We start from the raw sequence: 113759 nt of genomic DNA, 5'->3' as shown, positions 1-113759 counted from the left end.
CGCGCGGAAAAATCGAGCCTTCACGAACACCTCCTCAAAGTGGCATTGAAATCGAGAACCGTAATATAGCCGAATATATTGCGGTCCGAGTTCGATGCCCACGCGAAAAGGCATGTTTCGTCGATATGACGGCTATACGACGCCGTCTTTCTTAAGCCGCGCGATCCGTTCCTCCGACAAACCGAGCAGCGACTGCAAAACCTCCGTCGTGCCTTCGCCGAGCGTCGGCGGCGGGCGGCGCACCGGCAGGCGCGCGCCGTCGAACCGATAAGGCGGCGCGAGCACCGGCGTGCTGCCCGCTTCCGGATGCGGCTGGCGCGTGACCATACCGGCGTCGGCGGCGCGCTTCGAGGTGAGCGCCTCGTGCAGGCCGAGCACTTCGCCGCACGGAATGCCGGCTTTCGTCAGACGCGCGAGCAAAAGCGCGCGCTCGCGCCGCGCGATCTCGCGATCGATTTCCGGTGCGAGCACGTCCCGGTTCGCCGCGCGGCCGACGTTCGTGCGGAAACGCTCGTCGTCGGCGAGGTCGGGACGCTCGATCACGTCGCGGCAAAAGCGCGCGAACTGCGCGTTGTTGCCGACCGTGACGACGAGCGGACCGTCGGCGGCATCGAACACGCCGTAGGGGACGATCGACGGATGCGCGTTGCCGTAGCGCGGCGGGTCGCCGCCCAGGATCAGCGCTTCGAGTCCGTAGTACGCGGTGATCATCAGTCCGCAGTCGAAGAGCGCCATCTCGACGTGGCGTCCGCGCCCGGTCTTCTGCCGCTCGAAGAGCGCCGCCAGCACGGCCTGCGCGCAATACATGCCGGTGAAAAGATCGACGGCCGCGACGCCGAACTTGAGCGGCGGCTGGTGCGCTTCGCCGTTCATCGCCATCAAGCCGGCTTCGCCCTGCACGACGAGGTCGTAACCGGGACGCGCGGCTTCCGGCCCGCTGCGGTCATAGCCGGAAATCGAGCAGTAGATCAGGTCGTCGCGTTCCTGGCGCAGTTGTTCGTAACCGAGGCCGAGCTTCTCCGCGCCGCCGAACTTGAAATTCTGGATGACGACATCGCATTGCCGCGCAAGATCGCGCGCGATCTGCTGGCCCGCGGGCGTCTGCAAGTCGAGGCTCACCGACCGCTTGTTGCGGTTCACGCTGTTGAAATACGCGGTCTCGGTCGAGCCGACGCGCACGCCCCAGTCGCGCGTATCGTCGCCGCGCTCGGGGTGTTCGAGCTTGATCACTTCGGCGCCGAGGTCGCCGAGCACCATCCCGCACCACGGTCCCGCAAGCACGCGGGAAAGATCGAGCACGCGCACGCCCGCGAGCGGCAGCGAGGAATTCGGATTCGACATGGACAAATCCCGGTTGGCGTAGCGTCGCGTCACTCAGCTTTTGCCGAGCGCGATATAGCGTTCGAGATGATGATCTTCGTCGCCGAACTGGTGGTCGATCATCACGAGGCGCTTGGCGTAGTGCGCGAGCGGCAGTTCCCACGTCATGCCGATGCCGCCGTGCAACTGGATGCATTCCTCGGCGACGCGCGCGCCAATCCGCCCGACGCTGTATTTCGCCGCCGACAATGCCCGCTCGCGTGCGACGCGTTGCGCGCGGAGCGCGGCCGCCGCGTTGATGACGGCCGAGCGCGCCTGTTCGATTTCCAGCAGCAGATCGGCCATGCGATGCTGCAACGCCTGAAAGCTGCCGATCGCGACGCCGAACTGCTTGCGCGTGCGCAGGTAGTCGAGCGTGAAGTCCTTCGCGACGTCCATCGCGCCGAGCGCTTCGGCGGCGAGCGCGAGCACGCCGAAGCCGATGCCGCGTTCGAGCGTCGCGAAACCGGCGTCCGGCGCGCCGAGCAGCGCGTCGCCGGAGAGACGCACGTCGTTCAGCGAGACTTCGGCGGCGCGTCCGCCTTCGATCGTGGGATAACCGCGCACGCTCACGCCGGCCGCGTCGCGCGGGACGAGAAAGAGCGAGATGCCGTCTTCGGCGTCGTCCGGGCCGCGCGTGCGCGCCGAGACGAGGAACGCGTCCGCGGCTTCGCCTTGCTGCACGACGCCCTTCGCGCCGTTCAGCGTCCAGTGGCCGTCGGCGGCGCGGGTGGCGCGCGTCGAAACGCGGGCGAGTTCGTAGTGCGAGCCGGGTTCGTCGTGCGCGAGCGCCGCGACGGCGCTGCCCTCGATCAACCGCACGACGAGCGCTTTCTGCGCGTCGCTGCCGGTTTCCGTGACCATCCGCCCGACGACCAGCGCGCCGAGAAACGGCTCCACGACGAGCCCGCGCCCGAGGCTTTCGAACACGACGGCGATGTCGAAGCCCTCGCCGCCGAATCCGCCGTCGGCTTCGCCGAACAGCGCGCCGACGATCCCCAGTTGCGCGAAACGGTCCCACATCTCGCGGCTGAAGCCTTCGGCGGAGCGGGCGATGACGTCGCGCGTCTCGAACCCGTACTGCTCGGAGATGAAGCGATTCAGCGTGTCCGCCAGCATGCGGCGGTCTTCGGTATGTTGGAAGTCCATCGCGCGCGTCCTCTTACAGTCCCAGGATCATCTTGGAGATGATGTTTTTCTGGATTTCGTTCGAGCCGCCGAAAATCGACAGCTTGCGGTTGTTGAAATACATCGCGGCGGCGCTCGCGGCTTCTTCCGGACCGACCGGCGGCTCGTCGTATCCGTGGTCGAGCGCTTCGTCGATGAACGGGCGCGCGTAGGGTCCCATCGCGCGGCGCATCAGCGACGAAATCTCCTGGCGGATTTCGGTGCCGCGAATCTTGAGCATCGAGCTTTCGGCGCCCGGCACGCCGCCGCCCGCGACCGCCGCGATCACGCGCAGATTGGTCGTCTTCATGTTTTCCAGATCGATTTCGACGCGGGCCATGCGCGCGGCGAACGAAGGATCGTCGGCGAGCGGGCGGCCGTTGCGCGTGAGCTTTGCCGCGACCTTTCGCAGACGCTCCAGCGCCGCGACCGAAAAGCCGACGCCCGCGATATTCGTGCGCTCGTAGGTCAGCAGATATTTGGCGTAGGTCCAGCCCTTGTTCTCCTCGCCGACGAGGTTCGCAACCGGCACGCGCACGTCCGTGAAGAACACTTCGTTGATCTCGCGCTCGCCGTCGAGCGTGACGATCGGGCGCACTTCGACGCCCGGCGCGTTCATGTCGACGAGCAGGAAGCTGATGCCTTCCTGCTTCCTTACGTCGGTCGCCGTGCGCACGAGGCAGAAGATCATGTTCGCGTGCTGGCCGAGCGTCGTCCACGTCTTCTGGCCGTTGACGATGTAGTGCTCGCCGTTTTCGTCGATGCCGCGCACGGCGGTCGTGCGCACGGCGGCGAGGTCGGAGCCCGCGCCGGGTTCCGAATAGCCCTGGCACCACCAGTCGGAGCCGTCGAGGATGCGCGGCAGCCAGTGGCGCTTTTGCGCCTCGCTGCCATACTTGATGAGCACCGGCCCGAGCATGTTCACACCGAACGGCACGATGCGCGGCGCGCCGGCGAGCGCGCATTCGTTTTCGAAGATGAACTTCTGCACGGCGTTCCAGCCCGGGCCGCCGTATTCGTGCGGCCAGTGGTTTGCGAGCCAGCCTTGTTCGTTCAGGATCGCGTGCCATTCGGCCATGTCTGCACGCGTGAGGCGCCGGCCGTTGCGGACTTTGTCGGAGAGACGTGGCGGCAGCTTGTCTTGCAGGAAGCGCACGACCTGCTCGCGAAACGCTTCCTCTTCGGGGGTGAAGTTCAGGTCCATGATGGGCTTCTTTCGGTGAAAGGCGATGCGGTCCCGCGCGACGCATCATGCATCGCGCCGAAGTCAGGCTGTGCGCCCGGGTTAATCACGCAGCGTGATTGAGGCTCGCAAAATCGGCGCCACGCTCGACAAGATCGACGAGCAGCGGCGAAGGCTGCCAGAACAGCGGGTCTTCTTTCGCGAACTCGCGGATATCGGCGAGCACCTTCGGCAAGCCGACCGTATCGGCATATTTCATCGGGCCGCCGCGATGGCGCGGGAAGCCGTAGCCGTAGAGCAACGCGACGTCCACGTCGAGCGGACGCAGCGCGATGCCCTCGTGCACGACGTTCGCGCCCTCGTTGATCATCGCGGCCATGTAGCGGCGGATGATGTCGTCGTCGGTGAATTCACGCGGCGCGACGCCCGCGCGCTGGCGCTCCGCCTCGATGATCGCCTCGACTTCCGGGTCCGGCGTGCCGCTTCGCGCGCCGTCCGGATACAGATAGAAGCCGCGCCCCGTCTTTTGGCCGAACCAGCCGCGCTCGCAGAGCCGGTCGGCGATCTGCACGTAGCGCGCGGACGGATCGCGGGTGGCGGCGCGGCGCTTTCTCGCCGCCCAGCCGATGTCGCCGCCCGCCAGATCGATCACCTGGAACGGCCCCATCGGGAAGCCGAATTCACGCACCGCGCGATCGATCCGATACGGCGACGCGCCGTCTTCCATCATTTGATCGGCGGCCGTGCGGTACACCGCCAGCACGCGATTGCCGATGAATCCGTCGCACACGCCCGCGCGCACCGGCACCTTGCGCAGCTTCTTCGCGAAGTCGAACGCGGTCGCGACGACATCCGCGCCGACCTTCGCCGGCACGACCACTTCGAGCAGCTTCATCAGGTTCGCGGGCGAGAAGAAGTGCAGGCCGATCACGTCGGCGGGACGCGAGACGCTGGCGGCGATTGCGTCGATATCGAGATACGACGTGTTGGTCGCGAGCACCGCGCCCGGCTTGCAGACGCGATCAAGTTCCGCGAACACGGCTTTTTTCACGTCGAGGTCTTCGAAAACCGCTTCGATCGCGACATCGACGTGAGCGAGCGCGTCGTAGGACGTGCTGCCGGTCCATCGGTTCATCACGGCGGCTTTCGCTTCGGGCGTCATGCGGCCCTTCGCGATCTGTGCGTCGTAGACCTTTTCGACGTGTGCGCGGCCGCGCGCGAGCGAGGCGTCGTCGCGTTCGATCATCGTCACCGGCAGGCCCGCGTCGAGCGCGGCCACCGCGATGCCCGCGCCCATCGTGCCGCCGCCGATCACACCGACGCTCTCGATGGCGCGCGGCTTCGCCGTGCGCGTCTCCGGCGCCTTCAGCACTTCGCGCTCGGCGAAGAACGCGTGGATCAGGCCCGCGCGCTGCGGGCTGTCGATGCATTGGAGGAAAAGCTGGCGCTCGTGGCGCTGGCCGTCGTCGAAGGGAAGTTCGAGCGCGGCCTGCACCGCGTCGACGATCTTCAGCGGCGAGAACAGTCCGCGCGATTTCTTCGCGGTCTGCTCTCGCGCGATTTCGATCGCCGCGCGGCTCGCACGGCGGTCCGCGAGGCCGGCGGCGTCGCGCGTGCGGCGCACCGGCGCGCGCGCGGCGAGCAGTTCGTGCGCATAGGCGAGGCCGTCGGCGAGCGCGTCGCCCGATGCGCCGACGCGGTCCACGAGGCCGAGTTGCCGCGCTTCCTCAGCGCCGACATGGCGCCCGCTCAGGATCAGGTCGAGCGCGGCCGCGGCGCCGATCAGACGCGGCGCGCGCTGCGTGCCGCCCGCGCCCGGCAGCAGGCCGAGCGTCACTTCGGGCAGCCCGAGCTTCGCGCCCGCGACGGCCAGCCGGTAGTGCGCCGCGAGCGCGACTTCGAGGCCGCCGCCGAGCGCCGCGCCGTGGATCGCGGCGACGACCGGTTTCGCGCACGCTTCGATTTGGTTGCAGACGTCGGGCAGCGAGGGCGGCATCGGCAGCTTGCCGAATTCGCGGATGTCCGCGCCGCCGATGAAGTTGCGCCCCGCGCCGACGATCAGGATCGCCTGAACGCCGCTGTCTTCATCGGCTCGTTCGATGGCGGCAGAGAGTCCGCGCCGGACATCCACGCCGAGCGCGTTGACGGGCGGATTGTCGACCGTGACGACGAGCACACCGTCGCGTAATTCGGTTTTGACGGGAGCGTCGGCGGGTTGCGCGTTCATCGTGCTGTGTCTCCTGATTGTTTAAATGCATTGTGGGCTGCGCTGCCGCCATTGACAATTGCAATCGAGCTTGACGGACTGTTAATCAGAAATGGACAAAGCGCTCGGAGAATCATTCCCACGTTTTCGCAAGCGTCAGAATTTCGTCGCGCAGATAGTCGATCAACGCCTGCGTCGACGGCGACGGATACCGGTTCGGCAGCGTCACGATGTAGAGCGTGTTCTGCTGCCCGGCCACGCGGTATTCGGGCAGGATCTGTACGAGCCCGTGGTTTCCCGGCGCGTGCGGCACGTACTCCGGCAACATGCCGACGCCCATGCCCTGACACACGGCATCGGCGAGAAACGGAAAGTCCGGCGATTGCAGCGCGGGTTGCATCGGGATCGCGTGGACGTCGGCGTCGTTTTGCCGGTGGATCAGTTCGATCACCGCGCGCAGTCCCGGATACGGCGACGCGACGAGCGTCTGCCGCGCGAGATCGGCGGGACGCTCGATCGGCCCGTGCCGCGCCACGTAATCCGCCGACGCGTACAGGTTCCACTCGATCGGGCAAATGTTGCGCGCGACGTGATCGAGCGGCGGCGTCGAGGTGATGCGCACGGCGACGTCGATCTCGGCGGCGATCAGGTCCTCGATGCGGTTGTTGAACGACACGCTGAGCGTGATGCCCGGATGCGCGCGCGCGAATTCGAGCAGCTTCGCGCCGATGAACATGCGCCCGAAGCCCGTCGGAACGCTGATGCGCACGCGGCCGCGCAGCGTCTGGCCGAGGCTGTCGATCGACGCGCGCGCGGTGCTCAAATCCTCGCGCATGCGCTGGCCGCAGTCGTAGAGCGTGTGGCCGGCTTGCGTAAGTTCGAAACTGCGGGTCGAGCGGCGCAGCAGTTGCGCGCCGGTTTCGCGTTCGAGCAGCTTCAGCCGCTGGCTGATGTTCGAGCGCGTCATGCCGAGCTTGCGGGCGGCGGCGCTCATGCTGCGCGATTCGACGATCTCGACGAACAGCCCGATCAGGTTCAGGTCCATACGATTTGTCCATCCACACTCGACAGAATCGCCCATCTTAGGGTGATTGTCGCGTGGACGGTAGCGCCGCCGGCGTGCCTTCGAGCGGACTATCCCTGCTTCAGGTCCCTGCGTCAGTAGGGCTGTGGAATCGTCGGCGCGAAACTAACCTCACATTCAGACGCATCTGATTGCTGAATCGCGTTCCGGCAAACGTTTTTCGGGGTTCACCGTTCCGATTTGCGCTCTCGCCTGGACACATCATTCGTGAGGTTGCTCATCATGTACGTTTCTATCTGGTTGAGCGCGATTGCCGTTGCTCTCGTTGCCGCGTGGACCATCGCCTTCGCGCTGCCGATGTCCGCCGAGGAAGAACTGAATCGCGCGACGGTTTCCGAGGCGCTGCTCGACGTCGATCTTCCCGCGATGCCGAGCTGGCTGGCTTCGTCGACGAATGCGCTGGCGGCGTCGTTCTGCGGACAACAGCGCGCGCGTCACTGAAGACGGCGACCCGCTTGCATCTTCCGCGCCAATGTCTTTCGGATCAACGCGTTGGCGCGTTCATCGGTGTGATATCCACAGGGTTAGGCACAAAAACTGTGGATAATTTCGCGCCGCGTGACATCTCGATGCAAAGGTGCGCGCGACGCAGTGTTATAGGACGATTCTTATTTTCTATGTTTCGTTGTAAGACTCTCACGAACTTGACGAATGTCGACTTCGCGCGATTCGTCTGAGGATATTTTACCGTTTGTTACAAAAGTACGACGAACGGATTAGATGAATAAGAATAACTACCGGCTGGTCTTCAGCCGTCTGAGAAAGATGTTGGTCGCCGTCGACGAAAATGTCGCGGCTACGGGAAAGGAAGCCGGCCAGAGCACGCTGCGCACCGCAAAACTACCTCGCGTGACTTTTTCATTGCGGCAAATCGCGTTTGCCGCGCTTGCGTTACTCGGCGCGCTGCCGTCGTGGTCGGGCGCGCAGATCGTTGCCGGCGACGCGCACGCGCCATCGGTCATCCAGACGCAGAACGGTCGACCCCAGGTCAACATCAACCGCCCGTCCGGCGCGGGTGTGTCGATGAACACCTACGGCCAGTTCGACGTGCAGCAGAAAGGCGCGATCCTGAACAACTCGCCGACGATCATGCAGACGCAGCAGGCGGGCATGATCAACGGCAATCCAAATTTCGCGGCCGGTCAGTCGGCGCGCGTGATCGTCAATCAGGTCAACAGCGGCGCGGCGAGCCAGATCAACGGCCATCTGGAAGTCGCCGGCCAGCGCGCCGAAGTCGTGATCGCGAACGGCTCGGGCATCAGCGTAAATGGCGGCGGTTTCATCAACACGTCGCGCGCGATCCTGACCACCGGCACGCCGAACTTCGCGGCCGATGGATCGCTGGCAGGTTTCAACGTGACGGGCGGCAACATCACGGTTCAAGGCGCGGGGCTCGATGCGCGCGATACCGACCAGGTGGATCTGCCCTCGCGCGCCGTGCAGGCGAACGCGGCGATCTACGCGAAGAACCTGAACGTCGTGACCGGGGCGAACAGCGTTAATCACGACACGCTCGACGCGACGCCGATTTCAGGTGACGGTCCGGCGCACGGTGTCTCCATCGACGTGAGCCAGCTCGGCGGCATGTACGCGAACCGAATCGTGCTGGTCGGCACGGAGCAGGGCGTCGGTGTGTCGACTAAAGGCGTGCTCGCCGCGCAGTCAGGCGACCTGACGCTGACCACGCAGGGCAAGCTGGTGCTCGCCGGACAGACCAATGCGAGCGGCAATATCAACGTGTCGGCGCGTGATGGGATCGACAACAGCGGCACCACCTACGCACAGCAAAACGTCACCGCCAACACGTCCGGCGCGCTGACGAACAGCGGCGTGCTGAGCGCGCAGAAGAACGCGACGGTCAAGGCGGGCAACGTCGCCTCGACCGGCACGCTCGGCGCGGGGGTGAACGGTGACGGCAGCCTGGCATCGTCCGGCGATTTGTCGGTGACGGCGGGCGACACACTGAGCGCAACCGGGCGCAACGCGGCGGGCGGCAATGCGGCGATGCAAGGTGCATCGCTCAATCTGGCGGGCGGCCAGACGTCGGCGAATGGCAATCACGCGGGCAATATAACGGCGGGCGGCAGCTTGAACCTCAGCGCCGATCAAGCGCTGAACAATCAGAACGGCACGCTTTCAGGCGCATCGGCGACCGTCGCAGCGGCATCGATTGATAACAGTTCCGGCGACATCGAAGGCGATGCCCTCAGCATCAGTACGCCCGGCGACCTCGTGAACCGGGGCGGCACGCTCACGCAGTACGCTCAGGCGAATCAAAGCGTGTCGGTCGGTGGCACGTTCGATAACGCCAAGGGGACGCTGGCCTCGAACGCCACGAATCTGAATCTGAAAGCACAAAGGATCACTAACGATATCGGCACGATCCAGCATGCAGGAAGGGGTGCGCTGACGCTGAAAACCACGGGCGCAGTATCGAATGCGTCCGGCCAGATGACGACCAATGGCGCGTTGGCGCTGCAAGCGGGCGGCGCAATCGATAACCGTCACGGCGTGATGCGGTCGGCTGGCGGTGTCAGCCTGAACGCGGCGTCGCTTGACAATACCGCAGGGCGCATCGTCTCGCTGAATGGCGATGGTCTGACGCTGACGACCAGCGGCGCGCTGGTCAATGCCCCAGGCGCGAGTGTGAGCGGCGACCCCGGCGGCGTGATCGGCGCGAACGGCAATCTGGCGGTCAACGCCGGGACGCTCTCGAATCAGGCGCAATTCAACGCAGCGGGTAACGCCACGGTTCTCGTCGGGGTAGTGACGAACTGTTGAGCCACGACTCGCAGAATCACAGATCAAATCAACGAACCAGGCGCCAGCATTCACATCAACCGTAAAGACGGTAACTAGAAATGGTATCCACACTGGCTGACAATCCCTCACGCCCTGCGTGTCAGATAGATCAGCCAGCATTGTTTTGCGCCATAAACATCGGCGTGTCGCGAAATGAATATTGAATGCCGACGTAACCGGAAAAGAAATGAATCAGAGTTTCAGAAACACTGCTATTGCCGCTGCTCTCGCGGTCTCGATGTTGGCGGGCTGCGCAAGCCAAGGTGTCCAGCAATTGAAGGAAGAAACTGCGGTCTCCGTCGGTAGCAAGATCACGAAGGGAAAGAGCTCGCGGGACGATGTGCGCGCGACATTTGGCGACCCGACCGAAACGTCGTTTACGGATAGTGGCAACGAACTATGGCGCTACAAGTATTCGCACGCAACGGCGAAGGCGATCAACTTCGTTCCGGTCGCGAACCTGTTCACGTCCGGCGCGAACGTCGACAAGAAGGAACTGGTGGTCTTCTTTGACGACAAGGGCATCGTGAAAAACTACTCGATGCAATCCAGCAAGGAAGAGATGAGAAACGGAATTCTTCCGCAGTAACGCGTGCATCTGGACGGTACTTCGTGCGCAGCCGATGGTGCCGTCCGCAAGCACACTTGAAGCGTTGTTATCACGATCGCAGATTGACCCTGCCGGGTCATGCAGGCTGAGAACAGAATCGGGAATTGGAACAGTAATGAAGGACAAAAAGAGGCTATGCCTTCTTTCGCTCATAGCCTCTGCCTCATTGGTAGGGCAGCCTGTCGAGGCGCAGTATGCGCCTACGACAGCCGATCAAGCCGCTGCCGCCCGTGCCAACGCCGAGCAGAACCAGCAACTCCAGCAGCAACGCGACGCACAGCAGCGCGAAGCCGCCGTGCAGGCACCAGCGGTGCGCTCAACCGTGCCGACCGTCAAAGGCTATCCCGAGCTTCCGCAAGAATCACCGTGCTTCCGTATCGACACGTTCACGCTCGAAGTCCCCGCGACACTGCCCGATGCCGTGCGCGCCAAAGGAGCGTCGGCCCTACCACTGGACCCGTTCGCCTTTGCGCGTGAATGGCTCGACCACTACAAGGGCTAGTGCGTCGGCAAGTCCGGTATCGACATACTCACCAAAGCGCTGCAGCAGACGATCCTGAGCCGTGGCTACGTGACGACGCGCGTGCTGCTGCCCGAACAGGGCTTGTCGAAAGGCACGTTCACGTTCGCCTTGGTTCCCGGCGTCGTGCGTCAGCTCCGCTTTGCCGATCCCGACACACGCGGCACGTTGATGTCCGCGTTTCCGGCTAGCGCCGGCGATCTGCTCGACCTGTGTGACCTCGAACAGGGGCTGGAGCAGATGAAGCGCGTCGCGTCGCAGGAAGTGGACATGAGGATCGAGCCGACCGACAGGCCCGGCGAAAGCGATGTCGTGGTGACGGTGAAGCGTGCGAAGCCGTGGAGTTTCGTCGCTTCAGTCGATAACTCGGGATCGGATGCGACCGGCAAGTGGCAGGGCAACGTGAGCTTGGGCATCGACAATCCGCTCGGCCTGAATGACGTGCTCGCGCTCGGCGCGAACCAGGACCTGTCGTTTGGCAACAAGTCGCTCGGCTCGCACGGCTTCAACGGCTCGTACTCCGTACCGTGGGGCTACTGGACCGCGACGCTCTCGGGTAACACCAACACCTACTACCAACCGATCGCGGGCGCAAACCAGACGTTCGTGTCGAGCGGCAACTCGCAGACCGCAGCACTCAGGCTCGCGCGCGTGCTGAGTCGCAGCCAGAGCGATGTATTCGGCGTCGAGTTCCAGCTTTCGAAGCGCTTCGGCGAGAGCTTCATTGACGACACCGACATCCCGCAACAGCGGCGCAACAACACGTTCATCGAAGCGGGATTGACCGACCGGCATTACTTCGGCGCGTCTCAGTTCGACGGCACGCTCGCGTATCGGCAGGGTATCGGCGGCCTGGGTGCGACGCCTGATCCGACGCCTAATGGACCCACGTACCGGTTTCACATGGCTGTGCTCGACGCGAACCTGTCGGTGCCGTTTGCCATCGCCAGCCAGAACTTCCGTTATGTGACGGCAGTTCACGGCCAGTTCACCAACGACACGCTGGTCTATCTCGACGACCTGTCCATCGGCAGTCGTTACACGGTGCGAGGCTTCGATGGCGAAACGATGCTCGCGGCGGAAAAGGGTTTCTACTGGCGCAACGAGCTGCAATGGCTCGTCGGACAGACAGCACAGTCGCTGTATGCCGGAATCGACTACGGTCGCGTGTTCGAACCGAACACGGCGTTCCTGGCGGAAACGCAACTGGCTGGTGCGGTGATCGGCATCCGGGGCGGACTGCCCGCGCGCGTCGTGGGACTTTCGTATGACCTGTTCATCGGCACGCCGATCTACAAACCGAGCGGGTTCCCGACAGCGCGCGTGACGGTCGGCGTACAGGGCACCACGCAGTTCTGAGCGTGAGTTTAATCAATCGATTGTCCGGCGCCTATCTGCGCTGACGCACTCCATAACAGGGGGCTCGACACGCGGCAACCGACTTACCGGATCGCTATGCGTTCCGGTAAGCAAAACCGTGGATAAAAGCGGCACTGCACCGATACCCACAGCGTCAAGGCTCATGCCTCCTTGCGGTGCGCTTCGCTTTGTTTGGGATCGTCGGCGACCGAGGGGAAAAACGCGTTCCACACGGCGCGCACGCCTTCGGCCGCCGTCGCTTCGGCGTCGATGTTTTCGGTTTCCCCGGACAACGTCGGGTCCGCCGCCAGCCCGCGCCAATGCGTAAAGGTGAGCGCGGGTGTCTCGGTCCACTGGCCGTCGATAAACTTCGAGAACGCCGTCGCGCCGCTCGTCAACTGCACTTCGTACCAGCCGTCCCGAACGGGCGTGTACTGGTCGAGCGGGAACCAATCCGTCGATTCGATTTGCATCGTCTCCTCCGTTGTAGTGACAGAGATAAATAGCACGATTCGTTCCTTTTTTGTCTAACCCCGTCGCGCGGCGGGCGTCGCGAGACGGGCGAATCCGCTAACATCGGTCGCGACGATACGAACCCACACGAACCAGCACGAGGCCCCCGCCGCATGACGAAGCGAGCACTGTCCACCCATGACTACGACGGCATCCGCTCGGGCATCGTCGAGGTGCTGGAAAGCGCGCGCCGGGCGGCGGCGCGCAGCGTCAACGCGGTCATGACGGCTTCGTACTGGGAGATCGGGCGGCGGATCGTCGAGTTCGAACAGGGCGGCGCGGACCGCGCGGCCTACGGCGAAGCGCTCCTGGCCCGGCTCGCCGACGACCTGACGCAGCGCTTCGGCCGGGGCTTCGGCCGCGCGAATCTCGCGAATATGCGCGCGTTTTATCTGCAGTGGCCGCCCGGGCAGATTCTCCAGACACCGTCTGGACGATTGCCGCAGGACCCGAATGTCCAGACGGCGTCTGGAGAATCCGCAGCCACGGACGCCGCCGCGACACCGCCCGCGCTCGCGACACTCGCCGCGCGTTTTCCGCTGCCTTGGTCGGCCTACGTGCGGTTGCTTTCGGTGAAAAGCGACGCGGCGCGCACCTTCTACGCGAGCGAGGCGTTGCGCGAGGGCTGGTCGGTGCGCCAGCTCGACCGGCAGGTAAACAGCCAGCTCTACGAGCGGCTCGCGCTGTCGCGCAACAAGGCGGCGCTGGTCGAAAAAGCCGGCGAACCGGCGCCCGACGATGCGATGACGCCCGAAGAAGCGATTCGCGACCCGTTCGTGCTCGAATTTCTGGATATCAAGGACGAATACTCGGAATCCGATCTCGAAGACGCGCTGATCCACCGTCTCGCGGATTTCCTGCTCGAACTCGGCGACGATTTCGCGTTCATCGGACGCCAGCGCCGCCTGCGCATCGACGATACGTGGTTTCGCGTCGATCTCGTCTTTTTCCACCGGCGGCTGAAATGTCTGGTCGTGATCGACCTGAAGGTCGGCCGGTTCAGCTACGCCGACGCGGGCCAGATGCACCTCTACCTGAACTACGCGCGCGAGCACTGGATGAAGCCCGGCGAAAATCCGCCGGTCGGACTCATTCTCTGCGCGGGAAAAGGCAGCGCGGAAGCGCGCTACGCGCTCGACAACCTGCCCAACAAGATCCTCGCCGCCGAATATCAGACGGTTTTGCCGGACGAACAACTGATCGCGGAAGAGCTCGAACGCTCGCGACGCCAGCTCGAAGCGCGACGCGGCGGGTCGAAGGAAACGTAGCGGCGCGGCGTTCACCAAAAAACGAAAGCCCGCGCTTGGCGGGCTTTCATATGAGGGCGGGGCCAAAAACAGGCGGCGTACCTTCCGGCCAGCCCCGCTTTTCGCCCCGTTTTGCAGTCGCGTGCTCGACACGGACTACGATTTCAGCATAGGCGATTCATCGCGGAGGGCCAAGTTTTTTTCGAGATGGCCGCGCGGGTCGATTCGACCGTCGTTCAGAAAACGCAGGGCAAAAAAAAGCCCGCTCTCGTTGAGCGGGCTGAATCCATATCGGTTGAGACATGGAGGAGACAGGAGTAAGTATAAACCCTTAAATTCTCCTGTCAACACTTTTGATCACGCGCCGCCGCTACGGCTTGCCCAGACTGTGATAGTAGGCGGCGAGATTGGCGATATCCGCGTCGGTCAGCGGTTTCGCCATCAACGTCATCATGTCGTTCTGACGCGCGCCGGATTTGAAGTCGTTCAGCGCCTTCACCAGATACTCTTCGGTCTGACCAGCGAGATTGGGCGCTTCCGGAATCTTCGCGAGTCCGTCGATGCCGTGGCAGGCCTGGCACTGCACCGCCTTCGCCCGCCCCGCCTTGACGTCGGCGGCGAACGCGACGCCCGCCGTACTCACCGCGCACGCGGCGATTACGGCAGCCGATATCATCCTCGTCGTCGCGTTGGTCATTTGCCGCTTGCGTAGGAAATGCGATAGATCGCGCCGGCGTAGTCGTCGGAGACGAGCAGCGAGCCGTCCTGCAATTGCTGCACGTCCACCGGGCGGCCCATGTATTCGCCCGTCGACGTGAGCCAGCCTTCCGCGAATACTTCGGTCGGGCCGGCGGTGCCGTCGTCCTTGACCGGCGTGTACATGATGCGCGCGCCGACCGCCTTGGTCCGGTTCCACGAGCCGTGCTCGGCGTCAAAGATCCCGCCCTGATATTTCTCGGGGAACATCTTGCCCGTGTAGAACGACATGCCGAGGTCGGCCGCGTGCGCCGCCATTTCGACCTGCGGGAACACGACGCCCGCCGGCGGCGTGGCGTCCTTGTAATCGGCCGTGCGCACCTTGCCGCCGCCGTACCACGGAAAGCCGAAGTTCTCGCCGGCCTTGGTGGCGCGGTTGAGTTCTCCGGGCGGCGTGTCGTCGCCCATGCCGTCGACCTGGTTGTCGGTGAACCAGAGGGTCTTGTCCTTCGGATTGAAGTCGAGTCCGACCGAATTGCGCACGCCGTGCGCGTAGACCTCGCGGTTCTTGCCGTCCTGATCCAGCCGGATGATTCCCGCGAGGCCGTTCTTGTCGAGGTCGGCGAGCTTGTCCTTCGACGGCACGTTCCACGGCTGGCCGAGCGCGATGTAGAGCTTTTTGTCCGGTCCGATGCGGCACGCGCGCGCGCCGTGGTTGAAGCTTTCGAACTGCGTCGGGATCAGCTTGCCCTGCGGCACGACGACCGCTGCAGCGACGTCCGGGCCGCCTTCGCCGAAGAATTGCGCGGCGGGAAAACCGAGCACGCGGTTCTGCTCGACCACGTACAGCACGCCGTCGGGGGAGAAGCACACGCCATTGGGCACCTTGAACGTCACCGACGACGCGAACTGCACGACATCGCTCGCCACCCGCTGATGCGTGCGATCGGTCACCTGCCACACGCGGTTCTTGCGCGTGCCGACGAACACGACGCCCGTCGACGGTTCGATCGCCATATGACGCGCCTCCGGCACCACGGCATACAGTTCGATCTTGAAGCCCGGCGGCAGCTTGATCTGCTTGAGGTTGTTGCGCAGAGCGTCGGCGGTCTGGCCGGCTTGCGGGATGGTTTCGGCGGGCACGGTGTTGCCCGTCTGCTTGAAGTTGGACAGCGTGCCCACGTTGTCCTGCGCCGCGTAGGCGCAGGAGAGCGCGGCGAGCATGACGCTCCCTGCGGCGAGCGGCACGGCCCTGAGCGCTGCATTCATCTTCGATTTCATCTGTTCGTCTCCTTGGATGCGTCGTTTTTGAAGACTGCCACTGCGGATAAAGCCGGAAATGCGACGGCCATCGACCGCGGCCACTGACTGCGGTCACTTGCTGCCGTCGAATACGAACGCGTCCGTGCGGTCGGCGCTCGGCAGCACGGCCAACAGGCGCGCGCCGTCGAGGACCGCGTTGCCGGGCACCGTCGTGCCTGCCTGCGGACACGGCGCGGGTCCGAACGTGATCGAAACGTCGTAGGCGTTCACGCCGGTATGCGGCGCGACCGTGCCTCTGAACACGCAGCCGATGCCCGTGGTGCCGGCGAGAAAGCCGTCGTCGGTGATGGTGAGCCTGGCGGACGTGCTGCCGCGCATCGAGCCGCCCCGGCCGCTGTAGAGCCCCGCGACGATCGCGCGCGCCGGTGCCGCGTCGAGCATCGGGGCGGACGCGCCGGAGAAGGTGAGGCTTGCCGCGCCATAGCCTTTGTCGGCGACGCTGCCCGTGACGGCCGGCGCACGCGCGAAGTCGGCATCGAACGTGACGGGCGATGTCGTGCGCGTGCGCAGGCTGTAGTTTTGGGCGTTGAGGCTCGTGAACTGTCCGCTTGCGGACTGCGTGCCGTTGTTCGCGACGACCACGCCGCCCAGGCCGCCTTTACCTTTACCCGCCGACCCAGGCGCGTCGCCGTAGAACAGATACGCGGTGCCGTCGAAGAGCATCAGGAGGATGGCGTCGCCGTAGGCGGCCACGCTGCCCTTGTAGACGCCGCCGGAGGGCAGTGTCGTGGTGCCTGCGGCGGTGGCGGGCTGGAGCGGATGGCTGGCGGAGCAGGAGGCGAGAAGGAGACAGCATACGAACGAAGCGAGTAGCGCGCTGCACGACGTAGCGGTCTTTTTCATGGCGGCCTCGGTGCGTTCGATTCGTGTGGCTTGGCAGTCCGGATCTCTTTCAAACGCCGACCGTTGCGCGAGGTTTCGGCAAGCTACGCCGCACGCCCTGGCCGCGTGCGGTCCCGAAGGATTCGCACGAGTGTCTTGTATAGACCGTCGCGCGGGGCAGGTCAAGGGTACGCTTAACTAACTGCCGCGCGCGGGGCACTCGGCGAGGCGGCTCGTGAAGGGCCGCGCGCCTAACTGATCCAGACCGTATTGGTCCCGAGCTGCTGCGCGAGGGCCGTCGGCAGATACTTCAGCGACACCGCGACGGGCTGTCCGCTGACGGGATCGATGCCCATGCGGTGCGCGATCGAAATGTGCGCGCCAACGTCCTGCGGAAACGGAATCGGCGTGCGCGGCCCCTTCGGCAGCAGGGAAAACGGCGGATTCGTCCACGGTTCGTGCGACGCGCCGAAGAAGTCGGGCTTGAACGGCCACGGCTCCGGTTTCAGACGCAGTCCGACGGCGGGATCGGCGAGCCGCCGGAGCATCCAGTCGCAGGCGATGTCCGAGAGCCCCGATTCCGCGATCGGATAGCCGCCGCCGACATCCGAATGCGCGCCGACGAAAAGCGCCTGCGTGATGCCGTCGCGCTTGTCCCAGAAGGTCGGCGTGAAGTCGGCGCGCTGCTCGTCGAGGCTGATCGCGTGGATGCCGAACTGCACCTTGTCGTTGAGCGCGGTATCGGCGAAACGGAACACGTCGATGTCCGAACCGTTCGCGCCGAGATAGATCGGGATGCCGAGCGAACCGACCGTGTCCCACACGCCGATGGCGCGGATTGTGTCGACGGGAAGCGTCTCGCCCGGCTGCGGCGGATCGGACGCGAAAAGCGGCAGGCGTCTTACGAGACCGCTGAAGAGACCCGCGAGACCGCCGGCGTTCTGACGCGCCGCGAGGCGCGCTTCGCGATGCCTGCGCCACTGTTTGATGCCGAGTTCGTAGGCTTGCTCCTTGTCGTCGGGATCGTAGTTCGCGGGGTTGAGCACGCCGACGTCCGCAATCATGCCGCCGAGCGCGCGTGCGGTATACGCGCCGCGCGAAAAGCCGATCAGGAAGATCGCGTCGTCCGGCTTGTAGTTGCGCGAGATGTACGTGTAGCCGCGGACGATGCGCGCGATCAGCCCGTCGCCGAAAACGCCGCCGAGCAGCCTGATCGCGATGTTGCGCGAATCGCCGACGCCATGCAGGTACTTCGCCACCTGTCCGTCCGGACCGGGCTCCTCGATTTCCTGCTCCGACGCGAGCAGCACGGAATCCTGCTTCGGATGGCCGGCGAGGGTGTTGAAGAGCTTCCAGACGTTGGTCGTGTCGGGAATGCCGTCGTTGTCGTCGTCCTTGGAATTCGGGCCGTTCCAGGTGCCGTCCGCACAGAAAACGATGTTCTTTGCCATCTCGTCGCCCACCATTGCGATAGGGTTTCGCCGCGACGCCGCGCAACCTGCGTACCGATTCCGCGACAGCGTGCCGGCGCCAAATGTCTTATCTATCGTAGACGTTGCCGGCGCGCTGGCTAGCGCAATGCGTGCGCTCGCGTACACATGACGGGTTTTCGATCCGGGACGGCTCGCTCAGTCGGCGAGACGCTTGTCGGCCAGCGCGCGCTGGCAGTCGTCGAACACGCGCACGACGAGCGCCGATTCGTAGTTGAGGTCGTCGCTTTCGAGAATTTCTTCGACGGCGTCGAGCGCCCAGTCGGCGTTCACGTATCCGACGTTCTCCATCGCGAGGTGCTGGGCGATGGCGGTGAGCCGGGCAACGGCGAGCCAGTCGGCCTGACGCTTGTGACGGTCGAGCCACTTGCGCGACGCCTGCACGAAGAATACCGGTGCGGGCCACGACTCGTTCAGGTAGTAATTGCCGAGGCTGCCGCATGTGAGCCAGCAGAGCAATTCGACGCGGTCGCGCGGGCTGAGTTGGTGACGCACATCATTCATGGCGGCGCTCACGAAGACGATTGACGTTGCCGATAAAACATCGTTTCCCTCGGGAAAACAATATCAGATCATTTTGCATCGCGGTATACAAATGCGTCAATGCGAGCGGGCGCGCGCGGTGCCGCCTGTGGGCCAGCGCGGAACTACGCCGCTGCTTCGTCGCACCATTCGATCGCCCACGCGCGCGCGCAATGAAGCGCGTCGGATTCGTTGGCGAAGGCGTCGAGTTCGCCCGAGTGGTGCGTCTCGCCGTGTGCGCCGCGCTCGTCGTGCCCCCGCGTGATCGTGACGTGCGGGTAGAACTGGCCGTCTTCGTCGTGCCGCGCGCGGCAGTGGATGTGATAGGCCTTGTAGTCGAATCGCATGTTTGCTGTCTCCGTGGATCAGCAAAAATCCTAGCACGCGATCGCGCATGCCGACGCAGCCCGAACCCGCTACGCTTCGATAAGCACCCGCCATCCCCGGACGCCCCCAGTGACCGACGAACCGACCACGATCATCTTCGGCGCCTTCGACCGCCATAACTTCGGCGATCTTTTGTTCGCGCACATCGTCGCGCGGATGTCGGGCTGTGAGGACGCGGTGTTCGCGGGCGTCGCCGGGCGTGACCTGACGCGGTATGGCGGACACCGGGTGCGGGCGCTGACGGATCTCGCGCAGAACCTGGGCGGGCGCGCGGTGAATCTGATTCACGCGGGTGGCGAGATTCTGACGTGCGGCGCGTGGGAAGCCGCGGCCATGACGCTCGCCGGCGACGCATGGCGCCGTACCGTCGCGCACCTCGACAAAAGGCCGATGGAACGTACCGCATGGACGCAGTCCGTGCTGCACACGCGCGCGCTCGCGCCCTACGTGGCTTCGCGCGAGCTGTTTCCGCAAGCGGCCTGGGTGTCGTTCAACGCGGCCGGAGGCGTCGAACTCGATACGGTCGATGCAGCTTTGCGCGCCGAAGTCCTGCTGAAACTCGCCGCCGCCGACGACGTCAGCGTGCGCGACGCGCACACGCAAACGCTGCTCGCCGCAGCCGGCGTGAACGCGCGGCTGATCCCCGATCCGGCCGTGATGGTGGCGCAACTTGAAGGCGCGCGCATCGACGAACGCGCGCAACGGGGCGAACTCGCTCGCACGCTGGATGCGTTTCCGAACGGCTATATCGCGGTGCAGTTCAGCGCCGATTTCGGCGACGACGCCACGCTCGCGCGCATCGCCGCGCAACTGGAGCGCGTCGCGCAGGCGAGCGGACACGGCATCGTGTTCTTTCGTGCCGGCGCGGCGCCGTGGCACGACGACGCGGCATGCTACGAACGCACGGCGGCGCGCATGCGGATGAAGGCGGCGGCGATCTTCGGCTCGCTCGACGTCTGGGATATCTGCGCGCTGATCGCCCGTAGCCGCGGCTTTGTCGGCAGCAGCCTGCATGGGCGGATCGTCGCGACGGCGTTCGCTTTGCCGCGCGTCAGCGTGCGCCATCCGTCGTCCGGAGCGCACGTCACGAAGCAAGCCGCGTTCGCCTCGACCTGGGACGACGCGGACACCACGGCGTCAGTCGAAATCGACGACATCGCGTGCGCCACGATCGACGCGCTCGCGACCGACCCCGCGCGGCGCGCACGCAAGGCGCGCGAACTCGAAGCGGCGTATCGCGAAGGATTCGAGCCGGTCGCGCGTCGCTTGAGCCGCGGTGCTCCCGCGCCGCTCATTCGCCGATGACCCAGCGGCAATACGGATCGCACGGATCCGCATGCCTGACGCGCCTGAGATCCGCCGCCCACGCATCGCGATCGCCCCGACAGGCGTCGAGCCCCGCGCGTAGAACGCATGCCGCGGGATGTTGGGCTTCGCCCCCGACTGCTCGTCGAGGAACTGGTCCCATCGTTCGCTCCGTGGCGTTGAATGCGTGCGCCCGATGCGCCTCGCGGGCACGACAGGTTCCTTCGGACGGACGCGCCTGGCGCGGCTCGCCTTGGCTTCCTGACCGCCGTTGCGGCTCGCTACCCCTAGCGCGCCGGACCCGGAAAGATCGTGTTCCAGTCGTTTTTCATGCTGACGACGACCCAGCCGTCGGTCGCGGCCTCGTCCCATGCCTTGTCGAGCCGGCCGATCTTCGACTGCCGGTCGTAGGCGAACTCGCGCTCGGCGTCGTCGTGATGGACGAGGAGCGCGAGGTGCGGGTCGGTGTTCGCCGCGGTGTACTGGAGCATCTGCTGGTCGCCGTCGGAATTGCCGAACGCAAGGATCGGACGCCGCCCGATGTAGCGATAGATGCCGACAGGCTTGCCCGGACCGTCGTCGACGAAATCGAGCTTGGGCTGGCGCGTGAGCGTGGGCTTGCCGTCGCGCAGTTCGTACTTGACGAGCTGGCTGGAGCCGATCACCTGCTCCGGCGGCACGCCATAGGCCTTCTCGGCCCACGGCCGCATGAATTCGATCGTCCCGCCCGACACGATATAGGTCTTGAAGCCGTTCGCGCGCAGATACGCGAGCAGTTCGATCTGCGGCTGATAGACGAGCTCCGTGTAAGGCCGGTTGAACTTCGGATGGCGGGCCTTCGCGAGCCACGCGCGGATCGTCTGGTCGTAGGTTTCGACGCTCATGCCGCTGTTCGCGACGGCGACGAGCTGCATCAGCTGTTTCTGCTGCGCGGCGAGCGCCGCCTGGTCGCGGGCCATGAGCGCCTTGAACGCGGGATTGTTCTTCCACTCGGGATGCGCGGGCGCGGCGGCCTTCACCTGATCGAGCAGGAACGCGAACTGGACGTAGATCGGCTGCTCGGTCCAGAGCGTGCCGTCGTTGTCGAACACGGCGATGCGCTGCGCTGGTTCGACGTAGGTCATCGTGCCTTCGCGCGTCACATCGCCGACGAATTTCACGATCGCGCGTTTCGCGGGGCCGTCGCGCCACGAGGGCAGCGCGGTTTCCGCGCTGCGGGCGCTGTCGGGCGAGACATCCGGCGACGCCGCGTTGCGGTTCTGCCCGGCGCATCCTGCAAGCGTCAGCGCGAACAGCGCCGCGACGATGATCGCGGCGGCCCGGCGCGCGGCGTCGCCGAGCGCTTTCGCGGACAGGTGTTCAGGCTTGGTGCGGCGGCTCCAACTCTGCATCCGACTCTCCTTGTCGTCGAAGTTCGATGCCCGGCAGCGCAAGAAGCTAGTGAGCCGGCACGTCCGTGTCGGCGCGGGCAAGCTGCGAGCGGCCATGCGACTTGTCCCAGCTGTCCTTGTCCATCACGAGCCGAAAGCCGAGATGCGACATGCTGTTGTACGGGTCAGTGCCGCGCCGCGCGCTCGGGCGGTAGCTGAGGCAATAGTCTTCGTTGCAGAGAAACGAGCCGCCGCGCGTCACGCGCTTGGGCGCCGCGACCGGGACGCCCGGATCGGCCGGATCCCACGCGTCGCTTGGGCCCGCCGGGTTGTCGACCACGCTCGCCGTCGTCGATGCCTCGCGGCGGAACTGGTCCGCGCGATACCAGTCGGCGACCCACTGCCACGCGTTGCCCGTCATGTCGGAGAGACCGTAGGCGTTGGCGGGAAAGCTGCCGACGCGGCTCGTGCCCGCCGCGCCGCCCGCCTTCGCGCTCATCACCGGGAACGGCCGCGCTTGCTGGCCTTGCCAGACATTCGCCATCTGCTTGCCGTCGGGCGTGAACGTGTCGCCCCACGCGTAGGTGGCCTGCGTGAGCCCGCCGCGCGCGGCGAACTCCCACTCGGCCTCGGTCGGAAGACGCTTGCCGGCCCATTTCGCATACGCTTCGGCGTCCTCGTAGGACACCTGCACGACCGGATGATCGTCCTTGCCGGCGATCGTGCTCTCTGGCCCTGTCGGATGCCGCCAGTCCGCGCCCGGCACGTAGCGCCACCAGCGCGAGTAGTCTTCGAGCGACACTGGCTGGTCCGTGCCGACGAACACCATCGCGCCCGCGACGAGCGCGCTGTCCGGCGGACGCGGCGTGCCCGGCGGCAATTGCACCTCGAGCGTGTCCCAGTCGGGCTTTTTCTCGGCCGTCGTGACGTAGCCGGTGGCTTCGACGAACTGGCGGAACTCGGCGTTCGTCACGTGATGCTCGTCCATCCAGAAGCCGTGCACGCGCACCTTGTGCGCGGGACGCTCGTTGGCCTGCGCCATCTTCGCGTCGCTGCCCATCAGGAATTCGCCGCCGGGCACCCAGGCCATGCCTTGCGGACCACGCACGCCGTCGCCGAGAACGGCCTGCACCGCGGGTTTCGCGCGCGCGTTCATCGCGCCGCTCACCGCGAAGCCGATCAGCGCCGGACACGCGAACAGCAGCATCGCCCAGAGCAGCAGCTTGCGCGAGCGGCCCGCATGGCCCGCATGGCCCGAATGGCCCGAGTGGCCGACAGGGCTGCTCGCCGCGCTCTTTGCAGCAGGCGCGGCGGTCGTCGCGGGCTTGCGTTTCGCCATGCTCGTTCTCCGTCTGCGTCGACGTGCCTATCGCGCGCCGGCGTCGAAAATGCCGTCTATTTCAGCAGCGTCGATCAATCGCTTGTGGCTACCAATATCTGAAGCGCTCGATGAATTCAATCTCTTTCGTGCAGGCGGCGGGCAACAAACCGACGAATTGGCGACGATCGGGCGCGAACGAACGTGCAATCCGCATTGCTGAATGCGATGAAAGAGCGGCGCATATCGGTGGCCGGAGAAACGCGCGCGATGCCCGATTTTTTCCTGGTGTTGAAGCAGGCCGTGAAGCGCCGCTCAACCAGCGCTGAACGCGTCTAGCGCAATTCGAGCCACATCGGCTGATGATCGGATGAGCGGCTCGCCTGATCGACCTCGCAAGCCGCGACACGCGCGCCCAGATCCTCCGTCACGAGCACGAAATCGCACGCGAACGGTCCGTCGGGCCATTGCTCGCGGTCGTACAGGCCGACCGTCGCGGCGCGCGGCGTGTCCGGATGCGCGACGCTCCACGCATCGACGAACGCGGGCGCGTCGCCGAACGGCTCGATCATCCGCCGATACGCCGACGACTCGAACGCGCTGTTGAAGTCGCCGCACAGGATCGCGCTCATCGGCCGGCCAGTGTCGGCGAACGGGCTGTTCAGGTTTTCGGATTTCGCCGGGCGGCGCGCGTGATCGCAGGCTTCGACGTGCAGGCCGCGCAAACGCTCGACCTGCGCACGCCGCTGCGTCTCCGAGTAGAACTCCAGATGCGTGCTGATGACGCGCAGCGGCCCGACATCCGTTTCGACGACCGCCTCCAGCGCGACACGCAACATCGACGGCTTCGCGGGATCGGCGGGCCACGGCAGCGAGTGGCGCAGCACCTGCCGCACGGGCAGGCGGCTCACGATCGCGTTGCCGAACTGCCGCCGCCCGAGCCCGGCGCCGGTCGGCGGCAGGTCCGAGCCGATCGCATCGAGCACGACTGCGCCCGGCAGGAGGTCGGCCAGTTCGGCGAACTGATCGGCGCCGGGGCCGCCCGCCAGGCCGCCCGCCTTCTCGCCCTGATCGAAACCGCGCGTGACTTCCTGCAGGCACAGGACATCGAAATCGCACAGGGCTTTCGCCTCGCTGACGATGCGCGCGAGGTCGACGCGGCCATCCACGCCGCGTCCCCACTGAATGTTCCAGTTGACAAGTCGCATGACGTTCTCCTCCGGCCCATGCATGCGACGAGTCTACCGCCGCCGCCGAAGACGCGCCGACGGTCGCGCCAAATCGCGCAGCGCCAGAAGCAAAGCTGAAAAACTTGGTTCGTGAAGCGGGCGTCGCGTTCATAGAATCTGGCGTCTTTGCACCGCAACGTCATTGGGAACGCTCATGCCTCAGCAGAATTCGAAAAACGACCGACACGACACCGCGAACACACAGCGCCGCTCGCTCCTGAAAAGCGCCGCGACGGCGGCCGCGCTGCTCGCCGTGCGACCGGCATTCGCCGCGAGCGATGCGAAATCCTTGCGGATCGGCTATCAGAAGTACGGCAACTTCGTCGTGCTCAAGGCGCGCGGCACGCTCGAAAAGCGCCTCGCTTCGCAGGGCGTGAGCGTTCAGTGGCTCGAATTTCCGGCCGGCCCGCAGTTGCTCGAAGGCCTCAACGCCGGCGCCGTCGATGTCGGCACGGTCGGCGAAACGCCGCCGATCTTCGCGCAGGCCGCAGGCGTCGATTTCGTCTACATCGCGAACGAGCCGCCCGCGCCGCGCGGCGAAGCGATCGTCGTGCCGGCCGCCTCGTCGATCAGGACCGTCGCCGACTTGCGCGGCAAGAAGGTCGCGCTGAACAAGGGATCGAACGTGCACTTCCTGCTCGTGAAGGCGCTGCAGAACGCGAAGCTCGCCTACAGCGACATTCAGCCGGTCTACCTCGCGCCCGCCGACGCGCGCGCGGCGTTCGTGCAGGGCAGCGTCGATGCCTGGGTGATCTGGGACCCGTATCTCGCCGCGATCGAAAAGCAGACGAATGCGCGCGTCGTCGCGAACGGCGAAGGTCTCGTGCACAACACGCAGTACTACCTCGCGACGCGCAAGTTCGCGAGCGCGGCGCCGCAACTGCTGCATGCGCTGCTCGCCGAACTCGACGCCGTCGACAAGTACGGACGCGACAACGTCCCGGAGGTCGCGCGCCTGCTTTCGCCGCTCGTCGGCCTCGATGCGGCGACGCTCCAGGTCGCGCTCGAACGCACTGCCTACGGCGTGCAGCCGGTGACCGCCGAGACGCTCGCCTACCAGCAGCAGATCGCCGATACGTTCAACGACCTGCGGCTGATTCCGAAGAAGCTCGTCGTCAGCGATGCGCGGTGGAACACCGCCTGACGGAGCATCGCCTGACGAGTGTCGCCGAATCCGGTACTGTGCTTGCTCAGTACCGTGACCCACACGACACTCGACGCCATGCTCAAGATCGCCACGTTCAATATCAACGGCGTCCGTTCGCGCCTGCCCGCGCTGCTCGAATGGCTCGCCCGGGAAGCGCCGGACATCGCCTGCCTGCAGGAGCTGAAGGCGCCTGACGCGGCATTTCCCATCGACGAAATCCGCGCAGCCGGGTATGGCGCGATCTGGCACGGACAGGCGTCGTGGAACGGCGTCGCGATCCTCGCTCGCGGGATGGAGCCGATCGAAAGCCGGCGCGGCCTGCCGGGCGATCCCGACGACACCCACAGCCGCTATATCGAGGCGGCGGCGCATGGCGTGCTGGTCGGCTGCCTCTACTTGCCGAACGGCAATCCGCAGCCCGGTCCCAAGTTCGACTACAAGCTCGCGTGGTTCGAACGGCTGATCGGCTACGCGGCGCGTCTTCATGACAGCGGGCATCCGGTGGTGCTCGCGGGCGATTTCAACGTCGTGCCCACCGACGAGGACATCTACAACCCGAAGTCTTGGCTCAGGGACGCCCTGCTGCAACCCGAAAGCCGCGAATGCTACCGCCGCCTGCTCGATCAGGGATGGCTCGATTCCCTGCGCGCGCGGCATCCCGACGAGCGCATCTACACGTTCTGGGATTACTTTCGGCAGCACTGGCAAAAGAACTCGGGACTGCGCATCGACCATCTGCTGCTCAATCCGCAGATGGCGCCGCATCTGAAGGATGCAGGCGTCGATCGCTGGGTGCGCGACCTGCCTCACGCAAGCGATCACGCGCCGACGTGGATCACGGTCGACTTGAAAGTGCAGAAGCCGTCGGCGGCGAAAAAGGCCGCAGCCGGCAAGCCAGCAGCGAAAAAAACCGCCGCTAAAACGCCCGCGCCGCGCGCCCGGCGCGCGAAAGCCGCCGGCTGAAACCGCTCACATGTTGGTGTACGAGCTGCACCAGCCGCGCGCGGCGACCTCTTTGTCGCCGAAGAGCGTGCAGCCGCCCCACGCGTCCGTCGACTTGCCCTGGAACAGCGAGCAATTGCTGCAATCCTGGCCGGCGGCGTAGGTCGGGAATCTGGCCTTGTCGACCTTCGCGACGTCTTCCCGGTAACCGACCGCGACCGCGGCCGGGTCCGCTTCGCTCAGTTTCGGGCCGGCGGCGAGCGCCGCGCGCGCGAGCAGTAGCGACGAGCCTGCGCCGATGCTGACAATCATGAAATTGCGACGGGATGGGTTCATGGAATGGAGATCGTCTTGTCGTGAGGACCGGCGGGCGGCGAAAACCGTAGCGAGCGCCGCCGTTTATCCGAAAGATACGCCACCCACGCACTGGCACGATCGTTCGCTTTTCTGTGACGCCTGCGCCCCGTCTGTTCGAGAGCGCACGGTCTCAAGCTTTTTTTACCGGTGCCGTAAATGAGGTCAGTAACCGACGACACATCCGCGCATCGACACCGGCGCTTTTTTCACCAGGGAGAACAAACGTGGCAGAAATGGATTGGCTGATGGCAGGAATGGATCTGTTTGCACTCGTCGGCGCGACGCTTTTCATGAGCGTTCTGTCGCGGCGGAGTCTGGCAGCGTCGGCAGTGGACGGCCGCTGAAACAATCCGTTGTAGCAGCACACCGGCGAGAGACGGCGCGAACGAACCGCCACCCGCCGTGAAAGCGAAGTTCAGTGGAACAGCTTCATCGCCTGCGTGAGCGTGTTCGTGATGCCCCACGCGAGCGGAACGAGCACATAGATCCAGAAGACCGCGAGCAGCGCCTTGTTGGTCGGATGGGCATGGAGATCGTGGCTGGTGTTCATTTGACGTGTCCTGTTCAGTTGATCGCCGGTGCGCCCGCGGTCATGTGATGTTTTTCGTGCACACGCGTGACGAGCAGGTTGCACAGGAATCCCACGACGAGCAGCGCCGCCATGATGTGCAGCGTCGTCGTGTAGGCTTCGGCCTTCGCCACGCCGTGCGCGACTTCATACGCGCGGATGTAGTTCACGAGCACCGGTCCCGCGACGCCCGCCGCAGCCCACGCGGTCAAAAGCCGGCCGTGGATGCCGCCGACGAACGCCGTGCCGAACATGTCGGCGAGATAGGCCGGGACCGTCGCGAAGCCGCCGCCGTACATCGACAGGATGACGCCGTAGGCGAGCACGAAGAGCGCGATATTGCCCGACGCCGCGAACTGCGGCACCAGAAAATACAACACGGCGCCGAGCGCGAAAAACACGAAGTAAGTGTTCTTGCGGCCGATCCAGTCCGAGGTCGACGCCCACGCGAAGCGCCCGCCCATGTTGAAGAGCGACAACAGGCCGACGAATCCCGCGGCCGCGCCCGCCGTGATCGACGCCTTGAAGCTTTCCTGGATCATCAGCGACGCCTGCCCGAGCACGCCGATGCCCGCCGTCACGTTCAGGAACAGCACGAGCCACAGCAGATAGAACTGCGGCGTCTTCAACGCCTGATCGATGTGCACGTGGTTGCGCGTGATGAGCTTGTTCGCCTTGACGGGCGGCGTCCAGCCGGCCGGCGCCCAGTTGGCGGGCGGAATGCGGATCGCGAGCGCGCCGATCGTCATCGAGATGAAGTAGACGACGCCGAGCACCACGAAGGTCTCGGCCACGCCGATGCTCGTCGCGCTCTTGAAGTGATTCATCAGCGAGACCGAGGCGGGCGCCGCGATCATCGCGCCGCCGCCGAAGCCCATGATCGCCATGCCGGTCGCCATGCCGCGGCGGTCGGGGAACCAGCGGATGAGCGTCGACACCGGCGACACATAGCCGAGCCCGAGCCCGATCCCGCCGATCACCCCGTAGCCGAGATACAGCAGCCAGATCTGATGCAGCTGCACGCCGAGCGCGGAGACGAGAAAGCCGCCGCCGAAGCAGCAGGCCGCGGTGAACATCGTGCGGCGCGGGCCGACCTTTTCGAGCCACTTGCCGGCGAACGCCGCGGACAGCCCGAGAAACACGATCGCGAGCGAGAAGATCCAGCCGAGCGTCGTGATCGACCAGTCGTCCGGCGCGGACTGCGTGATGCCGATCACCTTCGTGAGCGGCGCGTTGAAGACGGAAAACGCGTAGGCCTGCCCGATGCACAGGTGCACGGCGAGCGCGGCGGGCGGGACCATCCAGCGCGAGAAGCCGGGCTGGGCGACGGTCGCCGATTTAGAGAAAAAGCCGCGCGAAGCGGCGCCGGGACGATCGTCGATCGTGCTGTTCATTGTCGGTCTCCGGGAACGCATCGTCATGAAGTGCGTTCGCATATAGTTTTATGTCGGGCGAGTCGTGCCGCGTCCGATACTGCGCGCCATGCCGGACGGAACGACCCTGCCATTGCCCTTCACATCCGCTCGATTCGCTTCGATTCATGATTTGCGGATGTGAATGCGGTCGAACATAGACAACTGCCGCGCGCTTGGCAATATGAACGGTCGTGCCATAAGTGTTTGCCCGAAGTTGACGGTCAGCTTGCGGGCGGTGGCGCGGAACGTGCTGCCGGGCGCCCATGCAGCCGTTTTTACAGCGTTTCTTACAGCATCACCCTCGAACATTCATAAGACTGGGTAAAGCATGCTGACTACCATCCTCGTTACCGCCGCCGTCGTCGCGGTCGCGACGCTCGTCATGGTGCTGGTCGTCGCGAACCTGACGAGCGGCGAGAAGAAGATCGAACACAAGATCGAGCGCCGTTACGCCAGCGACGACCCGCAGTTCCCGCGTTCGATGAGCCTGCTGCTCGGGCCGCCCGTCGAAGCCGGCAACCGCTTCGAGGTGCTCGTCAACGGCGACGAGATTTTCCCTTCGATGCTCGCCGGCATCCGCTCGGCGCAGAAGACCATCACGTTCGAAACGTTCATCTACTGGTCGGGCGAGATCGGCGAGGAGTTCGCCCAGGCGCTCTCCGACAAGGCGCGCGCGGGCGTCGCGGTGCATGTGCTGCTCGACTGGGTCGGGTCGTCGAAGATGGACAAGCGCTATCTGCGCATGCTGCGCGACGCGGGCGCCGAAGTGATCCAGTATCACAAGCCGCACTGGACGGGCCTCGGCCGCATGAACGACCGCACGCACCGCAAGCTGCTCGTGATCGACGGGCAGGTCGGCTTCACGGGCGGTGTCGGCATCGCGGAGGAATGGACGGGCCGCGCACAGGACGAAAAGCACTGGCGCGATACGCATTTTCGCGTCGAAGGGCCGGTGGCGGGTCACATGCAGGCCGTCTTCATGGACAATTGGATCAAGGCGACCGGCAACGTCCTGCATGGTCCCGAGTACTTCCCGGAGATCGCGCCGGCGGGCGAGGGCGTCGCGCACATGTTCAGCAGCTCGCCCTCGGGCGGCAGCGACGACATGCAGCTCATGTACCTGATGGCGATCACCGCCGCGACGCACACGATCCATCTCGCGAGCGCGTACTTCGTGCCCGACAAGCTGACGATCAACGCCATCGTCGAGGCGGCGCGGCGCGGCGTGAAGGTGCAGATCGTGACGCCCGGCAAGCACATCGACACCCACACGGTCCGCGAGGCGTCGCGCGCGGGCTGGGGCGACTTGCTGAAGGCGGGCGTCGAGATCCACGAATACCAGCCGACGATGTTTCACTGCAAGCTTCTGATCGTCGACGAATATCTGGTGTCGGTGGGCTCGACCAATTTCGACAGTCGCTCGTTCAAGCTCAACGACGAGGCGAATCTCAACATCTACGACCGCGACTTCGCGCAACGGCAGACGTCGATTCTCGCCGACGACATCGCGAAGTCGCGGCGCGTCACGCTCGACGACTGGAACCGGCGGCCGCTCGTGGAGAAGATCATCGAGCGCGCGGTGGCGCTGCTCGACCCGCAGCTTTGACGCACGCGCTTTGGGTACGACGAATCCCGCTTGAATCTTCGGCACGCCCGGCGCATATTGCGGGGCAGACCCGCCGACAGCGCTGGAGCGCGCATTGATGCCCGACGTCCGAGACTCTGCCGTACCGCCTTCCGAGCCGCCCGCGTGGAAACACGCGCGGCCCGAGGAAGCCTTCCGGCACAGCCTGCCGGAGGTGTATTCGTCGATCGCGGTGCCGACGGGCGGCTTGTGGTTGCGGCGCTTCCTCGCGTTCGCCGGGCCCGGCTACATGATTTCCGTCGGCTACATGGACCCGGGCAACTGGGCCACCGACCTCGCTGGCGGCTCGCGCTTCGGCTATACGCTGCTCGCCGTCATCCTGCTCTCGAACCTGATGGCGATCCTGTTGCAGGCGCTCGCGGTGCGCCTCGGCATCGCGACGGGCCGCGACCTCGCGCAGGCCTGCCGCGACCATTATTCGAAGCCGGTGAACTTCGCGCTGTGGCTCGCGTGCGAGGCGGCGATCATCGCGTGCGACCTCGCCGAAGTGATCGGCACGGCGATCGCGTTGCAACTGCTGTTCGGCATTCCGCTGATCGCGGGCGCGTTGATTACCGCGCTCGACGCCTTCCTGCTGCTGCTCCTGATGAACCGCGGCTTTCGCTTCCTCGAAGCGTTCGTGATCGCGCTGCTCGTCGTGATCGCGGTGTGCTTTGCGGTGCAGATCGTCGCGGCCGCGCCGCCCGTCGCCGCTGTGCTGCGCGGCTTCGTGCCGTCGCTGTCGATCGTGACGAATCCGGAGATGCTCTACGTGGCGATCGGCATCATCGGGGCGACCGTGATGCCGCACAACCTGTATCTGCATTCGTCGGTCGTGCAGACGCGCGCCTATGAACCGAGCGACGCCGGCCGCCGCGATGCGATCCGCTGGGCCACCGCCGACAGCACCATCGCGCTGATGCTCGCGCTCTTCATCAACGCGGCGATCCTGATCGTCGCGGCGACCGTGTTTCACGCGACCGGACACACCGACGTGGCCGAAATCGGCGACGCCTTCCGGCTGCTGTCGCCGCTTCTGGGACTTTCCATCGCATCGACGCTCTTCGCGCTCGCGCTGCTCGCTTCCGGCCTGAATTCGACCGTCACCGCGACGCTCGCCGGGCAGATCGTGATGGAAGGATTTCTCCGCTTGCGCATTCCGAACTGGGCGCGGCGGCTGATTACGCGCGGCATCGCGATCGTGCCGGTCATCGTGGTCACGGCGCTCTACGGCGAGAAGGGCACGGCGCAACTGCTCGTGCTGAGCCAGGTGATTCTCTCGATGCAGCTTCCGTTCGCCATCGTCCCGCTCGTGCGTTTCGTCTCCGACAAGCGGAAGATGGGCGCGTTCGTCGTGCCGGGCTGGGTCGCGTGGCTGGCGTGGCTCGTGGCGGGCGTCGTCGTGGTGCTGAACGTCAAACTGCTCGTCGATACGCTGATCGGCTGAGGCCGCCGCGCATCATTCCGCCCCGGCTTCCGACGCCGTTGCTGGCTTGCCGGGCGCGGCCTGCCGACCCGGGCCGCGTGTGCGCGAAATCGCTACCTGCTCCCGGCAGTTCGTGTCGCCGAGACCGTAGGCGCACTTCTCCTGCGCGCTCAGTTCGCGCTTGGTCAACGAGCGCGCGAAGCGCTCCATCATGGCGCGATCGAGCGGGACCAGCATGGTTCCCGTTTCGAGCCTGATCGCCAGAATGCTATTGCGGAAGTTGAAGTCGACGCCGCCGACAATCGCGAAGTCGAGGCTGAAGGCCGTGTCGCCCGATGCCAGATCGAGCACGCTGACGCCCTTGGCGTTCCAGTAGGCGAGCCACCGGTCGTCGGAACTGAACTTCCAGGCCGAGTCGCCGAGGCGCTTGATTAGCGCGCCGCCCGGACGCCGCACGACCTCGAAGCCGCGAACCCGGTTTCGCCCTTCGTCAGGAGAGTTCTGGATCTCGAATCGTCCGAGCGGGCTGACGCGCATGCTGGCGGCTTCCCTGGCCGCCGGATGCGACTTCGCCAGATCCTTCACGCTCGTCGGTGCCGAGGCGGACAGCGGCCAGACGCGGGCTGCATCGCCGGTCACGTGCGTCGTCACGATCACCGACTGGCCGTCGTCGTCGATTTTCGCGGTGGCGCGTGCAGGCAGGTCGACGATTTGCCCCGTCGGTACGAGTTGCTCGTCGCGGACTGCATAGACTGCGAGTTCCGCATGCGCGAGATCGGCCGCCGACCTGCGAAAAACGCCCAGCGCCGTGCCCGAGGGCGATGCAATAAACGACGTCCGAACGCTTCCGGGCTGCGGCTTCCAGTGCGTGACGACCGCGCCGTCGCGGGTGCGGATCACGTCGGCCTGCCCGGAGTCCTGGTCTGCGATCAGCAGCAATTCGCCGTCCCGGCCGAGGACACTCGCGCGGCCCGCCACCGGCGCAAACCGGTTTGCGCCGGTGGCGGGATCGAGCACGTAGGTCGTGGCGCGCTGCTCCTTGCTGACGACGGCGACGATGCCGTCGCGCGCAATGCGCAACTTCGTGGGCTCGCCGGGTAGCGGTATTCGCGTTTGCCGGACCTGCTTGCCGCCAGTGGCCGGCACCTCGATCACATCGATCCACGCTTTGTCCCGACGCGAGAGGACGACCCACCGGCCATCGGGCGAAGCGTCGAAGTCTCGTGGGTCGCCGAGTATCGAGAGCAGCAGCTTGCTCGTCGAATAGATATGGACGACGCCGTCGTGAGCGACGATCGCGACGCGCGCCGTATCGTCCGTGACCGAGAAGAGTCCGGCGTTGTTACCGGCAAGCCGGGGCTCCGCGCCCTTGATGCGGATCTCTCCGTGCACCGCGCTCGGCCTTCCCTCCGCGACGACGATGTCGCCCGAATCGAGGTACTCGACGAATGCGCCGCCACCCGGACTCCACACCACGTCGTAGATCTGGCGGTTGTCGCTCGTGCCTGCACCGAGAGGCTCGTTTCCTTGCGCCACGGTGTACTCGCAAGTGGTCGCCCTGAAGTTGGCGGAAGAGGTCTTCGCGCCCGGCGATACGGATTTCGGCGCCAGACAGCGGGTGAAGTCGATCGGCGTGGAGACCCAGTTGCCGTTCGGCTGCCGTTCGATGCGCTTCGCGAACAAGCGCTCCTTCAAGCCCGCGCCGACGATGACCTTGCCGTCCTGAGAAAGACCGATCACGAGCAATCCCTCGGCCGCGACTTTCATGACGTCCGCGGCGGGATCGCGGTAGTCCCATATCCAGATGTGATCGTCCTGCTGGATCGACGCGAGCCACCGGCCGTCCGGGCTGAAGACGAGGAGCGCGCGATCGGCACTCGCGGTCTGCGGCAGCGAACGCGCGAGCGTCCCGCTGCGCGAGTCGAAGAGATCGACCGAACCGGCGCGCGCGACCGCCAGCCTGGTCTGATCCGGACTGAACGCGATGAACATGGCGTCGTCGAGATCGGGTCTGGACGACCAGAGCTTGCGCGGCACCGGTTCGCTCAGGTCCCACACGGACACGCTGGACGTTCCCGCGAGGACGGCCAGCAGATCGCCATCCGGGTTGAGCGCAACGACTCTTGCCTCGCCGCCGAGCTGTTGCGGACTCAGCGTCTCCGAGGGCCACAGATATTGCCCGGAAGCCAGTAGCGCCGAGCGCGCCTCGCTCGTGTCGGCGCGCTTCAGTCCCTCCAGCGAGAGCAGGACGCCGACTTCCGGGTCCTGAGCGGTGCCGGCGAGCGCCGCCAGTTCCCTCGACTGCGCGCGACTGCGCTCGGCCTGCGCGTCTCTTTTCGCAAAATACGCGGAGAGCGCGAGGCCGAAAAACACCGCGATCATCACGCCGCTGACCGCGATCACGCGCCGCAGCTTGCTCCTTTGACGCCGCTCGGCGAACACGCGTTCATCCGCGCGGCGTCGGTCGCGTTCTTCCAGCGCGGCCTTGGTGAGAATGTCATGCGTGAGTTCGACGCGGTCCGTTCCGTGTTGCTGCTCCTGACGAAGCAGCCGCCCGTCCACCAGCGCGGCGATCTCCTCGGCAGTGACGAAGCCATTGACGATCGCGTCGTCCACCGAGTAGCTGTTCCGGTAGCCGTGTTCCGTGATGAGCTTCTCTTCGACGAAGTGGCGGACCCGGTCGGGATAGACCTGCAGGCTTCGGCGATAGAACCCGGTAACGATGGTGTCCTTTTCGCCCTCGAACATCGCTTCGGTGATGCGCGCCGCGCCCGCCAGCTTGCGATGCTCGTTGACACCGCGGCAAAAGAGACTGAGCAGCGCGGGCTCGACCGTGCGCGGGGCGCCCGCTTCTGCCGTGGCGTCGGTCTCGTCGGCCGCGCCGCGCGACAGGAAGGCGACGATTCGGTGCGCAAGCAGTTCGTCGACGAGAGGGTCCGTGTGTTCGTTGCAGACCGCCTGCAACGCCTGCTCGGTGCCCATCGGCAAGAGGCGCATACGGTTGCGGCGCAGCGAGGGCATGATCGGGCGCCAACCTTCGAGATCGGCGAGAAAGTCTTCGCGCAGCGACAGCACGATCTTGTACGGCATTGCCTCCATGTCGATGTCTTCATCGCTGCCGGCACGCTCTTTCAGACGTTGCGCGAGCGCGGCCGGGATGCGGTTCTCGGCGAGGTCCGCCAGTGCCTCGCGAAACGTCGCGACCTCTGCCGGCATGGAGCGCCCGAGCGTGAAAAGCTCCTCGAACTGGTCGAGCACGAACACCGGCCGCGCCATCCGGTTGAGTCTCGTCCAGAATTCGAGCCCCGGCGTGTGCAGGTACGCCCACAGCGACTGTCCGGCTGCCAGCGGCTCATGCGCCACGTCCTGCGTTCGCAACGCTTCGAAGAACGCGAGACACAGTTGCTCGACGAGCGGTGCGGCGCCCGCGTGGATCCGCAGCCGGACGAACACCGGCAGATAACCCTTGTCGCGCAGTCGCGGAAAGACGCCGGCCTTGAGCAGCGACGACTTGCCGAGCCCCGACTTGCCGAACAGCACGGTGACCGACTCGTCGACGATGCGTCTCAGAAGCTCGTCCGATTCCGCCTTGCGGCCGCTGAAGAACGCCTGCGAGGACTCGTCGTAGGACGCGAGACCCGGCCACGGATTCTGCGGGTCGAGTTGCGGCGAAGACGAGCCGCCCGGCGTGCTCATCTCGCGTCCTCGCGTCGCATGGCGCGAATCTCTTCGATCAACGATGTCTCCAGCGCCGCGTCTGGCTTGCCGCCGGGTGCGTGGCCCGGCTGCACCTCCTGCAGGTCGGGGAAGACATCGTAGAGGGCCTGATAGCGCTTCAGGTCGCCGGTGTAATCGGCGTCGATCACGACCGGCATGATGAACTTGCGTCCCGGCATCCGGCGCTTGCGCTTGAACGCCTCGCTCCACTCCTGGAAGACATAGCCCTCTGAAGTGCGAAGGCGCTGCGCGGTGCGCTCGGAAATAACCGGCACGAAAAGCCGCACGTCGCGCTGGATCTGCGGAAGGATCTTTCGCTCCCAATAGTCGCCCGGCTCCAGTTCGACCTTGTCGAACCACACGTCGCCGCCGAGCGCCGAGATGCACGCATGCAGCCGTTCCACCTCGTTCAGATTCTCCCGCCCGTAGCTGATGAAGATGCTCGCGCCACGCGAATCCGCATCGGCTCGGCTCGCCTCGACGCGAGACGTTTCCGGATTGCGCTCCAGCCAGCGTTCGTGCAGTTCGGCGACGAATGCCGCGGCGGTCCCCGCGTAAAGATTGATCTCGGTTTCGCGTCCGAAGCGCCGCAGGAACTCGGGCAGCGTGGATTCCGAGGGAGTGGCTTCGCCCGCGCTGAAATAGGCGCGCTGGGCGACGCGCAGGCGATCGCGCGTCGCCGCGCGCAGGATGAAGCGTCCGAGCCAGTCGGGGAAGTGCGCGCCGAGCAGCAACAGGTGGCTGTTACGCAGCTCCGACAGCAGCCAGTCGGGCGGAGGCACGTCACCGCTCACGAACCGGTGGATGAACTCGAGCTGGTCCTCGTCGTGGATGGCGAAATCGGATTTGCCGCCCGCGCGGCCGAACAGGCTGAAGACGACCGGCGCCGCGCTCGATCGCGGCAGCAAGGCTTCAGTCTGTGCCGCAGTCGACTGGTTCAGCGAGAACTCGATCTCGCGCGTGACGGGCTGGCCGCCGTAGCGGACCTGATCGAGTGCGCGCGCCATCAGCGAATCGAAGGTGAGGCTGACGAACAGTTCCAGCCGCCGGATTTGCGCGAGCTGTTTCAACGCGGGCGGGACGGGAAACGGCGGCGACAGGCCTTTCAACAGGCTTCCCACGCGATCGTAGAGTCCCGCGAGCCTCGTCTGTGGCTTCTCGAGATAAGCGCCGACTGCGTCGTTGAGCTCGAACCAGGGCGTCCAGTTGACCGAAAGCTTTTCGCGCTCCGCCAGGCGCTCGGCGATCAGCCGCTGCAGCGAAACATGACGCCCCTGATAGTCCGTTTGCACGAGTTCCTGGCCGAGGATCGGCACGACCTTGCCGTCCTCGATGTACTCGAGCAGATAGTCCCACGGGAAGTCTTCGTTCACCGCTCGCTCCCTTTCGCGTCAAGGATGAGTTCAACACATCGGTAGTTTCCCTGATCGAGAATGAACTAAGTTTAGGTTTCCCGAAGCGATTTGTTAGCTCCGCATGTCATGAGAATCCGCCATGCATGAGTCGTATGCCGCCTGCGCCAGCGTTCGCGCCGACGTCCGCTGCCACGATCGACGCTAAAAAAGGCATCTGCGACGTCGCTCGCAGACTCGTGTAGCGTTGCATAACGTTAGGCCAACGGAAGAGAAAATCACGATGAACGAGCGGTTCGGGCGCTGACGGTTCTTTCCACTTTCAAGCGGAGAACGAGGATGCATGACCTGATTAAGGCTACGCTGAAGGACATCTTGCCTCCGGTGCTCGTGCGACTCCTGAAGCCGCGAAGCGAGCCAGTCGATGCATGGGGAACCGTCAAATACGGCGTGTCCGGATTGCGGCTTCCTGAAGGGAAGCGCTTTGCTTACCGGCCGGTGGTGGCAGATCGTGAGGTCTGCATGCAGATTTTCTTTCGACGCGATTACGCCACGGATAATCTTCGCCGGTCGAACGAGATTCTCGGTTTTTACGGTGCTTGCCCGGACCCGATCATCGTCGATGCCGGCGCCAATATCGGCGCCGCCGCGGTCTGGTTCTCGCTCACTTATCCCAAGGCCACGATTCTCGCCATCGAACCGGACTCATCGAACTTCGAACTGCTCGAACGTAACGCGAAGCCGTTCCCAGCGATCGTGCCGGTGAACGCCGCGATCGCGGCGACACGCGGTACGCTTTATCTGGATGATCCGGGCGTGGGGGCATGGGGATACCGCACGCGCGAGGACCCCACCGAGCGGTCCTACGCCGTCGACGCGCTGACGCTGGAAGACGTGATGGCGAAATCGAGCGGAACGCCATTCATTCTAAAAATAGACATCGAAGGCGCCGAGTCGGATCTGTTTTCGCGGCACTCCGAACTGTTGAACAAGTTTCCGTTGGTGATCATCGAACTGCACGACTGGATGCTTCCGCGTGAATCAAACAGCCGCAACTTCCTGAAGTGGCAGGTTGAAATGGAGCGGGATTTCGTCCATTTCGGTGAGAACATTTTCTCGATCTCCAATACGATCCGGGCGGCGTGAACCGTCGCACCGGCTTGCCGCGCGGACTTTCTGCCGCACCATGCCCGAACGAGCGCCGATGCACTGATTTGTCATCGCGAACGTGGTAGGTTCCTCACCTCAACTTAACGTGAAGAGGAACTCGTGGATCTCGTGTTACTAACCAAAGCCGCCATCATGGGCATCGTGGAAGGGCTGACCGAATTTCTGCCCATTTCATCGACAGGTCACCTGATTCTGGCTGGCTCGCTCCTCGGCTTCACGAGCGAGAAAGCCAAAGTATTCGACATCGCGATCCAGACGGGCGCCATTTTCGCCATCATCCTGTTCTACTGGCGCCGTCTCGTGGATACCGCCGCCGGCCTCGCGGGCGACGGACAGTCCCGGCGCTTCGTCGCGAACGTGCTGATTGCGTTCATTCCCGCCGTGATCCTCGGGCTGCTGTTCGGCAAGGCGGTCAAGGAGCATCTCTTTACGCCGACCGTCGTGGCGACTTCGTTCATCCTGGGCGCGTTCGTCATTCTCTGGGCCGAGCGCCGGCCGGCGAGCACGGCGCGCATTCATTCCGTCGACGACATGTCGCCGGTCGATGCCTTCAAGGTCGGCTTGATCCAGTGTCTGGCGCTGATACCGGGCGTGAGCCGCTCCGGGTCGACCATCATCGGCGGGATGCTGATCGGCCTCTCGCGCAGCACGGCGACCGAGTTCAGCTTCTTTCTTGCGATCCCCACGCTGATCGGCGCGGGCGCGTATAGCCTTTACAAGGAACGCGCGTTGCTGTCCGTCTCGGATGCGCCGCTCTTCGCCGTCGGGCTGATCTTCTCGTTCATCTTCGCGTGGCTGTGCGTTCGCTGGCTCCTGCGCTATGTCGCGACGCATAATTTCGTGCCGTTCGCGTGGTATCGCATTGCGTTCGGTATCGCGGTTTTGATCACCGCGCATCTGGGCCTCGTCAACTGGGCGGATTGAATCGGACGGGCGGGCTTCGTCGACGTTCCCTCTCAGTTGCCGCGATTTCCGATGCGCGGAACCCGGTGAAAATTTCGATCGAAGTAGACCAGACTGTCGCCGTCCGTCCGTACCCTGATCTCGGTCGTTTCGACGAACATCACCGCGTGCGAACCGACCTCCTTCGCTTCGACGATCGTGCCTTGCAGACTCGCCAGCGCGCCGCGCAGAACCGGGACGCCGTTTTCGCCGTCGTCCCATACGGGCAACTGGAAGCGCTCGTCCATGGAAAGCGCGGTCAGTCCCGCGAAGTGCCGGGCGATGCCTTCCAGGCTGGCGGGCAACACGTTGATGCAGACCTTGCGATTGCCGTCGAACACGGCATGCATCGCGCTCGACCGGTTCAGGCAGACGAGGAGCGTAGGCGGCGAATCCGTCACCGAGCAGACCGCGCTCGCCGTGATGCCGCATCGGCCATGCGGACCCGCCGTGGTGATGACGTTGACCGCGGCGCCGAGATGGGCCATCGCCTGGCGAAACTGCTGACGGGCATGATCGAGTTCGACGGGAGCGTGCGCGGGATTGGCGGACATGAATGAGTCTCCTGTTTGGTGTTCAATCGAATGGAATGCGCGGGTGCATGGTTGCGCGTCAGCGCATGAACAGGCCGCCGTTGACATCCCAGCACGCGCCATTGGCGAAATAGGCGTCGGCGGAAGCGAGCAGCACGGCGACGTCCGCGATATACGTTGCGGAGCCCAGCCTTCCCACGGGAATGCCCGCGATCACCTTCTGCAACTTGTCCGCAGGGACGCTCTCGTGAACGATGGGCAGATCGAGCGGTCCCGGCGATATGGCGTTGACCGTGACGCCATAGGGCGCGAGATCGCGCGCAAAGACCTTGGTCAGCGTGATGGCGCCCCCTTTCGCCGCGGCATAGTGAGCGCCCGTGGCCGAGCCGCCGTTCTGTCCCGCGAGCGACGCGATATTGACGATGCGCCCCGCGCCACGATCGGCGAAATACTGGCCGAAGACCTGACAGCCGAACAGGACGCTGCGCAGATTCACGTCGATGACCTGATCGAACTGCTCGCCCGTGATCTCCATCACCGGGATGACCTTCGAGGCGCCGGCGTTGTTGACGAGCACATCGATCGAGCCCCAGCGTTCGACCAGCGCATCGCGCGCGGCTTCGAAGTCCGCCTTGGACGTCACATCGATTCGGATCGCGCACGTGCTCGATCCGTCATGGCTCAGTTCGCGCGCAAGGGCCTGCGCCGGTTCAACCGCGATATCGGCGAGCGCGACCTTGTAGCCCGCGTCATGAAAGCGACGGGCGACGACCGCGCCCAAGCCGCGCGCGGCGCCCGTGATGAGGACTGTTCGGTTCGACATGGTGCTGATTCCTCGTTTAGTTTGACGAACGGCCTGCGAGCGCTGCCTCGATGTGTGCGGCAACGGCACATACTGTTTCGTCCTCGCCCTTGCGTCCGACGATCTGAAGACCCGCTTTGAGCGTCGAGTGTTCGATCGGAACGGGAAGGGTGAGCGCGGGATGTCCGCTGAGATTGAACGGCCGGATGAGCGACGACATGCCGATCACCGACGTCCCCGCGCGCGCGGAGTCGATCGTGATAGGCAGCGCGGGCATCGTCGGGAGCACGAGTACGTCGCACGCGTCGAGGGCGCGGTCCACTTCGTTCGTGAACGCGCGTCTGACTTGTTCGGCGGCGCTCAGGTCGTCGGCGGTCGTATTCGCGGCGGCGCGCAAGCGCGACGCGATATCCGTTCCGAGCTTGCCGCTCTCGGCGAGATGACCGAACGCACGCCACGTCTCCGCATTGATGACCGCGAGGCCCGCGGAGAACGCGTCGGTCATGAAGTCGAGCTTCACGCGGCGGCTGTCGAAGCCAGCGCGCCGGATCGCTTCGGTGATTGCGCGTGCGATGTCCTCGTCCGCTTCCACGCCGAGCATGCCGACGCGCGTCTTCGATGCATCGCGACGCGCCTTGCCTGCCTGAAACGAGGGATCGATGGCGAGCATCACGTCGATAATCGTGTTCACGTCGCGTGCGAACGGCCCGACGCAATCGAGCGTCGAGACGTTCGGCGCGACGCCCTGGCGCGACACGCGTCCGAACGTCGGCTTCAATCCGATGACGCCGCAACATGCGGCCGGTCCGCGAATCGAGCCGCCCGTATCGGTGCCGAGCGCGGCGTCGACAAGCCTCAGTCCGACGGCCGAAGCCGAGCCGCTCGACGAGCCGCCGGGAATGCGCGAGGCGTCTTGCGGGTTGAGCGGCGTGCCGCTGAAGTCGTTGATGCCTGTCATGCCGAACGCGAGCTCGTGCATGTTGGTCTTGCCGGTGATTCGCCAGCCCGCGTCGAGCAGACGTTGCACGGCCTCTGCATGATGCGGCGCGGGCGGCGCGTCGGCGAGCGCGCGGCTTGCCGCGGTCGTCGGATAGCCGGCGATATCGATGCTGTCCTTGATGGCGATCGTCGGCGCATCTGCGCGGTCGACTGCGCCGAGATCGAATTGCTGCAGAAACGCGCTCATGCCGGAGCTCCTTTAGCCGGATTGACTTGCCACGGTGCATCGAAAAGTCGCTCCGTGCGGAAATGTCGAATCAACCATGCGCCGCCGCGATCGCCGGGCGCAGGCGCGAAGTCGATTTCGAGTCGTGCGGCGATCAACTCCGCTTTGCCATCGACATAACCGGATGCCTGCAACATGATCCAGCGACCCTTCGCCATGTCCCCGTCGATGTCGATGTGCTCTGACGTTAGGAAGTGCACATTGGTGGCGAAATGGGGCGAGGGCGGCAGATAGCGTTTGAGCATGGCGACGATCTGCTCTCGGCCCAGCAGGCGCCCGAACTTGTCCGCGTACTGCGGACCGATGCCTTCCCACACGGCGTCCTCGCTGAACAGCCCGGCAAGCGATTCGCCTTCGAGTACCAACGCGGGCACGTCGCACAGCGCCATGTATCGCGAGATGGTCCGACGCACAGCGTTGTGTGCTTCCAGTGCGTTGACGCGCGCCTGCAGCGCTTCGACGGTCGATTGATTCATGACGTCACGCGTTGTTCGCGACAGCGGGAGGCACGGTCAGCGCGCGACCGACGCGCGCTTCGATCTTGCCGTAACGCCACAGGTTGTACTCGCCCACCGGTGTCGTGCGATACAGATTGCACACGGCGACGGCGGTATCGAAGTCGGCGACATCGGCCATGATGTAGAAGGTCCACGGCGCACCATCGGCGTTCCCGACGACGAGCCGGTCATCGTCCATCACGCCGAGCACGCGCACGTTCTCCATCGCTTCCACGGCACTGAGCATCTTGCCGTACGCTTGCCAGACTTCGCCGATCTGCTCGCGCGGCAAGTCGAAGAAATTCTGCGAGACGCCGCAGCAGAACAGCACGCGAAGAGGCAGGTGTCGGGTATCGGTCATGAGTGGTTCGTTCCTTGGTTCGATGAATGGGAGGGGCTCACAGATAGCCCGGGATCGGCTGAACGCCGACAAACACGGCGCCCGCTCCGTCATAGTTGCCTTCGCCGAGGAAGGCGTGCTGCGTGACGACCATCGCGTCGCGCACGAGGCGCTGCAGCGGATGGTTTCGATAGATCGCCATCGTTCCGCCCAGGCGATACGCGCGGCTCACCACGTCCGCGCCTTCGCGTGCGATCTGCGTGGCCGAAAGGCGCAGCAGGCTGACCTGGTCGGGCGTGACGTCGTTGCCCGCGAGAATCGACTGCCAGACTTCGTCGGTCGATTCGTAGAAGAATGCGCGCGCGGAACGCAGTTGCGCTTCGGCCTTCGCCAGTTCGATGCGGTAATACGCGCGGTCGGCGAGTTGCGGTGCGCCGGTGGTCGTCTTGCGGCCGCCAGCCATTGTGTTGGCGACGTCGAGTGCCGCGCGCGCGAGGCCGAGATTGACTACCGCGAGCACTTGCGCGGCATACGCGATGGTCGGATAGCGATAGAGCGGTTCATCGACCGTTGGTGTTCCGCCGCGCACGAAGGTCCAGTCTTCCGCGACGAACTGGTTCGTCACGCGCAGATCGTGGCTGCCCGTGCCTTGCATGCCGACCACGTTCCAGTTCTCGACGATCTCCACTTGCTCGGGTCTGAAGACGGCCGTGCGCGGCTTGCCTGGCGCTTCGCCGGGCTTGCCCGTACCGATGCCGACGCCGAGCCAGTCCGCGCCCTTGCAACCGCTCGCGAACTTCCACGTTCCGTTGACGCGGTAGCCGCTCGACTCGGGCGTCGCGTTCTGCACGGGAAAGAGGCCGCCCGCGAACACCTGATCAGGACCGTTTGCGTAGATCGCGGCTTGGGTCGCGAGCGGCAACGCGGCGAGATAAAGGTTCGCGGAGCCGAAGCTCGCGACCCACGCGGCGGAGCCATCGGCCGTCGCGATGCGCTCGATCAGCTTGAGGAATTCGCCGGGCGCGCGCGCGTCGCCGCCGAAGCACTTCGGCGTGGCCGCGCGATAGATGCCCACGCGCTTGAGTTTCTCGATGACATCGCGCGGCACATGCGACAGCCGTTCGAACTCTTCGCGTCTCTGCGCGATCTCAGCGATCACTTCATCGAGAGTCAATGCTTCGGTTTGAACGGGGTAGTCTTGCTTGGTGACGGCAGCGGCGAGCGACATGGGCGTCTCCGTATCTTTGATGTGAGTGAGTCAGTGGGGAAGGTGTGCGAAGCTCAACACGTCCAACCCAGTTTAGAAACGCAAAATTGCCCAGACAATTGGGAAGAGGCCACGACGCACAAGGCAATTCCTGAGCCGGGTAAAGAAACCTTTAGCGATGCCCGCGAGAAGCCGATGGTATGGTTCAACCTGGATCGCAAGGCTCGCTCTCGAAACACGCGTAATGGATTGCTCTTCATGACCTATCCCTCCGAAACGGACTTCCGCGTCCTGCTCGATGCGCTCACGCAATGTGTGTTGTTGCACGACGCCGAAACGAAAGCCATCGTCTGGGCGAATCGTGCCGCATGCGTGGCGCTCGGGTTTTCGCTCGAGGACTTGCTGCCGCTCAAGGCCCACGACATGACGCGCGACGACGCCCGATACCGGCGCGAAGTCGCGGTGAGCGCGATGGACCGGTCGGCCGAACATGGCCCTCAAGCATACGAATGGTGCTATCGCTCGCGCACGGGCACGGACATGCTCTCCGAGGCGATCGCGACCTACGTGCCGTTGAGCGAGCGGGCGGTCGTCATGGTGCAGTTTCGCGACATCAGCGAAGAAGAGGCGATGCGTCAGAAACTGCGCAGCTATGAGACGCGCTTGCGCGAATATATGCAGGATCTCGGAGAGGGCGTGGCAGTGATCACGACGCGCGGCAAGGTCGCCTATCTCAGCGAGTCCGGTCGACGCGTGCTCGGGGTTGCGCCCGACGCGCCGCTCGGTGCCGCGCTCGATTACTGCACGCGCGAGGATCGCGACCGTCTGGTGGCGCAAGTGCGCAACGCGACGCGCAACCGTTCGACGCCCGCGCAACGCTATCGCATCGCACGGCGCGACGGACCTGGACGCTGGCTGCGCATCACGTGCAGGCGCGTCGAGATCGACGATGCGCTCAACGGCGTGCTCGTACATTTCCGCGATATCAGCGAAGAGGTCGAGATGGAGGACGCGCGTCGAACGGAGGCGCGAATGCTCGAATACGCGGGGCGCTACAACGCGATGGGCGAAATGGCGACGGCGATCGCTCACGAACTGAGTCAGCCGCTCGCGGCGGTACGCAATTTCATCGAGGGCGCGATTCAGCGCCTGAGCCAGCCGGATGCAATCGAAAGCGCGATTTGGGGTTTGCGCGCTGCCGACCGGCAGGCGGAACACGCGGCGCACATCATCAGGAGCGTGCGTGAATTCGTCGGCAAACGCGAACCGGTGGAGACGCAAGCCGATTTGCGCGACGTGCTCGCGGACGTCGCGTACTTCATTCAACTGCGCGCGCGCGACGAAGGCGTGAGCGTGAACATCGAACAATGGCCCGCGCCTTTGCCGGTTCGTTGCGAACGTGTGCTGATCGGGCAGGTGATACTCAATCTGGCCTTCAATGCCGTCGACGCGCTGACCGAAGCGAAGCAGGCCGGACGTAGCGTCACGCTTGCCACCTCGCAACGCGATGATGCCGCCGAGCTTCACGTGATCGACAACGGACCGGGCGTGCCGGACGACGTGCTCGACCGTCTGTTCGACGGCTTTTCTTCGTCGAAGGCAGGCGGCAACGGGATTGGCTTGTCCTTGTGCAAGAACATCGTCGCGCGACACGACGGACGCATCTGGGCGCAGCGCGCGACAAACGGCGGCCTCGATTGCCGATTCGCGCTGCCGCTTTCGATGCATCCGTAAGCGCGTCATGGCGCTAGCGGCCGAGCGCGCGAGCCGTCTGGCCGCCAAGTCCGAAGTCCGTATTCGGAATGTCCTTGATGATGACGCGCGTGGATTGCAATGGCACGTCGAGGATCGCGGCGCTCGTTTCGGACAGATGTGCGATCAGCGCTTGCTTTTGTGCCTCCGTGCGTCCTGCGATCAGGATCGCGACGATCACCGGCAACGCCGATGGCGTGAGCTTGCCGCCAAGGCCGATGTTCGCGGCGGGCAGTTCGGAAAGCAGGATGCGCACGGCCTGCGCAGGCGCGCCGATCGCATCGACGGTCGCTTGCGTCAGGCCCTGAATGAGCGACGCCTTGCGTTCGTCCGCGTGGCCTTGCGGCAGATAGACTTCGAGTGTCGGCATGATGGTGTTTCGGATGATTGAGCGCGCATCGGCGAAAAGCGAGCGCCGATGCGCGCGTCTGCATCAAAGCAGGAAGCCGATGGCACTGAGCGCTTCGGTGGAATCGATCAGGCGGACGACCTTTTCGACGAGACGCGGCTCGCCGCTTGCCATGCTGATCTTGTGCGTGAGATCGGCGGCGAAGATCGTCGATACACCGCGCTTGTACGCCACGATGACCTGTGCCGACTTCACTTCGACGACGTCCGCGCTATCGCTCGACAGCGTGAAGCGCGACACGGTGCGCACGGTTCGCGCCGCATCGGACGCGGAAGCCGAATAACCGGACGTCATGCGTTGCACGCGTTTTTCGCGCATGTCGTGATCGTCGTAGGCGTAGTTCAGCGTCGAGGCGTAGTCGGTCGTATCGGGATCGATCGGCACCACGTAGAAGCCCTTGGGGTCCCACAATTCGAGCCACGCGCGATAGTCGCGACGATCGAGCAATTCGGCTTCGCGCCAGATGAACTCGATGGCGCGCGCGAAGGTCTGGTGAGAGAAGAGTGCGTTGCGGTCGTCCATCATGCCTGCTCCATCATTGCGCGCCATTGCTTGTAGGCTTCGCGCATACCCGTCTCATCCGTGGCGTGCGCGGTCTTTTCGCCGTTCGGTGCGGTCGTCTCGCGATTGAGTCCGCGATTCACGAGGATCGGTACGTCGGGGCCCGCGTGCGAGCCGCGCTGAACGCGTTCCCATGCTTCCGCGTCGTCGGGACTGCCGAAACCGAACGGACCCTGGAAATGCTCGTGAATGCGCAAGCGCACGCGATTGGCTTCCTCCGGGCCGCCGTCCATCGCGAGCGCGACGTGACGGATTTCCGTCTCTTCAGCCGAGATCGGCCGCAACACGCGAAAGAAAGCCATCGACAGCGCGAGGTTCGGGAAAAGATTCAAGTTGAAGCCGACACCCATCAATGAGCGCACGATGCGGCGCACTTCTTCCGGCGTGTGCTTATCAGCGAGTTGCGCAGCGAGTTCGTTGAAGCGCTCCGGCAACGGCGCGCCATCGTCCTGGTCCAGATCGACGATCTCCGGAACCAGCACCGCAAGACTATGGCCGTTGCCGAGCGAGCGGCAAAACGCCTGATCGCTCGTCATGAAGCTCGTGATCGCGGCGGCGGTTTCGTCGTCGATGGACTTCATCCACGACTTGTGAACGACGGGGAAGTGATAGAGGTCCGTCGTGTTTTCGAGCTGAATCTTCCAGTTGCCCTTGAACTTGAACTTGTGCTCGCCGTTGGCCTTGATCGGATAGCCCGCGCCTTGCTTCATGAACAGATCGATCCAGGGCTTCGCGCCGCCGAGAAAGTCTTCGAGCGGTTCGATCGCTTCGTTGAAGCTAGCAAAGATGAGTCCCTGATAGATCCCGACGCGCAGCTTCTTTAGCGGCAGATCGCCTTTCTCGCAGACGCCTTCATAGCCATCGCCGTAGGGCAGGGCGCGCAGCGCGCCGTCGAGCGCATAGGACCAACTGTGATACGGACACGTGAAGCCCTTTGCGTTGCCCTTGTGCTCCTCGCACACCGTCGCGCCGCGGTGGCGGCAGCGGTTTTGCAGCACGTGCACCGTGCCCGTCTTGTCGCGCACGACGATCACCGGCTGGCGACCGATCGTCGTCGTGACGAAGTCGCCCGGTTTCGGCAGCTCGCTTTCATGTGCTACCCAGATCCACGTCTTGTAGAAGATGCGCTCGAGTTCGGCTTCGAACAGATCGGGATCGTAGTAGAGAGAAGGCGCAATGCGATCGGACTCTGCGCGCTTTGCAAGCGCGCTCGTGTCGATGGTTTGGTAGGTTGGCGTACTCATCGTGGTCGTGGGGAGAAGTTGAGTGGCTAACACGAGGATGTCAGCGAAACGTCGGCGCATCCCCTCGTTGACATCAGTCTCGCTTTCCGAAGATCATGCGTCAAATCGATTAAAAACAGGTCGCCGAATAAGTGCGGCCGATATCTCGGAGTTCCCACAATGACTTCCATCGACCACGTCGATCTCAATCTCTTGCGCGTCTTTCAGGCCATCGTGGAAGAACGCAGTCTGACGAAGGCGGGGGAGCGGCTAGCGTTGTCGCAGCCTGCAGTGAGCTACTCGCTGGGGCGCCTGCGTACCCTGTTCGACGACACGCTCTTTATTCGCACGCGCGCGGGCATGCAGCCGACGCCCGTCGCGCTCGAACTCGCGGAGATCGTGGGACGCGCGCTCGATACCGTGCGCCAGGCGCTGCGCTATGCCGAACGCTTCGATCCCGCAACGAGCACGCGGACCTTCCGCCTTTCCCTCTCCGATGCGGGCGAGATGGCGTATCTGCCCGCCATCTGCGCAGCGATGCAGGACGCCGCGCCACGCGCGAAGCTGTTGGTCGAGCCCTTGCCGGTGGAAGACATCGAAGAAGCGTTGCGCTCCAGCCGGCTCGACTTCGCCATCGGCAACTTGCCATCGCTCTTGCCGCGCACGCGCCATAGCCTGCTATTCGAAGAATCTTATGTATGCATGACGCGCAAGCGCCGCGATTTGCCGGCTGGGAACACGCTGAAGCTCGACCAGTTTCTAGCCGCGTCGCACGTGCAGGTGCGCTCGCTGGAACACAGTCACCACGCGCTCGACGACGCGCTGCGAGCGCAAGGCGTCGGGCGCAATATCGCGCTGGCGTTGCCGCACTTCGTCGCCGTGCCGGGCGTGCTCGCTGCAACGGATCTGCTTGCCACGCTGCCCGAGCGGCTCGCGCATATCCTCAATCGAGGCAATGCGTTTCGCATCTACGCGCTGCCCGTGCCATTGCCGAAGGCCGCCGTGACGATGCACTGGCACGAGCACTTTCACGAAGACGAAGGCATCGCCTGGATGCGCGACCTCATCGCCGACCTTCTGGCGAGCTTCGAGAAGATGTGATCAGAGGTCGAGGACCAGCACGGGCGAGCGCGAGCGCGAGACGCAGCAACAGATCACGCTGTTGCTCGCGCGCTCGGCCTGGCTCAAACAGTGATCGCGATGCACCGGCTCGCCGCTCACGACATCGACCATGCAGGTGCCGCACACGCCTTCGCCGCACGAGGTGTCCACTTCGATGCCGATGGACGCGAGCGCATCCACGATCGAGGTCTTCGCATCCACGCGCACGGTCTGGCCCGTGCTGGCGAGTTGTACGTCGAAGCTGTCGAGTTGGTTGTCGGTTGCGGGCGCCGGTTCGGCCTTGAAGCGTTCGAGATGGATGGCATCGGCCGGCAGGCGCGTCTGCGCGCGTTCGACGACCGTGTCCATGAAAGGCGCGGGACCGCATGTGTACACGTGCGCGCCGAGACCCGCATCGCGAAGGCATGCGTCGAGTTCTTTCGCAAGGTCTTCGCGCTGCACGCCGAAATGCAGCTTGACGTGCTGGTCGAACGGCGCGCGCGCGAGGAGTGTCATGAACGCGGCGTGCGTCTCGCTGCGTGCGAAGTAGTGCAGCGTGAAGCGCGCCTGACGGGCAGCGAGCCGATAAGCCATCGAGAGCAGTGGCGTGATGCCGATGCCCGCGCCGATCAGAATGTGCTCGCTCGCACTTTCCTCCAGCCGGAAGAGATTGCGCGGTGCGCCGATGGACAACTCGGTGCCGACGTCCACTTCCTCATGCAGCGAGCGTGAGCCGCCGCGCGATTCATCCTCTTTCTTAACGGCGAAGACGTGCGATTCGAGACGTTCCGGATCGCCGCACAGCGAGTATTGACGCGTAATGCCCGAGGGACTCGTGACGTCGATATGCGCGCCCGGCTCATAGCGATCGAACGGCTGCCCGTCGAGGCGCGAGATGCTGAATGACCGGACGCCGTGCGCTTCCTCGCGCAGCGCGTCCACCCGAACTTTCAGGGTCTGAGCTTGCATGATCGATTGCCTTCCGTGTGTCTTTGGGGACGATGCGTCGAGGTTAGCGCCGCCAGGCGAATAAGTGAAATAGGCTAAAAAGCTTTGGTTGCATCAGCCGGATTGATTTCCAGGCCGTCCGTCCTTGCGATATCCGATGCTTCTGCGGTCACGCGCGTCTGAAGCGCCTCGCGTTCGAGACTCGCACGATAGTGCCGACATCCACGGAAGAGCAGCGCTACCGCGAGCGCGGTCGCGATGGCGTTGATGATCGTCATCGACTGCCCGACCGCGAGCGGCGAGCCGAACACTTTGTCGGTGATGAGCGCGACGGCCGTCGTTCCGAGTCCCAGCCCGATGAGGTTCGATACGAGCAGGAACATCGCGGAAATTTGGGCGCGCATCTGATTGGGCGCAAGCGATTGCATCGCGGCCGCCGAGGTCGCGAGCGGGAACGATGCGAAGAACATCGCCACGACGAGCCAGGCAAGCGATGCGTCGAGGCTTGCGGTCTGCGCGAACGCAATGGCTGGCACGAACATGCACGCGGCGCCGATGAACGCGGCTCGCATGGGTGCATCCGCGTGTCCGCGACGCAGCAGGCGATCGCTCAACCAGCCGCCGCAAAACACGCCTGCCGTGTTGGCGACCAGCATCACCGTGCCGAGCGTATAGCCTGCTTCCACCGGCGTAAGTCCGAAGCGGCGCATGTAGAACGCGGGACTCCAGCTCATCAGGCAATACAGCGTCATCGCATAGAACGAGAAGCCGAGGTAATGGCAGAAGAACGTCTTGCGATGCGATGCAATGAAGCGCAAGGAATCGCCCATCGACACGCGCCTGACACGGCCCGCGCCGTCCTGTGCGAGACCTTTGCGCGCGGGGTCGTGCACCGTCAGCTTGAAGAGCAGCGCGATCAAGAGGCCCGGCAGTCCGACGATGAAGAACGTGATCTGCCATGCACGAACCTCGCCGAGAATCGGCAGCGTGAACACGCTCGCATGCTTGAGCAGCGCAATCACATAGCCGCCGACGAGAAACGCGATGCCGCCTCCGATGAACGAGCCGAGCGAATACACGCCTACCGCACGCCCGAGTTTCGACTTCGGGAAGAGGTCGGCGAGCATCGAATAGGCGCCGGGCGACAGAGCAGCTTCGCCGACACCCACGCTCATGCGCGAGACGAACATGTGCGCGAAGTTCTGGCTCAAGCCGCAGGCCGCGGTCGCCACGCTCCACAGCGCAATGCCGCTCGCGATGATGCGCGGACGCGCGAAGCGGTCGGCCAGATACGCGATCGGCATGCCCATCACCGCGTAGAACAGAGAGAAAGCGAAGCCGTGAAGCAGGCTGAATTGCGTATCGGTGAGGTGCAGGTCTCGCTTGATCGGTTCGATCATCAACGCGAGCACTTGCCGGTCGATGAAGGAAAAGATGTACGCCAGCATGCAGATGACGACGACATACCATTCATAGGTATAGCGCTTGCCCGCGGGCTTCGTCTGGGGCGACGGGTTCATGCGGTATCTCCGGTAGGGATGTGCGCGAGCATTCGCGCGGCGTGCGCCGCGCGAATGCAGATCGATGCGTGTTGTAGGGAACGGAAGCGGCGTTACTGCGGATGCGTCTCGCGCGTGAACATCAACGTCACGACGGTGACGAGGCTGAGCGCGATCAGAAAGAGAGAGACAGGCCAGTAGGCGTGGTAATGCGAGAGCAGCGCGATGGCGATCAGAGGCGACAAGCCGCCCGCGAAGATCGACGCCACCTCGTGACCCAGCGCGACGCCGGAATAGCGCACCTCAGTGTCGAAGAGTTCGCCGACGAGGGCGGGCAGCGTGCCGATCATCGCGCCGTGACAGACGGCCGTGCCGAGCACGAGCGCGAGCCAGACGAGCGGCGTCGAATGCGTGTTGAGCAGCCAGAAGAACGGAAACGCCATCAGTGCGAGCGAGATCGCGCCGATCATATAGACGGGCTTGCGTCCGATGCGGTCCGACAGTTTGCCCCACGCGAGCATCGCGCCCATTTCGACGACCATCGCAAGCATGACGCCGGTGAGCATCGTCGAGTTGGGGATGCCGGCGAACCTGCCGTAGACAAGCGAGAACGCGAGGAAAATATAGGCGCCGCCGTTTTCCGCGACACGCAAGCCCATCGCCATCAGGATCTCTTTGGGATGCCGGCGGATCGCTTCGAGCACTGGCATGTGCGACGTGGCTCCCGCTTTCTCCGCGTTCGCGAAGTCGCGGCTTTCGGGAAGGCTGCGGCGGATGTAGACGCCGATCACGAAGATCACGATGCTCGCAAGAAACGGCAGACGCCATCCCCACGAAACGAACTGATCGTGCGGAAGTGCCTGCACGGCCAGAAACGCGGCCGACGACAGCACGAAGCCGCCGCCCACGCCCAGTTGACTCCACGCCGCGTAATAGCCGCGCTTTTCGGGCGGTGCGCTCTCGCTGATCATCAGGACGCCGCCGCCCCATTCGCCGCCGGACGCGATGCCTTGCAGCAAACGCAATGCAACCAGCGCGGCGGGCGCCCACAGACCGACGTGGTCGTAGGTCGGCAAAAGGCCGATGCCGAACGTCGCGAAGCCCATGATGAGCAGCGTCCACACGAGCGAGGCGCGGCGTCCGTAGCGGTCGCCAATGTGCCCGAACACGACGCCGCCGAGCGGCCGCGCGATGAAGCCCATCGCGAACGCGGCGAACGCGCCCAGCGTGCCGATCAACGGGTCGGCGTTGGCGGGGAAAAACAATTGTCCGAACACGAGCGCGGCGGCCGTGCCGTACACGAAGAAGTCGTACCACTCCATCGCATTGCCCGCGACAGACGCCACGACGATACGTTTGAGCGCGCGATCCGGCGTCGCGGCGGCGCACTCGGCGCGGGCGGTGGATTGAACCGTGGACATGTCTGCTCGCATTGGAAGAAGTGTCACGCAGTGTCGAGTCGACAGATATCGGCGTCAAATTGGCCGAAAAGCCCTGCGGGTATCAGTGCGGCAAATGTGCGCTAGGCAGGCTGATCGAACATCGCGTGAATGGTTTCGCGCAGCCAGGCGATGCCGGCGTCCGCTGCGAATTGCGTATGCGAGTGCACTTGGATTTCGATCGGCGGCAGCGCGAACGGCAGCGGCAGAATGCGAAACGCCTTGCCGCGATTGAAGCGCCGCGCAATGCTTTTAGGGAAGATCACGGCGAGATCCGTGTTCATCACGATTTCCGGCGCAACCACGAAATGCGGCAGACGCAGCACCACATCGCGCTTGAGATTCAGCTCGTCGAGCCATTGTTCGACCATGCGATGACCGGTTGCATTGGTGCTCGCATAGACGTAGCGCAGCGCGGAAAGGTCTTCGCGGCTCGGCTTTGTCTTGCGCAACGGATGACCCGCGCGCACCACGCACACGTGTTCGTCGACGAAGAGCGTCTGGCTCACGCAGCCCGCATCGAGACCGGGAACGTAGCCGAGCGCGAGGTCGACTTCGCCGGCGCGCATGGCCGCGCTCACCGACTCGACGGGAATATTGACCACGTCGATGCGAATGCCGCGCGCTTCGCGATCGAGCAGCGCGATGAGCGGCGGGAGGAAGTAGAACTCCGACATGTCGGACATCGACACGCGGAACACGCGCTGCGCGGTCTTGGGATCGAACTTTGCGAGTTGCTGCATCGCTTCGTTGATCATCGCGATGGCTTGCGCGAGCGGCGGATAGAGGCGAAACGCGGCGTCGCTCGGCACCATGCCGTTGGGCGTGCGCACGAAGAGCGGGTCGTCGAAGAGCGTGCGCAGGCGACGAAGCGCGTGGCTCACGGCGGGCTGAGTGAGACCCAGTCGGTCTCCGGCGGCGGTGAGGCTGCGCAAGTCCCAGATGGCGAGGAACACGCGCAGCAGGTTCAGATCGGCGATGCCGGGATTCGACTTGTTCATGCGCTTCTCTCGCGAACGTGGGCATGTCGCCTGATGCGCGACGGCCGGTCAGTGTGTCGCGAGATTAACGTATGTGCTGTGCATTGCAAAATGCGGAGTCGCGCCGCTATAGCGCGGGAGCGCTTCGAAGTCGCGTCGCATCGCGTCCCGCACGGGCGAGGCGAGTGCGGCGGCGAGCGCGCTGGCGTCGTCGAAAACGACCTTGTTGCGTTGCATGGCGCGTATTCGCTCGAACGGCAAGCCGCTCGCGCAGTCGATGTGCGTGTAGATCTCCAGTTCTCGCAACGCGGGCAATTGCAGCATGAGCGGCGGATGGTGCCGCAGATAATGCGCGAGCCACGCATCGAAGTCGTCGGCGGGGCCTTCATAGGCGACGAGATAGGTGCACCGTGTCGAGCGATCGCGCATTGGAGCGGCGCGCGGCGGCGCGAGCGTGCGCACGGCCATGATCTGTTGCGTGAAGGATGAGGCGCTCAGTGTCGTGCGTGCCGCCGCATGCAACGCGCGATGAATCGCGCCGTCGGCGTCGAGTGCAGCTTCGAGCGGCGCGAGTTCATCGAAGTACCATTGCAGCACGCACGACGGCGCATCCCGTTGCTGCGCAATGCGCGGATCGACCTCGCCCGCGACCGGTTCATGCACGACGAGCCGACTCAAGCCGTCGATTCCGGCCGCATGCGCCTCCAATGCGAAAGTGTCGGGCAAGGGCGCAGCATGGCGCTCGCCGAAAAGAAAGAGACACGCTTGCATGATCAGGCGGCCTCGCGTGCGATCTGGCGGGAATGATGGATGCGTACAGGCATGGTCGGCGGCTCAGGGATAGGGCGTCACCGGCGCCACGCCGACGAAGAGCGCGCCCGAAGCGTCATAGGTGCCTTCGCCGAGAAACGCATGCTGCGTAACGACGATCGAATCGCGCACGAGCCGTTGCATGCGGCCCTCGCGATAGATGGCGCCGATGCCCGCCATCTTGTACGCCTGCATGACGACCTCGGCGCAAGTGTGCGCGGCATGCGTGGCGGAAAGACGAAGCAGATTGGCTGCGTCGGGCGTGACGGGATCGCCGTTCAACACCGTGCGCCACGACGTTTCCGCGCAGTCGAAGAAGAATGCGCGCGCACTGCGCAGGTTCGCTTCGGCTTGTGCAAGGCCGCTGCGATAGTAGGCACGGTCGGCGAGACGCGGCGCGCCCGTCGTCGTCTTGGTCACGCCGGACATGCCGGCCAGCAGGTCGAGCGCCGCGCGCGCGAGGCCGATGTTCACCGCTGCATGCACCTGCGCCTGATAGGCGACGGCGGGATAGCGATAAAGCGGCTCGTCGATCAATGGCGCACCGCCACGGACAAACGTCCATTGTTCGTCGACGAACTTGTTCGCGAGACGCAGATCGTGGCTGCCCGTGCCCTGCATACCGACCACGTTCCAGTTGTCGACGATCTCCACTTCGCTCGCGGGAAAAACAGCGGTGAACGGCTTGCCCGCATTGGCATCTCCCGCGTTGCCGGGTGCGCCGCCAATGCCCACGCCGATCCAGTCCGCGCCCTTGCAGCCGCTCGCAAAACGCCATTGTCCGGAGACGAGGAATCCGCCCGCTGCGCGCTCGGCCTTTTGCAGCGGATACAGGCCGCCCGAGAAGACCTGATCCGGACCGGACGCGTAGATGCGCGCCTGTGTTTCGATCGGCAGCGAGGCGAGATACGTGTTCGCGGAGCCGAAAGCGGCGACCCAGGCGGCCGAGCCATCGGCAATCGCGATACGTTCGAGCATCTCCAGGAATCGCGGCGGCGGCAGTGCGTCGCCACCGAAGCGCTTCGGCGTGCTCGCGCGGAAGATTCCCGCTCGCTTCATCTTGGCGACCATGTCACGCGGGACGTGCGAGAGTCGATCGAATTCGTCGCGGCGACGCTCGACTTCGACGACGAGTTCGTCGAGCGAGAGTGGGCCCGCGTACTCGGGATAATCGTTCTGCGTGTCGATGATTCGTGCGTTGGCGGCGCAAGCGCCGGCGTTTGCGGATTGAACGGCGTGCATGCGCGTTACCTCTTGATCATGAATGGGAGTGAGCGATGTCATTGGGAAGCCTGCTGGTCTTCGATTCGCATCGACTTCGGATACGTCTCGCGAGCGAGCAACGTGGCGGCGACGGTGATGAGGCCAAGCGCGCCCAGATACAGCGCAACGGGCACGGCGCTGCGATAGTGCGCGAGTAGCGCGGTGGCGATCATCGGCGAGAGGCCGCCGCCGAGCACCGATGAAATCTCCCGCCCGACGCCGAGTCCCGAGAAGCGCAGATGCACCGGCAGCATCTCGCTGATGAAGGCAGGCTGTGCGCCTTCGAGCATGCCGAGCGTGATGCTGTTGGCGAGCACGAGCGCGGCGATGATCTTCCAGTATTCGCCGGAGCCGATCAGCACGAAATACGGCCACGCGACGAGCATCATCGCGATCGCGCCGGCCAGGTAGACGGGCTTGCGTCCCACCTTGTCCGTCAGGTAGCCGAAGAACAGCGAGGACGGGATCATCAGCAGCATCGAAAGCGTGAGACCGCTGAGGATCCAGCTCGACTTGATGCCGAGAAACTGGCCGTATGCGATCGAGAACGCGAAGAACAGGTACGACGCGCCGCCTTCGCCAAAACGCAGGCCGAAGATGGTCGCTACTTCGCGGGGGCATTGCCGCAATACCTGGATGACCGGCATGCGGCTCTCATGGCGCGTCGCCTTCACTTCAGCGAATGCGGTGCTTTCGCCCACCGAACGGCGCATCCACACTCCGAGCGCGACCAGTGCGATGCTGCAGAGAAACGGAACGCGCCAGCCCCAGCTCAGGAAGTCGGTGGACGAAAGATTCTGAACCAGCAGAAACGCGCCTGTCGACAGCACGAAGCCGAACGCCGCGCCGCACGGGCTCCACGCGGCTAACGCGCCGCGTCTGGAGCGGGGCGCGTTTTCATGAATGAGCAGGATGCTGCCACTCCATTCGCCGCCCGCGGCAAGCCCTTGAAGGATGCGCAGCAGCACCAGCAGGACGGGCGCCGCAATGCCAATCTGCTGATACGTGGGCAGCATGCCCATGAGCGCGGTGGCCGTGCCCATCGTGAGCAGCGTGAGCATCATCACGACCTTGCGGCCGTAACGGTCGCCGATATGCCCGCACAGAACACCGCCGATCGGCCGGGCGATGAACCCTACGGTGAACCCGCCGAATGCGGCGATGGTCCCGGTCAGCGGATCGCTGCCGACAGGAAAGAACAGCTTGCCGAATACGAGCGCAGCGGCGGTGCCGTAGAGAAAGAAGTCGTACCACTCGAGTACTTGTCCGAGCACGGCGGTGGTGACCGCGCGACGCACGTTGCTCGCGGGACGAACGGATCGTTGTGATGCGAGCGGCACGCTTAGATCGGAATTCACGGCGTCAGGATTCATGGAAGTGGGAAGCTCGAAGGTTGGGTTCCCGCTTCGCAATGAGCCAGAGAGAGCGGGGCGAATCACATCGACACGACATGGGCCGAACGATATGAGTCATGTTGATCCCGGTCAAATTCGAGCCAAAAATGTTTGACATGAATGCGATGCATGGGCCGTGCGTGCTATTCCCGGATGAAAGCGTGAACGAAACGTCGCATCAGTGGCGTTTATCGACGCACACGCTTTTGGCTGATTTGCCCCGTGGAGTCAGCGATCGCAGACTTCGCTGCAAACAGATTCCCTCCCCGCAATGGCCTTTCATTGCGTCAATTCATCGAACGACTCGTAGAAGGAAATCGCACGTATGAGACTCACCTTGAGCGCATCGCTCGCGCTGTTGGCGGTGGCAGGCACGGCCCACGCACAGAGCGCGGTGACGATGTATGGCATCGTCGACGACGGCTTCAACTGGACTTCCAATGCCGGCGGCCACAATCTCTACAACATGTCGAGTGGTGTCCTGCAGGCGAGCCGCTGGGGCCTGCGCGGCAACGAAGATCTCGGCGGCGGACTCGCGGCGGTCTTCGTGCTGGAGAACGGCTTCGACCTCAACAACGGCTCGCTTGCGCAGAAGAATCGCGGGAGCACGCAAGGTCTGATGTTCGGACGACAGGCCTACGTGGGCCTCGCGAACTCATACGGTTCGGTGCTGCTCGGGCGGCAATACGATTCGGTGGTCGACTACGTCGGTCCGTTCGAATCGGGCACGCAGTGGGCCGGCTATATCGGCGCGCATCCGGGGGACCTCGACAACATCAACAACGCCTATCGCGTGAATAACGCCATCAAGTTCGCGAGCAAGCCCTATAACGGCTTCAAGTTCGGTGGCGTGTACAGTCTCGGCGGCGCGGCAGGCGATGTCACGCGCAATCAGGTGTGGTCGCTGGGCGCGGCTTACGCGAACGGTCCGCTCACACTCGGCGTCGGCTATTTGAACGCGCGCAATCCGAACGTCGGATTCTTTGGCGACAACGGCGCGAGCACCGCGCCCACGGCGAGCGCCAACTTCATTTCGACGCCGGTGTATAGCGGCTATGCGTCGGCGCACACTTATCAAGTGATCGCGGCGGGTGCGGCGTATGTCTTCGGCGCTGCGACGGTCGGCGCGACGTATTCGAACGTGCAGTTCAAGAACCTCGGCGACACGGCTGCTTCCGGTCCGAATCCGCGTGGCTATAGCGGCAACGCGAATTTCAACAACGCGGAAATCAACTTCAAGTATCAACTCACGCCAGCGTTGTTACTCGGTGCGGCGTTTGACTACACGAAGGGCGGCGACGTCGATTCGTCCACTGGCGTCAACCCGGGCGCGAAGTATTACCAGGGCGCGCTCGGTGCGGATTACTACCTGTCCAAGCGCACGGACGTCTACCTGATCGGTGTCTATCAGAAGGCATCGGGAACGGATTCGACCGGCGCAACCGCGGTGGCGGCCATCAACAACCTCACGCCTTCGACGAGCGATCGTCAGAGCACGGTGCGCGTCGGCATCCGGCACAAGTTCTGAAGCGTCGCGCAGGCACCGATCAACTTGATGGATGAAGTCGGCCATATATGATTGATTTGACCGATAAGACGGCGTCCATTAATTTTGTCGAAACGCAGGGACGCACGGTGTAGCAAGCGCTTGAGCGTCCCGCATCAACGAACCTGGAGACGCATCTCGTGCATGCCTCACACGTCTCGATCGAAGCGATCGAAACCATTCTCGTCGACGTTCCGACCATTCGCCCCCATCGCCTGTCCGTAGCCACGATGCACTGCCAGACGCTCGTACTCGTGCGCGTGCGTTGCGCGGATGGCATCGTGGGCGTCGGCGAAGGCACGACCATCGGCGGGCTTGCTTATGGCGAGGAAAGTCCGGAGAGCATCAAGGTCAACATCGACACGTACTTCGCGCCCTTGCTCAAGGGCATGGACGCGACGCGTCCCGGCGCGGCCGTGTCGAAGCTGCGCGCTCTCTTTCAGGGCAACCGCTTCGCCAAATGCGCGGTGGAGACTGCGCTTTTCGACGCGCAGGCGCAACGCATGAACGTGCCGCTTTCGGAGTTGTTCGGCGGTCGCGTGCGCGAATCGGTCGATGTCGCGTGGACGCTCGCAAGCGGCGACACGAAGCGCGATATCGACGAAGCCGAACAGATGCTGGAGACAAAGCGTCATCGCGTGTTCAAGCTGAAGATCGGCTCGCGTGCGCTGGCGGCGGACGTGGCGCATGTCGTCGCCATCAAGCACGCGCTCGGCGATCGCGGCGAAGTGCGCGTCGATGTGAATCAGGCGTGGAGCGAATGCGACACCGTATGGGCCGCGAAGCGCTTCGCCGATGCAGGCGTCGGTCTGATCGAACAGCCGATCGACGCGACGAATCACGCGGGCCTGAAGCGCCTCACGGAACTGGCGCTCGTGCCGATCATGGCCGATGAAGCGCTGCACGGTCCCGCCGATGCCTTCGCGCTGGCGAGCGCCCGCGCCGCGAACGTGTTCGCCGTGAAGATCGCGCAGTCCGGCGGCCTGGCGGGCGCGGCGAGCGTCGCGGCCATCGCGCGGGCGGCGAGTGTCGATCTCTATGGCGGCACGATGCTCGAAGGCGCGATCGGCACCATCGCCTCGGCGCAACTGTTCAGCACCTTCGATGAGCTCAAGTGGGGAACCGAACTGTTCGGGCCGCTGCTGCTGACCGAAGAGATCCTGGCCGAACCGCTGCGCTATGAAAACTTTGCATTGCAACTGCCGCAAGGCCCGGGTCTGGCCGTCACGCTCGACTGGGAACGCATCGGACGCTTGCGGCGCGATACGAAGCGCGGCGCGACCGTCGCAATGAATTGAGTCGTCTTACCCCCACACACAGATTCAAGGAGACACGAAAATGAACACGGCAACCATCGACGCGCTGCTGCAAAAGATCAATGACAGCGCGACGAGCGAAGGCAACGCCCGCACGAAGATCATCGTCAATCGCATCGTGCGCGATCTGTTTCATACGATCGAAGATCTCGACGTCACGCCGAGCGAGTTCTGGACCGCGCTGAATTATCTCGGCGAAACGGGGCAGAGCGGCGAGTTCGGTCTGCTCGCGGCGGGCTTGGGCTTCGAGCATTTTCTCGATGCGCGTCTCGACGAGAAGGAAGCGAAGGCCGGACTGGAAGGCGGCACGCCTCGCACGATCGAAGGGCCGCTCTACGTGGCGGGCGCGCCCGAATCGGTGGGCCACGCGCGTCTCGACGATGGCACCGCTCCGGGCGAAACGCTCGTGATGCGCGGTCGCGTGTTGAGCGACGACGGCAAGCCGCTCGCCAATGCGCTGGTCGAGGTGTGGCACGCCAACCATCTCGGCAATTACTCGCACTTCGACACGTCGCAGGCCGCGTTCAATCTGCGTCGCTCGATCCGCACCGACGCCGACGGCAAATACGCGTTCACAAGCGTGGTGCCGGTCGGATACAGCGTGCCGCCGGGCGGCAAGACGCAACAACTGCTGGATCAACTGGGGCGTCACGGTCATCGGCCGGCGCATATCCACTTCTTCGTATCGGCGCCGGGTTATCGCAAGCTGACGACTCAGATCAACATCGACGGCGATCCGTATCTGTGGGACGACTTCGCATTCGCGACGCGTGACGGGCTGGTGCCCGAAGTGAAGAAGGCGGAAGGTATGGAGGGCAAGCCCTACGGCGTAGAAGGCAACTTTGCGCTGATCGACTTCGACTTCACACTCGTCGGCGAGCGCAGCGACGTGCCGACGACCGAAGTGGAGCGTGCGCGCGCCGCGGCCTGACCAACACCGACGATTCTGCCTCCGCTTTGAGAGCGGAGGCTTTCACTTTCGAGGAGTAACGATGCTGTTTCATGTCGAGATGACGGTCAATCTGCCGCCGGAGATGGACGCGGCGCGCGCGGCGGCGCTGAAGGAAGAGGAGAAGGCCATGTCGCAGCAGTTGCAGCGCGAGGGCGTCTGGCGGCATTTGTGGCGCATCGCGGGGCGCTATGCGAACGTCAGCGTTTTCGATGTCGAAAGCCCGGCGCATCTGCACGATGTATTGAGCCGTTTGCCGCTTTTTCCGTACATGACGATGGACGTCACGGCCCTTTGCCGTCACGGCTCCTCGATTCGGGAGAGTGACGGGTAACGATCGCGGCAACGGCCTAATTTTTCCTAGGGGAAAACCCTTAGCTCTGTTACAATTGCGGCGGAAAATCTGGAAAACCGCCATGCCACACCGCTATTTCATCCTCGAACGACTCGCTTTCGTCCTGTTCACGTTGTCCGCAATCGTCGACGCCACCTACATCAGCTACGAGAAAAGTCCCAATTTTCGGGACAACCTTCAGGAAATCGTCCGCATTAGCAAGGACGTTTCCCGCCTGTATCCGGCGGCCGGCGTCGATCCGTGGATGCCGCTCGCGGTCAACTGAACCGGAACGCGGCCGCATTACCGCGCTGCCCTGCATCTTTCTACCGGGGTCCGCCCGCCCATCCGTCTGATAGCCGGTATTCACGTCGCCGTCGCCTGACGGATGCGCGCTGGCTTATCCTTGCGGCTCGACTTCAGCGTCCTCACCGGGTGACCACGCGTCGACGTTCGATCGTCGACGCGTAGTGCCCTCGCGAGTGACGCGCTCCGCTCGGGTGCGCATCGCATGTCCACAATTCTTCTTGCCGGATCCGCCACCAGCGAATCGCTGCGCGGCTTCGCGCGCAGCATCGGCCAAATCCTCCTGCAACGCCATGCCGCTACGGGTGCCCTGATCGTCGCGGCCGTCTGTTCGTTCAGTCCCCGTCTCGCCTGCGCGCTTCTGATCGGCGCGCTGACGGGCAACGTGATCGCCTGCATCGTCGAAGACGCCAGTTCGCCCGTGATGCGCGAGGACCTCTACGGCTTCAACGGCGCGCTCGCGGCGCTCGCGGCCTTCGCGTTCATCCGCGACGATTCGCAGGCGGGCGCCGTCGCGATCGTCTCGGCGATGCTCGCCACCGAACTCTCTTTCCGGCTCGGCCGCGCGTTGCAGCGCTGGCGCCTGCCCGCGTATTCCAGTCCCGCTGTGCTCGCGACATGGTGCTGGCTGCCCCTTTTCGCCGATCCGCCATCGAACGCGACGGCTGCGCTCGCAATCGACACGCCGGCCGCCTGGGCCTCCGCCGTCGTGGCGGGCTTCGCTCCGATCGTCTTTGCGACGGGTTTCGTCGCGGGCTTGCTGATTCTCGCCGGACTGGTCGCGGCGCAACCGGCGCGGCCGGTCGGCGCGGCGTGGGCGCTCGCGGGCAGCACGCTCGGCATCGCGCTCCACGCGCTCGCCGGAACGCCCGCCGCCGTCGCGTTGAGCGGCGCCTGCGGTTTCAATGCGACACTCACGGCGCTCGCCACGTCAAAATACGGCGTGAAGGGCGTGCTCGGCGGTGTGGTCGTGTGCGTGCTCGTCGAGCGCGCGGCTGCGTCGCTCGGCATTCTCGCGCTGACCGCGCCTTTCGTCCTTGCATCGTGGGCCGTGCAGGCGTTCGTCCAGCGCCGGGCGCAGCCCGCCAACCACGGAGATTCGCATGTCGTTCACCCACCAGCCTGAGCGCCGCATCGCGGCCACGGGCGCCATGTCCGACGACGAACGCGCGGTCCGCATCGACCTCGCCGCCGCCTATCGCCTCGTCGCGTTGAACGGCTGGGACGATGTCGTCTACACGCACATTTCCGCGAGCGTCCCCGGCGAGCCGGGCCGCTTCCTGATCAACCCGTTCGGGCTCGCGTTCGACGAAGTGTGCGCATCGAACCTCGTGAAGATCGACATCGACGGCACCGTGATCGGCGAGAGCGAGCATCCCGTCAACGCGACCGGCTTCGCGCTGCACGGCGCGGTGCATCGCGCGCGCCAAGATGCGATGTGCGTGATGCATCTGCACGTCGCGCAGGCGATCGCGGTCTCGGCGCAACCGGCGGGCCTCTTGCCCGCTTCGCAACACGCGATGCGCTTTCACGGCCATCTCGCGTATCACGATTACGAAGGCCTGGCGTTCACGCCGGACGAAGGCGGGCGGCTCGTCGCGAGTCTCGCCGACAAGCGCGCGATGCTCCTGCGCAATCACGGGCCGCTCACGCTCGGCCGGACGATCGCCGAGGCCTATGTGCTGATGGACACGCTCATCAAGGCATGCGACATTCAATTGCGCGCGCTCGCGGGCCAGACGCGGCTGGAAGTGCCCGCGGACGCGGTCGTCGAGCGCACGGCGCGCCAGCTTCACGACAACGACGCCGTCGAAGGCGGCCTCGAATGGCCGGCGCTCAGGCGCAAGCTCGACCGCATCGATCCTTCGTATCGCGACTGATTTTCAACCCGGAACAACACACATCATGCCGACTTTCAACATCCAGCTTTTCGAAGGCAGAACGCTCGAAGAAAAACGCAAGTTCGTCGAAGCGATCACGCGCACGACCTGCGAAACGCTCGGCTGTTCGCCGGGTTCCGTCGACATCATCCTGACCGACGTGAAACGCGAGAACTGGGCGACGGCGGGCAAGCTCTGGTCGGACGAGTAAGCGCGGCAAGCCGCTTCATTCGTCGCGCGGCCCGGTTCGCAGACTCATCGGCAACTCTTCGGCGAGTTGCCGCTCGACGTCCTCGGCCGTCTCGCCGCGATTGAAGAACGCGTTCAGGCCGATTGAAAAGATCGCCGCGAGCGTGATGCCGCTGTGCGTGAGCGGTCCGGCCCACGTCGGCATCTGGTGGAAGAAGGTCGGCGCGACGAGCGGTATCGTGCCGACGCCCAGACTGATCGCCACGATCAGCAGATTGTTCTTGTTCTCGTAGTTCACCTTGCTGAGAATCTTCACGCCCGTCGCGGCGACCATGCCGAACATCGCGATTCCCGCGCCGCCGAGCACCACGACGGGAATCGACGCGATGAAGTTCGACAGCTTCGGCAAGAGGCCGAGCAGCATCAGCAAGACGCCCGACACGACCACGACCCAGCGGCTGCGCACGCCCGTGATGCCGACGAGCCCGATGTTCTGCGAAAACGACGAGTGCGGAAACGTGTTGAAAATGCCGCCGAGCAGCGTGCCGAGGCCGTCGGTGCGCAGCCCTCGCGAGGCGTCGTCGCGCGTGACCGGACGGCGCGCCAGATCGCCGAGCGCGAGGAACATGCCGAGCGATTCGACCATGATGACGACCATCACGAGGCACAGCGAGGCGATCGCGGCGAGGTCGAAGGTCGGCATGCCGAACGCGAACGGGCGCACCGGCGCAAACCACGCGGCGCGCCCGATGCCGGAGAAATCGACGAGTCCGAGCGGCAGCGCGATCAGAAAGCCGATCACCATGCCGAGCAGCACGGAGATGTTCGCGAGAAAGCCCTTCAGGTACTTGTTGACGAGAAGGATGGCGAGCAGCACGACGGCGGCGATCATCAGATTGTGCAGATCGCCGAAAGTGGGCGAGCCGCGCCCGCCGCCGGCCCAGTTGATCGCGACCGGAAACAGCGTCACGCCGATCGTCAGGATGATGGTGCCGGTGACGATCGGCGGAAAAAAGCGCATCAGCCGTCCGAAGAACGGCGCGATCAGAATTGCGAAGACGCCTGCGGCCATCGTCGCGCCGAAGATGCCGGTGAGCCCCGCGCCGGAGTTTGCCATCGCCACCATCGGTCCGACGGGCGCGAAGCTCACGCCCATGATGACCGGCAGCCGGATGCCGAACTTCCAGATTCCAATGCACTGGATCAGCGTGACGAGCCCGCACGCGAACAAATCTGAGCTGATGAGAAACGCGATCTGATCCTTCGGCAGCTTGAGCGCCGCGCCGATGATGAGCGGCATGGCAATCGCGCCCGCGTACATGACGAGCACGTGCTGGATGCCGACCGCGAGCATTTGTCCGAAAGGCAGGACTTCGTCAACGGGATGCGTCGATGCAACCATGTTCCACTCCGTGCGTTGTGCCGTCAGGGTGGAGCGAGTATTACATCGTTGCGCGCTGGAAAAATATTGAGCGGCTAATGCGCGGGATCAGACTTGCGGCATCAGCCGGCGAGTTCGTAGAGCGAGGCAAGCCTATTCGCCGCATTTCATGCGGCAAATAGGCCGTTCAAACTCCGCAGTTGCGGATCAGACCTTCTTCGCCATCAGCCGGAACTTGTGCAGCAACGGCTCCGTGTAACCGCTCGGCTGCGTGCGTCCCTCGAACACGAGCGCGCACGCCGCCATGAACGCGAGCGACGAATCGAACGCGGGCGCCATCGGCTTGTAGTACGGATCGGCGGCGTTCTGCTCGTCGACGATGACGGCCATGCGTTCGAGCGTCTTCCTCACCATCGCCTCGTCGACGACTCCGTGACGCAGCCAGTTCGCGATGTGCTGGCTGGAGATGCGCAGCGTCGCGCGGTCTTCCATCAGGCCGACGTCGTGAATGTCCGGCACCTTCGAGCAGCCGACGCCCTGATCGACCCAGCGCACCACGTAGCCGAGAATGCCCTGCGCGTTGTTCTCGACTTCGCTCGTGCGCTCCTCGTCGCTCCACTCGGCACTCGCGACGACCGGAATCGTGAGCAGCTTGTCGAGCAGTTCGTCGCGCACGGCGTTGTAGTCGATGCTCTCCATGTCCTGCTGGACCGACTGCACGTCGACCTGGTGATAGTGCAGCGCGTGCAGCGTCGCCGCCGTGGGCGAGGGCACCCACGCGGTGTTCGCGCCGGCCTTCGGATGCGCGATCTTCTGTTCGAGCATCGCGTGCATCAGGTCGGGCATCGCCCACATGCCCTTGCCGATCTGCGCGCGGCCGCGTAGCGACGTGTCCAGCCCGACGAGCACATTGTTGCGCTCATAAGCCGCGATCCACGCCGAGGACTTCATGTCGCCCTTTCGCATCATCGGACCAGCTTCCATCGACGAATGCATTTCGTCGCCGGTGCGGTCGAGGAAGCCGGTGTTGATGAACGCCACCCGCGCCGATGCCGCCGCGATACACGCCTTGAGGTTCACGCTGGTACGGCGCTCCTCGTCCATGATGCCCATCTTGAGCGTATGGCGCGGCAGTTTCAGCAGGTCTTCGACGCGCGTGAACAGTTCGTCCGAGAACGCCGCTTCGGCGGGACCGTGCATCTTCGGCTTCACGATGTAGATCGAGCCGGTGCGCGAGTTGAGCTTGCGCTGCAGGTCGTGCAGGGCGCCGAGCGTGGTCATCACCGCGTCGAGGATGCCTTCCGGAATCTCGTTGCCGTCGCGATCGCGCACGGCGGGATTCGTCATCAGATGCCCGACGTTGCGGATGAAGAGCAGCGAGCGTCCGTGCAGCTTCAGCGTGCCGCCATCGGCTGTCGTGTATTCGCGGTCCGCGTTAAGCTTGCGCGTGAACGTCTTGCCGCCCTTCGACACCTCTTCCGCGAGATCGCCCTTCATCAGGCCGAGCCAGTTGCGGTAGAGCTGGACCTTGTCGTTCGCATCGACGGCGGCGACCGAGTCCTCGCAGTCGATGATCGTGCTCACCGCCGCTTCCATCAGGATGTCCTTCACGTGCGCCGCATCGGTCTTGCCGATGGAGCCGTTCGCGTCGATCTGGATCTCGAAGTGCAGGTCGTTGTGCTTGAGCAGCACCGCCGACGGCGCGCTCGCGTCGCCCTGGAAGCCCGCGAACTGCTCGGGGTTCGAAAGGCCCGTGCGGCCGTCCTTCAGCGTGACCACCAGCTGGCCGTGCTCGACGCTATAGCGCGTCGCATCGGCATGCGAACCGTCCGCGAGCGGCGCCGAGTCGTCGAGGAAGGCGCGCGCGTAGGCGATCACTTTCGCGCCGCGCTTCGGATTGAACTGCGCGGTCTTTTCGGCGCCGTCGGTGTCGGGGATCGCGTCGGTGCCGTAGAGCGCGTCGTACAGGCTGCCCCAGCGCGCATTCGCCGCGTTGAGCGCGTAGCGCAGATTCGAGAGCGGCACGACGAGCTGCGGGCCCGCCTGCTCGGCGATTTCGCGATCGACATTCGACGTGGTCGCGACCACGCTCGCCGGCGCGGGCACGATATAGCCGATGCTTTCCAGAAACTTGCGATAGGCGCGAACGTCCTTGACCGGGCCGGGATTCGCGCGATGCCAGTTGTCGAGTTCGGTCTGAAGACGGTCGCGCTCGGCGAGCAGCGCGCGGTTCTTCGGCGCGAGATCGTGCACGAGCGCGTCGAATCCTTTCCAGAACGCGGCGCTGTCGATGCCGGTGCCGGGCAACGCTTCATCCTCGACGAATTGCTTCAGGTTTGCTGCAACTTGCAGTCCTTCCTGCTTGATGACTTCACTCATGGGGGCTCCCTGGGGCTTGGCTGATGGCATGTCTGTTCTTTTTGCGTCTGGGTACGGCGGGCTGGACGCGTGACCTTATGTTATCGCTTCTTCGCTGAATTCGATCCCGGGCGTGGCCGGGCGTGGCGCATCGCGGTGCACCGCGCGTGGTGAGCGCGCCGCGTCAGCCTTCGATCGACTCCACGAACAGCCGCGCGAGCGCTTCGAGTCCCTGGCGGTCGTCGTCGTCGAAACGGGCGAGCTGCGGACTGTCGATGTCGAGCACGCCGATCAGTTCGCCCGCGCTCGTCTGCAACGGGACGACGATTTCGGATCGTGAGGCGGCATCGCACGCGATGTGATCCGGGAACGCGTGGACATCGGGGACGAGTTGCGTTTCGCGCGTTTGCGCCGCGCGCCCGCACACGCCGCGCCCGAGCGCGATGCGCACGCAGGCGGGCTTGCCCTGGAACGGACCGACGACGAGTTCGCCGTCGGTCATGAAATAGAAACCGGCCCAGTTGAGGTCCGGCAGCGAGTGATAGAGCAGCGCGGAGAAATTCGCGGCGTTGGCGATGCGATTCGATTCGCCCGCGAAGAGCGCGCGCGCCTGCATCGCGAGTTCGTCATAGAACGCGGGCTTCGGCAGCGTGGCCGAAAGGGTGGCTTCGAACATGAATGGGGTCCGTCGCTGGTCGCTTGGTCGATTGAGTGCGTTGCGTCGAATCGCGGTTCGGTCGCAATGCGCGGGAACCGGACATGATACGTCGATGGCACCGTCGTTGCACGCGAACGGCCACGCTCGACGCCACAGGCGCAAAAAAGGCGGGCCGCAGAGGCCCGCCCTCGCACGAAGCCGTGCGTTCAAACCGCGCCGAGCAGATCCTCGATCATCACCGGCAGCTTGCGCACGCGCACGCCGGTTGCATGATGCACCGCGCCCGTGATCGCCGACGCAATGCCCGCAAGCCCGATCTCCGCAATACCGCGCGCCCCGAGTTCGTTGAACACCGGATCGGGGTAATCGAGAAAGGTGACATCGAGCGCCGGTGTGTCCGCGTTGGACGCGATGATGTAATCCGCGAGATTGTTGTTGACCGGCGCGCCGTTGCGCGGGTCGTAGCTCGTGTGCTCGAAGAGCGCCATGCCGACGCCCATCACCACCGCGCCTTCGATCTGGTTGCGCCCGGCATGCGGATTCAGGATGCGCCCCGCATCGATGACGGTCACGACGCGGCTCACGCGCAACTGCGCGATCTCCGGCTGCCACGTCACTTCCGCGAAGTGCGCGCCGTAGGAATAGATCGAATACTCCTTCTTGAGCGGATCGTCGAACCCGCCTTTCGCGCTGCCGGTTCCCGACGCCGCGTGCATCTGCGCGGCGCGCAGGATTTCGTCGAAGGGCACGCCGTTCGACGCCGCATCGCCCTTGCGGTGCACGCGGCCCTCGCTGAACGCGAGCTCTTCCGGCTTTGCGCCGGCAAAGGGCGAGCCTTCGAGCGATGCCGCGCGCGCGAGCACCGCCTTGGCCGCCGCGCGCGCCGCATCCGACACGGCCGGAATGACCGACGCGGTCGCCGCCGAGCCACCCGAAATCGGGCCGAGCGGCAGCGCCGTGTCGCCGAGGCCGACCTCGATCTTGTCGAGCGCGATGCCGGTCTGCGCCGCGACGAGCTGCGCGAGGATCGTGTACGTGCCGGTGCCGATGTCCTGCGTGCCGCAGACGACGCGCGCCGTGCCGTCCGCTCTCAGGTCGACGGTGGCGTCGGCGGAAAAGCGGATGCCCGGCCAGCTGCACGCGCCGACGCCCCAGCCGAGCGTGAGCCCGTCGCGTTGCATCGAACCGATGCCGGGCGTGCGTTTCGCCCAGCCGAACTTGTCGGCGCCGGTGCGCAGGCACTCGACCAGATGACGCGACGAGAACGGCAGGCCGGTGCTTTCGTCGACCTTCGGTTCGTTCATGATGCGGAACTCGACCGGGTCCATATCGAGCTTGAACGCGAGTTCGTCGATCGCCGATTCGAGCGCGAAGAGGCCCGGCACGGCGCCCGGTCCGCGCATCGCGGTAGGCGAGCCGACGTTGCGTTTCACCGTGCCCGACGTCACGCGCAGGTTCGGCGTGCTGTAGAGCACCGGCGTGGCTTCGCCGCAGCTTTCCGCGTATTCGTCGAGCAGCGCGCGGTGGTTGAGATAGTCGTGCCGCAACGACGTGAGCTTGCCGTTCGCATCGGCGGAAAGGCGCATGCGCTGCTGCGTGACCGGCCGATGCCCGACGTTCTGGAACATCATCTTGCGGTTCAGCACGAGCTTGACGGGCTGGTTCGTGTGGCGAGCGGCGGCCGCCGCGAGCAGCGAATGCGGCCACATCCACAGCTTGCCGCCGAAACCCGAGCCGAGATAGCGCGAGATCACGCGCACCTTTTCCTTCGGCAGGCCGAGCATCTGCATCAGCGTGCCCTGGTGGTTCGAGATGGCCTGCGTGGTTTCGTAGAACGTGTAGCCCTCGCCGTCCCACTGCGCGACGGTCGCGTGCAGTTCGATCGGATTATGCGTTTCGACCGGCGTCACGTAGGTTTCGTCGACGGTGACGGACGCGCTGTCGAACGCCTTCGCGGCGTCGCCGCGCTCGCTTTCGGTTTTCGGCTCGCCCTCCGGTTCGAGGTGATCGCTCACGTCGTGCTGCGTGACGTCATAGCCGACTTTCACGGCAGCGGCCGCCGCGCTCGCCGCCTCGAACGTCTCGGCGACCACGAGCGCCACATACTGGCCGTAATAGCGGATCACGTCGTCGTCGAAGGGCGGGCGGGCTTCGTCGACGTAGCCGGTGTCCATCGAGTTGCCCGAGATGCGAAAGAACTTGCCGATGTTGCCGCGATGCAGGATCGCGCGCACGCCCGGCATGCGTTCGGCGGCGGCGAATTCGAGCGACGTGATGCGCCCGCTCGCGATGGTGCTGCATACCGGCACGGCGTGCAGCAAGCCGGGAAACGCGACGTCCGACGTATAGGTGGCGCGGCCGCTCACCTTCAGCGGGCCGTCGATGCGTCGTTGCGGCTGTCCGATGACGGACGGCTTGGATTCGATCGTAGTGGACATGTGAAGGGTTCCTCAGGCGGGCGCGGTGGCGAGCTTCAGCGCGTGCACGAGGCAGCGCTTCGCGAGTTCGACCTTGAAGCCGTTCTGGCTCTGCGGCTTCGCGCCGGCGAGCGCGTCGGCGGCGGCGCGGGCGAACGCGTCGGCGTCGGGCGCGATGGAGGCGAGCGCGGCTTCCGCTTCGCGCGAACGCCACGGCTTCGTGCCGACGCCGCCGAGCGCGACGCGCACATGATCCAGCTTGCCGTCGACGACATTCACCACCACGGCCGCCGATGCCAGCGCGAACTCATACGACGCGCGGTCGCGCAGCTTCAGATACACCGACCGGCTGCCCGCGACGGGCGGCGGCAGCGTCACGTGCGTGATCAGATCGCCGGGTTCGAGCACGGTTTCGCGCTCGGGCGTGTCGCCGGGCAGCAGAAAGAAGTCGTCGATGGCGACGGCGCGTTCGCCTCGCGTGCCCTGGATGTGAACGGTCGCGTCGAGCGCCATCAGCGCGACGTTCATGTCCGACGGATTGCTCGCGATGCACTCGTCGCTCACGCCGAGGATCGCCTGCGTGCGGTTGAAGCCGCCGATCGCCGAGCAGCCCGAACCGTGATCGCGCTTGTTGCAGGGCATCGCGGTATCGCGGAAATAGACGCAGCGCGTGCGTTGCAGCAGATTGCCGCCGGTGGTCGCCATGTTGCGCAGTTGCGCCGACGCGCCCGCGAGCAGCGCCTGCGAGAGCACCGCGTAACGCTCGCGGATCAGCGGATGCTGCGCGAGGTCCGCGTTGCGCACCGTCGCGCCGATCTTCACGCCGCCATCAGCGGTCGCTTCGATCTTGTCGAGCGGCAGGCGCGAGATGTCGATCACGCGCCCTGGACGTTCGACGTTGAGCTTCATCAGGTCGAGCAGCGTCGTGCCGCCCGCGAGGAAACGCACGTCGGCGCCTTGCTGCGCGGTGCGCGAAGACGCGCCCGCGGTGATCGCGTCGCGCACGTCGCTTGCGCGCGAAAGCTGGAATAGTTCCATGTCGGCGCTCCTCAGGCTTTGCCGCGCACGGCCTGAATCGCCATGACGATGTTCTGGTACGCGCCGCAGCGGCACAGGTTGCCGCTCATCGCTTCGCGCACGTCGGCGTCGGCCGGGCCGACCGGTTCGTCGAGCAGCGCGACCGCCGACATCAGTTGCCCCGACGTACAGTAGCCGCACTGATAGCCGTCGCATTCGACGAACGACGCCTGCATCGGATGCAGGTTGTCCGGGCTGCCGATGCCTTCGATCGTCGTGATCGTGTCGCCTTCGTGGTTGGCTGCGAGGCACAGGCACGAATTGACGCGGCGGCCATTCACGTGCACGGTGCACGCGCCGCACTGGCCGTGGTCGCAGCCCTTTTTCGTGCCGGTCAGATGCAGATGGTCGCGCAGCGCGTCGAGGAGCGTCGTGCGCGGATCGAGCGACATCGAATAGTTCTTGCCGTTGACTGTCAGTTCGACGGGCGTCGTCGGTGCCGAGGCCGGCGCGACCGGCGGCGCGAGCACTTCGGCGGCGTGGCTGCCGTTGATCTCGCTGTGCGCTTCGGATGTTTGGTGCGCCTTCACGTCGGGGACGGGCGGCGTGCGGGAGGTGCTGGTGCTGCTGGTTTGGGGGACGTGCTGTTGCATTGTGCGATTCTCCTGGCAGGACGAGGCTTGGAGAGACAGGCAGCCGCTTTGCAGCGGTTGCAGCGCGCGAGGGCGCCGAAAACAGGCCGGCAGACCGGCTCCGGGTGCGCGAGCCGTGGGCGATTCGGGGACGCCGGCATCGAATTACTCAGCCAGTATAGGCACTCCCCGAGACGTTCGCAGAACCGGCCGGCCGCACTCGCGCGAGCGCCGGGCGCGCACGTTCCATGCCCGGACGGCGCGATTAGCGGCCGCGCACGAACGCGACGATTTCGTCGTTCACGCGCTCCGGCATCTGCCGATGCGGAGAATGACCGCAGGCTGGCAGTTTCGCCAGTCTGGCCTGCGCGACGCGCTGCGCAATCATGTCGATCTGCGCCATCGACGCGTATTCGTCCTCGTCGCCCTGAATCGCGAGCAGCGGACACGCGATGGACGACAGTTCGCCCGTGATGTCCCACGCGCGAAACGCCGGGTCGAGCCAGATGTCGTTCCAGCCGAAGAACGCCGAATCGACGTCCTCGTGATAGCGCGCGAGTTTCTCGCGCAGACCCGACGCCCGATACGCCTCGCGCGCCGCGCCGATCGCTTCGACCGACATCGGTTCCACCATCACGTGCGGCGCGAGCACGACGGCGCCCGCGAGCGCGTCCGGAAACGCCGCCGCGTACAGGAGCGAGATCGATCCGCCGTCGCTGTGCCCGATCAGCCACATGCGGCGGCGCGCGGCCGTATCGACGCCGAGCGTGTCGAGCAGCGCGGGCAGCACGTCGTCGGCCTGGCGGTGCATGAAATCGACCGACCACTTCACGTCGGCCGCGCGCGGCGTCGAGCGTCCGTAGCCGGGGCGCGAGTAGACGATGCCGCGAAATCCGAGCGCATCGCAGAGCGACTGCGGCCAGTCGCGCCACATCGCGATCGAGCCGAGTCCTTCGTGCAGGAACACGGCGATGGGCGCGTCGGCGAGCGCGGCATTGAGCCAGCGATATTCGACACGCAAGGCGTCGCGCGTCGCGGTAGCGGACAAGTCGGCGAAGTCGGCGGGACCATTCATGGACGATGACGTTTCGTGAGATCGGGTGTCGATGATAGCGCGCGACTGCCGCGTCGCGAGGCGATTCGACTGGCGCCGAGCGCGACGACTACGCGTGCACAAACACCTTGGCGACGATCGAAAGCGCCGCCGCGCCGAGCGTGACGAACACGACGAGCACGATAAGCGCGACGCAGAGCCGCAAGAGTGTCTTCACGGGGATCGGCCAAAAAAGATGGCCGCCGAGGCGGCCGGAAGGAGGGGATTCGCGGGGTGATTCGAAACCAACGTTAGGCGGCTTTCCTTAACCGGGGCTTAAGACGGCGTGGCCGATTGCGCTACAGCGAAGCCTGCGCCGATTCCACCGTCACTTCGTCCCTGAGCGTGAAGTCCGTAAGCGCGGGCGCATCGCGCGGCGCATCGGTGACGAGCGTCCAGTCGCGTTCGAGCGGCGTCCAGTGCTGCTGGCTCGCGCGCCCAAGCTTGTTCGACGTCACCAGCACGAACACGCTCGCCGCCTGCCGGATGATGCATTCCTTCAGATACGCTTGCTCCGCCGTGGCCTCGCACAATCCACGGCCCGCGACGACGCCGTCCGCACCGAGAAACGCCTTGTCGACGGTGAGGCGCGACAGCGCGATCTGCGCGAGCGGTCCGAGTGTGCTCATGCTCGACGGACGCACGTCGCCGCCGATCAGCGTCACCGGCACGTCGGCGGGGGCGAGCAGGCTCACCGCGAGCAGGTTGTTGGTGATCACGTGGATGCCGTCGCGGCCCGTGAGACAGCGCGCGAGCGCGGCGGTGGTCGTGCCGCCGTCGAGGAAGATCGTGTCGCCGTCCTGCACGTGCGCCACCGCCGCGCGGGCGATCGCTTCCTTCTGCTCGCGAAAGCTTTCGCTGCGCGTATCGAGCGATTCCTCCGGCTCGTGCATGCCGACCGACGCCGCCGACGCCGCGCCGCCATACGTGCGCACGATGCGCCGTTCGTCGGCGAGGGCGCGCAGATCGCGCCGCACGGTCGCCTCCGACATGCCGAAATGCTCGCACAGCGCGCTCACGTCGTTCATGCCCGACAGCACGGCTCGCAGCATCGCCTCGCGGCGTTTCGCAACTTTCATGGAGTCCCTGTGAATGTGGTTGTGATCCGGGCGGCGCACAGTTTAGCGAATCGCCGCTTGCGCACGACAATGCGGGCGCGCCGAATGCTCGATCCACCACGACGACGCACTCGGCTACAAAAAATGACCGATCCGATCATTTAATGCGAAAATGACTGACCCATGATCGGTGAAAACCCCGGTGCCGATCAATTTGCGCGAATCGCGCAGAACGCCTACACTCCCGTTTGATTGATTCAATCACAAAATGATCGGTTCACGCACGCAACTCAAGTGGGAGACATGAATGGCCCAGGTTTACATCAAGCGCGCAGTGGAGCGCGTGCCCGGCGGCATGATGATCGTGCCGCTTCTGATCGGTTCGCTGGTCGCGACTTTTCTGCCCGGCATGCCGAAGTTCTTCGGCTCGTTCACGAACGCGCTCTTCACCGGCGCGCTGCCGATTCTCGCCGTGTTCTACGTCTGCATGGGCGCGAGCATCAACGTCAAGGCGACGCCTTATCTGCTGAAAAAAGGCGGCGCGCTCTTCGCCGCGAAAGTCGGCACGGCGATCGTCGTCGGTGTGGTGCTCGGGCATTTTCTCGGCGAGCAGCCGGTGTCGTCGGGATTGTTCGCGGGCATTTCGACGCTCGCCGTCGTCGCCGCGATGAACGATACCAACGGCGGCCTCTACATGGCGTTGATGGGCCAGTACGGCAAGTCGGAAGACGTCGGCGCGTACACGATCATGTCGCTCGAATCCGGCCCGTTCCTCACGATGGTGACGCTCGGCGTGGCGGGCTTGTCGGCGTTTCCGTGGCCGACGCGCCTCCGCAGCATCCTGCCGCTCGCGCTCGGTATGCTGCTCGGCAACCTCGACCGCGAAATGCGCGATTTCCTCGCCAAAGCGGTGCCCGTGATGATCCCGTTCTTCGCGCTGGCGCTCGGCGCGAGCCTCGATCTGCACAAGGTCTGGCAAGCCGGGCTGCTCGGCATCGGGCTGGGACTCGCGGTGGTCGTCGTGACCGGCATTCCTCTCTATTTGACCGATCGCCTGACGGGCGGCACGGGCGTCGCGGGCACGGCGGCGGCGAACACGGCGGGCAACGCGGCGGCCGTGCCGGCGCTGATCGCGGCCGCCAATCCCGTCTACGCCGAAGCCGCGAAGAGCGCGACGCTGCTGGTGGCCGCGTGCGTCGTCGTCACGGCGATCGTCTCGCCTATCCTGACGGCGGCGGTGGCGAAGCGCGTGAGCGAACGGCGGATCACGCGCGAGGCGACGCAATGACGACGGGCTTGCTCATCATCGCCGACGATCTCTCCGGCGCAGCCGACTGCGCGATCGGCTTCGCGGGCGCGGGACGGCGCACGGTCGTGACGCTGGACGCGACGTCCGCCGGGACGAGCATCGACACGACCGCGACCGTCATCGCCGCCGATACCGACACGCGTCGCCTCACGCCGGCCGAAGCGGGAGCGCGCACGGCGGCTGCGTGGCGCGCGTTGCAGTCGCCGGGACGCCGGCTGTACAAAAAGATCGACTCGACCTTGCGCGGCAACTGGACCGCCGAAGTCGCGGCGCTGCAACCGCTCGCGGGTCTCGCGATCGTCGCGCCCGCGTTTCCGGCGACCGGCCGCACGGTGCGCGAGGGCCGCGTGCTCGTGCACGGCGCGCCGCTGGAATCGACCGAAACGTGGCAGCTGGAGAACGCAGGCCGCGACGCGGGTCTCGCCGCGCTGCTGCAAGCCGAAAACCTGCGCACCGAGGTGCTGTCCGCCGACGCCCTGCGCGGCGCGCCCGACGCACTGCGCGAAAAGATCGCGGCGTCGGCATCGAACGGCATCCAGGCACTGATCGTCGATGCCGAAACCAGCGACGACCTGAGCGCGCTCGCACGCGTCACCGCAGCAATGAGCGAGCCGCTCTTCTGGGTCGGCTCGGGCGGCCTCTCGCGCGAACTGGCCGCGCTGCCGGATCTGTTCGACAGCGAAACGCTCTCCGTGAGGCACGTCGCGAAGTCGGCGGGCGCGATCCTGATTCTCGTCGGCAGTCTGTCCGCCGTTTCCGAGCGCCAGTGCGCGATGCTGCGCGAGCGCGCCGGCGTGACCGAACTGATCGTGCCGCCCGCGGTGCTGCGCGAAGGCGCGGATCATCCGGCGTGGGGCGAGTGGCTCGGCCGCATCGGCGCGCGGCTGCAAGCGGGCGCGGACCTGATCGTGCGCATCGGCCGCGACGAAGCCTTCGATCCCGCCGAGGGCGCCCATCTTTCGACGACGCTCGCCGCGCTCGTCGCGCCGCATTTCGCGCATCTCGACGGCCTGATCGCGACGGGCGGCGAGACCGCGCGCGCGATGCTCGCGGCCGTGAACATCGGCAGTCTGGAATTGCTGGCGGAAGTCGAGGCGGGCGTCGCCGTCGCGCGGCCGGGCACGGCGCTCCTGCCGGCGATCGTCACGAAAGCGGGCGCCTTCGGCAGCGAACACGCGCTCTACGGCGCCTATCTGCACCTGCGCGGCGCCGCGGCACCCGAACGAAGCGCAGCGGCCTCCGTCGCCGCGCGCTGAAAAACCCAACCGAATCGAAACGACATCATGAGCAACTATCTTCCCGTAATCGGCATCACGATGGGCGACGCCACCGGCGTCGGTCCGGAAATCATCGTTAAAAGCCTGACGCACGACGCCGTCTACGCGCAATGCCGCCCGCTCGTGATCGGCGACGCGCGCCGGCTCGAACGTGCGAACGAGATCGTGGGCGGCACGGCGAAGGTACGTCGCATCGAAGCGGCGTCGCAGGCGCAATACGAGCCGGGCACGATCGACTGCATCGACCTGAACCTGATTCCCCACGACCTGCCGTTCGGCGCGTTGTCGGCGGTGGCCGGCGACGCCGCGTACCAGTACATCGCGCGCGCCGTGAAGCTGGCGCAGGCGAACGACATCGACGCGATCTGCACCGCGCCGCTCAACAAGGAAGCGCTGCACGCGGGCGGCCACAAGTTTCCCGGCCACACGGAGATGCTCGCGCAACTGACGGGCATCGACGAAGTGTCGATGATGCTCGTCGCGCCGCAACTGCGCGTGATTCATGTGACGACGCACATCGGCATCATCGACGCGATCCGCAAGATCGAGCCGGGCCTCGTGCAACGCACGATCGAGCGCGGCAACGCGACGCTCGTGAAGGCGGGCATCGCGAAGCCGCGCATCGGCGTGTGCGGGATCAATCCGCACGCGGGCGAGAACGGCCTTTTCGGCTATGGCGAGGAAGAGGAAAAGATCATTCCGGCGGTGAAGGTGCTGCAGGAACGCGGGCTCGACGTGACCGGGCCGCTTCCCGCCGACACGCTGTTCTATCGCGCGGGACGCGGCGACTTCGATCTGGTCGTCGCGATGTATCACGATCAGGGACACGGCCCGGTGAAGGTGCTCGGGCTCGAAGCGGGCGTGAACGTGACGGTCGGGCTGGATGTGATCCGCACGTCGGTCGATCACGGCACCGCGTTCGACATCGCGGGCAAAGGCATCGCCGATGAAGGCAGCCTGCTCGAAGCGTTGCGGCAAGGCGCGGAACTGGCAACTCGGCGCGCCTGAACGCGACGCCTACCGCAGCGCTTCGCTGTACCGATCGCGCAACGGCAGCAGCGTGAACAAGGCCACCGCGCTGCCGAAGATCACGTAATAGCAGATCGAAAGCGCGTCGCCGGTGGTCATCGTGAGCCACTGGACGATGGCGGGCGCGAAGCCGCCGAAGATCATCACGGCGACGTTGTAGCTCACCGAAATGCCCGTCGAGCGCACGCTCGACGGCAGCAGTTCCGCGATGAACGCCGGATAGCAGCCCTGGAAAATGCCGAGGTAGAGCATCAGCAGCGCCTGGCACGCGATCAGCATCGGCAGGCTCGGATGCGCGGTCAGCACCGCGAAGATCGGGTACGCGGTGATGATCGACAAGATGAGCGCCGTCAGCATCAGCTTCTTGCGCCCGATGCGATCCGACAGCGTGCCGAACACCGGACAGCACACCAGATACACGAGCGCACCGACCGTCGAGCTGACGAGGCCGTCGGTGAGCGGCATGTGCAGCACGCGCGTCGCGTGGGTCGGCAGATAGAGCAGGAAGATGTACGTGCCGATCGTGCCGAACACCGTCAGGCCGAAGCCCGCCGCGACCTGCATCCAGTGCTTGGTCGCGGTATCGCGGATCGGCGTCGAAGTCAGTTCGTTCTTCTCGCTTTTCTCGACGAACACCGGCGATTCGTCGAGCTTCGAGCGCAGATAAAGTCCGACCGGCACGATCATCAGTCCGATTACGAACGGAATGCGCCAGCCCCAGCTGCTCAGATGCTCGGGGCTGAGCGAGCGCGTCAGCACGGCGCCGAAAAGCGAACCGCAAAGACTCGCCACCGCCTGCGCGACCATCTGGTAGCTGCCGAAATAACCGCGCCGGTTGGCGGGCGCGTATTCGACGAGAAACGCCGTGGCGCAGCCCACTTCGCCGCCCGCCGAGAAGCCCTGGATCAGCCGGCCGATCAGCATGAGGATCGGCGCGGCGATGCCGATCGACGCATAGGTCGGCGCGAAGGCGATGAACGCGAGGCCGACTGCCATCAGCGAAATGGTGAGCGTGAGCGCCGACTTGCGGCCGACGCGATCCGCGACCGCACCGAGCACGATGCCGCCGAGCGGCCGCGTCATGAAGCCGACGCCGAAGGTCGCCCAGGTGGCGAGCAGCGAGATGGTCGGGCTGGTGGCGGGGAAATACAGCTTGGAGATGATGACGGCGAAGAAGCCGTAGACCATGAAGTCGAACCATTCGAGCGCGTTGCCGATCGTGGAGACCACGATCGCGCGTCGGCCGGAGAGGGTCTTGAGAAGCTCGTGCTCGCGATCGGCGGCGGTGCCTGCTGCGGGTAGAACGGTGCTCATCGGAATCACTCCCTTTGCGCGGGTTGGCGGAAAATAAGCATGCTGCTTGTAAGCACGTCGTATGGATTTCTTCCACTCGGCGCCGCCGGCTCGTGACACGCGGCGCCGCTGCAACCTCGAAACGCTACACCTGCTTAGAACAGAAAAAAATAGAATTTCGGACAATCGGATGGTGAGCCGCTTTCCTCGGACGGCTTCGAGCGGTATCCGCGTTGAGACTAAACTACGTGCATCTCGCCCGCGTCTTCGGAACTCATGGCCTCTCGCGAACGCCGTAGCGCCCAGCCATTGCAGGACCCGGCCCTGCTGCGTCGTCTATTGCGCGCCAAGGACCGCATGGATGCCGCCTCGCACGAAGCCTGGCCCGTCGAGCGCCTCGCCGCGGTCAGCGGTGTCTCAGAGGCGCACTTTGCACGCTCGTTCAAACGGGCCTTCGGTATTCCGCCGCATCGCTACCTGCTGACGCGGCGCATCGAGCAGGCCATAGCCCTATTGCGCGACACCGGACTCAGCATCACCGACATCGCGTTCGCCACCGGCTGGGAGAGTCTCGGCACGTTTGGCCGCATCTTCCGCGACGTCACTGGCCGCAGCCCCGGCGCCATGCGCCGGGAGGCGCAGGCGAGCATGCCTCGGCTGGACTGCGTGCCTGCCTGCGTCCTGAAGGCCGCGCAGCGTCCGGATCTCAACATCGCAGTTTTGGAGAAGCGCCGCCGCCTGGCCGACGATACAGTCAGTCCATCAACCAAGGAGGTGTCATGAACGAGGGAATCAGTGTGGTGGGCTTGTACGTCGACGACCAGGACGAAGCGCTCACCTTTTACGTCGACAAACTCGGATTTCGCGTCCATACGGACGTGCGCAACGGTTCTTACCGATGGCTCACGGTCCAGCATCCGGACCAGCCTTCGTTCCAGCTCGGCCTGTTCACGCCCGGCCCGCCCGTTCACGATGACGCCACCGCGCAAACGCTGCGCGCGATGGTCGCCAAGGGCGCCATGCCGCCGCTCGTCTTCTCGGTATCCGACTGCCGCGCCAGCTACGCCCGGTTCAAGGCGAGCGGCGTCGAATTCACACAGGAGCCGGTCGAGCGCTACGGCAGCGTCGACGCCGGTTTCCGCGATCCTGCCGGCAACGGCTGGAAAATGATCCAGGCGGCGCAAAGCTGACGCGCTGCTTTCCGCCACCGCCGCAAGATGGGCTGGCGAGCGGTCGCCTGGACTAGCCACTTCACGACCGAAGCGCTTCGAATACCCCACATGGGCCGCGACGTCGTACACGCGCGCGCCCGTCTTCTCGCCGCCTGTTCGCGACGGCGGCCGACCCCTTTTCCAATCCAAAGCCGCGTCTGCACTGGCGGGCGTTGGTCACCTCGTCGCGATGCTGTACGCCATTCGACGATCTGCCGTAAGCTGTCGGGAAATGGTTCGCGCTTCCGCGGCCCGTAGCCTGTAGCCTCGCGTGCAACGCCTGTCGCATCCTGTTTCGACCTTGCCATCCGCCCATACACTGCAGTGAATGGAGGCTTCGAGATGAACAGAAAGAACGCCGCGGCCATCTGGATTCTGATTGCGATGCTGGTCGGCATCGGGATCGGCTACATGATCTACTCGAGTTTCCCCGACAAAAAAACGGCCACCGAGATCGCGGGCTATATCTCGCTGGTGTCGGACGTGTTCCTGCGACTCATCAAGATGGTGATCGGCCCGCTCGTGTTCTCGACGCTCGTCGTCGGCATCGCGCACATGGGCGACGCGGCCTCGGTCGGGCGCGTCTTCGCGAAGGCGCTCGGCTGGTTCGTCACCGCTTCGCTGATCTCGCTGCTCCTCGGCCTTTTGATGTCCAACCTCCTCAAGCCCGGCGAGAATCTCGGACTGCCGCTGCCGGACATCGGCGCATCGGCGAATCTGGCGACATCCAAGTTCACGCTCAAGGATTTCGTCGGGCACATGATCCCGAGGTCCTTCGCCGAGGCGATGGCGAACAACGAGATCCTGCAGATCGTCGTGTTCTCGATGTTTTTCGGCATCGCGCTTGCCGCGCTCGGTGAGAAGGGCAAGATTCTCGTGGCGGCCATCGACCAGCTTTCGCACGTCATGCTGAAGATCACCGGCTACGTGATGAAGCTCGCCCCGCTCGCGGTGATGGCCGCGATGGCCGCGACCGTGGCCGTCAACGGACTGACGATCCTGCTGAAGTTCGCGGTCTTCATGGGCGATTTCTACCTTAGCCTCTTCATCTTGTGGGCGTTGCTCGCGGCGGCCGGTTTCCTGTTCCTCGGGCCGCGCGTGTTCAGGCTGCTGACGCTCATCAAGGAGGCGTTCATGCTGTCGTTCGCGACCGCGAGTTCCGAGGCCGCGTATCCGAAAATCCTCGACGCGCTCGACCGTTTCGGCGTGAAGCGCAAGATCTCCAGCTTCGTGATGCCGATGGGGTATTCGTTCAACCTCGACGGCTCGATGATGTATTGCACCTTCGCGACACTGTTCATCGCGCAGGCGTACAACATCCACCTCGCGCTGGGCACGCAACTGACGATGCTGCTGATCCTGATGCTGACGTCGAAAGGGATGGCAGGCGTGCCGCGGGCGTCGCTGGTGGTGATCGCCGCCACGCTCAACCAGTTCGGCATCCCGGAGGCTGGGTTGCTGTTGATCCTCGGCGTGGATACCTTCCTCGACATGGGCCGTTCCGCCACGAATGCAGTGGGCAACTCGATCGCGAGCGCGGTGGTCGCGAAGTGGGAAGGCGAACTCTTGTCGGAGGCCGATGCCGAGGCCAACGCGGCGCGCATCGAAGCCGAACTGGAGTCGACGATCGCGCATCCGGCAGAGACCTGACGGGGAGCGAGCCATGAAGACGCCGCGATTGTGGTCGATGCTCGCCATCGCAGGCTTGCTGATCGCCTGCTCGGCCGCGAGAGCGGACGACGCGCCGCCGTCCGCTCCGGTTCCCGACAACCTGGCGCCGGCCGCACTGACCGGCACGCTCGCCAAGGTGCGGGCGGCGGGCACGATCGCGCTGGGCTATCGCGACGCCTCGGTGCCGTTCTCCTACCTGAACGCGCGCAACGTGCCGATCGGCTATTCGATCGAACTGTGCAAGTCACTGGTATCGGCGATCGAGGATGCGGTCAACCGGACCTTGACCATCCAGTGGGTGCCGGTCACGTCCGACAATCGCATCGACGCCGTGGCGGGCGGCCGGGTCGACCTCGAATGCGGCTCGACGACCAGCAATCTGGAGCGCCAGAAACGCGTGGCGTTCTCGCCGATCTTCTTCGTGGCCGGCACCAAGGTGATGGTGAAGAAAGGCTCGCCGATCGCCTCGTTTCGCGACCTCGCGGGCAAGAAGGTGGCGGTGACGGCCGGCACCACCAACGAGAAGACGCTGCGCGATCTGGACCGGAAGTTCCGGCTCGGCATCCGCTTGCAAGTCGTGCCCGACCACGCGCAGGGCTTCGCGCAGGTGACCCACGGTCAGGCCGACGCGTTCGCCACCGACGACGTGCTGCTCTACGGCCTGATCGCGGAACATGCCGGCTCGGGCGGCGAGTATCGCGTCGTCGGCGACTATCTCTCTTACGATCCCTACGGCATCATGTTCCGCAAGGACGACCCGCAACTCGCGCAGGTCGTGAAGGATGCCTTCCAGGAACTCGCGGCGGACGGAGAAATCGATCGTCAGTACAAGCGCTGGTTCCTGCGCCGCCTGCCTTCGGGCACGAGCCTCAACCTGCCGATGAGCGCGCAGCTTGAGACCATCATTCAGACGATCGCCGGCGGCGAAGCGCAGTGAACGTGCGTCACGCGGTCATTTGCCGCCGCCGTTCGGCAGCCGGCCAGCGGGCGCCGGATCCAGCGTGGCTTCGGCGCGCTCGTGCAACCGGAAATACGTGCCCCACTCGTAATCGACACTGTCCGGCCGAAGCTGAAGCACACCCGCGCCAGGCGTGAAAGTGAGTTCGCCAAAATAGACGCGGCCTCGCGGCGCATAAAGGTCGACCCGCACGTATTCGAAGTCTTCCGCCAGCCGTTGTCCGATATCGAGCAGCATCGACAGGTTTTCCGGGCGCGGATCAGGCGACTTGCTGCGCTCGAAATGGCCGATGCCGATGTCGAGCAGATTCCATTGGGCGTCGTAGAAATCGCCGCGCGGATGTTCGTTGAAACGGTCTGAAATCACGCAGATGAAAACGGTCCTGCGTCCGCCGGCGCCCGCGAAAACATGCAGCTTGTAGTCGGCGGGAACGTCGTCGCGTTCGTCGAGCAACAGCGTTTCGAAGTAGATCCGATGCTTGATCGTTTGGTAATGCCGCTCGCGTGCCACGCGATAGAAGTCCTTCGACAACCATTGATCGGCAAGCGCCGCCAGTTCTTCGAAGCTGGTCTGCGACTTGTCCTTGACCACCTTGACGAAACTGCTTCCGTGATTCGCCTTCATGACGAAAGCGGATGGAAGCGCGTCGAATACGGCTTTGTCGAACGAGTCGGGCTCGGCGATCAGCGGGATCAGATACTCCTCGCCTATCTTCGACTTCACGTAGTCGCGGACGGTGAGCTTGTCGGTGAGATCCGCATACCGGGGATCAGGATGCAGGCAACGATAAAGGATCTTCTCGTTGAATGTGGTCGGCTTGATCAGGTTCGGAAAGCGTCCGATCTTCTGCCGATGAGACATGCTCAAAAATACATAATCAGGCAACAGATCCTTGGCACCGCCGAAAAGCGTTTTTGGCAACTGCATGTTTGAGACTCCGCTATGCGCCCGTCGGGAAGGGAAGCGGCGTGCTGGTCGAACGCGTGCACGCTGCGAAACCCGCTCCGACTATGCGGCGCGATGTCGCTTCAAACAGGCCTCCCGGGTCAATTCACCAGAAAAGGGCAGCGAGTGGGCCGGGACAAGGATAGCGGTCTTATTTGTATTGCGTATGAGGGTTTCCACTTAACGTACCGGACTTTCGACACTGCATCGCAGCAAACACGACGGCATGTGGGCGCATGGATGAAAGCCCACGGTGGTTCCCGAACACGCGATATGCACGCCTTCGCTAGAATGGTTTTTCCTATCCGGCCAAGGTGGACCATGCTCGAATTCAACCTGCATGCGAAGACATCGAAGCTCGACATCGTTTATGCCGAGGCGGGTCCGCCCGACGGGCCGCCTGTGCTTCTGCTGCACGGTTGGCCCGACGCGGCGCGCGCCTGGGAACCGGTCGCGCGCCGGCTGAACGATGCGGGACTGCGCACGATCGTCCCTGAACTGCGCGGCTTCGGCGCCACGCGCTTCCTGCATGACGACACCGTGCGCGATGGTTCGGCCGTCGCGCTCGCGCAGGACGCCGTCGATCTCGCCGATGCGCTTGGCATTCGCACGTTCGATGTCGTCGGTCATGACTGGGGCGCCCGGGCGGCCTACACGCTGGCGGCGCTCTTTCCGGCGCGCGTGCGGCGCATCGCGGCGCTCGCGCTCGCTTTCCAGCCGCGTGGCGCATTCGAGCTGCCGGGCTTCTCGCAGGCGCGCAAGTTCTGGTATCAGTGGTTCATGACGCTCGACGACGCACCCGCGCTCATCCGCGCCGATCCGAAAGGCTTCGCGCGTATTCAGTGGGACACGTGGTCGCCGCCCGGCTGGTTCGATGACGCCGAATTCAACGTCACGGCGCGCGCCTTCGAGAATCCCGACTGGGTGCCGATCACGCTGAACGGCTACCGGCGCCGCTGGCGCCAGGACGAGCCGAGCGACCCCGACTACGACGCGCTCTACGCGCGGCTGTGCGGTATCGAGCGCCTCGACACGCCGACGCTGATGCTGCAAGGCGCCGTCGATCTATGCGACGAGCCGGAGTCGTCGGCGGGACAGGACGCCTGTTTCACCGCAGGATACGCGCGCGTGCTGCTGGACGGCGCCGGTCATTTTCCGCCGAGAGAAACACCCGACGCGGTAGCGGACGCGTTGATCGCGCACTTGCGATAGACGCGCGCGGGTCGCTTCACGCGCCTCACGCGATGCGGGCACGCCGCAGCCGACTGACCACCTCGCTTCCGAACTTTTCCGCGAGCGTCGCGTAGCCGTCGCTGGTGGGATGGATTTCGTTTTCCCACGACGCGTCTTCGCCATTTGTTCTGGCCGCCGCAGGTGTCAGCGCGCCGTGAAAATCGACGGCGAGGATGTTCGGATACTCGACCGCGTTGCCTCTTGCAACGAGCGCGTCGTTCAGTTGCGACTGGAAGTCGTGCATCGCGTCGAGGAAAAAGTGGACAAGTTCGATGTGATCTTCCGGCGGAATCTGATGCCGGTTGAACGGCTCCCAAAGCCAGGTCCCGAACTTCTTCGGACCGACGAACACGGGCGCATCGCGCGGGGTGGCGTAGTCGTAGGAGTGGGTGAAGATCGGGATGCCGCGATTGGGCGTCTTGCCGTCGCCGTCGCCGCGGTCGCGCCATTCGAGCAGCGTGTCGTAGTAGCCGGTCAGACGCTCGGTGAAGCGCTTCCAGCCGTCCGCATCCACGTAGCGCGCCGGGCCTTGCCCGGACCATTCCGCCTCGGCCTTCAAGAGGCGTCGCGGCTTCAGGTTTTCATCGGTGGTCGCGGGGTCGATGCTGATCGCATTGATGAAGTCGTTGCCGCCCGCGGACAGGAAAATCGCATCGAATTCGTGGGCGAAGGGGCCGCTCAGGAGCCGTTTGAAATGGACCTCCCAACTCGGATCGACCATTTTTTCCAGCGTCTTTCCCGGATAGGCCGAGTTCACGATGATGGACGAGTCCGGAAGCCTGAACCAGAACAGCACGCTGCCGTTCGGCGGCAGCACGTCGGGCGGCACCGCCAGCGACGCTCCCAGCGAAAACCATGAGTCGCCCTGTGCAAGAAAGCGCCACGTGTAGTCGTTGATCGACTTCTCGTGATTGCCGCCGATCTCCCGGCTGCCGACGATCACCGCTTTTTGCATCTCGCTCATGACGCGCTCCTTCGTTCGGAATGGGCGACTGCAAATCACTGTAGTACCCGCGCACGTCGCTTCCCATTCCGGGCCCTGTTTTATGTGCGCTAGCGCGCGTTGCCTGGCGGCTTGGCGGGAACGAGCGTTCATGAGCGTCGTCCTTGTAGACCGCGCAAAACAAACCATAATGAAGAGCCCGCTTGTTCTCCCTATGGATAGATGTGCGGGCGCAACGGAGCGGCCGAACCGACCGATGGGCGATCATCAGGAGACCGGAAGTGGATACGACCGCCGGACTGGAATCCGAAACCGAGCCGCAGCCTTCGACGCAAAGTGCTTCCGACGGGCGTCCGCTGGAACAGATCGTCGTCGCGATTCACGGCGTGGGCAATCAGCGGCGCTTCGATACGATTCGCACCGTCGCTCACCGGCTCGGCAAGCTCAACGATCCGCCGCTTCCCGTCATGCCGCTCGGGTTTTTCAGCGTCGGCAGCAGCGGTCAGGTGTACGTGAGCCAGCTCGACGTCGACGAGACGCACCCGCTCTGGAAAGTCGGCTTCGCGGAAGTCTACTGGGCGGACGTGCCGCGCGGCGTCGTGACGATGGGCGATACGCTCGAGGAGAGCAAGGCCTGGGGCCGCACGATCGTCGGCCGCGCGCAGGCGCTCTACCGCGGAAAGGTCGAACAGGCCGCGTGCCAGGTGTCGGGCGCCGATTTCGACATGGTGGCGGGCGTCACCGAGGAAATCGTCGAGGCTGTCGACGTGATGGAGAACCTGCTCTGGGTCGCGGGCAAAGCGGGCATCTTCAAGTTCGACCTCGCGCCGCTTTTGACCGATTACATCGGCGATGTCCAGCTCGTCGCCGAGTTCCAGTCGTACCGGAAGGAGATCGTGGACCGCTTTCACGACGCGCTCACCACGATCGTCGGGCATTTCCGCGACCGCTATCCGGGCAGCCCCGAGATTCACGTCATCGCGCACAGCGAAGGCACGGTGATCAGCTTCCTCGCGATGCTCGACGCGCTTTCCTCCGCGCCGGGACAAGGCCGCGAGCGGTATGGCTGGATCGAATACGTGCGCGGCTTCATGACGATCGGTTCGCCGATCGACAAGCACATCATCCTGTGGCCGCGCCTGTGGCCGAACCCGGTTCCCGGCGGCGCGCTGCAAACCGATGCCTTCGAGAACTGGAGCGCCGACCAGCCGGTGCTGCTCAAGGCGAAAGACGGCAGCACGCGCGTGCGGTTGCCGCAGCCGATCAAGTGGCGCAACTATTACGACTTCGGCGACCCGATCGGCTTTCAGCTCGACACGGCGCGACGCTTCCTGCGCGAAGCGCGCTGCGGCGCGTTCCAGTTCGGTTTCGACGACGACTACGGATTCAGCCGCTATCCGCTACCCGGCAAGGCGCACACCGATTACTGGTCGGACACGGACCTGTTCCGCCATTTCGTAGACGATGTCGTGTTGCCGAATGTATCGCTGGCGGCGGCGGGCGGGCCGCCCACGAAGCCGCCGGGCAATAAACCGCTCATGAGCGTGGTCAGCCTCTCGATTCCGTATCTGCTTGCGCTCGCGCTGCACGTCGCCGCGGTGTACGTGATGTTCAAGGGAACCACGCAGTTCCTGTCGCAGGACGGCTGGAGCATGACCGATGTCGTCCATACGGTGATCGCGCTCGCCGCGTTGCTGACGGGCGCGACCGTGGCGAGCCGGTTGCCGCGTCTCGTGCAGCAGTCGCGCGGGCGCTGGCTCGTGCTGTCGGCCGGCATCTTCGCGCTGGGCGCCGCGTTCTGCCTGTGGATGGTGCCGCCGCAAGTCAGCGCGTTCCTCGCGGCGCCGTTCCTCGAACGCGGCACGCCGACACCGCTCTTCGGTATCGCGCCGGGCGGCGCCTTTCTCGTGACGGTCGCGCTTCTTCCGGCGTTCGTCTGCTGGCTGCTGCCGCGCTGGCCGCGTCTTGGCCGGCGCGTCATGATCGGCATCGGTGCCGCGATTACCGCGCTGGCGGTCCTCCATGCCTATCCCGGCTCGTCCACCGTCGAACCGTCGCCGCCGCTCTGGCCGTTCGTGCTGGCCTCGCTGCTGTTTCTCTATCTGTGGTGGCTCGCGATTTTGACCTTCGATCTCAGCTTCATCTGGCATCGGTACATTCGCAACTCAGTGGCGCTCGATACGCTGCGCGACTGGCGCGAAAAGAAGGACACGAAACCGCGGACGTTGCGCGCCCGCAAGCCGAAGGACTATTGAACCGCTTGAGACCCTGGTTCACACGCGCGCTTTTCCGACGGCGCACGTGCTTTTCCGCCGTGGAGGAATCGTCTTGCCGGCACAGGCGTTGCAACGCACAACGGCGCGCGTGCGGTGCCTTTCGTCTCCGTCATCGGGTTTTGCCTCATCGTAAGGCGGGGAAGCAAGCGAGATCATCGGAAGGCAGTTCTTTTCAATGTTTCCCCGCTCCGTCGATGGCGGAGCTCACGCAAGAATGAACGGAAGGCAAGCAAAGGCGGATTGCCCGTGGTAAAAATCTGCCGCAGTCAGGTTGAAGCGTCGGCCTCAGAAGCCGGTCCACCGATTCTCAAAGCAACTAACTTGCAAAAGACCAGAGTGAGACGCACGGGACGGGTAAGCGCCAACGCGCTGACTCTGATCGACAGCGCCCGCATCTGGTCGACACGGAGACAACATGGAAACAAAAACGCTGTCGGCCGGCGGGCCCGATGCCCCCGACGACCATCATCGCAAGCAGACCAGGAAGGCGACCGCGAGCGGCTGGATCGGCTCGGCGCTCGAATACTACGACTTCTTCATCTATGCGCAGGCTGCCGCGCTGATCTTCCCGCAACTGTTCTTTCCGTCGGGCAATCCGAAGATCGCGATCGTCGCGTCGCTGGCGACGTATGGCGTCGGCTATGTCGCGCGGCCGATCGGCGCGTTCGTGCTCGGTCACTGGGGCGACACGCACGGCCGTAAAACCGTGCTCCTGATCTGCATGTTCCTGATGGGCGCATCGACGATGGCGGTCGGCCTCCTGCCGACGTATCACCAGATCGGCATGGCGGCGCCAGCGTTGCTCGTGGTGCTGCGCCTGATCCAGGGTTTCGCCGTCGCGGGTGAAATCTCCGGCGCCAGTTCGATGATTCTCGAACACGCGCCGTTCGGCCGTCGCGGTTACTACGCGAGCTTCACGCTGCAAGGCGTGCAGGCCGGGCAGATCATGGCCGCCGCGGTCTTCCTGCCGCTTGCTTACTTCATGCCGGAAGACGCGTTCAATTCGTGGGGCTGGCGCATCCCGTTCCTGATGTCCGCCGGCGTGCTGTTCGCGGGTTACATCATCCGCCGCGAAGTCGAAGAAACGCCGGCCTTCGCCAAGGAAGCGGACGCGTCCGCCGTGCCGAAGTCACCGATCAAGGAAGCGTTCAAATACAGCTGGAAGGACATGCTGCGCGTCGTGTGCATGGCGCTGATGAACGTGATCCCGGTCGTCGCGACGATCTTCGGCGCGGCCTACGCGGTTCAGCCGTCCTACGGCATCGGTTTCAGCAAGAGCGTGTATCTGTGGATTCCGGTGGTCGGGAATATCGTCGCGGTGCTGGTGATTCCCTACGTCGGCGACCTGTCGGACCGGATCGGCCGAAAAATTCCGGTGGCCGTCGGCGCGATCGGTTCGGGGCTGCTCTCGTTCGGCTACCTGTGGGCGATCAGCATCCACAGCGTGCCGATCGCGTTCGTGATGTCGCTTCTGATGTGGGGCGTGGTGTACCAGGGCTACAACGCAATCTTCCCGAGCTTCTACCCGGAACTGTTCCCGACCCGCTCGCGCGTCTCGGCGATGGCGATCGCGCAGAACGTCGGGACGCTCATCACGGCGCTGTTGCCTGCGCTCTTCGCCACGGTCGCGCCGCCGGGATCGAACAACATCCCGATGACGGTCGGCTCGATTGCGCTGGCGGTGACGGTCATCGCGGCGCTGGCAGCGTGGAGCGCCCGCGAGACGTACCGCATTCCGATGAGCCAGCTCGGCGAACCCGACGCCGTGCCGATCGAGAAATCCGAGTACGACCGGCTGCGCGCGCAAACCGTCGCCGACGAGAAACTGGCGAAAGTCTCCGCGTGACCTGCCGGCCGCGTCGTGCCGCTGTGCGGCGCGACGCGGCCGGTCGCCTTCGGAGCGGCGACGGGCGTCGCACGCTGTTCGACCGACACTCCGCCAGCGAATTAAAATGCGCCAGTCGCGGCGCGCCGCTCGCGCCCGGGCCGTCCACCCGATTCCAGACCGTTCAACCGAAGGAAATCCCATGAAAAAGATCGTGATGCTGCACGGCATCAACCACAACATGTTCGGCAAGCGCGATCCGGCGCAGTACGGCACCGTCACGCTCGCCGAAATCGACGCGAAGCTGCAGGCGCTCGGCAAGGAACTCGGCGTGGAAGTGGAGAGCTATCAGACGAACAGCGAAGGCGACATGTGCGATCGCATCCACCAGGCGTATTCCGAGAACGCCGCCGCCGTGCTGATCAACGCCGGCGCGTGGACGCACTACAGCTACGGCATCCGCGACGCGCTCGCGATCCTGACCGTGCCCGTCGTCGAGATTCACATGTCGAACATCCACGCGCGCGAGGAGTTCCGCCACAAGTCGGTGTTCGCGGAGATCGTGAAAGGGCAGATTTGCGGATTCGGCGTGGAGAGCTACCTGCTCGGCCTGCGGGCCGCGCTCTCGGCGATGTGAGAAAAAACGTGAAAGCCGCGTCGCCCGACGCGGCTCATGAAGCGATGTGAACCAAAGCGCCGGCGCTCGCCGGCTGTGCGCTCAGTCCGCCTGGTACGAGCGGGCGCGGCCGAGCGCGAAGGCGTCGGCGCCGTCGCTGTCCGCTGGCGTTTCCGCCTTGCGGCCGATCACCGGATCGCGCACCTGCGCGCCGCGGATGAACAAAACGACGCAAAACGCGAACATCATCCAGATTCCGACGACGATCATCCAGTAGTTCATGTGCTTTCCCCGAAGCGTGGCTAAAGCGCGGTGAGCGCCCGGTATCTGTGGTCAGTGATGGACAGGCGCGGCCGGCAAGGCCAGCAGACGGTCGATGATCGTGTGCGCCAGCGCGCGCTCGCGGGCCATCGCGAGTTCGTCTGCGCGCGCTTCGACAGCGTCGGGCGCGCTCGCGCGAACCTGACCGGCGAGCCGCATGATGTTGTCCGATGCGTTTTGCAGCGCGTGCAGAAGCTCGGCGTGCGTCATCGGCAGTTCGGGGAAGGACGCCGTCGATGCGACGATCGACGCGTGGTGGCTGGCGGCTGCACTGCGCGGCGCCGTATCGGTTGCGACTGCGAGACTGGCGGTTGCGGCGATTCCATCAATGATCTGCGACATGTCGGCGTCCTCGTGAGTGGATGAGACTCAGTGTGAGGGCGCGACCGGGATTTCAATCGTCCGAACAAGGGCGGTTTTCCCGCCTAATTCACCGCTATTCGTCCTACAGGAAAAACTGACCGCGAGCGGTTCAGGCGTCGAGCGGCATCGCGCTCGTGCCCTTGATTTCGTCCAGACAGACGATCGACTGCACGCGGCTCACGCCGGGAATGCGCATCAGCGTGTCGAGCAGGAATTCCGACAGCGCCTTCAAATCACGCGCGACCACTTTCAGCACGTAGTCGATGTCGCCCGTCACGGAGAAGCATTCCTGGATCTGCGCGAGCTTTTCGACGAATTCCTTGAACTTGAGCAAATCGCGGATATGCCCGCGCTCCATCGTCACCTGAATGAACGCGACGACGCCGAAGCCGAGGCTTTCGGCGTCGAGCCGCGTTTCGTAGCGGCGGATCACGCCCATTTCTTCGAGCCGACGGTGACGGCGCAGCGTCTGGGCGGGCGAGAGTTTGATCGTCTGCGCGAGTTCGAGGTTGGACATCCTCCCATGCTCCTGCAGAACGGCGAGCAGCCGAAGGTCGATGCGGTCGAGAGCGAGTTTCTGCACTTTTGTTTCCTTGAATGGCGCTTAGGAGAAATCTTGGTGCATGAGCTAGGGTTTGCCACTGCGTCTTATGAAATCCTATTTTGCCATCGCGAATATACACTGGGAGCCGCTTAGGAAAGGGGCGTCGGCTAGAATTGGGCCCTTCGGGCGGCGATGCAGCACGATGGTGCGGAAATTTAATTTCGCGCGGACGTTTAACAGCACGCGACTGAACACCCGGCATCCCCCGACACGACCGCCCGCGCCACGAACGCGGACGGCTCGCAGCGCGCCGCTGGCGTCCAGACAGGGACCGCAAGCGCGCCCGATTCAACGAGAACTACGGAGACAGGCACTGATGGTTTCAGGCAACCAGGTCAAAGAGGGCAGTGACGTCGCACAAGGCGAGGAGCTCAAGCGCGGGCTCAAGAATCGCCATATCCAGCTGATCGCGCTGGGCGGCGCGATCGGGACCGGGCTTTTCCTCGGCATCGCGCAAACGATCAAGATGGCGGGCCCGTCCGTGCTGCTCGGCTACGCGATCGCCGGCGCGATTGCGTTCCTGATCATGCGGCAACTGGGCGAGATGGTCGTCGACGAACCGGTGGCGGGCTCGTTCAGCTATTTCGCCGACAAATACTGCGGCCACTTTTCGGGCTTCATGTCGGGCTGGAACTACTGGGTGCTGTACGTGCTCGTGAGCATGGCGGAGCTGTCGGCGGTCGGCATCTACGTCCAGTACTGGTGGCCGGGCATTCCGACCTGGGTCTCGGCGCTCGTGTTCTTCGGCGTCATCAACGCGATCAACCTGACGAGCGTCAAGTCCTACGGCGAGATGGAATTCTGGTTCGCGATCGTGAAAGTGCTCGCGATCGTCGGCATGATCGCATTCGGCGGTTATCTGCTCGCGTCCGGGCACGCCGGGCCGGAGGCCAGCATCGCGAATCTGTGGCAGCGCGGCGGCTTCTTCCCGAACGGCGTTTCCGGCCTTGTCATGGCGATGGCGGTCATCATGTTCTCGTTCGGCGGGCTGGAACTCGTCGGCATCACGGCGGCGGAAGCGGACGATCCGTCCCGAAGCATCCCGCGCGCGACCAACCAGGTGATCTACCGGATCCTGATTTTCTACGTGGGCGCGCTCGGCGTGCTGCTCTCGCTTTATCCGTGGGAGAAGGTCGTGACCGGCGGCAGCCCGTTCGTGCTGATCTTCCAGGCGATGAACAGCAATATCGTCGCGCATGTGCTCAACATCGTCGTGCTGACGGCGGCGCTCTCCGTGTACAACAGCGGTGTCTATTGCAACAGCCGCATGCTGTACGGCCTTGCGAAGCAAGGCAACGCGCCGCGCGCGCTCCTGAAGGTGAACCGGCGCGGCATTCCGCTCGCCGCGCTCGGCGTCTCGGCGCTCGCGACCTTCGTCTGCGTGCTCGTCAACTATTTCATGCCCGGACGCGCGTTCGAGCTGCTGATGGGTCTCGTGGTGTCGGCGCTGATCATCAACTGGGCGATGATCAGCATCATTCACCTCAAGTTCCGCAGCGAAAAGCGCAAGGCGGGCCAGCCGACATCGTTTCGCAGCCTCGGCTATCCGTTCACCAACTATCTGTGTCTTGCGTTCCTCGCGGGCGTGCTCGCCGTCATGTACATGACGCCCGGACTGCGGCTCTCCGTGTATTTGATCCCGGTCTGGCTCGCGGTGCTCGGCGTGAGCTACCGGTTCCGTCCGCACGCGGCGGGGACGGCCCGCGACGCCGTTACGGCGCCGAACGCCGTCGTGGCCGATAATCGCTGATCGACACACCGGCGCCGCGTGTCGTTCGCGCGGCGCTTTTTTCGTCGGCGGCCGCCGGCCGGCCGCCGTCCCGCTCACCCGCTCCGGTTGCTCAACATCATGTTCGAACACATCGACGCCTATCCCGGCGACCCGATCCTCAGCCTCAACGAGGACTTCCAGAAGGACCCGCGCACGAGCAAGGTCAATTTGTCCATCGGCATCTATTTCGACGACGACGGCCGCCTGCCGGTCATGCGCGCCGTCCGTGAAGCCGAAGCGGCGATCCTGAACGAGCCGGGTCCGAAGCCGTATCTGCCGATGGCGGGTTTCGCGCACTATCGCGACGCCGTGCAGGCGCTCGTCTTCGGCGAAACCAATCCGGCGCGCGCGGAGGGACGCATCGCGACCGTGCAGACGCTCGGCGGATCGGGCGCGTTGAAGGTCGGCGCGGATTTCATCCGGCGCTACTTTCCGCAGTCGCAGGTCTGGGTGAGCGATCCGACGTGGGAGAACCATCGGTTCATCTTCGAGCGCGCCGGGTTCGAGGTGAACACCTACCCGTACTACGACGAAGCGACGGGCGGTCTGAACTTCGACGCGATGCTCGCCGCCATCGACGCGCTGCCGGCCCGCAGCATCGTGTTGCTGCACGCGTGCTGCCATAACCCGACGGGCGTCGATCTGGACCGCGCGCAGTGGGAGCGGCTGATCGGCGTGCTTCAGGAGCGCGACTTGCTCCCTTTCGTGGATATGGCGTATCAGGGCTTCGGCGCGGGTCTCGACGACGATGCGTTCGCCGTGCGCGAACTGGCGCGGCGCGGCGTTCCGGCGTTGGTCGCGAATTCGTTTTCGAAGAATTTTTCGCTGTACGGCGAGCGCTGCGGCGGGCTGCACGTGATCTGCGAGGATGCGGGCGCGGCGCATCGTGTGCTCGGGCAGTTGACCGGTTCCGTGCGCTCGAACTACAGCAATCCGCCGACGCATGGCGCGAAGATCGTCACGCGCGTGCTGAATACGCCCGCGCTGAAGGAATCGTGGCAGGGCGAATTGGCGGCGATGTGCCAGCGGATCGCGCGGATGCGCGTCGCGATTCACGACGGCCTGCGCGACCATGTGCACGGCGAGGCGCTGACGCGCTATGTGAAACAGCGCGGGATGTTCACGTACACGGGGCTGTTGGCGGCGCAGGTCGACCGGCTGCGTGAGGAATTCGGCGTGTATATCCTGCGCTCGGGACGGATGTGCGTCGCGGGGCTGAACGATACGAACGTCGGCACGGTGGCCGAGTCGATCGCGAAAGTGCTCGCGGATGAGAAAGGCGGGCGGTGAAACTGGGTGGCGAGCGGCGTCCGAAAACACGGAGTAAGGCGCTAAAGCGCTAACTCCGGTCGACCGCCGCTGCGCGGCATGGGACCGGAGTAAGGCGCTAAAGCGCCAACTCCGGTCGACCGCCGCTGTGCGGCATGGGACCGGAGTAAGGCGCTAAAGCGCCAACTCCGGTCGACCGCCGCTGCGCGGCATGGGACCGGAGTAAGGCGCTAAAGCGCCAACTCCGGTCGACACAGGAGACGTCGATGACCAGACTCATAGCAGTGATGTGCCTCATGAGTGCGTGCATAGCAGGCACCGCCCACGCGGAACTCAACGACCGCACGAAGAAACTGCTGCAAACTCAGTCGCTGAACCGCCCGCAACAGCAGTCGACGACCCGCAATGCCAATTCGGCAGCCGACGACGAAGCGCGCAACGGCACGCGAACGCCAGGCGGCGTGGCGGGCGCGGGCGCCGGTTCGCCATCGCCGTCACGTGGCGCCGCCGGCAACAACCCGACGCAAAAGCCTTAGACGTGCACGCGCTCGCTCAAAGCGACGGACAAGACAGCACCTGCTGACGCGGCAACGTTCCCGGGCCTTGCGCGACGGGCGATCCGCGCGGCGGCGTCGCGACGAGACGCACGCTGTTCTCACCCTCCGTCGCCAGAACGTAATTCTCCGCGCTTCCCTGCGGCTGCCAGTACACGCGATACACCGCGTCGTCGCGATAGACGTGCAACGCGCCGTGCACCCGGCGGCCTTCGCGCACCAGATCCACCGGCTCACCTTCCTTTAGCGCAAACACGCCGCCCGTAGCAGCCGTTGCCGCGCTTTCCAGCGTGCCGCAGGCGGTATCGGCGGCGCTCGCCAGCTGTGCAACCGAAAACGCAAGACACAACAGTGTCGTTGCCAGTGTGCGTCTCATGGATGCTCGCTTCGTCACGGAACGCCGATCATCTCACAGGCGCCGCCCTCATCTTCCGGCAGGCCGACGATGCGTGTGCTAATTTGAAATGAGCCAACGTGCGAAACAGGAGGCGTCTTATGTCAGTGATCGCGCCGGACGAAAAAACCGATTTCGTCGCCATCCTGCATCGCCATCGCCTGTCCGAGGACGATTTCATCCTGCAGGAAACCGATACGACCGACATGGTCGACGATGTCTATCCGCTGCAAGGCCACCTGACGATCGTGCGCAAGTCGACGCTCAAGGAACGGGCGTATCGGATAGGCCACGGCACGCAGTGGACAGCCGATTTCGAGAAGGACCTGAACAAGGGCGCGTTTGGCTGACGCTGACGCCGCAGCCTCGAGCGCGTCAAATTGACGGCCTTTACGGCCGGGTGCATGCTTCAGTGACTCGTTTCCCACCGCGGAGCCGCCGATGCCCAACTACGATTTCGCATCCTTCCGAGCCCAGCTGGCGATGCTGCTGCGCGATCTGCCGGCCGGCACGACGGCCGAGCTGACCGAGGTGACGGTCGCATACTGGAACGGGACGTGCCTGATGGGCGCGTATCTGCGCGACGGCGGCCGGCTCGACGAGGAATTCGATTTCGACGAAAACGCGTGGGGCAACTGGCGCGACGAGTTCATTTTCTGGCTGGCGGCGCCGCGCTTCTCGGAACGCGGCGATCTGAAGGCGTGGCTTCAGGGCGAGGGTCCGCCGGCGGTCCGCGTACTGTGAACCGTGCTTCACTTTTTCCGCGAATCCGCCTCCCAGGACAACGCAGGAACACACATTGCTGCGCCGATGAAAGCTAGCGGAACAAGATCCGCGCGCGCGAGCAATCGAGCGATCGTGTGTCCCTGACGCGGAAGGCCGCGGCTGTCCGAGAATTAAAAAACACGACACGCGGCGCATACCGACCGACCCCATGCGCGGAGCCGGCGAAAATATTTTCCGGACGGCGCGTTGCCGCTCATCAGACCCATCATGAACACCGACAAGTCGCAGGCTGCCGAATCGGAACGAGCGGGAGGCGCGCCCGAGCGGGCCACGCTGAGCTTTCCGGTGATCGGCATCGGCGCGTCGGCGGGCGGAATTCGGGCGCTGATCCGGTTTTTCGAACACATGCCGAGCGACAGCGGCATGGCCTTCGTGATCGTGCTGCACCTTTCTCCGAAACACGAAAGCCGCGCCGACCAGGTCCTGCAGCGCGTGACGCAGATGCCCGTGCATCAGGTCGTGGAGCCGACGCCGATCCAGCAGAACGCCGTCTATCTGATTTCGCCGTCGAACGATCTCGCGATGACCGACGGCTTCCTTAACGTCACCAGCATCCAGCGCGCGCATGGCCGCCCGGTCGCCATCGACCTGTTTTTCCGCAGCCTCGCCGAGAATCATCGGGAGCGCGCGATCAGCATCGTCATGTCGGGCTCGGGCAGCGACGGCGCGGTGGGCATCGGCAGGATCAAGGAACAGGCGGGCGTCACGCTCGTCCAGAGCCCCGACGACGCCGAGTACGACGAGATGCCGAAAAGCGCCATCGCGACAGGCCAGGCGGACATCGTGCTGCCGGTCGCGGAGATGCCGCAGAAGCTGATCGAATTGTGGGAGAACGCGCGCAGGATTCGCCTGCCCGAGGCGCCGGATCTGCCCTTCCCGCGCGATCCCGCATCCGACGCCGAGCAGTTGCTGCGCGGCATTCTCACGACGCTGCGCGCCCGCACGGGCCACGATTTCTACCACTACAAGCGCGCGACGGTTCTGCGGCGCATCGAGCGGCGCATGCAGGTGAACGCGCTCGCGGACTTGCGCGCCTACCGGCAGTTCGTCGACGAACACGCCGAGGAAACATCGCTGCTGCTGCGCGACATGCTGATCGGTGTGACGAATTTCTTCCGCGACCGCGAGGCGTTCGAGGCGGTCGAACGCGACATCGGACCGTCGCTGCTCGAATCGAAAAAGCACGACGACCAGATCCGAATCTGGGTGCCCGGCTGCTCGACCGGCGAGGAAGCGTATTCCCACGCGATGCTGTTCACGGAGCTGCTCGGCGGCGGAAACCGGCTGCCGGTGCTGCAGATTTTCGCCACCGACATCGACGAACGCGCGATCAACATCGCCCGCGCGGCGGTTTATCCGGAGTCGATCGTCGCGGACGTGCCGGCGTCGCGCCTGCGCCGCTTCTTCACGAAGAACCACGGCCACTACGTCCTCGACAAGCAATTGCGCGAGAAAGTGCTGTTCGCGACCCACAATATCCTGCGCGATCCGCCGTTTTCGCGCCTCGACATGGTGTCGTGCCGCAATCTGCTCATCTACATGGACCGCTCGATCCAGCGTCAGGTGTTGCAGACCTTTCACTTCGCGCTACAGCCGTCCGGCTATCTCTTTCTCGGCAGTTCGGAATCGGCGGACCTCGCCGACGAACTGTTCGTCGCCGTCGACAAGAAGCATCGCCTCTATCGCGTGAAAAGTTCGACCGCGCTCGCGCGCTCCGTCGCGCAGCCGATCACGAGCATGCCGCGCACGGCGAGCGCGGGGCCGCCCGCCGAGGCCGAGAGTCCGCGCCGTCCCGGCAGCCTTTCGCTCGCGGTGCTGCATCAGCGCGCGGTCGAGCATCATGCGCCGCCGAGCGTCATCATCGACCGCGAGGGCGAAATCCTGCACATGACCGACGAAGCCGGCCGCTTTCTGCGCTACGTCGGCGGCGAGCCGTCTCACAATCTGCTCAAGCTCGTGCATCCCGACCTGCGGCTGGAACTGCGCGCGGCATTGTCGAAGGCGGCGACGTCGGGCGGCAACGCCGATGTGGATCGCGTGCGCTTCATGCGCGGCGAGACGGCTTATCTCGTCGATATTTCGGTGCGCCCGTATCGCGATGACACTTCGGGCACCGACGTCGTGCTCGTGCTGTTCGACGAAACACCCAGCGACACGCGTCCTGGCGCGGACGAATCCGGCGAGCCGCGCGATCCGACGCTCGTGCAGATCGAGGAAGAGTTGCACCGCACGAAGGAACAATTGCAATCGACGATCGAGCAGTCGAACGTGTCGACGGAGGAACTGAAAGCATCGAACGAGGAATTGCAGTCGATCAACGAAGAACTGCGCTCCGCGACCGAGGAACTCGAAACGGGCAAGGAAGAGTTGCAGTCGGTGAACGAGGAACTGATCGCGGTCAACAGCGAACTCCAGGAAAAAGTGGAGGAAACCGACAAGGCGAACGACGACCTGCGCAACCTGATCGCCTCGACCGGCATCGCGACGGTGTTCGTCGACCGGGCGATGCGCATCAAGCGCTATACGAGCGCGGCCGTGAGCATTTTCAACGTCATTGCGTCGGACGTCGGCCGGCCGCTGCTCGACCTGACGCATCGCCTGGACTATCCCGAACTCGCCGACGACGTATCCGCCGCATTCGACGACCTCAAGCCGACCCAACGCGAGGTGCGCGCGCAGGACGGCGCCTGGTATGTCGCGCGCGTGATGCCGTACCGCACCGGCGACGACCGCATCGACGGCGCCGTGCTGACGCTCGTCGACATCAGCGCGCGTCGCAGCGCGGAACAGGCGGCGCACGCGAGCGAGGAACGGCTCAAGCTCGCGGCGAAGAGCACGGACGACTACGCGATCGTCGTGCAGGACCTGGAAGGCATCGTCGTCAGCTGGAACAAGGGCGCGGAGCGCGTGTTCGGCTTTCGCGAGGACCAGATGATCGGCCAGTCCGCCGACCTCATCTATACCGCCGCCGATCGCACGGAAGGCGTGCCGGCCGCGGAGCGGCGGCGCGCGAGCGACGAAGGCCGCGCGGAGGACGAGCGCTGGCATACGCGCCGCGACGGCCGCCGGGTGTATTGCAGCGGCGTCACGACGCTGATTCGCACGGACGGTTTCCGGGGCTTCGCCAAGATTGCGCGCGACGTGACCGAAAAGCGCAGCGCCGAGGGCATGGCGCGCGCACAGCTGAACTTCGAGCGCACGGTGCGCGCGCAGGCGGAAGCCGCGAACCGGCTCAAGGACGAATTCTTCGCGGTGCTGTCGCACGAGCTGAAGAATCCGCTCAACTTGATCCACGTCAAGGCGGAACTGCTCACGCGCGCCTACGAATGCCGCGACATTCCGCTCGTGCAGAGCGCCGCCGACGCGATCCGCCGCTCGGTGATCGGACAGTCGAAGATCATCGACGACCTGCTCGATCTGTCGCGCGTGCGCACCGGCAAGCTCGCGCTGCAAGTCGCGCCGGTCGACATCGCCGCCGTGCTGCATACCGTCGTGGAGGCGAGCGCCATCGACGCCCGCGCGAACGACATCCGGCTCAAGGTGACGGGCGCGGACAAGCCCGCCATGATCGAAGCCGATCCGGTTCGCGTCGAGCAGATTCTCTGGAACCTGGTGCGCAACGCGATCAAGTTCAGCTTTCCCGGCGGCGAGGTGAGCCTCGCGCTTGCGTGCGACGGCAACTTCGCGTGCGTCGACGTGATCGACCGGGGACAGGGCATCGCGCCGGACTTCCTGCCGAAGATCTTCGACATGTTCAGTCAGGCCGAAGGCGCGGGAAGGCGCGAGCAGGGCGGCCTCGGCATCGGGCTGTCGCTCGTCAAGCAACTGACCGAGATGCACGGCGGGCGCATCGAAGCGCGCTCGGACGGCGTCGGGCAGGGCGCGCATTTCCGCCTGTGTCTGCCGGAGCGCCCGCCTTCGACGTTCACGCCGGTGAACGCCGGCGCCAACGATCCGGCGATCCTGAAGAACCTGCGCGTGCTGCTCGTCGACGATTCGCTCGATGCGCTCGACGCCTTTCGCACGCTCCTCGAACTGGAAGGCGCGAAGGTCAGCGCGGTGTCGCGGGCGCGCGCGGCACTCGACGAGATCGCGGCCAACGAGTTCGATCTCGTGCTCTCCGACATCGGCATGCCCGAAATGAGCGGCTACGAACTCATCGCGGAACTGCGCAAGGCGCCGCGCACCGCGAAGATCGCCGCCATCGCGCTCACCGGTTTCGGCCGCGCCCAGGATGCGGCGCAGGCGTTGCAGGCCGGCTTCAACGCCCATCTCGGCAAGCCGGTCTCGCTCGATTCGCTGATAGCGACCGTGCGGCGCGTGCTCGCCTGATTACATTTTCCCTGTTGTCCTTTGGTATGTGGATTGCTGGATGCTGCCGCGCAAGCATCCGAACCTCGGCCACGTCCGGCCGTGTTCCGTCATCCATCGTCCCGGGGGTAGCAGCATGGCCGGCAACGCACGTCTTCATCCGCTCACGACCTTCACGGCGGTCGTCTTCATCGTCATCGGCGCGCTGCTGGCGGTCGGCGGCGTCAGGCTAGGGATGCTCGGCGGATCATGGTATTACCTCGTCGCCGGGATCGGCGTGCTCGTGACCGGGCTGCTCCTCCTGATACGGCGCCGCTCCGCGCTCCTGCTCTACGCGCTCGTCCTGTTCGGCTCGACGATCTGGGCCGTCGCCGAAGCGCGCTTCGACTTCTGGCAACTGCTGCCGCGTCTCGGGCTGTGGGTCGTGCTCGCGCTGTGGCTGCTGATTCCCGCGGTTCACCGGGGCGCGCTGTTCGGCCCGCCGACGACACCACGCGCCGGCCGCACACCGCTTGCCGCCGCGACCGTGCTGGCGGTGCTGCTCGGCATCGGCACGAGCCTCGTCGATCCTCACGACCGCCCCGGCCGGCTCGATCTGGCCGCCGCGCCGGCCGCGTCCGCGACGAGCGCCACGAGCCCCGACGCGCCGCGCGCGCCCGGCGACTGGATCGACTACGGCGGCTCGCCGCTCGGGCAGCGCTATTCGCCGCTTACGCAGATCACGCCGGAGAACGTCGGCAATCTGAAGATGGCGTGGCAGTTTCGCACCGGCGACATGCCCGGCCCCGACGATCCGACCGAAACCACCGACGAGAACACGCCGATCAAGGTTGGCGACACGATCTTCGTCTGCACGCCGCACAGCCGCGTGATCGCGCTCGATGCCGCGAGCGGCAAGGAGCGCTGGCGCTTCGATCCGCAGCTCAAGAGCGCGGTCGGGTTCAAGCACTGGGAACACATGACGTGCCGCGGCGTGTCGTACTGGGATGCGTCGCTGCATCCGGCGGCGGCGGCGAGCGCGCCGGCCGTCGTCAGCGACGCAGCCGCCAGCCCGGCGGCCGAAAGCGCGGCTCCCGCCAGCGCGACGGCCGTGATGAACGCCGCCGCCAGCGCGTCCGACGCCGCGAGCGCTCCCGGCGCTGGCGCGGCTGCGGCGCTGGCGACTTCACCCGGCGGCGCGTCGGACGCCACGGCCACCGCGAGTGCGCCTGAAGCGGCGTCGGCACCCTCGCCATCGACCACGGCAACGGCCGAATGCCCGAAGCGCATCTTCCTGCCGACCGCCGACGCCCGTCTGATCGCGCTCGACGCCGACACCGGCAAGCCCTGCCCGAGCTTCGGCAAGAACGGTGAAATCGACTTGCGCGCGAACATCGGCCCGTTCACGCCGGGCGGCTATTACTCGACCTCGCCGCCCGCCGTCACGCGCGACCTTGTGATCCTGAGCGGCCACGTCACCGACAACGAATCGACGAACGAGCCTTCGGGCGTGGTGCGCGCATTCGACGTCCACGACGGCCATCTGGTCTGGAACTGGGACTCGGGCAACCCCGACGAAACGCAGCCGATCGCCGCCGACAAGACCTATGTGCGCAACTCGCCGAACATGTGGTCGGTGTTCAGCGTCGACGAAAAGCTCGGCATGCTCTACCTGCCGATGGGCAACCAGACGCCCGACCAATGGGGCGGCCTGCGCACGAAGGAGGCGGAGCGTTTCGCGGCGGGCGTCGTCGCGCTCGATCTCGCGACCGGCAAGCTGCGCTGGAACTATCAGTTCACCCATCACGACCTGTGGGACATGGACGTTGGCGGCCAGCCGAGTCTTGTCGATCTCCAGACCGCGCAGGGCGTGCAGCCGGCGCTGATCGCGTCGACCAAACAGGGCAGCCTCTACGTGCTCAACCGCGAGACCGGCCAGCCGATCGTGCCGATCGCCGAAACGCCCGTGCCGCAAGGCGCCGCGTCCGGCGACCACAGCGCGCCGACCCAGCCCGTCTCCGCGCTCAATTTCAACCCGCCGCGCCTACATGAACGCGACATGTGGGGCACGAATCCCTTCGACATGCTCTGGTGCCGCATCGCGTTCAGGAAGCTGCGCTACGACGGCGCGTTCACGCCGCCGTCGCAGCAGGGGACGCTCGTGTATCCGGGCAACTTCGGCGTGTTCGACTGGGGCGGCATCTCCGTCGATCCGGTGCGGCAGGTGCTGATCGCCAATCCCGATTACATGGCGTTCGTGTCGAAGCTCGTGCCGCGCGAGCAGATTCCCGCCGATACCGGCGAAAAGAAGGGCAGCGAGACGAGCGGCATCAAGATGGCGCGCGGCGCGCCGTTCGGCTTCGAGTTGAGTCCGTTTCTCTCGCCGCTCGGCATTCCGTGCCAGGCGCCGCCGTGGGGCTATGTCGCGGGCGTCGACCTGAAGACGAGCAAGATCGCGTGGATGCACAAGAACGGGACGATCCGCGACAGCGCGCCGCTGCCGATTCCGATGCCGCTCGGCGTCCCGAGCCTCGGCGGGACGATGGTGACGGCGGGCGGCGTCGCGTTCCTGTCGGGCACGCTCGACTACTACGTGCGCGGCTACGACGTGCGCGACGGCCGCAAGCTGTGGGAAGCGCGCCTGCCGGCAGGCGGCCAGGCCACGCCGATGAGCTACGCCGACGCGAACGGCAAGCAGTATCTGCTCGTCGTCGCGGGCGGGCACGGATCGCTCGGGACAAAGGCCGGCGATTACGTGATCGCCTACGCGTTGCCGTGAACGCGAAGCGTCAGCCGATATCGGGATGCCGCACGTTCCACTGCCGGATCGCGCGGGTCTCGCGTTCGAAGCCGAGGATGCTGATGGTCGCGGTATCGAGCAGCAGATGCGCGCCGAGCGACGCCGAATCGCCGATCCAGCAGCCGGCCAGAATGCGCAGGAAGTGCGCGTGCGAAAAGAGCGCGATGCGCCCGCGTGTCGCCGCAAGCCGCTCGACGAGCTTGCGCGCGCGGGCCTCGATTTCGCCGATGCTCTCGCCTTCGGGTATCGGCGAATCCCATATCGACCAGCCGGGCTCCTTTTCGCGGATCTCGGCCGTCGTGCGGCCCTCGTAGATGCCGTAGTCCCATTCGCGCAGTTCGGGTTCCACTTCGGCGTTTTCGCCGAGACCGGCGAGGCGGCAGGTTTCGATCGCGCGCGCCATCGGGCTCGTCAGCGTGCGGTCGAAGCGGGCTTGCGCGAGGCTCGCCGCGAGCAGGCGCGCCTGCTCGCGGCCGCGTTCGGTGAGCGGGATGTCGGTGCGGCCGGTGTGCTGGCGCGACAGGCTCCATTGCGTTTCGCCGTGACGGATCAGCCAGAGTTCGGTTTGACCGGCGTTTTCTTCGGAGGCGGGAGCGTTCATCGTCGGGTCTCTTGAAGGTCTCAAAGGCGGTGACGGGCACCCGATTCTACGTTGACAACGAAAGCGCTGCCGGCGTCCGGCGGCGTTGGATTCGGCGGATCGTTGGCGGGCCGTTCGGCTTTCGTCCTGATACGCCACGCGGCCCGGTTTATCCGCCAAATACGCGTACGAAACGGACCGCATGCAGGCACTCGCATTGCTCGCGAACCATAATTGAAGTGCGCGTCGCATCGCCCGCGCGACCTCATCCCAGAAGGGGAGTGCTCATGGACTGCTTGCATCGGCGGGAACCTTTTGGGGCGACGTTTCGTGGCGGTTTGTGCGGGCTGCTCTTCGTCGCCGCGCTCGCGGGATGCAGCGGCGGCAGTTCGAGCCAGCCAGCCACGACGACCACGGGCGGCAGTTCGCCAGCGAGCGCGCCAGCGGGCGGCTCGGGCGCTGCGTCGGGCGCGAGTCCGGCGTCGGGCGGCGGCACTGGCACAGGTTCGAACACGGGCGGCGGCGCAGGCAACGGCACGACAAACCCGCCGACGGGCGGCAACACCGCGACCGCCAACCCCGCCGACGTCACCACGTATCACAACGACATCGCCCGCACCGGTCAGCGTCTGAACGAAACCGCGCTCACCCCGTCGACGGTCAAGGCGGCGACCTTCGGCAAGCTCGGCGTGTACGCCGTCGATGGCGCCGTCGATGCCGAGCCGCTCTATCTCGCCTCGATGACCATCGCGGGCGGCACGCACAACGTGCTCTACATCGCCACCGAGAACGCGAGCGTCTATGCGCTCGACGCCGACACTGGCGCGAAGCTCTGGCAAGTCTCGGCGCTCGCTCAGGGAGAAACGCCGAGCGATAACCACGGCTGCCTGCAGATCACGCCGAAGATCGGCATCACGGCGACGCCGGTCATCGACCGTTCGCGTGGGCCCAACGGCGCGATCTATGTCGTCGCGATGTCGAAGGACGGCTCGGGCAATTACCACCAGCGCATCCACGCGCTCGACGTGACGACCGGCGCCGAACTCTTCGGCGGACCGACCGAGATCGCCGCGTCCTATCCGGGCAATGGCGCGGGCAGTTCGAACGGACGCGTCGTCTTCGATCCGGCGCAGTACGCGGAGCGCCAGTCGCTGCTGCTTTTGAACGGCGTGATCTACACCGGCTGGACGTCGCATTGCGACATCCAGCCGTACACGGGCTGGGTGATCTCCTACAGCGCCGATACGCTAAAGCAGGCCGGCGTGCTGAACCTGACGCCGAACGGTTCCGGCGGCGCGATCTGGATGAGCGGCGCGGGGATGGCGTCGGACGGCACCTCGATCTATTTCCTCGATGCGAACGGCACCTTCGACTCGACGCTCAACGCGGCCGAACATCCGTTGCTCGGCGATTACGGCAATGGGTTCCTGAAGCTCAGCCCGTCGCCGACACTCTCGGTCGCGGATTATTTCCAGGCGTCGAATACGGTGCAGCAATCGAACGCCGACGAGGATCTCGGTTCGGGCGGCGCGCTCGTGCTGCCCGATCTCGCGGACGCAAGCGGCACGATCCACCATCTCGCGCTCGGCGCGGGCAAGGACTCGATCATCTACGTCGTGAACCGCGACTCGATGGGCAAGTTCGATTCGAACGCGGACCACATCTATCAGGAGATCAGCGGCCAGATCACCGGACCGGAATTCGGCATGCCCGCGTACTGGAACAACACGGTGTATTTCGGCTCGATCGGCGACCACATCAAGGCGTTCAGGATCAGCAACGCGCGTCTCGGGACCGCACCCGCGAGCCAGTCGCCGAACAGCTTCGGCTCGCCGGGCACGACGCCGAGCATTTCGGCGAACGGCAACACGAACGGCATCGTGTGGGCTGCGGAAAACGGCACGATCGCCGTGCTGCACGCCTACGACGCGACCAATCTCGCGACGGAGTTGTACAACAGCAACCAGTCCGGATCGCGCGACCAGTTCGGCCCGGGCAACAAGTTCATCACGCCGATGATCGCGAATGGCAAGGTCTACGTGGGCACATCGGCGAGCGTGGCGGTGTTTGGGCTGCTGAGGTAGCCTTAAGCCACATCGACGACGATCTTGCCGCGCGCCGTGCCGCTCGTGATCGCCTCGTAAGCGAGTTCCGCCGAGCGCAGGTCGAAGCGGCGCGCATCGACGCGCGGTGCCAGTCGACCGCTTTCCGCGAGACGCGTCGCTTCGCGCAGCATGTCGCCGTGATGCGCGCGATGTTGTCCGCTCAGAAGCGGATACAGCGTGAACACGCCCGAATAGGTCGCTTCGCGAAAGGACAGCGGTGCGAGCGCGTGCGTGCCCCAGCCGAGCGCGCTTACGACGTGGCCGAAATGCTTCACCGCCGCGAACGAGGCATCGAGCGTCGCGCCGCCGACCGTGTCGACGACGAGGTCGAATCCGGCGCCATCGGTCAGCGCCTGTACATATTGTTCGACCGTCTGCGCACGGTAATCGACCGGCGTGGCGCCCATTTGCGCGACGAGATCGAGATCGCGGGCGCTGGCGGTGGCCGCGACCGTCGCGCCGAGCGCACGCGCCAGTTGCACGGCGACGAAGCCGACGCCGCCCGCGCCGCCATGCACGAGCACGGTTTGCCCCGCTTGCAGGCGCGCCCGGTCGACGATGCCCGCGTAGGCCGTGACGAACGCGAGCGGCAGCGCGGCCGCCTCGCGCATCGAGAGATTCGCGGGCTTCTTCGCGAGCAGTGCGGCATCGACGGCAGCGTAGTGCGCGAGCGACCCCTGAATGCCGCCGACGCCGCCCGTCATTCCGTAGACCTCGTCGCCGGCCTTGAACGCGGTGACGCCCGCGCCGACTTCCTCGACCACCCCCGCCATGTCGATGCCGAGCACGAGCGGCAGCGGATGCCGCGCATGCGCGGCGCCGCCAGCGCGGATCTTGGTATCGAGCGGATTGAGGCCGCTCGCCGCGATGCGGACGAGCACCTGTCCCGCCGCCGGCGTGGGCCTGGGGAGTTCGGTGAGTTCGAGCGGGCCGTCGTAGCGGTTGAGCATCAGCGCTTGCATCGTCGTCATGACAGCGTCCTTTTGCAGTGGATTCGGTGCGTTCATAATCGTCCATGCGAAATAGCATGTAAATCGACGTTATTGAACGACATCCATGCAAATATGAATGAGATCAAGCTCGACTGGAGCGACGTGCGCGTGTTCCTCGCGATTGCGCGCGCGGGCACACTCGGCGCGGCGGCAAAGCAGACCGGCCAGACGCAGCCGACGATGGGCCGGCGCCTGCGCGCGCTCGAAGAAACGCTGGGACACACGCTGTTCCAGCGGACCAGCGACGGCTTCGTCCTCATCGACGAAGGCAATGCCGTGCTCGGTTACGCGGAGCGGATGGAGCAGGAAGCGCTCGGGTTCGCGCGCGCGCTGGCGGGCAGCGAGGCGCAGTTGAGCGGGCTGTTGCGCGTGTCGTCGTCGGACTGGTTCGGCGAGCACGTCCTCACGCCGGTATTCGCGCGGTTTCTGGCGCGGCACAGGCAGGTGGCGCTCGAACTCGTCACCGATACGCGGCGCTTCAATCTCGCGCGTCGCGAAGCGGATCTGGCGGTGCGCATCACGCCGTTCGACGAGCCCGACATCGTGCAGCGCAAGCTCATGCACATGGATTACGCGCTGTACGGCCACGCTGATCTCGTCGCGCCGGTGGCCGGTTCCGGCGACGGTCAGCGGCTCATCAGCATGGACAGCGCGTTCGGCGCGCTGCCGGATGTCGAGTGGATCAAGCGCAAGCTCCCGAAGGCGCGCATCGCGTTCACGAGCAACAACCGCGGCGCGCAGGCGCGCATGTGCGCGGAAGGCGGCGGTTTCGCGGTGCTGCCGTGCCTGCTCGGCGATGCCACGCCGGGCCTCGCGCGCATCGATCTCGGCGAAGCGCCGCCGGGCCGCGACGTGTGGCTCGGCTATCACCGCGATCTGCGGCGGCTCGCGCGCCTGCGCGCGCTCGTCGACGCCGTCGTGCAAGCGCTGGCTTCAGCGTGACGGCAGCCACGCGAACGATGCGCTCACCGACTCCCCGGGCGTCAGCACGCAGCCGCCTTTCTGCTCGCGCGGCGCGTCGAGATTGATCCAGTCGACGGTGTTCGTCACCGGCTCCACGCACAAAAGCGACGGCTCGCCGGCCGGTGCATACAGAACCATGTGATCGAACGGTGCGTCGGCCTTAAGCGTCACGGCGCGCGCCTCGTCGGGCCACGCGATGGTCGCGCGGCCCGACCAGCCAGCGAAGTTGTTGTCGAGATCGAACGCGTCCGCGGACATGCCTTGCGGCGACGCCAGTTCGCCGATGCACGCGTGCGGCCCGAGATGCGTCGGCAGGAGATCGGGCGTGGCGTGCCACATCGCCTCGACGCGCGCGTGAATGCGCGTCGACGGCGTGCGCGGGTAATACGGATGATGGCCCATGCCGATGGGCATCGGACGGTCCGACAGATTGCGCGCCGACGTCGTGACCGTGAGCGCGTCGCCGGACAGGACGATGCGCTGCGTCGCCTCATAGCGAAACGGCCAGTGATGCGCGGGCGCGTCGGACGGCTCGTGGCTGAAATGCAGTTCGACGCTCGATTCCGTCGTTTCGCCGACGCGCCACGGCCGGCGCCACGCGTGGCCGTGCAGCGCGTGATCGAACGCGTTGCCGTCGCCCGACAGATCGATCGCGCGGCCGTCGAACGTGAACCGCGCATCCCGGATGCGGTTGCAGTACGGCAGCAGCGGAAAGCTCGCCATGCCGAGCGGATTGCGCGCGGCGAGCGCTGCGTCGGTGGCCGGACGCAGCCAGTGGATATCGCCGTCGTCGCTTGCATCGAAGAACGCCGCGATCGCGCCGCCGACCTGTGGCGCGATCAGCGCGCGGCGCGTGCCGCAGCCAAGCGTCAGCAGCGGCGGGGAGGCAGCGGCGCTCAATATGCGAACTGCCGGTAGTTTTCGTCGAAGATGCGCGGCGTTTCGTCGACCTGCGGGTTGTAGCGCAGAAGCCGTTTCCCGCGCGCCGGAAGCGCGTCGAACACGCGGCGCGGCACTTCGATGCGCACTTCCGGCCGGAAATACCACGCGCGGCTGTAGCCGATCACGACCATCGGACGCGGCGTGTCCGTGAAATTCGGCGTCCCGCGATGCAGGCCGCGAACGTCGCGGATCATCACGTCGCCGAGGCGCATCGGCACGCGTTCGGGCGGGAATCGACCGTCGGCGAGACCGGCGAGCGCCTCGTCGCGCGACATGCGATGTGTGCCGCGCGTGGTTTCCAGCGAGCCGTTTTCCTCATCGACATCGACGAGCGGGAAATTTACCGCGAGCTGGAACGAAGGCGTTTCCGCGAAGTGATCGAAGAGCGGCGGCGTATCGCGATGCCAGTCCTGGAATTCGGAGCCGCGCACGGGCGTGTCGGTGGCGAGCTGGCACATGACCGGGTCCGGACCCGCCAGCCGTTCGACGATGCCGAGAAGGTCGTCGTCGCAGAAGATCGACGGATCGGCGAAAACGCCTTCGAACGGCAGCGTCACATAGTAGCGCCCCGGACCGCGATTTCCTGTCGCCGCGCTCATGTGCGGCGCCAGAAGCGGTGCGAAGGCCGCGCGCCACGTCTCCAGCGCCGCGCGCGGAAAGTGTTCGGGCAACATGACGAAGCCATCGCGCTCGAACGCGGCAGCGAGCGCGTCGCGGGCGCTCTCGTCGTATCGTGACATGGGTCTCCTCCAGGTGACATTGCGCTTTCAGGTCAGAATCGCACGCGCCGCGTTGTGTCGTCAATATTATTAGTAATTATCCTGATGCCGATTGCCCGTGCCGTCGCGTTTGCGAGCGTTGTTTGCGCATAATATTAGTGTTAAGGTCGTGACCGCATCAACGCGCCATCGGCATCGACCACGCCGCCTAAGGGCGGCCCAGCACAATGAAAAAATCCACGCAGCGCCGCCCGACGATGACCGACATCGCGAAACTGACCGGCGTCTCACAATCGACCGTTTCGCTCGTGCTGAACAATGCGAGCGGCGCGAAGTTTTCCGACGCCACGCGCGACAAGGTGCTGAAGGCGGCGCAGGAACTCGGCTACCGGATGACGCCGCGCGAGCCGCTCGCGCTCGACGCGGCCGGGGAGCGCAACCTGATCGTCTATCTCGCCGACGAAATCTCGACGAGCCCACATCCGGTCGTGAACATCGACGGCGCGCGCGACGCCGCATTCGCGCACGGCCGCATGCTGGCCGTGTACTCGACACATGGCAACGCGGAGATCGAACAGCAGGTGCTGGACGCGACGCTCAGCAACCCGAACGTGCTCGGCGTGATCTACGCGACCGTCTACACGCGCCGCGTGAGCCCGCCCGCGGCACTCTCGAAGGTGCCGACCGTGCTGCTCAACTGCTACGCGAGCGAGCTGAATCTCTCGTCCGTGGTGCCGGCGGAGGTCGCGGGCGGCCACGCCGCCACCGATCATCTGTTGAACGCCGGGCATCGGCGGATCGGCTATATCAATGGCGAACCGTGGCAGGACGCCGCGCGCGACCGCCTGAAGGGATATCGCACGGCGCTCGCGACCGCCGACCTGCCGTTCGCGCCGGAACTCGTGCGCGACGGCGACTGGAGTTCGGGCACCGGCTTCGAGCAGACCCTTTCGCTGATGCGCGAGCCGAATCCGCCGACCGCGATCTTCTGCGCGAACGACCTGATGGCGCTCGGCGCGATCGAGGCGCTGAAGCAGCTCGGGCTGCGCGTGCCGGAAGACGTTTCCGTGCTCGGCTACGACGATCAGGAAATCGCGCGCCACACGCATCCGCCGCTTTCGACGGTCGTCTTGCCGAACTACGAACTGGGGCGCTGGGCGGTCGAAACGCTGCTTCAGGAGGAGCACAACCGCGCGGCGGGCGCGCCGGTCCGGCACCGGACCGTCAAGCTCGACGGGCCGCTCGTCGAGCGCGGATCGGTGGGCGTGATCGCCGAAACGAAACAATTGGCGACTAATAATATTAGCGATTGACCGTTAATAAATCACGGTGGAATAATCGACGCACTTCATCGACGCAAGGAATATCACCGCAGTTCGCAATACCGAGGCATCAGCAGCACAGAACAAAGCAAACCATCCTATCGGAGGAAGACATGCTGTCGCTTGGAAAAACCTCACGCCGGTGCAACACCGGCATTCGTCCGCTCGTAGCGTCGCTCGCTGCGCTGTCGCTCGTGGCGGGTCTGAGTGTCGCGGGCGTCGCCAGCGCCGCCGACGACGCGCTGCCCAAGATCCCGAGCAAGAAGCCGTTGCGCGTCGGCTTTGCGCAGACCGAGAGCAACAACCCGTGGCGGCTTGCAGAGACCAAGAGCTTCAAGGACGTCGCGGCCAAGTGCGGCTGGCAGATGGTCATGACCGACGCGAACAGTTCGCCCGCCAAGCAGGTCGCGGATATTCAGAGCATGATCGCGCAGCACGTCGATCTGCTCGTGTTCCCGCCGCGCGAGGAAAAGCCGCTCGCGCCGGTCGTGTTGCAGGCGAAGAAGGCGGGCATCCCGGTGATTCTCGTTGACCGCAACGTCGACCAGTCGATGGCGAAGGCGGGCCGCGACTACATCACGTTCATCGGCTCGGACTTCATCGATCAGGGACACCGCGCCGCCGACTGGCTCGTCAAGGCGACGAGTGGCAAGGCGACGATCATCGAACTGGAAGGCTCGACCGGCGCTTCTGCCGCGAACGACCGCAAGAAGGGCTTCGACGAAGTGATCGCGAAGAATCCGGGCATGAAGATCGTTGCGTCGCAAAGCGGCGACTTCGCGCGCGACAAGGGCCGCCAAGTCATGGAGACGCTGCTTCAGGCGCATCCCGACGTGACCGCCGTCTACGCGCACAACGACGAAATGGCGCTCGGCGCGATCGCTGCGATCAAGGCCGCGGGCAAGCAGCCGGGCAAGGACATCGTGCTCGTGACGATCGACGGCACCAAGGGCGGGCTGGACGCCATCGCGGCGGGCGAACTGGGCGCGAGCGTGCAGTCGAGTCCGTTCTTCGGGCCGCTCGCCTGCGACGTCGCGCAGAAGTTCGCGAAGGGCGAGACGGTGCCGCCGTGGGTCAAGGTCTCCGACCGCTTCTACGACAAGAGCAACGTCAAGGAAAGCATGCAGTACGGGTACTGAACGACGGGCCGGCGAGCCCGAACGAGCAACAGCGAAGGTGTTTGGAGCGGCGCGTCCTGCGGACGGCCGCTCCTTTTGTACGCCAACGGAGACAGCGAATGGAAACGCCGACCACAGGCGCCTTGCTCGACATGCAGGACATCGACATCAGCTTCGGCGGCGTCGCGGCGCTGCGGCACGCGCGGCTCTCGGTCGTGCCGGGCGAAGTGCATGCGCTCATCGGCCAGAACGGCGCGGGCAAGTCGACGCTCATCAAGATTCTCACTGGCGCCTACCGGCGCACGGGCGGCACGATCCGCTTCGACGGCCGCGAGGTCGATTTCCGCTCGCCGAAGGAAGCGCGCGAAGCGGGCATCAGCACGATCTATCAGGAGATCAACCTCGTGCCGTTCCGCTCGGTGGCCGAGAACATCTTTCTCGGCCGCGAGCCGCGCCGCTTCGGCCTGATCGACTGGAAACGCGTGCGCGCCGATGCGCGCGCGCTGCTCGATTCGTTCGGCTTGCAGATCGACGTCGAGAAACCGGTGCGCGACTATTCCACCGCGATCCAGCAGATGGTCGCGCTGGCGCGCGCCGTGTCGTCGGATGCGAAGATGGTCATCATGGACGAATCGACGTCCTCGCTCGACGAACGCGAAGTCGAACTGCTGTTCAATGTCGTGCGGCGTCTGCGCGACGACGGCCGCGCGGTGATCTTCGTGTCGCACCGGCTCGACGAACTCTATGCGCTGTGCGACCGCGTCACCGTGATGCGCGACGGCCAGACCGTCGCCGAAAGCACGATGGCCGGCATGGACAAACTGCAACTCGTCACGACGATGCTCGGGCGCTCGCTCGCCGCCGTCGTGCAGGAAGACAGCGCCGTGAAGGAAGCGAATCTCGCGAAGCGCGGCGGCGTCGCGCTGGCCGCACAGGCGCTCGCAAGCGGCGCGAAAGTGACCGACGTCACGCTCGACGTCCACGCGGGCGA

The 113759-nt window shown here is 65.1% G+C and carries 101 protein-coding genes and 1 pseudogene (1 of these 102 cut by a window edge); 46 read left to right on the top strand and 56 right to left on the bottom strand.

Annotated features, from left to right (window positions below):
- Positions 1-132: 132 nt before the first annotated feature.
- The 5 genes from QCE48_RS21690 to QCE48_RS21670 form a co-directional block, all read right to left on the bottom strand.
- Complete coding sequence (locus tag QCE48_RS21690) at positions 133-1341, bottom strand: CaiB/BaiF CoA-transferase family protein (protein WP_309784025.1); 1209 nt, start codon at positions 1339-1341, stop codon at positions 133-135.
- A 33-nt stretch (positions 1342-1374) separates the two neighbouring features.
- Entirely contained in the window at positions 1375-2508 is a 1134-nt protein-coding gene (locus QCE48_RS21685; RefSeq protein ID WP_309784024.1) for an acyl-CoA dehydrogenase, read from the bottom strand.
- Between the two features lie 13 nt (positions 2509-2521).
- On the bottom strand, positions 2522-3730 hold the full coding sequence (locus QCE48_RS21680) for an acyl-CoA dehydrogenase family protein (RefSeq protein WP_309784023.1): 1209 nt from the start codon (positions 3728-3730) through the stop codon (positions 2522-2524).
- Between the two features lie 85 nt (positions 3731-3815).
- Entirely contained in the window at positions 3816-5936 is a 2121-nt protein-coding gene (locus QCE48_RS21675) for a 3-hydroxyacyl-CoA dehydrogenase NAD-binding domain-containing protein (protein ID WP_309784022.1), read from the bottom strand.
- A gap of 112 nt (positions 5937-6048) precedes the next feature.
- Positions 6049-6960 (bottom strand): LysR family transcriptional regulator, encoded by a 912-nt coding sequence (locus QCE48_RS21670; protein ID WP_309784021.1) that lies wholly within the window; start codon positions 6958-6960, stop codon positions 6049-6051.
- 261 nt (positions 6961-7221) lie between these two features.
- Here QCE48_RS21670 and QCE48_RS21665 point away from each other — a divergent pair, with 261 nt between their 5' ends.
- The 4 genes and pseudogenes from QCE48_RS21665 to QCE48_RS21650 all read left to right on the top strand — a co-directional run bounded on the left by QCE48_RS21665 (position 7222) and on the right by QCE48_RS21650 (position 12290).
- Entirely contained in the window at positions 7222-7440 is a 219-nt protein-coding gene (locus QCE48_RS21665; protein ID WP_309784020.1) for a hypothetical protein, read from the top strand.
- Between the two features lie 279 nt (positions 7441-7719).
- The gene (locus QCE48_RS21660) at positions 7720-9780 is read left to right on the top strand and encodes a filamentous hemagglutinin N-terminal domain-containing protein (protein ID WP_309784019.1); all 2061 of its coding nucleotides are present in this window, start codon (positions 7720-7722) and stop codon (positions 9778-9780) included.
- 208 nt (positions 9781-9988) lie between these two features.
- Complete coding sequence (gene bamE / locus QCE48_RS21655; protein WP_309784018.1) at positions 9989-10390, top strand: outer membrane protein assembly factor BamE; 402 nt, start codon at positions 9989-9991, stop codon at positions 10388-10390.
- 136 nt (positions 10391-10526) lie between these two features.
- Positions 10527-12290 (top strand): annotated as a pseudogene (locus tag QCE48_RS21650) (ShlB/FhaC/HecB family hemolysin secretion/activation protein).
- Between the two features lie 161 nt (positions 12291-12451).
- On the opposite strand, the gene QCE48_RS21645 reads toward QCE48_RS21650, so the two are convergent.
- Entirely contained in the window at positions 12452-12763 is a 312-nt protein-coding gene (locus QCE48_RS21645) for a hypothetical protein (RefSeq protein WP_309784017.1), read from the bottom strand.
- A 153-nt stretch (positions 12764-12916) separates the two neighbouring features.
- Between QCE48_RS21645 and QCE48_RS21640 the strand changes: the two genes are divergently transcribed.
- Positions 12917-14071: a PDDEXK nuclease domain-containing protein gene (locus QCE48_RS21640; protein WP_309784016.1), complete on the top strand. Its 1155-nt coding sequence runs from the start codon at positions 12917-12919 to the stop codon at positions 14069-14071.
- Between the two features lie 349 nt (positions 14072-14420).
- On the opposite strand, the gene QCE48_RS21635 is transcribed toward QCE48_RS21640, so the two are convergent.
- From QCE48_RS21635 to QCE48_RS21610, 6 genes are all read right to left on the bottom strand, one after another.
- Positions 14421-14726 (bottom strand): cytochrome c, encoded by a 306-nt coding sequence (locus tag QCE48_RS21635; protein ID WP_309784015.1) that lies wholly within the window; start codon positions 14724-14726, stop codon positions 14421-14423.
- A 17-nt stretch (positions 14727-14743) separates the two neighbouring features.
- Complete coding sequence (locus QCE48_RS21630; RefSeq protein WP_309785042.1) at positions 14744-16015, bottom strand: PQQ-dependent sugar dehydrogenase; 1272 nt, start codon at positions 16013-16015, stop codon at positions 14744-14746.
- Between the two features lie 105 nt (positions 16016-16120).
- Positions 16121-16912 (bottom strand): hypothetical protein, encoded by a 792-nt coding sequence (locus tag QCE48_RS21625; protein ID WP_309784014.1) that lies wholly within the window; start codon positions 16910-16912, stop codon positions 16121-16123.
- Between the two features lie 230 nt (positions 16913-17142).
- On the bottom strand, positions 17143-18342 hold the full coding sequence (locus QCE48_RS21620; RefSeq protein WP_309784013.1) for a DUF2235 domain-containing protein: 1200 nt from the start codon (positions 18340-18342) through the stop codon (positions 17143-17145).
- Positions 18343-18519: 177 nt separating this feature from the next.
- Positions 18520-18885 (bottom strand): hypothetical protein, encoded by a 366-nt coding sequence (locus tag QCE48_RS21615; protein WP_309784012.1) that lies wholly within the window; start codon positions 18883-18885, stop codon positions 18520-18522.
- A 143-nt stretch (positions 18886-19028) separates the two neighbouring features.
- Complete coding sequence (locus QCE48_RS21610) at positions 19029-19250, bottom strand: hypothetical protein (RefSeq protein ID WP_116561411.1); 222 nt, start codon at positions 19248-19250, stop codon at positions 19029-19031.
- A 109-nt stretch (positions 19251-19359) separates the two neighbouring features.
- Between QCE48_RS21610 and QCE48_RS21605 the strand changes: the two genes are divergently transcribed.
- Complete coding sequence (locus QCE48_RS21605) at positions 19360-20595, top strand: polysaccharide pyruvyl transferase family protein (RefSeq protein ID WP_309784011.1); 1236 nt, start codon at positions 19360-19362, stop codon at positions 20593-20595.
- 287 nt (positions 20596-20882) lie between these two features.
- On the opposite strand, the gene QCE48_RS21600 is transcribed toward QCE48_RS21605, so the two are convergent.
- Positions 20883-21986, bottom strand: coding sequence for an HAD family hydrolase (locus QCE48_RS21600; RefSeq protein ID WP_309784010.1), 1104 nt, complete (start codon positions 21984-21986; stop codon positions 20883-20885).
- Between the two features lie 46 nt (positions 21987-22032).
- On the bottom strand, positions 22033-23121 hold the full coding sequence (locus QCE48_RS21595) for a formylglycine-generating enzyme family protein (RefSeq protein ID WP_309785041.1): 1089 nt from the start codon (positions 23119-23121) through the stop codon (positions 22033-22035).
- A gap of 390 nt (positions 23122-23511) precedes the next feature.
- On the opposite strand from QCE48_RS21595, the gene QCE48_RS31970 reads away from it, so the two are divergent.
- Positions 23512-23622, top strand: coding sequence for a hypothetical protein (locus QCE48_RS31970; RefSeq protein WP_404982619.1), 111 nt, complete (start codon positions 23512-23514; stop codon positions 23620-23622).
- Here the strand turns inward: QCE48_RS31970 and QCE48_RS21585 are convergent.
- The gene (locus QCE48_RS21585; RefSeq protein ID WP_309784008.1) at positions 23619-24491 is read right to left on the bottom strand and encodes an endonuclease/exonuclease/phosphatase family protein; all 873 of its coding nucleotides are present in this window, start codon (positions 24489-24491) and stop codon (positions 23619-23621) included. The genes QCE48_RS31970 and QCE48_RS21585 overlap by 4 nt on opposite strands.
- 175 nt (positions 24492-24666) lie before the next feature.
- Between QCE48_RS21585 and QCE48_RS21580 the strand changes: the two genes are divergently transcribed.
- Both QCE48_RS21580 and xth read left to right on the top strand, forming a co-directional pair.
- Positions 24667-25656 carry a sulfonate ABC transporter substrate-binding protein gene (locus tag QCE48_RS21580; RefSeq protein WP_309784007.1) on the top strand — a complete coding sequence of 330 codons (990 nt, stop codon included), beginning with the start codon at positions 24667-24669 and terminating at the stop codon, positions 25654-25656.
- A gap of 78 nt (positions 25657-25734) precedes the next feature.
- Positions 25735-26622 (top strand): exodeoxyribonuclease III, encoded by an 888-nt coding sequence (xth, locus tag QCE48_RS21575; protein WP_309785040.1) that lies wholly within the window; start codon positions 25735-25737, stop codon positions 26620-26622.
- Between the two features lie 6 nt (positions 26623-26628).
- Here xth and QCE48_RS21570 read toward each other — a convergent pair whose 3' ends face one another.
- From QCE48_RS21570 to QCE48_RS21555, 4 genes are all read right to left on the bottom strand, one after another.
- Positions 26629-26937, bottom strand: coding sequence for a high-potential iron-sulfur protein (locus tag QCE48_RS21570; RefSeq protein ID WP_309784006.1), 309 nt, complete (start codon positions 26935-26937; stop codon positions 26629-26631).
- A gap of 436 nt (positions 26938-27373) precedes the next feature.
- A complete protein-coding gene (locus QCE48_RS21565; protein WP_087630211.1) occupies positions 27374-27508 on the bottom strand; it encodes an oxalate:formate antiporter in 135 nt (44 codons plus the stop codon).
- A gap of 14 nt (positions 27509-27522) precedes the next feature.
- On the bottom strand, positions 27523-28920 hold the full coding sequence (locus tag QCE48_RS21560; protein ID WP_309784005.1) for an OFA family MFS transporter: 1398 nt from the start codon (positions 28918-28920) through the stop codon (positions 27523-27525).
- A 144-nt stretch (positions 28921-29064) separates the two neighbouring features.
- Positions 29065-29250 (bottom strand): hypothetical protein, encoded by a 186-nt coding sequence (locus QCE48_RS21555; protein ID WP_309784004.1) that lies wholly within the window; start codon positions 29248-29250, stop codon positions 29065-29067.
- A gap of 19 nt (positions 29251-29269) precedes the next feature.
- Here QCE48_RS21555 and cls point away from each other — a divergent pair, with 19 nt between their 5' ends.
- Together cls and QCE48_RS21545 are read left to right on the top strand one after the other, a co-directional pair.
- Positions 29270-30547: a cardiolipin synthase gene (gene cls / locus QCE48_RS21550; RefSeq protein ID WP_309784003.1), complete on the top strand. Its 1278-nt coding sequence runs from the start codon at positions 29270-29272 to the stop codon at positions 30545-30547.
- 97 nt (positions 30548-30644) lie between these two features.
- On the top strand, positions 30645-32012 hold the full coding sequence (locus tag QCE48_RS21545; protein WP_309784002.1) for an Nramp family divalent metal transporter: 1368 nt from the start codon (positions 30645-30647) through the stop codon (positions 32010-32012).
- Between the two features lie 12 nt (positions 32013-32024).
- Here QCE48_RS21545 and QCE48_RS21540 read toward each other — a convergent pair whose 3' ends face one another.
- Positions 32025-35687: a hypothetical protein gene (locus tag QCE48_RS21540; RefSeq protein ID WP_309784001.1), complete on the bottom strand. Its 3663-nt coding sequence runs from the start codon at positions 35685-35687 to the stop codon at positions 32025-32027.
- Positions 35684-37081 carry a toll/interleukin-1 receptor domain-containing protein gene (locus QCE48_RS21535; RefSeq protein ID WP_309784000.1) on the bottom strand — a complete coding sequence of 466 codons (1398 nt, stop codon included), beginning with the start codon at positions 37079-37081 and terminating at the stop codon, positions 35684-35686. Before QCE48_RS21535 ends, QCE48_RS21540 begins: the two co-directional genes overlap by 4 nt.
- A gap of 318 nt (positions 37082-37399) precedes the next feature.
- Between QCE48_RS21535 and QCE48_RS21530 the strand changes: the two genes are divergently transcribed.
- Both QCE48_RS21530 and QCE48_RS21525 read left to right on the top strand, forming a co-directional pair.
- Positions 37400-38206 carry an FkbM family methyltransferase gene (locus QCE48_RS21530; protein ID WP_309783999.1) on the top strand — a complete coding sequence of 269 codons (807 nt, stop codon included), beginning with the start codon at positions 37400-37402 and terminating at the stop codon, positions 38204-38206.
- A gap of 123 nt (positions 38207-38329) precedes the next feature.
- Positions 38330-39154, top strand: coding sequence for an undecaprenyl-diphosphate phosphatase (locus tag QCE48_RS21525; RefSeq protein ID WP_309783998.1), 825 nt, complete (start codon positions 38330-38332; stop codon positions 39152-39154).
- A 32-nt stretch (positions 39155-39186) separates the two neighbouring features.
- Here the strand turns inward: QCE48_RS21525 and hpaC are convergent, their stop codons facing one another.
- From hpaC to QCE48_RS21495, 6 genes are read right to left on the bottom strand one after another with little or no spacing between them, the layout of a single operon-like run.
- Positions 39187-39726 (bottom strand): 4-hydroxyphenylacetate 3-monooxygenase, reductase component, encoded by a 540-nt coding sequence (hpaC, locus tag QCE48_RS21520; protein WP_309783997.1) that lies wholly within the window; start codon positions 39724-39726, stop codon positions 39187-39189.
- A gap of 58 nt (positions 39727-39784) precedes the next feature.
- The gene (locus tag QCE48_RS21515) at positions 39785-40528 is read right to left on the bottom strand and encodes an SDR family NAD(P)-dependent oxidoreductase (protein WP_309783996.1); all 744 of its coding nucleotides are present in this window, start codon (positions 40526-40528) and stop codon (positions 39785-39787) included.
- A gap of 16 nt (positions 40529-40544) precedes the next feature.
- The gene (locus QCE48_RS21510) at positions 40545-41693 is read right to left on the bottom strand and encodes an amidase (protein WP_309783995.1); all 1149 of its coding nucleotides are present in this window, start codon (positions 41691-41693) and stop codon (positions 40545-40547) included.
- On the bottom strand, positions 41690-42208 hold the full coding sequence (locus tag QCE48_RS21505; protein ID WP_309783994.1) for a nuclear transport factor 2 family protein: 519 nt from the start codon (positions 42206-42208) through the stop codon (positions 41690-41692). Before QCE48_RS21505 ends, QCE48_RS21510 begins: the two co-directional genes overlap by 4 nt.
- Positions 42209-42212: 4 nt before the next feature.
- A complete protein-coding gene (locus QCE48_RS21500) occupies positions 42213-42590 on the bottom strand; it encodes a hypothetical protein (RefSeq protein ID WP_309783993.1) in 378 nt (125 codons plus the stop codon).
- A 37-nt stretch (positions 42591-42627) separates the two neighbouring features.
- Positions 42628-43797: an acyl-CoA dehydrogenase family protein gene (locus QCE48_RS21495; RefSeq protein ID WP_309783992.1), complete on the bottom strand. Its 1170-nt coding sequence runs from the start codon at positions 43795-43797 to the stop codon at positions 42628-42630.
- A gap of 237 nt (positions 43798-44034) precedes the next feature.
- On the opposite strand from QCE48_RS21495, the gene QCE48_RS21490 reads away from it, so the two are divergent.
- Positions 44035-45510: an ATP-binding protein gene (locus QCE48_RS21490; protein WP_309783991.1), complete on the top strand. Its 1476-nt coding sequence runs from the start codon at positions 44035-44037 to the stop codon at positions 45508-45510.
- 13 nt (positions 45511-45523) lie between these two features.
- On the opposite strand, the gene QCE48_RS21485 is transcribed toward QCE48_RS21490, so the two are convergent.
- The 3 genes from QCE48_RS21485 to QCE48_RS21475 all read right to left on the bottom strand — a co-directional run bounded on the left by QCE48_RS21485 (position 45524) and on the right by QCE48_RS21475 (position 47742).
- Entirely contained in the window at positions 45524-45898 is a 375-nt protein-coding gene (locus QCE48_RS21485) for a tautomerase family protein (RefSeq protein ID WP_309783990.1), read from the bottom strand.
- A gap of 63 nt (positions 45899-45961) precedes the next feature.
- Complete coding sequence (locus QCE48_RS21480) at positions 45962-46462, bottom strand: aromatic-ring-hydroxylating dioxygenase subunit beta (protein ID WP_309783989.1); 501 nt, start codon at positions 46460-46462, stop codon at positions 45962-45964.
- Entirely contained in the window at positions 46459-47742 is a 1284-nt protein-coding gene (locus QCE48_RS21475) for an aromatic ring-hydroxylating dioxygenase subunit alpha (RefSeq protein WP_309783988.1), read from the bottom strand. The genes QCE48_RS21480 and QCE48_RS21475 overlap by 4 nt, the downstream gene beginning before the upstream one ends.
- 159 nt (positions 47743-47901) lie before the next feature.
- On the opposite strand from QCE48_RS21475, the gene QCE48_RS21470 reads away from it, so the two are divergent.
- Positions 47902-48822 carry a LysR family transcriptional regulator gene (locus QCE48_RS21470; RefSeq protein WP_309783987.1) on the top strand — a complete coding sequence of 307 codons (921 nt, stop codon included), beginning with the start codon at positions 47902-47904 and terminating at the stop codon, positions 48820-48822.
- On the opposite strand, the gene QCE48_RS21465 is transcribed toward QCE48_RS21470, so the two are convergent.
- From QCE48_RS21465 to QCE48_RS21435, 7 genes are all read right to left on the bottom strand, one after another.
- Complete coding sequence (locus tag QCE48_RS21465; protein ID WP_309783986.1) at positions 48823-49791, bottom strand: PDR/VanB family oxidoreductase; 969 nt, start codon at positions 49789-49791, stop codon at positions 48823-48825.
- A 74-nt stretch (positions 49792-49865) separates the two neighbouring features.
- Positions 49866-51290, bottom strand: coding sequence for an MFS transporter (locus QCE48_RS21460; RefSeq protein WP_309783985.1), 1425 nt, complete (start codon positions 51288-51290; stop codon positions 49866-49868).
- Positions 51291-51382: 92 nt separating this feature from the next.
- A complete protein-coding gene (locus tag QCE48_RS21455) occupies positions 51383-52690 on the bottom strand; it encodes an MFS transporter (RefSeq protein WP_309783984.1) in 1308 nt (435 codons plus the stop codon).
- Positions 52691-52791: 101 nt separating this feature from the next.
- Entirely contained in the window at positions 52792-53709 is a 918-nt protein-coding gene (locus QCE48_RS21450) for a LysR family transcriptional regulator (RefSeq protein ID WP_309783983.1), read from the bottom strand.
- 48 nt (positions 53710-53757) lie between these two features.
- Entirely contained in the window at positions 53758-54459 is a 702-nt protein-coding gene (locus QCE48_RS21445; protein ID WP_309783982.1) for an EthD family reductase, read from the bottom strand.
- Between the two features lie 63 nt (positions 54460-54522).
- Positions 54523-55740 carry an acyl-CoA dehydrogenase family protein gene (locus QCE48_RS21440; protein ID WP_309783981.1) on the bottom strand — a complete coding sequence of 406 codons (1218 nt, stop codon included), beginning with the start codon at positions 55738-55740 and terminating at the stop codon, positions 54523-54525.
- Positions 55741-55778: 38 nt separating this feature from the next.
- On the bottom strand, positions 55779-57134 hold the full coding sequence (locus tag QCE48_RS21435; protein WP_309783980.1) for an MFS transporter: 1356 nt from the start codon (positions 57132-57134) through the stop codon (positions 55779-55781).
- Between the two features lie 346 nt (positions 57135-57480).
- On the opposite strand from QCE48_RS21435, the gene QCE48_RS21430 reads away from it, so the two are divergent.
- From QCE48_RS21430 to QCE48_RS21395, 8 genes are all read left to right on the top strand, one after another.
- Entirely contained in the window at positions 57481-58683 is a 1203-nt protein-coding gene (locus QCE48_RS21430; RefSeq protein WP_309783979.1) for a porin, read from the top strand.
- Between the two features lie 158 nt (positions 58684-58841).
- Positions 58842-59999 (top strand): muconate/chloromuconate family cycloisomerase, encoded by a 1158-nt coding sequence (locus QCE48_RS21425; RefSeq protein ID WP_309783978.1) that lies wholly within the window; start codon positions 58842-58844, stop codon positions 59997-59999.
- A 40-nt stretch (positions 60000-60039) separates the two neighbouring features.
- Complete coding sequence (catA, locus tag QCE48_RS21420; RefSeq protein WP_309783977.1) at positions 60040-60948, top strand: catechol 1,2-dioxygenase; 909 nt, start codon at positions 60040-60042, stop codon at positions 60946-60948.
- Between the two features lie 61 nt (positions 60949-61009).
- The gene (catC, locus tag QCE48_RS21415) at positions 61010-61300 is read left to right on the top strand and encodes a muconolactone Delta-isomerase (protein WP_309783976.1); all 291 of its coding nucleotides are present in this window, start codon (positions 61010-61012) and stop codon (positions 61298-61300) included.
- A gap of 82 nt (positions 61301-61382) precedes the next feature.
- On the top strand, positions 61383-61586 hold the full coding sequence (locus QCE48_RS21410; protein WP_309783975.1) for a hypothetical protein: 204 nt from the start codon (positions 61383-61385) through the stop codon (positions 61584-61586).
- A 225-nt stretch (positions 61587-61811) separates the two neighbouring features.
- Positions 61812-62732, top strand: coding sequence for an urea transporter (locus tag QCE48_RS21405; RefSeq protein WP_309783974.1), 921 nt, complete (start codon positions 61812-61814; stop codon positions 62730-62732).
- On the top strand, positions 62710-63486 hold the full coding sequence (locus QCE48_RS21400; RefSeq protein WP_309783973.1) for a class II aldolase/adducin family protein: 777 nt from the start codon (positions 62710-62712) through the stop codon (positions 63484-63486). The genes QCE48_RS21405 and QCE48_RS21400 overlap by 23 nt, the downstream gene beginning before the upstream one ends.
- Before the next feature lie 25 nt (positions 63487-63511).
- A complete protein-coding gene (locus QCE48_RS21395) occupies positions 63512-63697 on the top strand; it encodes a 4-oxalocrotonate tautomerase (protein WP_116561446.1) in 186 nt (61 codons plus the stop codon).
- Positions 63698-63712: 15 nt separating this feature from the next.
- On the opposite strand, the gene QCE48_RS21390 is transcribed toward QCE48_RS21395, so the two are convergent.
- The 8 genes from QCE48_RS21390 to QCE48_RS21355 all read right to left on the bottom strand — a co-directional run bounded on the left by QCE48_RS21390 (position 63713) and on the right by QCE48_RS21355 (position 74310).
- Complete coding sequence (locus tag QCE48_RS21390; RefSeq protein WP_309783972.1) at positions 63713-65077, bottom strand: nucleobase:cation symporter-2 family protein; 1365 nt, start codon at positions 65075-65077, stop codon at positions 63713-63715.
- 186 nt (positions 65078-65263) lie between these two features.
- A complete protein-coding gene (locus QCE48_RS21385; protein ID WP_309783971.1) occupies positions 65264-67435 on the bottom strand; it encodes a malate synthase G in 2172 nt (723 codons plus the stop codon).
- Positions 67436-67598: 163 nt separating this feature from the next.
- Entirely contained in the window at positions 67599-68090 is a 492-nt protein-coding gene (locus tag QCE48_RS21380; RefSeq protein WP_309783970.1) for a GAF domain-containing protein, read from the bottom strand.
- A 188-nt stretch (positions 68091-68278) separates the two neighbouring features.
- Positions 68279-70510: a xanthine dehydrogenase family protein molybdopterin-binding subunit gene (locus tag QCE48_RS21375; protein ID WP_309783969.1), complete on the bottom strand. Its 2232-nt coding sequence runs from the start codon at positions 70508-70510 to the stop codon at positions 68279-68281.
- A 12-nt stretch (positions 70511-70522) separates the two neighbouring features.
- Positions 70523-71527, bottom strand: a complete 1005-nt coding sequence (locus QCE48_RS21370; RefSeq protein ID WP_309783968.1) for a xanthine dehydrogenase family protein subunit M — start codon at positions 71525-71527, stop codon at positions 70523-70525.
- Positions 71528-71538: 11 nt separating this feature from the next.
- On the bottom strand, positions 71539-72159 hold the full coding sequence (locus QCE48_RS21365; RefSeq protein WP_309783967.1) for a 2Fe-2S iron-sulfur cluster-binding protein: 621 nt from the start codon (positions 72157-72159) through the stop codon (positions 71539-71541).
- A 244-nt stretch (positions 72160-72403) separates the two neighbouring features.
- Positions 72404-73213, bottom strand: coding sequence for an alpha/beta hydrolase (locus tag QCE48_RS21360; RefSeq protein ID WP_309783966.1), 810 nt, complete (start codon positions 73211-73213; stop codon positions 72404-72406).
- 317 nt (positions 73214-73530) lie between these two features.
- Positions 73531-74310 (bottom strand): DeoR/GlpR family DNA-binding transcription regulator, encoded by a 780-nt coding sequence (locus QCE48_RS21355; protein ID WP_309783965.1) that lies wholly within the window; start codon positions 74308-74310, stop codon positions 73531-73533.
- Between the two features lie 286 nt (positions 74311-74596).
- Between QCE48_RS21355 and QCE48_RS21350 the strand changes: the two genes are divergently transcribed.
- The 3 genes from QCE48_RS21350 to pdxA are packed head-to-tail and all read left to right on the top strand — an operon-like array spanning position 74597 to position 77883.
- Positions 74597-75577, top strand: a complete 981-nt coding sequence (locus QCE48_RS21350) for a 2-keto-3-deoxygluconate permease (RefSeq protein WP_309794298.1) — start codon at positions 74597-74599, stop codon at positions 75575-75577.
- Positions 75574-76854 carry a four-carbon acid sugar kinase family protein gene (locus QCE48_RS21345; protein WP_309783963.1) on the top strand — a complete coding sequence of 427 codons (1281 nt, stop codon included), beginning with the start codon at positions 75574-75576 and terminating at the stop codon, positions 76852-76854. Before QCE48_RS21350 ends, QCE48_RS21345 begins: the two co-directional genes overlap by 4 nt.
- Before the next feature lie 27 nt (positions 76855-76881).
- Positions 76882-77883, top strand: a complete 1002-nt coding sequence (gene pdxA, locus QCE48_RS21340) for a 4-hydroxythreonine-4-phosphate dehydrogenase PdxA (protein ID WP_309783962.1) — start codon at positions 76882-76884, stop codon at positions 77881-77883.
- Positions 77884-77892: 9 nt separating this feature from the next.
- Here the strand turns inward: pdxA and QCE48_RS21335 are convergent, their stop codons facing one another.
- The gene (locus tag QCE48_RS21335; RefSeq protein WP_309783961.1) at positions 77893-79218 is read right to left on the bottom strand and encodes an MFS transporter; all 1326 of its coding nucleotides are present in this window, start codon (positions 79216-79218) and stop codon (positions 77893-77895) included.
- A gap of 255 nt (positions 79219-79473) precedes the next feature.
- Between QCE48_RS21335 and QCE48_RS21330 the strand changes: the two genes are divergently transcribed.
- The 4 genes from QCE48_RS21330 (at position 79474) to QCE48_RS21315 (ending at position 83016) form a co-directional block, all read left to right on the top strand.
- A complete protein-coding gene (locus tag QCE48_RS21330; RefSeq protein WP_309783960.1) occupies positions 79474-79980 on the top strand; it encodes an AraC family transcriptional regulator in 507 nt (168 codons plus the stop codon).
- Positions 79977-80387 carry a VOC family protein gene (locus QCE48_RS21325; protein ID WP_309783959.1) on the top strand — a complete coding sequence of 137 codons (411 nt, stop codon included), beginning with the start codon at positions 79977-79979 and terminating at the stop codon, positions 80385-80387. Before QCE48_RS21330 ends, QCE48_RS21325 begins: the two co-directional genes overlap by 4 nt.
- Before the next feature lie 363 nt (positions 80388-80750).
- Positions 80751-82058 (top strand): dicarboxylate/amino acid:cation symporter, encoded by a 1308-nt coding sequence (locus QCE48_RS21320; RefSeq protein ID WP_309783958.1) that lies wholly within the window; start codon positions 80751-80753, stop codon positions 82056-82058.
- Between the two features lie 13 nt (positions 82059-82071).
- Positions 82072-83016 (top strand): amino acid ABC transporter substrate-binding protein, encoded by a 945-nt coding sequence (locus QCE48_RS21315; protein WP_309783957.1) that lies wholly within the window; start codon positions 82072-82074, stop codon positions 83014-83016.
- A gap of 15 nt (positions 83017-83031) precedes the next feature.
- Here the strand turns inward: QCE48_RS21315 and QCE48_RS21310 are convergent, their stop codons facing one another.
- Positions 83032-83964 carry an ATP-grasp fold amidoligase family protein gene (locus QCE48_RS21310; RefSeq protein ID WP_309783956.1) on the bottom strand — a complete coding sequence of 311 codons (933 nt, stop codon included), beginning with the start codon at positions 83962-83964 and terminating at the stop codon, positions 83032-83034.
- Between the two features lie 339 nt (positions 83965-84303).
- Here QCE48_RS21310 and QCE48_RS21305 point away from each other — a divergent pair, with 339 nt between their 5' ends.
- Positions 84304-85194, top strand: coding sequence for an alpha/beta hydrolase (locus QCE48_RS21305; protein WP_309783955.1), 891 nt, complete (start codon positions 84304-84306; stop codon positions 85192-85194).
- A 25-nt stretch (positions 85195-85219) separates the two neighbouring features.
- On the opposite strand, the gene QCE48_RS21300 is transcribed toward QCE48_RS21305, so the two are convergent.
- On the bottom strand, positions 85220-86179 hold the full coding sequence (locus QCE48_RS21300) for a hypothetical protein (RefSeq protein WP_309783954.1): 960 nt from the start codon (positions 86177-86179) through the stop codon (positions 85220-85222).
- Between the two features lie 260 nt (positions 86180-86439).
- Here QCE48_RS21300 and QCE48_RS21295 point away from each other — a divergent pair, with 260 nt between their 5' ends.
- From QCE48_RS21295 to aroQ, 3 genes are all read left to right on the top strand, one after another.
- Positions 86440-88413, top strand: coding sequence for an MFS transporter (locus QCE48_RS21295; RefSeq protein WP_309783953.1), 1974 nt, complete (start codon positions 86440-86442; stop codon positions 88411-88413).
- A 436-nt stretch (positions 88414-88849) separates the two neighbouring features.
- Positions 88850-90280 (top strand): MFS transporter, encoded by a 1431-nt coding sequence (locus tag QCE48_RS21290; RefSeq protein WP_309783952.1) that lies wholly within the window; start codon positions 88850-88852, stop codon positions 90278-90280.
- A gap of 181 nt (positions 90281-90461) precedes the next feature.
- Positions 90462-90896 (top strand): type II 3-dehydroquinate dehydratase, encoded by a 435-nt coding sequence (gene aroQ / locus QCE48_RS21285; protein ID WP_309783951.1) that lies wholly within the window; start codon positions 90462-90464, stop codon positions 90894-90896.
- An 81-nt stretch (positions 90897-90977) separates the two neighbouring features.
- Here aroQ and QCE48_RS21280 read toward each other — a convergent pair whose 3' ends face one another.
- The 3 genes from QCE48_RS21280 to QCE48_RS21270 form a co-directional block, all read right to left on the bottom strand.
- Positions 90978-91157 carry a hypothetical protein gene (locus QCE48_RS21280; RefSeq protein WP_309783950.1) on the bottom strand — a complete coding sequence of 60 codons (180 nt, stop codon included), beginning with the start codon at positions 91155-91157 and terminating at the stop codon, positions 90978-90980.
- Between the two features lie 51 nt (positions 91158-91208).
- Positions 91209-91538: a hypothetical protein gene (locus QCE48_RS21275; RefSeq protein ID WP_309783949.1), complete on the bottom strand. Its 330-nt coding sequence runs from the start codon at positions 91536-91538 to the stop codon at positions 91209-91211.
- Between the two features lie 130 nt (positions 91539-91668).
- Positions 91669-92142, bottom strand: coding sequence for an Lrp/AsnC family transcriptional regulator (locus QCE48_RS21270; protein WP_309783948.1), 474 nt, complete (start codon positions 92140-92142; stop codon positions 91669-91671).
- 337 nt (positions 92143-92479) lie between these two features.
- On the opposite strand from QCE48_RS21270, the gene QCE48_RS21265 reads away from it, so the two are divergent.
- The 3 genes from QCE48_RS21265 to QCE48_RS21255 all read left to right on the top strand — a co-directional run bounded on the left by QCE48_RS21265 (position 92480) and on the right by QCE48_RS21255 (position 95739).
- Positions 92480-93913: an amino acid permease gene (locus QCE48_RS21265; RefSeq protein WP_309783947.1), complete on the top strand. Its 1434-nt coding sequence runs from the start codon at positions 92480-92482 to the stop codon at positions 93911-93913.
- A gap of 99 nt (positions 93914-94012) precedes the next feature.
- Positions 94013-95224, top strand: coding sequence for an amino acid aminotransferase (locus QCE48_RS21260; RefSeq protein ID WP_309783946.1), 1212 nt, complete (start codon positions 94013-94015; stop codon positions 95222-95224).
- A gap of 245 nt (positions 95225-95469) precedes the next feature.
- Positions 95470-95739 carry a hypothetical protein gene (locus tag QCE48_RS21255; RefSeq protein WP_309783945.1) on the top strand — a complete coding sequence of 90 codons (270 nt, stop codon included), beginning with the start codon at positions 95470-95472 and terminating at the stop codon, positions 95737-95739.
- A gap of 16 nt (positions 95740-95755) precedes the next feature.
- On the opposite strand, the gene QCE48_RS21250 is transcribed toward QCE48_RS21255, so the two are convergent.
- Positions 95756-96133 (bottom strand): hypothetical protein, encoded by a 378-nt coding sequence (locus tag QCE48_RS21250; protein ID WP_309783944.1) that lies wholly within the window; start codon positions 96131-96133, stop codon positions 95756-95758.
- Positions 96134-96252: 119 nt separating this feature from the next.
- On the opposite strand from QCE48_RS21250, the gene QCE48_RS21245 reads away from it, so the two are divergent.
- The 4 genes from QCE48_RS21245 to QCE48_RS21230 all read left to right on the top strand — a co-directional run bounded on the left by QCE48_RS21245 (position 96253) and on the right by QCE48_RS21230 (position 104006).
- Positions 96253-96501 (top strand): hypothetical protein, encoded by a 249-nt coding sequence (locus QCE48_RS21245; protein WP_309783943.1) that lies wholly within the window; start codon positions 96253-96255, stop codon positions 96499-96501.
- A gap of 91 nt (positions 96502-96592) precedes the next feature.
- Positions 96593-96895 (top strand): hypothetical protein, encoded by a 303-nt coding sequence (locus QCE48_RS21240; protein ID WP_309783942.1) that lies wholly within the window; start codon positions 96593-96595, stop codon positions 96893-96895.
- A gap of 249 nt (positions 96896-97144) precedes the next feature.
- Complete coding sequence (locus QCE48_RS21235) at positions 97145-101269, top strand: CheR family methyltransferase (RefSeq protein WP_309783941.1); 4125 nt, start codon at positions 97145-97147, stop codon at positions 101267-101269.
- A 115-nt stretch (positions 101270-101384) separates the two neighbouring features.
- Positions 101385-104006: a glucose/quinate/shikimate family membrane-bound PQQ-dependent dehydrogenase gene (locus QCE48_RS21230; protein ID WP_309785039.1), complete on the top strand. Its 2622-nt coding sequence runs from the start codon at positions 101385-101387 to the stop codon at positions 104004-104006.
- 10 nt (positions 104007-104016) lie between these two features.
- On the opposite strand, the gene QCE48_RS21225 is transcribed toward QCE48_RS21230, so the two are convergent.
- Positions 104017-104628: a histidine phosphatase family protein gene (locus QCE48_RS21225; protein WP_309783940.1), complete on the bottom strand. Its 612-nt coding sequence runs from the start codon at positions 104626-104628 to the stop codon at positions 104017-104019.
- Positions 104629-104894: 266 nt separating this feature from the next.
- On the opposite strand from QCE48_RS21225, the gene QCE48_RS21220 reads away from it, so the two are divergent.
- Positions 104895-106691, top strand: coding sequence for a PQQ-binding-like beta-propeller repeat protein (locus tag QCE48_RS21220; protein ID WP_309783939.1), 1797 nt, complete (start codon positions 104895-104897; stop codon positions 106689-106691).
- 2 nt (positions 106692-106693) lie between these two features.
- Here the strand turns inward: QCE48_RS21220 and QCE48_RS21215 are convergent, their stop codons facing one another.
- Positions 106694-107683, bottom strand: coding sequence for a zinc-dependent alcohol dehydrogenase family protein (locus tag QCE48_RS21215; RefSeq protein WP_309783938.1), 990 nt, complete (start codon positions 107681-107683; stop codon positions 106694-106696).
- Between the two features lie 93 nt (positions 107684-107776).
- On the opposite strand from QCE48_RS21215, the gene QCE48_RS21210 reads away from it, so the two are divergent.
- Positions 107777-108646, top strand: coding sequence for a LysR family transcriptional regulator (locus tag QCE48_RS21210; RefSeq protein WP_309783937.1), 870 nt, complete (start codon positions 107777-107779; stop codon positions 108644-108646).
- On the opposite strand, the gene QCE48_RS21205 is transcribed toward QCE48_RS21210, so the two are convergent.
- The gene (locus tag QCE48_RS21205; RefSeq protein WP_309783936.1) at positions 108638-109567 is read right to left on the bottom strand and encodes an aldose 1-epimerase; all 930 of its coding nucleotides are present in this window, start codon (positions 109565-109567) and stop codon (positions 108638-108640) included. The genes QCE48_RS21210 and QCE48_RS21205 overlap by 9 nt on opposite strands.
- Complete coding sequence (locus tag QCE48_RS21200; protein ID WP_309783935.1) at positions 109564-110349, bottom strand: phytanoyl-CoA dioxygenase family protein; 786 nt, start codon at positions 110347-110349, stop codon at positions 109564-109566. Before QCE48_RS21200 ends, QCE48_RS21205 begins: the two co-directional genes overlap by 4 nt.
- Before the next feature lie 236 nt (positions 110350-110585).
- On the opposite strand from QCE48_RS21200, the gene QCE48_RS21195 reads away from it, so the two are divergent.
- From QCE48_RS21195 to QCE48_RS21185, 3 genes are all read left to right on the top strand, one after another.
- Entirely contained in the window at positions 110586-111641 is a 1056-nt protein-coding gene (locus QCE48_RS21195; protein ID WP_309785038.1) for a LacI family DNA-binding transcriptional regulator, read from the top strand.
- 122 nt (positions 111642-111763) lie between these two features.
- Positions 111764-112789, top strand: coding sequence for an ABC transporter substrate-binding protein (locus QCE48_RS21190; RefSeq protein ID WP_309783934.1), 1026 nt, complete (start codon positions 111764-111766; stop codon positions 112787-112789).
- A 98-nt stretch (positions 112790-112887) separates the two neighbouring features.
- Positions 112888-113759, top strand: partial view of a sugar ABC transporter ATP-binding protein gene (locus tag QCE48_RS21185; protein ID WP_309783933.1) — the 5' portion only. It continues 703 nt past the right edge of the window; only the first 872 of its 1575 coding nucleotides appear in the window; the start codon lies at positions 112888-112890; the stop codon falls past the right edge of the window.

Source organism: Caballeronia sp. LZ024 (genome assembly GCF_031451455.1).
GTDB lineage: Bacteria > Pseudomonadota > Gammaproteobacteria > Burkholderiales > Burkholderiaceae > Caballeronia > Caballeronia telluris.
This window is presented reverse-complemented; position numbering and strand designations above follow the sequence as displayed.

Excerpts from the sequence above, each read along its gene's own strand:
- QCE48_RS21335 (WP_309783961.1), bottom strand. The coding sequence starts at position 79,218 with ATGAGCACCGTTCTACCCGCAGCAGGCACCGCCGCCGATCGCGAGCAC.
- xth (WP_309785040.1), top strand. The coding sequence starts at position 25,735 with ATGCTCAAGATCGCCACGTTCAATATCAACGGCGTCCGTTCGCGCCTG.
- QCE48_RS21555 (WP_309784004.1), bottom strand. The coding sequence starts at position 29,250 with ATGTTCGAGGGTGATGCTGTAAGAAACGCTGTAAAAACGGCTGCATGG.
- QCE48_RS21440 (WP_309783981.1), bottom strand. The coding sequence starts at position 55,740 with ATGCACGCCGTTCAATCCGCAAACGCCGGCGCTTGCGCCGCCAACGCA.
- QCE48_RS21360 (WP_309783966.1), bottom strand. The coding sequence starts at position 73,213 with ATGAATGGTCCCGCCGACTTCGCCGACTTGTCCGCTACCGCGACGCGC.
- QCE48_RS21670 (WP_309784021.1), bottom strand. The coding sequence starts at position 6,960 with ATGGACCTGAACCTGATCGGGCTGTTCGTCGAGATCGTCGAATCGCGC.
- QCE48_RS21190 (WP_309783934.1), top strand. The coding sequence starts at position 111,764 with ATGCTGTCGCTTGGAAAAACCTCACGCCGGTGCAACACCGGCATTCGT.
- QCE48_RS21490 (WP_309783991.1), top strand. The coding sequence starts at position 44,035 with ATGACCTATCCCTCCGAAACGGACTTCCGCGTCCTGCTCGATGCGCTC.
- QCE48_RS21530 (WP_309783999.1), top strand. The coding sequence starts at position 37,400 with ATGCATGACCTGATTAAGGCTACGCTGAAGGACATCTTGCCTCCGGTG.
- QCE48_RS21475 (WP_309783988.1), bottom strand. The coding sequence starts at position 47,742 with ATGAGTACGCCAACCTACCAAACCATCGACACGAGCGCGCTTGCAAAG.
- QCE48_RS21255 (WP_309783945.1), top strand. The coding sequence starts at position 95,470 with ATGACCAGACTCATAGCAGTGATGTGCCTCATGAGTGCGTGCATAGCA.
- catA (WP_309783977.1), top strand. The coding sequence starts at position 60,040 with ATGAACACGGCAACCATCGACGCGCTGCTGCAAAAGATCAATGACAGC.
- QCE48_RS21230 (WP_309785039.1), top strand. The coding sequence starts at position 101,385 with ATGGCCGGCAACGCACGTCTTCATCCGCTCACGACCTTCACGGCGGTC.
- bamE (WP_309784018.1), top strand. The coding sequence starts at position 9,989 with ATGAATCAGAGTTTCAGAAACACTGCTATTGCCGCTGCTCTCGCGGTC.
- QCE48_RS21645 (WP_309784017.1), bottom strand. The coding sequence starts at position 12,763 with ATGCAAATCGAATCGACGGATTGGTTCCCGCTCGACCAGTACACGCCC.
- QCE48_RS31970 (WP_404982619.1), top strand. The coding sequence starts at position 23,512 with ATGAAAGAGCGGCGCATATCGGTGGCCGGAGAAACGCGCGCGATGCCC.
- QCE48_RS21585 (WP_309784008.1), bottom strand. The coding sequence starts at position 24,491 with ATGCGACTTGTCAACTGGAACATTCAGTGGGGACGCGGCGTGGATGGC.
- QCE48_RS21480 (WP_309783989.1), bottom strand. The coding sequence starts at position 46,462 with ATGATGGACGACCGCAACGCACTCTTCTCTCACCAGACCTTCGCGCGC.
- QCE48_RS21560 (WP_309784005.1), bottom strand. The coding sequence starts at position 28,920 with ATGAACAGCACGATCGACGATCGTCCCGGCGCCGCTTCGCGCGGCTTT.
- QCE48_RS21500 (WP_309783993.1), bottom strand. The coding sequence starts at position 42,590 with ATGACCGATACCCGACACCTGCCTCTTCGCGTGCTGTTCTGCTGCGGC.
- QCE48_RS21395 (WP_116561446.1), top strand. The coding sequence starts at position 63,512 with ATGCCGACTTTCAACATCCAGCTTTTCGAAGGCAGAACGCTCGAAGAA.
- QCE48_RS21305 (WP_309783955.1), top strand. The coding sequence starts at position 84,304 with ATGCTCGAATTCAACCTGCATGCGAAGACATCGAAGCTCGACATCGTT.
- QCE48_RS21240 (WP_309783942.1), top strand. The coding sequence starts at position 96,593 with ATGCCCAACTACGATTTCGCATCCTTCCGAGCCCAGCTGGCGATGCTG.
- QCE48_RS21375 (WP_309783969.1), bottom strand. The coding sequence starts at position 70,510 with ATGTCCACTACGATCGAATCCAAGCCGTCCGTCATCGGACAGCCGCAA.
- QCE48_RS21220 (WP_309783939.1), top strand. The coding sequence starts at position 104,895 with ATGGACTGCTTGCATCGGCGGGAACCTTTTGGGGCGACGTTTCGTGGC.
- QCE48_RS21225 (WP_309783940.1), bottom strand. The coding sequence starts at position 104,628 with ATGAACGCTCCCGCCTCCGAAGAAAACGCCGGTCAAACCGAACTCTGG.
- QCE48_RS21260 (WP_309783946.1), top strand. The coding sequence starts at position 94,013 with ATGTTCGAACACATCGACGCCTATCCCGGCGACCCGATCCTCAGCCTC.
- QCE48_RS21470 (WP_309783987.1), top strand. The coding sequence starts at position 47,902 with ATGACTTCCATCGACCACGTCGATCTCAATCTCTTGCGCGTCTTTCAG.
- QCE48_RS21390 (WP_309783972.1), bottom strand. The coding sequence starts at position 65,077 with ATGGTTGCATCGACGCATCCCGTTGACGAAGTCCTGCCTTTCGGACAA.
- QCE48_RS21410 (WP_309783975.1), top strand. The coding sequence starts at position 61,383 with ATGCCACACCGCTATTTCATCCTCGAACGACTCGCTTTCGTCCTGTTC.
- QCE48_RS21265 (WP_309783947.1), top strand. The coding sequence starts at position 92,480 with ATGGTTTCAGGCAACCAGGTCAAAGAGGGCAGTGACGTCGCACAAGGC.
- QCE48_RS21355 (WP_309783965.1), bottom strand. The coding sequence starts at position 74,310 with ATGAAAGTTGCGAAACGCCGCGAGGCGATGCTGCGAGCCGTGCTGTCG.
- QCE48_RS21275 (WP_309783949.1), bottom strand. The coding sequence starts at position 91,538 with ATGTCGCAGATCATTGATGGAATCGCCGCAACCGCCAGTCTCGCAGTC.
- QCE48_RS21365 (WP_309783967.1), bottom strand. The coding sequence starts at position 72,159 with ATGCAACAGCACGTCCCCCAAACCAGCAGCACCAGCACCTCCCGCACG.
- QCE48_RS21460 (WP_309783985.1), bottom strand. The coding sequence starts at position 51,290 with ATGAACCCGTCGCCCCAGACGAAGCCCGCGGGCAAGCGCTATACCTAT.
- QCE48_RS21665 (WP_309784020.1), top strand. The coding sequence starts at position 7,222 with ATGTACGTTTCTATCTGGTTGAGCGCGATTGCCGTTGCTCTCGTTGCC.
- QCE48_RS21445 (WP_309783982.1), bottom strand. The coding sequence starts at position 54,459 with ATGCAAGCGTGTCTCTTTCTTTTCGGCGAGCGCCATGCTGCGCCCTTG.
- QCE48_RS21540 (WP_309784001.1), bottom strand. The coding sequence starts at position 35,687 with ATGAGCACGCCGGGCGGCTCGTCTTCGCCGCAACTCGACCCGCAGAAT.
- QCE48_RS21680 (WP_309784023.1), bottom strand. The coding sequence starts at position 3,730 with ATGGACCTGAACTTCACCCCCGAAGAGGAAGCGTTTCGCGAGCAGGTC.
- QCE48_RS21310 (WP_309783956.1), bottom strand. The coding sequence starts at position 83,964 with ATGCAGTTGCCAAAAACGCTTTTCGGCGGTGCCAAGGATCTGTTGCCT.
- QCE48_RS21345 (WP_309783963.1), top strand. The coding sequence starts at position 75,574 with ATGACGACGGGCTTGCTCATCATCGCCGACGATCTCTCCGGCGCAGCC.
- QCE48_RS21200 (WP_309783935.1), bottom strand. The coding sequence starts at position 110,349 with ATGTCACGATACGACGAGAGCGCCCGCGACGCGCTCGCTGCCGCGTTC.
- QCE48_RS21465 (WP_309783986.1), bottom strand. The coding sequence starts at position 49,791 with ATGCAAGCTCAGACCCTGAAAGTTCGGGTGGACGCGCTGCGCGAGGAA.
- QCE48_RS21280 (WP_309783950.1), bottom strand. The coding sequence starts at position 91,157 with ATGAACTACTGGATGATCGTCGTCGGAATCTGGATGATGTTCGCGTTT.
- QCE48_RS21565 (WP_087630211.1), bottom strand. The coding sequence starts at position 27,508 with ATGAACACCAGCCACGATCTCCATGCCCATCCGACCAACAAGGCGCTG.
- QCE48_RS21485 (WP_309783990.1), bottom strand. The coding sequence starts at position 45,898 with ATGCCGACACTCGAAGTCTATCTGCCGCAAGGCCACGCGGACGAACGC.
- QCE48_RS21405 (WP_309783974.1), top strand. The coding sequence starts at position 61,812 with ATGTCCACAATTCTTCTTGCCGGATCCGCCACCAGCGAATCGCTGCGC.
- hpaC (WP_309783997.1), bottom strand. The coding sequence starts at position 39,726 with ATGTCCGCCAATCCCGCGCACGCTCCCGTCGAACTCGATCATGCCCGT.
- QCE48_RS21505 (WP_309783994.1), bottom strand. The coding sequence starts at position 42,208 with ATGAATCAATCGACCGTCGAAGCGCTGCAGGCGCGCGTCAACGCACTG.
- QCE48_RS21435 (WP_309783980.1), bottom strand. The coding sequence starts at position 57,134 with ATGAATCCTGACGCCGTGAATTCCGATCTAAGCGTGCCGCTCGCATCA.
- QCE48_RS21400 (WP_309783973.1), top strand. The coding sequence starts at position 62,710 with ATGTCGTTCACCCACCAGCCTGAGCGCCGCATCGCGGCCACGGGCGCC.
- QCE48_RS21545 (WP_309784002.1), top strand. The coding sequence starts at position 30,645 with ATGCCCGACGTCCGAGACTCTGCCGTACCGCCTTCCGAGCCGCCCGCG.
- QCE48_RS21290 (WP_309783952.1), top strand. The coding sequence starts at position 88,850 with ATGGAAACAAAAACGCTGTCGGCCGGCGGGCCCGATGCCCCCGACGAC.
- QCE48_RS21600 (WP_309784010.1), bottom strand. The coding sequence starts at position 21,986 with ATGCAGAGTTGGAGCCGCCGCACCAAGCCTGAACACCTGTCCGCGAAA.
- QCE48_RS21380 (WP_309783970.1), bottom strand. The coding sequence starts at position 68,090 with ATGTTCGAAGCCACCCTTTCGGCCACGCTGCCGAAGCCCGCGTTCTAT.
- QCE48_RS21245 (WP_309783943.1), top strand. The coding sequence starts at position 96,253 with ATGTCAGTGATCGCGCCGGACGAAAAAACCGATTTCGTCGCCATCCTG.
- QCE48_RS21510 (WP_309783995.1), bottom strand. The coding sequence starts at position 41,693 with ATGAGCGCGTTTCTGCAGCAATTCGATCTCGGCGCAGTCGACCGCGCA.
- QCE48_RS21660 (WP_309784019.1), top strand. The coding sequence starts at position 7,720 with ATGAATAAGAATAACTACCGGCTGGTCTTCAGCCGTCTGAGAAAGATG.
- QCE48_RS21455 (WP_309783984.1), bottom strand. The coding sequence starts at position 52,690 with ATGTCCACGGTTCAATCCACCGCCCGCGCCGAGTGCGCCGCCGCGACG.
- QCE48_RS21350 (WP_309794298.1), top strand. The coding sequence starts at position 74,597 with ATGGCCCAGGTTTACATCAAGCGCGCAGTGGAGCGCGTGCCCGGCGGC.
- QCE48_RS21210 (WP_309783937.1), top strand. The coding sequence starts at position 107,777 with ATGAATGAGATCAAGCTCGACTGGAGCGACGTGCGCGTGTTCCTCGCG.
- QCE48_RS21495 (WP_309783992.1), bottom strand. The coding sequence starts at position 43,797 with ATGTCGCTCGCCGCTGCCGTCACCAAGCAAGACTACCCCGTTCAAACC.
- QCE48_RS21515 (WP_309783996.1), bottom strand. The coding sequence starts at position 40,528 with ATGTCGAACCGAACAGTCCTCATCACGGGCGCCGCGCGCGGCTTGGGC.
- QCE48_RS21570 (WP_309784006.1), bottom strand. The coding sequence starts at position 26,937 with ATGAACCCATCCCGTCGCAATTTCATGATTGTCAGCATCGGCGCAGGC.
- QCE48_RS21615 (WP_309784012.1), bottom strand. The coding sequence starts at position 18,885 with ATGAATGATGTGCGTCACCAACTCAGCCCGCGCGACCGCGTCGAATTG.
- QCE48_RS21370 (WP_309783968.1), bottom strand. The coding sequence starts at position 71,527 with ATGGAACTATTCCAGCTTTCGCGCGCAAGCGACGTGCGCGACGCGATC.
- QCE48_RS21450 (WP_309783983.1), bottom strand. The coding sequence starts at position 53,709 with ATGAACAAGTCGAATCCCGGCATCGCCGATCTGAACCTGCTGCGCGTG.
- catC (WP_309783976.1), top strand. The coding sequence starts at position 61,010 with ATGCTGTTTCATGTCGAGATGACGGTCAATCTGCCGCCGGAGATGGAC.
- QCE48_RS21690 (WP_309784025.1), bottom strand. The coding sequence starts at position 1,341 with ATGTCGAATCCGAATTCCTCGCTGCCGCTCGCGGGCGTGCGCGTGCTC.
- QCE48_RS21300 (WP_309783954.1), bottom strand. The coding sequence starts at position 86,179 with ATGAGCGAGATGCAAAAAGCGGTGATCGTCGGCAGCCGGGAGATCGGC.
- aroQ (WP_309783951.1), top strand. The coding sequence starts at position 90,462 with ATGAAAAAGATCGTGATGCTGCACGGCATCAACCACAACATGTTCGGC.
- QCE48_RS21385 (WP_309783971.1), bottom strand. The coding sequence starts at position 67,435 with ATGAGTGAAGTCATCAAGCAGGAAGGACTGCAAGTTGCAGCAAACCTG.
- QCE48_RS21330 (WP_309783960.1), top strand. The coding sequence starts at position 79,474 with ATGGCCTCTCGCGAACGCCGTAGCGCCCAGCCATTGCAGGACCCGGCC.
- QCE48_RS21195 (WP_309785038.1), top strand. The coding sequence starts at position 110,586 with ATGACCGACATCGCGAAACTGACCGGCGTCTCACAATCGACCGTTTCG.
- QCE48_RS21595 (WP_309785041.1), bottom strand. The coding sequence starts at position 23,121 with ATGAACGCGCGCGCGAAACCCGCGGTGCAGGCCGTTCTCGGCGACGGC.
- QCE48_RS21685 (WP_309784024.1), bottom strand. The coding sequence starts at position 2,508 with ATGGACTTCCAACATACCGAAGACCGCCGCATGCTGGCGGACACGCTG.
- QCE48_RS21620 (WP_309784013.1), bottom strand. The coding sequence starts at position 18,342 with ATGGCAAAGAACATCGTTTTCTGTGCGGACGGCACCTGGAACGGCCCG.
- QCE48_RS21635 (WP_309784015.1), bottom strand. The coding sequence starts at position 14,726 with ATGATATCGGCTGCCGTAATCGCCGCGTGCGCGGTGAGTACGGCGGGC.
- pdxA (WP_309783962.1), top strand. The coding sequence starts at position 76,882 with ATGAGCAACTATCTTCCCGTAATCGGCATCACGATGGGCGACGCCACC.
- QCE48_RS21610 (WP_116561411.1), bottom strand. The coding sequence starts at position 19,250 with ATGCGATTCGACTACAAGGCCTATCACATCCACTGCCGCGCGCGGCAC.
- QCE48_RS21235 (WP_309783941.1), top strand. The coding sequence starts at position 97,145 with ATGAACACCGACAAGTCGCAGGCTGCCGAATCGGAACGAGCGGGAGGC.
- QCE48_RS21250 (WP_309783944.1), bottom strand. The coding sequence starts at position 96,133 with ATGAGACGCACACTGGCAACGACACTGTTGTGTCTTGCGTTTTCGGTT.
- QCE48_RS21320 (WP_309783958.1), top strand. The coding sequence starts at position 80,751 with ATGAACAGAAAGAACGCCGCGGCCATCTGGATTCTGATTGCGATGCTG.
- cls (WP_309784003.1), top strand. The coding sequence starts at position 29,270 with ATGCTGACTACCATCCTCGTTACCGCCGCCGTCGTCGCGGTCGCGACG.
- QCE48_RS21625 (WP_309784014.1), bottom strand. The coding sequence starts at position 16,912 with ATGAAAAAGACCGCTACGTCGTGCAGCGCGCTACTCGCTTCGTTCGTA.
- QCE48_RS21315 (WP_309783957.1), top strand. The coding sequence starts at position 82,072 with ATGAAGACGCCGCGATTGTGGTCGATGCTCGCCATCGCAGGCTTGCTG.
- QCE48_RS21430 (WP_309783979.1), top strand. The coding sequence starts at position 57,481 with ATGAGACTCACCTTGAGCGCATCGCTCGCGCTGTTGGCGGTGGCAGGC.
- QCE48_RS21640 (WP_309784016.1), top strand. The coding sequence starts at position 12,917 with ATGACGAAGCGAGCACTGTCCACCCATGACTACGACGGCATCCGCTCG.
- QCE48_RS21630 (WP_309785042.1), bottom strand. The coding sequence starts at position 16,015 with ATGAATGCAGCGCTCAGGGCCGTGCCGCTCGCCGCAGGGAGCGTCATG.
- QCE48_RS21675 (WP_309784022.1), bottom strand. The coding sequence starts at position 5,936 with ATGAACGCGCAACCCGCCGACGCTCCCGTCAAAACCGAATTACGCGAC.
- QCE48_RS21325 (WP_309783959.1), top strand. The coding sequence starts at position 79,977 with ATGAACGAGGGAATCAGTGTGGTGGGCTTGTACGTCGACGACCAGGAC.
- QCE48_RS21215 (WP_309783938.1), bottom strand. The coding sequence starts at position 107,683 with ATGACGACGATGCAAGCGCTGATGCTCAACCGCTACGACGGCCCGCTC.
- QCE48_RS21580 (WP_309784007.1), top strand. The coding sequence starts at position 24,667 with ATGCCTCAGCAGAATTCGAAAAACGACCGACACGACACCGCGAACACA.